This is a genomic window from Pseudomonas sp. EB271-G4-1 (assembly GCF_058791355.1).
The window spans coordinates 115344-216996 of record NZ_JBYTEO010000002.1 but is presented as its reverse complement, the minus strand read 5'-3'; the positions used below and the strand labels follow the sequence as shown (position 1 = coordinate 216996).

Genomic DNA, 101653 nt, shown 5'->3' with positions numbered 1-101653 from the left:
GGCTGCGATCTTTTGAACTTGATTTTTTAAGGTCAAAAGATCGCAGCCTGCGGCAGCTCCTACAGGGGATCGCAGCGTTACGCTTCGTCGTTGTAGACGAACTTGGGCATTTCCCAATGGAAGCGGATCGCCAGCAGGCGTAGTAGGAAGCCGCCGAACAATGTAATCAGGATCGCCTGCTCTCCAGGAAGATTCAGATACAGGCAGAGCATGTAGCACCACGCCGCCGCGAAGGAAACACTGGCGTACAACTCGCGCCGAAAGATCAGCGGAATGTCGTTGCAGAAGATATCCCGCAGGATGCCGCCGAAAACCCCGGTGATCACACCGCTGACCGACGCAACCAACATGCCATGCCCCATTTCCAGGGCGGTCATGCAGCCAATCAGTGTAAACGCCACCAGGCCCACGGCGTCGAGCACCAGGAACAACGAGCGCAGATGGCGCATCCAGCGTGCGGTGAACACCGTGATCATCGCTGCAATGGTGGTCAGCACCAGGTATTCCGGGTGCTTCACCCAGGTCAGCGGATAGTGGCCTAGCAGCACATCGCGCACCGAACCACCGCCCAGCGCCGTGACGCACGCGATCAGCACCACGCCGAACCAGTCCATGCCGCGGCGGCCGGCAGACAGGGCACCGGTCATGGCTTCGGCGGTGATGGCGATCAGGTAAAGCATCAGCAACATGGTGGCAGTCCTTGCGAAAAGGCGCGCAGTCTACGCACTTCGCCCGAGCACCAAAAGAGGGCGGCGCACACACCACAAACCTGTGGCGTTACCCCTCAACCTGATCAAACCTTGATGAAATGCTGGCGGTAATGCTGCAGCTCAGCGATTGACTCGCGGATATCGTCCAGCGCGAGGTGGGTGCTACCCTTTTTGAAGCTGTCACGCACGTCCGGCGCCCAGCGAGCGGCCAGCTCCTTGAGGGTCGAAACGTCGAGGTTGCGGTAGTGGAAATAGCTTTCCAGGGATTTCATGTGCGTATAGAGGAAGCGCCGATCCTGGCAGATGCTGTTGCCACAGATTGGCGACTTGCCCTTGGGTACCCACTTCTCCAGGAAGGCGATGGTTTGCGCCTCAGCTTCAGCCATGCTGATGCGGCTGTCGCGAACGCGCTGGGTCAGGCCCGAACCGCCATGTTGACGGGTGTTCCACTCGTCCATGCCGGCAAGAATTTCGTCACTGTGGTGGATCGCGATCACCGGACCTTCGGCCAAAGTGTTCAGGTCGCTGTCAGTGACGATGGTGGCCATTTCGATGATGACATCGGTATCCGGGTTCAGACCGGTCATTTCCAGGTCGATCCAGATCAGGTTCTGCGGGTTTTGCATGTGTCGGCTCCTAGGCAATGCTGCGCAGTTTAGCCTAGGCCGGTGGCCGGGCGTGCTAAACTCGCGGCCGTTTTACCTAATCGCTGCATTATTACTACGGAACACCCATGGCCAAACGCCAACTCAATCGTCGTCAAAACTGGCGCATCGAAAAGATTCAGGGCGAACGCGCTGCCCGCGCCGCCAAACGCGAGTCCTCGGCTGTCGAGGCACTTGAGGGCGGCGATCTGGGCCCGGAACAGCACGGCCTGGTGATCGCCCACTTCGGGGTGCAGGTCGAAGTCGAAGCCCGCGATGGCGCGCTGGCCGGCCAGGTGTTCCGTTGCCACCTGCGGGCGAACCTGCCTGCGCTGGTGACCGGCGACCAGGTGGTCTGGCGTGCTGGCAACCAGGGAATCGGCGTCATCGTGGCGCAATTGCCACGCAACACCGAGCTTTGTCGCCCGGACAGCCGCGGCCAGCTCAAACCTGTTGCAGCGAACGTCGACATGATCGTCATCGTGTTCGCGCCGCTGCCTGAGCCCCATGCCAACCTGATCGACCGCTACCTCGTAGCCGCCGAACACGCTGGCATCAAGCCGCTGCTGCTGCTGAACAAGTTCGACCTGATCGACGAGCACAACGCTCCGGCGCTGAATGCCCTGCTCGCGGTCTACCGCACCCTGGGTTACCCGGTGCTGGAAGTGTCGGCCCACCACGGCGACGGCATGGAACAGCTGCAGAAGCAATTGGACGGGCGCATCAGCGTGTTCGTCGGCCAGTCCGGCGTCGGCAAGTCGTCGCTGGTCAACAGCCTGTTGCCGGAAGTCGAAACCCGCGTCGGCCCGTTGTCCGAGTTGTCCGGCCAGGGCACCCACACTACCACTACCGCGCGCCTGTTCCACTTCCCCGGTGGCGGTGAGCTGATCGACTCCCCGGGTATCCGTGAATTCGGCCTGGGCCACGTCAGCCGTGCCGACGTCGAAGCCGGCTTCATCGAGTTCAACGACTTGCTCGGCACTTGCCGCTTCCGCGACTGCAAGCACGACCGCGAACCCGGTTGCGCCCTGCTCAAGGCACTGGAAGACGGTCGCGTGCAACAGCAACGGATGAACAGCTACCGCTCGATCATCGCCAGCCTGCCGGAAAACGGCTACTAAACAGACGTGCCGACCGCCCTGCTTCAGCGGGGTGGTTGGAGTCTGCGTCTCCCCCTCCATTTAAACTCAGACTTTTCTGTAAGGCCTACCCACGCTTGTTTGTAGGACATTTCTCTTTTCGCGCCAGTCCCTTGTGGCCGCCCGGCAATCGCCTAGGTTCAAACCCTCTTCGCACTCCTGCGACACTGAGGGATACCCATGCAGACCTACCATTTGTTCATCCGTCATTCGGGCAAGATGATCATTGCGTTCAAGCCATTGGCTACCGAGCGCATTGACACGCGGGTACGTGACGCGGCACAGGCCGAATGTGCGTGGAACACCGATAGCATCGTCACCGCTATTCGCCAGCACACGGCGGTGTAACCATGCGCAAGGGACTGTTTATCGGCATCAACGACTACACCCATGTGTCGAGCCTGAGGGGCTGCAGCAACGACGCCATGGCCATGGCCTCGGTGTTGAAGACCGACGCCAATGGCGATCCGAACTTCAAGAACATCGTGCTGACCTCCGCCGAGGACTACCTGGGCCGGGAAAAACTCGAAGACCAGATCCGCGAGCTGTTTTCCGGGGATTGCAATGTCGCCCTGCTGTATTTCGCCGGCCACGGCAGCTTCGATATCGACACAGACGAAGGCATGTTGATCCCGCAGGACTACAGGAGCGCCAAGGACGGGATTCGCCTCAGCGACATCCTGAACTGGGCCAGCAAGGCCACGAAGATCAAGAACAAAGTGATCATTCTCGACTGTTGCCAGAGCGGCTCGGCCGGCGAGGTGCGCGCCTTGCGCAGTGAGGGGAGCGTGGTCGGCGAAGGCATGACCATCCTGACCGCCTGCAAAAAGGAAGAGCCGGCGATGGAGGGTGCACAACACGGTGTGTTCACCGGCTTGTTGCTCCAGGCCCTGCACGGCGCAGCGGCGAACATCCTGGGCAAGATCACCCCCGGCAGCCTCTATTCGTTTGTCGACAACGCGCTCGATGCCTGGGAGCAGCGCCCGGTGTTCAAGACCAACGTCTCGCAGTTCATCTCCCTGCGCGAAGTATCACCGCTGATTCCCAAGGAAATCCTGCGCAAACTCCCCGAGTGGTTTGCCGAAGCGGAGTCGACGTACCCCCTCGCCCCCAGCTTTGAGCCCACCGAACCCGAGTTCAATGCCGAACAAGGCGAGGTCTTCGCCCAGTTGCAAAAGTGCAACCGCCACAGCCTGGTCGAACCGGTGGACGCCGAACACATGTACTACGCGGCCATCCACTCCACCGGCTGCCGCCTCACCGCTCTCGGCGCCTATTACCGCGAACTCGCGATCAAGGGACATTTCTGATGCCAGTGTTTATCAGCTACCGCCACATGGACCGCGCCTACGCGATCAGCATCAACACGCGCCTGATCCAGGCCAACATCAAGACCTACCTCGACGTACTGGATGCCGAATCCCAGACCACCGACGACATCACCGGGGTGATCACTCGCAACATCAGCGAATGCACGCACCTGCTGGCGGTGGTCTCGGAGAAAACCGCGCTGTCCTGGTGGGTGCCCTTCGAAATCGGCGAGGCGACCATCACCAATCGGCGTATCTGCTCGTTCAAGACCGGCCCGACAGAGCTGCCGCTGTACCTGGACAAATGGCCGAAGCTGAGCAGCGAAAGGGATATCGAGTTCTTTATCGATGCTTATCGCAACGAGATGACGGTCAAGCGTTCGATGTCATTGGAATCGGTGACGGGCAGTGAGTCGGTGCGCAGCGTCAACAGGACTAACGCCGATCGATTCCACACTGACTTGAAGTCCAGAATCATTCGCGGTTTCTGATTTTCTCACCCACCCCCTGTAGGAGCCGGCTTGCTGGCGATAGACTCAAATGCGCCGAGTGCATCCAGGCAGCACGCGTTATCGTCAACGACCATCGCCAGCAAGCCGGCCCCAACAGCCAGTGTCAGGTCACTGCTTGGCCGGCTCACCCGGCTTCGGCGCCGGGTCATCGAACAGGTTCAAGCGCTCACGCAATTCGTGGGCCGGCAGCGGCTCCTTGTCCGCCGGCAATGCGTTCGGATCGACCGGTGCAGCCGGAGCGACAGAACCTTGCGGTACATCGGGAGCAGGCTCGGCGCCTTGCGAACCTTCGATGGCACGCTGTGCCTTCTTGGTCAGCACAACAATGTCGATTCGACGGTTTACCGGGTTGAACGGATGCTCACGATCGAACAGCGCCGACGAGGCATAACCGACCACGCGCGCCACTTGCGACTCGGGATAGCTGCCCGCCACCAGTGCACGGCGCGCCGCGTTGGCACGGTTGGCCGAAAGCTCCCAGTTACCGAATTCACCGGTGCCACTGTACGGCTTGGCGTCGGTATGGCCGCTAATGCTGATCTTGTTCGGAACGGCCTTGATGGTATCGGCCATGGCCAGCAGGATGTCTTCGAAATAGGGTTTCAGGCGGGCTGAGCCTGAGTCGAACATCGGCCGGTTCTCGGCGTCCACGATCTGGATACGCAAACCGTCCGGGGTAATCTCGAACAGAATCTGGTCTTTGAATTTCTGCAGCTGCGGGTTCTCTTCGACCTTGTTCTGCAGCTCTTGCAGCAGCAGTTCCAGGCGTTCCTTCTCCACCATCTCGGCCATGCCTTCGACCTGATCGACGTCGACTGTCACCTTGTCCGGCTGCGGCTGGGTCTTCATCTCTGGGTTGAGGGTGTTGTCCGGCGCCATGGTCGGCGTGCCCCCCAGATCGATGATGTACGGCGTGCCACTTTCAGAAAAGCCGATCGGGTCCTTGAAATAACCGGCGATGGCGATCTTCTGTTCCGGAGTGGCGGTGGACAACAGCCACAACACCAGGAAGAACGCCATCATCGCTGTGGCAAAGTCGGCGAAGGCGATTTTCCAGGCGCCCCCGTGATGCCCGCCAGCGATGCGCTTGACGCGCTTGATGATTATCGGCTGATTGTTCTCCATGGCTTAACGACCGCGAACCGCTTGTTCCAGCTCGGCGAAGCTTGGACGGTGTGCCGGGTACAGAACCTTACGCCCGAACTCCACGGCCAGCGACGGCGGCATGCCGGAAGCGGAAGCCACCAGCGAAGCCTTTATAGCTTCGTAGACGTTCAGTTCTTCCTTGGCATCGTGGGCCAGGGAATGCGCCAGCGGGCCGAAGAAACCGTAGGCCGCGAGAATACCGAAGAAGGTACCGACCAGTGCCGCACCAACGTGCAGGCCGATGGACTTCTGGTCGCCCTCACCCAGCGAGGCCATGGTCACCACGATACCCAGGACCGCCGCGACGATACCGAAACCGGGCATGGCGTCGGCAATACCGTTCACCGCGTGGGACGGGTGCTCCAGGTCCTCCTTGAGGCTGTAGAGCTCCATGTCGAACAGGCCCTCCAGCTCGTGGGGCGCCATGTTGCCGGAAGACATGATGCGCAGGTAATCACAGATGAACGCGGTCATGCGCTCATCCTTGAGGACCGTCGGGTACTTGGCGAAGATCGGGCTCGCCGCGGCATCTTCGATGTCCGCTTCGATGGCCATCATGCCTTCGCGGCGGCTCTTGTTGAGAATCTCGTAGATCAGGCCCAGCACTTCAAGATAGAAGGCATGGCTGAAACGCGAACCGAACATGCTCAGGGATTTCTTGAGCACGTGCATGGTCATGTAACCAGGGTTGGCCTGCAGGAATGCACCGAGGGCCGCACCACCGATGATCATTACCTCGAAAGGCTGGATCAGGGCGGCAATCTTGCCATGGGAGAGCACGTATCCGCCGAGCACGCTCGCGAATACGACGATGATGCCGATAATTTTAGCCATAGGTAGGAGAGCACTTACTGAGTCGGGTTCAAGGTCATATTCGGAAGTTAAAAAATCTCTTCTTCTACTTATCGGCAAAACTGCGCCAGACTATAGCCAGTTCAGGCGAAAAGCTAATTTGACCCCCTCCGGGCATAGGTATTGTTGACGATGATCGCCTCCAGACATGGCTAAAAACACGAACGCCCCAACGCCAACTCCGACCACGCTCGAAGACTGGGTCAAACTTCTCGACGGTGTACGCCTGCCGGTTCCGCAGGCCAGTCACGACCGTGTCTGCCGGGCCTTGCGCGACAGTCGCAGCTCTGTGCGCAAGATTGCCGACTTGATGCAGGACAGTCCGGCCCTGGCCTTGAGCGTGATTCGCGCGGCCAACCGACACAGCCATGGCAGCATGACTGAGCCTGCGGAAAATCTTGAGGTCGCCATCAATCGCCTCGGTTTGAAACGCACCGAGGAGCTGCTCGCGCGACTGCCCGCCATGCCCCAGGGCGAGATTCCCAAAGCCCTGCGCCAGTTGCAATTGATCAGCCAGCACGCCAGCCAACAGGCCAACGGTTTTTTTGCCAGCCGCCTGGCGCGCCTGTGGCAGGACATCCATTGGGGCAGCCTGCTGTTTCTGTCACCACTGTGGCCGTTGGCGCTGACGCATCCGCACCTGCTCGAAGACTGGGAGCTGCGGGTCATTCATAAAGGCGAATCGGCGCGCACCGTCGAAAAGCAACTGTTTGGCGCTCGCCTGCTGGAGATCGGCCTGGCCCTGGTGAACCTGTGGCACCTGCCGATCTGGGTTCAACAGGGCTATCGACTGTTGCTGACCGAGCAACGGGAGCTGGTCAAAGTTCTGCGCATTGCCCGTGACAGCGAGCATCCGCTACGCCAGCAGAACCGCCTGGATGACGACCCGACCCTGCGCCGCTGGCTCAATCAACCGGCCAACACGGTACTTTTAGCCAACGGGCTGGCGCTCTCGGCGCACCATGCCTGGGACAGTCCGCACAGTGAGCGCTGGCAGTACCTGACCAGCCTCTACTTGCAAATACCGATGAGCGAGGTGCAACAACAACTGCACCAGCAAGCCGCCAACAGCGCGCGTTATCACGCCATGCCCGACCTCTGGCATCCCGCTGTCGCGCTGATCTGGCCATGGGGCACGAGCCCTGTGCATGCCAGTTTGCAGCCAGCCCCGGCACCCACCGCCGAAGACCTGGCGAAGTGGCGCAAACAATGCGCTGAGTTGCTGGTCGAGCCGAGTCGCTTCACCAACGCCATCCACCTGACCACCTCTGCCCGCGACGCACTGGTTGCCTGCGGCATGCGCAGGGTGATGATCCTGATGGCCGACCGTACTCATACCCAGCTGCGTGTGCACCAGACGGCTGGGCTGCCTGTCGAAGCATCTGGCCTGAACTTTGTCGTCAGTCAAAGCGCCGTGCTGCAACGCTTGCTCGCGCAACAGGCCCAGGTTCGCCTCACGCCGCTCAACAACGCGCAGTTTTCCGCGTTACTGCCCAACAGCCTGCGCAGCCAGTTCAGCGGCGAACACTTGTTGTTGCGTTCGCTGCTCAACAATGGACGGGTAATCATGATCGTCGTGGCAGACCAGGGTGGCGGGCCATTCTCGGACATCACCCTGCAAGCCTTCGGCAAAACCGCACAATGCATTGAAAAAGCGCTGCACAGCTTTAGCCAGCGCGGCCAATAAGGCTGCGCTACAATCCCCCCTTTTGTGCTCTGGAGACCTCACATGTCTGACTTCTCTGGCTTGCCGCTGGTGATCGAGCCGAGCGACTTGCTCTCTCGCCTCGACGCCCGCGAACTGATCCTGGTGGACTTGACCAGTCCTGCCCGCTACACCGAAGGGCACATTCCCGGCGCGCGCTTTGTCGATCCTAAACGCACGCAACTGGGGCAGGCGCCCGCCCCGGGACTGATGCCACCGCAGGCAGCACTCGAAACGTTGTTTGGAGAGCTGGGGCACAACCCCGATGCCGTCTATGTCGTTTATGACGACGAAGGTGGCGGCTGGGCCGGTCGCTTTATCTGGCTCCTGGACGTCATTGGCCACAGCAAGTATCACTATGTCGATGGCGGCCTGACGGCCTGGCTGGCAGAAGGCATGCCCATGTCAATCCAGATCCCGCCACCCGCTGGCGGCCCGGTTGCGCTGACCCTGCACGACGAACCCACGGCTACCCGCGAGTACCTGCAAAGCCGTCTCGGCGCTGCCGACCTGGCGATCTGGGATGCACGTGGGCCACTGGAGTATTCCGGCGAGAAAGTCCTGGCGGCCAAGGGCGGACACATCCCAGGCGCCGTGAATTTCGAATGGACCGCGGGCATGGACAAGGCGCGTAACCTGCGCATCCGTACCGACATGCCACAGATCCTCGAACAGCTCGGCATTACCCCTGACAAAGAAGTGATTACCCACTGCCAGACTCACCATCGATCTGGCTTCACCTATCTGGTGGCCAAGGCTCTCGGTTATCCGCGGGTCAAGGGCTACGCCGGCTCCTGGGGCGAATGGGGTAACCATCCCGACACGCCCGTAGAGATTTAAGGTTTTTAAGGACAGTTAATGAACAAGCGTCTGTTTATCGTCAGCCAATACCTGCTGCCCCACAACCTGCTCTCGCGACTGGCCGGCTGCATCGCCGAATGCCGCGTGCGCTGGTTCAAGAATGCGTTCACCGCGTGGTTCGCCAAGCGCTACCAGGTGAACATGTCCGAGGCACTGGTCGAAGACCTGACCGCCTACGAGCACTTCAACGCTTTCTTCACCCGTGCCTTGAAAGACGGCGCGCGCCCACTGGACGAGACACCGGGCGCGATCCTCAGCCCGGCGGACGGCGCCGTCAGCCAGCTCGGCCCGATTGAGCACGGCCGTGTCTTCCAGGCCAAGGGCCACAGCTTCAGCGTGCTGGAACTCTTGGGTGGCGATGCGGCGAATGCTGCGCCGTTCATGGGCGGTGATTTCGCGACTATTTATCTGTCGCCCAAGGATTACCACCGTGTGCACATGCCACTGGCCGGCACCCTGCGCGAGATGGTCTACATCCCGGGCCGCCTGTTCTCGGTCAACCAGACCACCGCTGAAAACGTTCCTGAATTGTTTGCCCGCAACGAGCGCGTGGCGTGCATTTTCGACACCGAGCGCGGGCCGATGGCCGTGGTGCTGGTGGGCGCGATGATCGTGGCATCGATCGAAACCGTGTGGGCTGGACTGGTTACGCCACCGAAACGCGAGCTGAAAACCTTCCGCTACGACGAAGCCGCACGCGCGCCGATCCACCTGGAAAAAGGTGCGGAGCTGGGTCGTTTCAAACTGGGTTCGACCGCTGTCGTGCTGTTCGGGCCGGATCAGGTGAAATGGGCTGAAGAGCTGGTAGCGGGTTCGCCGGTGCGGATGGGTCAGGGTATGGGCCTGCCGAAGGCCTGATACACACCTTTACTGTAGGAGCGAGCCTGCTCGCGATGAACCTGAGAACGACGCGGGCATTCTGAATGCCCGCGTCATCGTTGACGTCCATCGCGAGCATGCTCGCTCCTACAGGTGTTCTGCGGTGTTACAGCTGGCCGTCGCGGTCGCGGAAGCCCAGCAGGTACAGCACGCCATCCAGCCCCAGGGTGGAAATCGCCTGCTTGGCCGACTGCTTGACCAACGGTTTGGCGCGGAACGCAACGCCCAACCCGGCAATCGCCAGCATCGGCAAGTCATTGGCACCGTCGCCGACCGCAATGGTCTGCTCCAGACGCAAGCCTTCCTTATGTGCCAGTTCCTTCAGCAGATCGGCCTTGCGTTGTGCATCGACAATCGGCTCGATCGCCACGCCAGTCACCTTGCCGTCGACCACTTCCAGCTCGTTGGCAAACACGTAGTCGATGCCCAGCTTGGCCTGCAATTGCTTGGCGAAATAGGTGAAGCCGCCCGACAGAATGGCGGTCTTGTAACCCAGGCGCTTGAGCTCGGCGAACAGGGTTTCAGCGCCTTCGGTCAGGCGCAGCGAGGCGCCGATCGAGTCGAGCACGCCCACATCCAGTCCTTTGAGCAACGCCAGGCGCTCTTTGAAACTGGCGCGGAAGTCCAGCTCACCGGCCATCGCCCGCTCGGTAATTTCCGAAACCTTGTCGCCCACGCCGGCCGCTTTGGCCAGCTCATCGATGACTTCGGCTTCGATCAGGGTCGAGTCCATGTCGAACACCGCCAGACGGCGGTTACGACGAAACAACGAGTCTTCCTGAAAGGCGATGTCGACGTTCAATTCCTGGGCGACACTGAGGAATTCGGCCCGCAGTGCCTGCGGATCAGCTGCTTCGCCGCGCACGGAGAATTCGATGCAACCCTTGCCTTTATCGTCCGGGGTATCCAAAGGCATGCGCCCGGACAGGCGATCGATGTGATCGATGTTCAAGCCATACTTGGCGGTGATCGAGCTCACGGCCTGCAATTGCCCGGCGGTGACCTTGCGCGTCAGCAGGGTCACGATATGGCGTTTTTTGCCCTGGTTGCCGACCCACTGCTGGTAATCCTCTTCGGACACCGGCGTGAAACGCACCTGTTGATCCAGCTCATAGCCCTTGAACAGGATGTCCTTGAGCACCGACTTGCCTTGTTCGGTATCAGGAATTTCAACCAGGATGCCGAACGACAGGGTGTCGTGGATCACCGCCTGACCGATGTCGAGAATGTTCACACCACCCTGGGCCAGAACGCCGGTAATGGCCGCAGTCAAACCCGGACGGTCGACTCCCGTGATGTTTATCAGGACGATTTCGCGCAAGGCGCACCCCCGCAAGTGGAAAAAAACCGCATTCTACCCACATTCAGTGACCATCGGGCACCGTGAGCGCTTTGACGGCCTAGGGCCTGTCGCTATACTGCGCGTCAACTTCACGGACAAAAGAGCCGAGCTCAAGTGAACCGGCCCACGCCAGTAAAAACCGATAACTTCTTTCTGCTGATCTTCCGTGCACTGCGCCACCGCCGTGTACCGATTGCATTGCGCATTGCCAGCCATAACGTGATCCTGGTCGCTCTGGCCCTGGTGATCTACGCCTGCGTGATGGGTTTGCAGTTCAAGCAGGCCATGCACGAGCAGGCGGATGCGCTGGGTGAAAGCCTGACCATGCAGACGGCCACCTCCGCCACCGAGCTGTTGGTGTCCAACGACATCCTCAGCCTCAATGTCCTGCTCAACAACCTGACCAAGAACAAGCTGGTGGCCCACGCCGCCATCTACAGCATGGATAACCGCATCCTTGCCGAGGCCGGCCAGCGTCCCAAGCATGGCCTGCTGGGCGAGGCCGAAGGCATCTATCAGAGCAAGATCACTTTCCAGGACGTGACCGCCGGTCAGCTGCGCATCAGCCTGGACATGGATCAGTTCCAGCAGCCGATGACCATCAGCCTGCAGAGCATGGGGATTTTGAGCGCGATCCTGCTGGCCCTGTCCCTGGCATTGAGCCTGCGCATGGGGCGATATCTCTCTACGCCGCTACTGCAATTGCGGGTGTGGTTGCGCAACATCGACGAATACACCCCGGCCACCGAGCGTAATGACGAGATCGGCGACCTAGCGCGCCAGCTGCATGCCGAATTCGCGCCGGAACCGGCTGAACCGGAGCCCGTGCCAGAACCTGAACTCGACGATGCCGAGGACGACGATGCTGAACCGGGCTTCGAAGTGCGTAACCTGCGCGATCCGAGTTTCGATGAAAGCCGCCCGATGGCCGCGATGAAGGCCGCGCCACGACGTGTCGTCAGTACCGTTGAAGATGATGACGACGATGCGTTCGCCGATCTGCTCGATGATGCGCCAGCAAGCACCGCCAAACCGTTGGGCAAGCCCGTGGCCTCCAGCGTGCCGCAGCACAGCGCCGTTCTGGCCGTACAGTTGGGCTCACAGGAACAACTGCGACGCCTGCCCCGGACACGCCTGGAAGAGTTGCTCAAACGCTACCGCGACTGCCTCGACCAGGCTGCTTCGCTCTACCAGAGCGAACTGCATACCCTGAACGATGGCAGCACGCTGATGCTGTTCCACAACGAAGACAGCGGCGACGATTACCTGACCAACGCCATCTGCTGCGGCGAGCTGCTGCGGGCGCTGGGCCATCAACTGCAGATCGAAGTCGCCGACAGCGGCATCACCTTGCAATTGCAGCTTGGCTTGACCCTGGGCGACGAACTGTTTGGCCTGAGCCAGATCGACCTGTTGCTGACCGACGCCGCGCAGGATGCCCTGGCCCTGTCGCAGCACAGCCGCAACCTGCTGCTGGTGGAACGCAAGATCAATGACGACGCCCTGATCCGCCAGCGCGCACGGATCCGCCCGATCGCCAGCCCTGAAGGCGCCTGCTGCGTGGAGCGGCTGATGGAGCCTTATCCGTCGATGCTCGAGCGACAGCTGGCGCGGATGCACGAACGCCGCGCGTAGCCTTAGCCCCGCTGTAAAGAAGCTCGCAGATGAGTGATCGTCTGCGGGCTGATCGTTCCCACGCTCTGCGTGGGAATGCCTCAAGGGACGCTCCGCGTTCCAGCCTCACCTCATATCCCAACCCTGGCACCGTTGTGACGCAGAGCGTCACGGGCTGCATTCCCACGCAGAGCGTGGGAACGATCAGTACGCAGCAGAAACAACAAAGCCCGCACGAGGCGGGCTTTGTGTTGTACCGGTCCGAACCTAGAAGCGAAACACTTCCATATCCGTACGGATCGGAGCAGCCATCGGGATCTTCGGCTGTTTTTCCTGCTCCGCCGCCGGCGCTGCGGGCTTGGCTGCCGGTTTGCGTGGCGCTTCGGCAATCGGTGGCTGGTTGGCCAGCGGCTTGAGCGCGACCGACAGCTGTTCAGCGAGCTTCTGCAGCAACGCACCCTGCGCTTGAACCTGAGCCGCCGTGCTGCCGGTGTGCTGTTCCTGCAGATGGATGATGCGATTATCGCGCACCTGGCCACGACGGTCGATCAAACGCCATTGCGCATCGAGGATAGCCGGCTGCTTTTCACCCGAATCCAGACGCGTGATGGTCAACAGGACCTGGACATCCGGTGTGAACCCCGTTGTCGCAGGCGACAGCACTACGCGCTGGCTGTCCAGGTGACCGGCCACCTGACGCAGCAGCAGTTGATCGATGTCGGAAGACAGGCTGCCAGCCCAGCGGCCATCGGTCGAGGCTTGCAGGCTGCCATCGGGCTGACGCTGCAGCAGGGTTTCGCGCTGCAGGTAGTCCGCCACGGTTACCGGGCCCAACAAAACCGCCATGCCCGCGCTTTGCGCAGGCTGGACCGGACTTCCACTGTCCAGTTGGTACAGCGACACCGGCTGGTGAACGCTGCAACCCGCCAGGCCAAATACGCCGGCGAGCATCAAAATAAAAGGAAGGCGCAGAGCAGTCATCGTCCCATCCAGGTGATTGCCACAAGGCTAATCACAGTGAAAATACTCAATAAATGTGAAGAACGCTCGGCCACGCCGGCGCTTGAAAGGCCATATCATCCGTGAATATGCGTTCCGACTCCAGCGCCAAAGCGCCGATCTACGCGTTAAATCGCAGATCAGGCGCTCTAGGACGCTTAATTGAGGTTTTCGACGAGCAGCGCATCTACCCTCTGGAAGCCACGTGGCAATTTGTTACCACGGCGGCCACGTTCACCTTTGTAGTGCTCCAGGTCGTCCGCTTTCAGTGACAATGTACGTTTACCTGCCTGAAGCACCAACGTAGCGCCATCCGGCACAACGGCGATGTCCGTGACATATTCTTCGCGGCTGGCTACGCGTTCACCGGAAATCCCGATGATCTTGTTGCCTTTGCCCTTACCTAATTGTGGCAGATCGCTGATCTTGAAGATCAGCAAGCGACCTTCGGTGGTCACCGACGCCAGCCAGTTGTGCTCACGATCGGCCACCGCACGCGGCAGAATCACCTTGGCGTTGTTTGGAAGGCTCAGCAATGCCTTGCCCGCCTTGTTCTTGGCCTGCAGGTCTTCACCTTTTACGACGAAACCGTAACCGGCGTCCGAGGCAATGACGTACAGCGCATCATCTTCGGGCATCAGCACGCATTCAAAGTTCGCCCCTGGCGGCGGCGTCAGACGGCCGGTCAGCGGTTCGCCCTGGCCACGGGCCGACGGCAAGGTGTGCGCGGCCACCGAATAGCTGCGACCGGTGGAATCGATAAACACCGCAAACTGGTTGGAACGCCCCGCCGCCAAGGCCTTGAAACCATCCCCGGCCTTGTAGGAAAGACCGGTGGCGTCGATGTCATGGCCCTTGGCGGAGCGAACCCAGCCTTTTTCCGAGAGCACGACGGTAACTTTTTCGTTCGGCAGCAGATCGTGCTCGGTCAGCGCCTTGGCTTCAGCACGCTCGACGATTGGCGAGCGACGGTCGTCACCATAGGTCTCGGCGTCCTTGATCAGCTCGGTGCGTACCAGCTTTTTCAACTTGGCTTCGCTACTCAGCAGCGCTTGCAGCTTGGCTTGTTCCTTGAGCAGTTCATCCTGCTCGGCACGCAACTTCATCTCTTCCAGTCGCGCCAACTGACGCAGGCGGGTGTCGAGGATGTAGTCAGCCTGGATTTCACTCAGGGCGTATCGTTCGATCAGCGCGGCTTTTGGCTGCTCCTCGGTGCGGATGATATGGATCACTTCATCCAGGTTGAGGTAGGCGATCAACAAACCGTCCAACAGGTGCAAGCGACGCTCGACCTTGTCCAGGCGGAACTGCAGGCGACGACGCACGGTCTGGACCCGGAACGCCAACCACTCGACCAGCAGCGCCCGCAGGTTTTTCAACTGCGGCTTGCCGTCCAGTCCGATGATGTTGATGTTGACCCGGTAGCTCGACTCCAGCTCGGTGCTGGCGAACAGGTGCTGCATCAAGGCATCGTGGTCGAAATTTTTCCGGGCGCCCGGAATGATCACGATGCGGCACGGATTCTCGTGGTCCGACTCGTCGCGCAAATCGGCGATCTGCGGGGCTTTCGATGGTTTTGCCTGCATCATCGCCGCGATCTGTTCCAGCACCTTTGCACCTGAGACCTGATGCGGCAGCGCGGTAACAATGATGTCGCCGTCTTCGATGTGATAAACGGCGCGCATGCGCACCGAACCACGACCTGTTTCATAGATTTTCAGCAGGTCGGCGCGCGGCGTGATGATTTCTGCTTCAGTCGGATAATCCGGCCCCTGGATGTGCTCGCAGAGCTGTTCGACCGTGGCCTTGGGCTCATCGAGCAAACGCACGCAGGCGCTGGCGACTTCGCGCAGGTTGTGCGGCGGCACATCGGTGGCCATGCCCACGGCGATACCGGTGGTGCCGTTCAGCAGGATGTTCGGCAAACGCGCCGGCAACACCAGAGGCTCGTCGAGTGTGCCGTCGAAGTTCGGCCCCCAGTCCGCCGTGCCCTGGCCCAGCTCGCTGAGCAGCACTTCGGAGTAGCGCGACAGCCGCGCTTCGGTGTATCGCATGGCGGCGAAGGACTTGGGATCGTCCGGCGCACCCCAGTTACCCTGGCCATCCACCAGCGTGTAGCGGTAGCTGAATGGCTGGGCCATCAGGACCATGGCTTCGTAGCAGGCCGAGTCGCCATGGGGGTGGAACTTACCGAGCACGTCACCGACGGTACGCGCCGATTTCTTGTGCTTGGAATCGGCGTCCAGCCCCAGCTCACTCATGGCGTAGACGATACGCCGCTGTACCGGTTTCAGGCCGTCGCCGATATGCGGCAAGGCACGGTCCATGATCACGTACATGGAGTAGTTGAGGTAGGCATTTTCGGTGAAGTCAGCCAGTGATCGGCGTTCTACACCGTCCAGGCTGAGATCAAGGGAGTCGCTCATGCGGGCCTCATCGGTTCGTTGTCTGGCGCAGCAGCATGGTGCCACCGCGCTGGGTAAATTCAAGTTTGTTCAGCGCGCTCATACCGAGCAGCACTTGATCGCCATCCAGGCCTGGCACGACGATGGCGCGCACATCACGCAACACAATGTCGCCCAGTTGCAGCCGGTCGACGCGGGTTCGATAACCCTCGGTGCGACCATTGGCGGTGCTCAGGGTCACCCCGAAGCCTTGTTCCAGTTTCAGCCGCTGCGCCAATTGTGCCGGGATCGCCACATCGGTCGCCCCGGTATCGAGCATGAAATTCACCGGCTGACCATTGATATGGCCGCTGGCAACGAAATGTCCCTGGCCGTTGCCGATCAGTTTCACTTCGACGAAACCATCGCCGAGCTCCGAGCTCACTACCACATTCGGGTTTTGCTGACGCTCTTCCCACTGGCCGAAAAAACGCGTCGCCAGGAACAACGCGGCGCACCAGGCCAAGACCATCAAGACGCGACCGGCACGTTTGCCCGGCGTTTGCTGGCTCATGGCTTGGCACTCCAGCCACCTTCAGGTGCAGCGAAGCGCCAGACGATCGGACGTACCTCGCCATCGGCGCGGGCACCGTTGTTGTTATCGACACCGATCCAGGCACCCTCGGCGTCCACGATCAACGCTTCGGTCAGTGCAAAGCCCTGGGGATAACGACGATTTTCCTGCAATGCCTCATCGGCAAAGGACCAGCAGCGTTCGACCTTGGCAGTCACCGCATCACGACGACAAATCTCGTACGCGTTGCGCTCGAGGGTAAACAACTTGCCGTCGAACCATGACAAATCGGCAAAATCCCGGGGCATCGCTCTGGCGCTGGGAAATTGTGCAGGTTGCATTTCCTTTCCCCCTTCACTCAACAGCACACAACCGCCGTCGCAGTCCCACACGGTTTGCTTGCGCTTGATCAGTAGCAACCCGCGACTCTCGCGCTCGGCAGCCAACCACAACTGGTCACCTTGCGGATTGATCGCCAGGCCTTCGAACAATGCATTGAAACGCAGCAACAGCCCACTGGCCCGGGCCTCGCGAACCATGATCGGCGAAATCTTCAGCCAGGAGGTCGGTCCGGTTGGCGGAATTTGCAGCACCGCCGCATGGGACTCACTGACCACGTAGCGATTTCCGGCGCTGTCGCAGGTGATCCCTTCGAAATCCAAGTCACCGCCACGCACGAACGACGACACCCAGGCCCGCGAACGCAAACCCCAGGGCAAGCCGCTGTCGGGTACGGGCGGGACACCGATGCCCACCGCTTCCGCGTGCCAGGCACCCTCGCCAGTCTCCAGGCGGTAGATCTGATCGTCGTCGCGGTCGGAGACTGTCCACAGCTCGTTGCCGCACTGGGCCAGCCCGGACAGGTTGCCACCGCGCATGCCGTCCACGGCATGTTCGGACAACAGGCGCAACTGCGGTGTCGGCTTGGCAGACACCGTCATCGAGGTCAGCAGCAACGCACACGCCAGGGCAAAGCCCAGCCGCATCAGCCCAGCACCTCCGCCAGGTTGCCCTTGGACTCCAGCCAGTTCTTGCGGTCACCGGCGCGCTTTTTCGCCAGCAGCATGTCCATCATTTCCGAAGTCGCGGCGAAATCCTCACCGAGGGTCAGCTGCACCAGACGCCGGGTATTGGGGTCCATGGTGGTTTCGCGCAACTGCGGTGGGTTCATCTCACCCAGGCCTTTGAATCGAGTGACCTGCGGCTTGCCGCGTTTCTTCTCGGCCACCAGGCGATCGAGAATCCCGTCGCGCTCGGCTTCATCCAAGGCGTAGTAGATCTCTTTGCCCAGGTCGATACGGTACAGCGGCGGCATGGCGACGTAGACGTGACCAGCGTCCACCAATGGGCGGAAATGCTGGACGAACAATGCACAGAGCAGCGTTGCAATGTGCAGCCCGTCGGAGTCGGCGTCAGCGAGGATGCAGATCTTGCCGTAGCGCAGCTGGCTCATGTCCGCGGCGCCCGGATCGACGCCAATGGCCACGGCAATGTTGTGCACTTCCTGGCTGGCCAGCACTTCGCTGCCGTCGACTTCCCAGGTGTTGAGGATCTTGCCGCGCAACGGCAGGATCGCCTGGAACTCTTTGTCCCGCGCCTGCTTGGCCGAACCGCCGGCGGAATCACCTTCCACCAGGAACAACTCGGAACGCATCGGGTCCTGCCCGGCGCAATCGGCGAGCTTGCCCGGCAATGCCGGCCCCTGGGTGATGCGCTTGCGCTCGACCTTTTTGCTGGCCTTCAGGCGACGACCGGCGTTGCTGATCGCCAGTTCTGCCAGCGCCAGACCGGTTTCCGGGTGGGCGTTGAGCCACAGGCTGAAGGCGTCCTTGACCACGCCAGAGACGAACGCCGCCGCTTCCCGGGACGACAGACGTTCCTTGGTCTGCCCGGAGAATTGCGGCTCCTGCATCTTCATCGACAGCACAAAAGCGATGCGCTCCCAGACGTCTTCCGGCGCCAGCTTCACACCGCGTGGCAACAGGCTGCGGAACTCGCAGAACTCGCGCATGGCGTCGAGCAAGCCTTGGCGCAGGCCGTTGACGTGAGTACCGCCCTGGGCGGTCGGGATCAGGTTGACGTAGCTTTCCTGCACTGCGTCGCCACCTTCCGGCAGCCACAGCAGCGCCCAGTCCACGGCTTCCTTGTTACCGGCCAGGCTGCCGCAGAACGGCTCGTCCGGCAGACGCTCGAATTCGCTGACGGCATCGACCAGGTAGGAACGCAGGCCATCTTCGTAATGCCATTCGACTTTCTCGCCGCTGGCCTTGTCTTCAAAACTGACCAGCAACCCCGGGCACAGGACGGCCTTGGCCTTGAGCACGTGCTTGAGGCGGCTGATGGAGAATTTCGGAGAATCGAAGTATTTCGGGTCCGGGGCGAAGAACACGCTGGTCCCGGTGTTGCGCTTGCCAACCGTACCGACGATTTCCAGCTCGGTTTTCTTGTAACCGTCGGCGAAGGTCATCTGGTATTCGTTGCCGTCACGTTTTACACGCACCCGGACTTCGGTCGACAAGGCGTTGACCACCGAAATACCCACCCCGTGCAGACCGCCGGAGAACTGGTAGTTCTTGTTGGAGAACTTGCCGCCCGCATGAAGCTTGGTGAGGATCAGTTCGACGCCCGAAACGCCTTCTTCGGGATGGATATCCACTGGCATGCCACGGCCGTCATCGCTGACTTCCAGCGAGTGATCGGCGTGGAGGATGACCTGCACCGATTTGGCATGCCCGGCCAAGGCTTCGTCGACACTGTTGTCGATGACTTCCTGGGCGAGGTGGTTCGGCCGACTGGTATCGGTGTACATGCCGGGGCGTTTACGCACCGGGTCGAGGCCCGAGAGGACTTCGATGGCGTCGGCGTTATAAGAGCTAGCGCTGGGAGTGGCCATGGGGTCTCGTCGTCAGTCTTTCATTGAAAATAGGGGCAAGGTTTCACAGCGCGGTGAAATCAATCGCCTGGTACAAATCTGCGCCAATGCCGGCAAAACTCAGCATTGCCGGAAGCCGCTCGGCGAAACCCTGGAAACCATGGTCGCCACCCGCCTGGATGCGTAAGGCACAAGCCCGGTAATACTGCTGGGCAAGGCGATAGTCCAGCGTTTCGTCACCGGTCTGCAACCATACCTGATAGCGCTGTGGGTCTTGGGGTGCCGGCACTTCCAGCTCGGCGAGGGCCGTCACGTGGTCGTGGGTCATTTCCCAAGTCTGTTCGGTATACAGGTTTTTCTGTGTACCCAGGAACCCGTCGAACATCCGATGCGGGCTGACGGCAGGGTTGATCAACAGGGCTTTCAAGCCATGGCGCTCGGCCAGGTGAGTCGCATAGTAGCCGCCGAGTGAGCTTCCGACCAGCAGCGGTCGTCCGAGCGCTTCAATCGCCTGCTCCAGCTGGCCAATGGCCTCGCGGGGATGGTGATGCAGGGCCGGCACACGCAGATGGTCGCTCAAGCCCAGGCGCTCCATCACGTCACTCAACTGAGTGGCCTTTTTCGACGCCGGCGCGCTGTTGAAGCCATGGATATAAAGGATCGAGCCGGACATGAAGACTCCCTGTGGGTCGGGTAAGGAAGGCGGAGTTTACAGGGTGTCGCAGATGTTGGATGCCCCCTGTAGGAGCGAGCATGCTCGAGATGGTCGCCAACGATAACGCTGGTGACCTGTTTTCCAGTGTCGTCATCGCGTTTTTCGCGAGCGTGCTCGCTCCTACAGTGACGGTGGGCGTGTCAGTAACCGTCGGAGCCGTAATCGACCTGGAAGTCGAAGCCGGTCACACGTTCCACACCCGTTTCAAGCCGCCCATCCGGCAACAGCCGTAACCAGCGATACCCCGGAGCCTGCTCTCCGACCTTGAAATCCTCACTGCCCGGTTCGAACTGAATGCAGGTCGATGGCGAGGCAATCAGACGCACGTTGTTACGCAATTGATCGATTTCCTGATGCACATGCCCCCACAGCACGGCGCGCACCTGTGGAAAGCGATCCAGAACCTCAAAAAAAGCTTCAGGATTACGCAGCCCGATGGGCTCCATCCACGCACAGCCGATCGATACGGGGTGGTGGTGCAAGCACACCAGATGGTGCCGCTCCGGTGCTTCGCTCAATGAACGAGCCAGCAGTTGTAACTGTTCGTCCTGCAAATACCCCGGCACCGAGCCGGGCACTGCCGAGTCGAGCAGTGTGACCCGCCAGTTGCCGATATCCACCACCGAGTCCAGCAAAGCACTTTGCACCGCGGCCTCGGCCATGATTTGCGGCTCGTCGTGGTTGCCGGGAATCCAACGGGCCGGCGCGTCGAGCTGCCGGGTCAATTCACGAAACTGCTGGTATGACGCAAGAGTACCGTCCTGGGACAGATCGCCCGTGGCCAGGAGCAGATCGATCTGCGACTGCTGCACTCGCACCAATTCAATGACTTTTTGCAGACTGTCGCGGGTATTCATGCCCAACAGCGTGCCGTGCACCTCGCCAAACAGATGACTGTCGGAGAGTTGCACCAGGAATGCCGGATCGGCGCTGGTCAATGAGGATACGCTCGGCAAGGTGTTCTCCCAGGACGTGAACACGGATTGGGTGAGAGACGTGATTATGCTGGGAGACGATCGAAAGGGGAAACCTGTGAACCTGACGCGGTTCACAACTAACGGACGACTTCGTACTCATGCCCCAGTGCCAGGCAATGGCTCAGCCACTCGCCCAGAAACATGTTTAGCTGGGCCTTTTCGTCGGGCTGGTGCATCGAGGCGTTCGGGTAAGGATAGATGCCGCGAAAGCGCCGTGCATGTTCGGCGCTGACCACTTCGGCCATGCACGCGTCGTGATAGACCTGCACTTCCAGTTGCGGCACCGGCAGCCACGGCAGGCTGTGTTCCTGCCGCACCTGCAGGGTCGTGGTGTAGGGACAAACCTGCAGCACTTCCAGCGCCAGCACGCCCAGCATCTGGTCGCCATGGGTCACGGCAATCCGCCGCGCCGCTGGCTCGCTGCGCATGTCCGGCAACAGTCGCATAAGGCGCGCGTAGTTCGCCTCACAGGACGCCTGCAGCCCCACGAGGTCCACCCGATAGCGATCGCGCAACTTGTTTACGACCATAGCCCCCTCACTTCAACGCGGTTCAGTGCCAGCCATTGCAAGGCAATGATGCTGGGCGCGTTGGCAATACGTCCGTCGCGTACGGCTTGCAGGGCATCTTCAAACGCCCACACCGTGACGCGGATATCTTCAGCCTCTTCCTCCAGCCCATGCAGGCCGCCTACCCCACTACTATCGCAACGTCCGAGGTACAAATGCACGAATTCGTTGCTGCCGCCCGGCGATGGAAAATATCGGGTCATCGGCCACAGTGCCCCAATCACAAGCCCAGCTTCCTCCTGCGCTTCGCGGTGAGCAACTTCTTCCGGTTGCTCATCCTTGTCGATCAGACCAGCGACCAGTTCGATCAGCCATGGATTGTCAGTCTTGCCCATGGCGCCGACGCGAAACTGCTCGATCAGTACCACTTCGTCGCGCTTCGGGTCATAGGGCAGCATGCACACCGCATCGTGGCGCACGAACAGTTCACGGCTGATCTCGCGACTCATGCCGCCGGCGAACAATTCGTGGCGCAAGTGCACGCGATCGAGCTTGTAGAAACCCTCGAAGCACTTTTCACGCCGAACGATATCCACGGCGGTCGGAATGGCTTTGGCAAAATCAGTCATGACTATCCTCTTACTTCAAACCGATACGAGGTTCATTCCCGGAACCTCGACTTCGCGCCATCCTAACGCGCCCGTGAGGTTTGATGCAGCCCCTTTACCTTCATCGAGATAGACGGTGAGTACGAAACCCACTCTAATTAGCTTAGTGGCGAACTGACTGCTCCGTTGATAGTCGAAGCGGGTAACTTTTTGCCTTTCCCTGTTTTATCAAGGACACCCATGTCACTTTTTAAAATTGCCTCCGTGGCCGCTCTCGCCCTGACCCTTGGCGCTTGCCAGAGCCTGTTCCAGCCCAATTATCGCGCGCCGCTGGAAACCACCCGCGACGCCACCGAGCAGCTCAAGCCAGGCTGTTCGGACCAGGACTGCCCGCTGGTGAACATCGACACCCTGCACTTTCCCGCCGAGCCTGCGCTTGACGGCATCATCGAAAAACGCCTGCTGCAAATGACCCGCACCTCGCCCGACGCCCCGGTGGCGCCGACACTGGCGGCCTATCGCGAACAATTTTTGCGCACCGCCGGCCCGCGCAACAGCAGCTATTTGCAGGCCAAGGTACGTGAACAGCATGACGGACTGGTGATCATCGAATTGTCCAGTTACCTGGACACCGGCGGCGCCCATGGCACACCGGGACGAGGTTTCATCAACTACTCGCGCCAACAGCAGAAAGTGCTGACGCTTTCGGACATGCTGGTGCCAGGGCAGGAAGAGGCGTTCTGGAAAGCGGCGCAGGTGGCGCACAACAGCTGGTTGATCAGCACCAAGCTCGATCAGGAACCGGAGTTCGTCAAGAGCTGGCCGTTCCAGAAAACCCAGAACGTGGCGCTGACCTATGGCGGGGTGATCCTCAAGTACGAAACCAGCAGCATCGCGCCTTACGCGCTGGGCCATGTCGAATTGAAGATCCCCTACCCTCGCCTGAACGGCATCATCAAGCCCGAGCTGTTTCCTGGCCGTAACTGAAGGCCCGACCCAGCACCAACTGCAGCAGCCCTGCGAGGATCAACGCCGGCAGGGTTGCGCCAATATCCGGATACAGATTAGCCAGCAGGTGATAGGTGCTGACCCCGCCCAACCAGGCGAGCAGCGCCGGCCAGCGCAATGCAGCTGAGGCAACCTGGCCACTGCGCTTGCGCAGGATGAAGTGATCCACCAGCACCACGCCGAACAGCGGCGCGAACACCGAGCCGATCAACAGCAGGAAGTTCTGGTACTGGGCCAGTGGTGCCAGCAAGGCGATCAGGGTGCAGATCACGCCAATGGCCAAGGCCAGGTGCTCGACTTTCAGGCGCAATAGAATCCCGCTGGAAACGGCTGCCGAGTGAATGTCGGCGAAGGCGTTTTCCGATTCGTCCAGCAGAATCAGCAACAGTGGAATACCCAGGCCCGCGCCCGCCAATGCCAACAGCAAGGCATTGACTTCACCGCTCGGCGCGAACGCCAGGGTGTAGGCCACGCCCAGGCTCATCAGCCAGAAGTTACCGATAAAGAAGCCGATTGCGGTACCACCGAAAACGTTTTTCGCCCGCTTGCCGAAACGCGAGTAGTCGGCGATCAGCGGCAGCCACGACAGCGGCATCGCGATGGCAATGTCAAAACCTACGGCAAACGGCATCGAACCGTCGCCGGCCTGGGCCCACAAGGCGGCCAGGTCGGCCTTGGCGAACAGGTTCCAGGTCAGCCAGATGCACGCTGCCAGCAGCAGCCAGATGCCCCATTTGCGCAGGATCTGGCGCACGAAGGTCAAGGGGCCGCTGACGGCCAACAGGGTCGCAAGCGCGCCGAAAAACAGCGTCCACAGCACTGGATTGGACAGCGCACTGCCATCGCTGAAGGCCTTTGCGCCCAACAGGCTGGCGGCATCGCGCATGACGATGATCTCGAACGAGCCCCAACCAATCAGCTGCAGCAGGTTCAGTACGGCTGGCAGGCTCGCGCCCCGATTGCCCAGGCTAAGCTTGAGCGCGGCCATCGACGACAGGCCGGTATCGCTGCCGATCACGCCGACGGCGGCCAGCAACAGGACGCCGACCAGCGTGCCGAGGAAAATAGCCAGCAAAGAGCCGGACAGACCCAGGCCTGGCGCGAGCAACGCACCGGTCTGCAAGACCATCAGGCCGATGCCGAGAGAGAACCACAGGGAAAAAAGATCGCGACCGCCGAACACACGCTTGTCGGCTGGCACCGCGATGCCAGGTGAATAAGTACTCGGTTGAATGCTCAAGGGTGTTATCTCAGAGGGACATTTGTTGTGATGTGTGATCGTTCCCACGCTCTGCGTGGGAATGCCTCAAGGGACGCTCTGCGTCCAGTGGCGCGGAGCGTCACGGGCTGCATTCCCACGCAGAGCGTGGGAACGATCAGCACGAGGTTGTCAGATCAAACTTTCTGGTAAAGCTGACTGCCTTCCTGCTTGAAGCGCTCGGCCTGTTCGGCCATGCCTTGGGCGACGTCCACGTCCACCGCTTCGATCCGTTGGTTGGCCGCATACTCGCGGACTTCCTGGGTGATCTTCATCGAGCAGAATTTCGGCCCGCACATGGAGCAGAAGTGCGCGACCTTGGCCGAATCCTTCGGCAACGTCTCATCGTGATACGAACGAGCGGTGTCCGGATCCAGGCCCAGGTTGAACTGGTCTTCCCAACGGAATTCGAAACGCGCCTTGCTCAAGGCATTGTCGCGGATCTGCGCGCCGGGATGTCCTTTGGCCAGATCGGCGGCGTGCGCGGCGATCTTGTAGGTGATGATCCCGGTCTTCACGTCATCCTTGTTCGGCAGCCCCAAATGCTCCTTCGGCGTCACGTAGCAGAGCATGGCGCAACCGAACCAGCCGATCATCGCCGCACCGATGCCGGAGGTGATGTGGTCGTAGCCCGGCGCAATGTCGGTGGTCAGCGGGCCGAGGGTGTAGAACGGCGCTTCGTCGCAGCACTCGAGCTGCTTGTCCATGTTCTCCTTGATCAACTGCATCGGCACGTGGCCCGGGCCTTCGATCATGCACTGCACGTCGTGCTTCCAGGCGATCTTGGTCAGCTCGCCGAGGGTTTCCAGTTCGCCGAACTGCGCTTCGTCGTTGGCATCGGCAATCGAGCCCGGACGCAGGCCATCGCCCAGCGAGAAGCTGACGTCGTAGGCCTTCATGATTTCGCAGATGTCTTCGAAATGGGTGTAGAGGAAGTTCTCCTTGTGGTGCGCCAGGCACCACTTGGCCATGATCGAACCGCCACGGGAAACGATGCCGGTCACGCGCTTGGCGGTCATCGGCACGTAGCGCAACAATACGCCGGCGTGGATGGTGAAGTAGTCGACACCCTGCTCGGCTTGCTCGATCAGCGTGTCGCGGAACAGCTCCCAGGTCAGGTCTTCGGCCACACCACCGACTTTTTCCAGGGCCTGGTAGATCGGCACGGTGCCGATTGGTACCGGCGAGTTGCGGATGATCCACTCGCGAGTTTCGTGAATGTGCTTGCCGGTGGACAGGTCCATGACCGTGTCCGAACCCCAGCGAATGCCCCAGGTCAGTTTCGCCACTTCTTCTTCGATGGACGAACCCAGGGCACTGTTGCCGATGTTGCCGTTGATCTTCACCAGGAAGTTACGGCCGATGATCATCGGTTCCAGCTCGGTGTGGTTGATGTTGGCCGGAATGATCGCGCGACCGCGGGCAATCTCGTCACGGACAAACTCTGGTGTGATGATTTTCGGCACGCTGGCGCCGAAGCTGTGTCCGGCGTGTTGCTGGTCCAGCAGGCCGGCGGCGCGGGCCACTTCCAGCTTCATGTTTTCGCGGATGGCGACGTATTCCATCTCGGCGGTGATGATGCCTTTGCGCGCGTAATGCATCTGGCTGACGTTGGCGCCCGGCTTGGCGCGACGCGGGTTGTTGACGTGGGCGAAGCGCAGCTTGGTCAGTTCCGGATCGGCAAGGCGCTCCTGGCCGAAATTGGAACTCAGGCCACTCAGGCGCTCGGTGTCACCGCGGGATTCGATCCATGGCGAGCGCACATCGGCCAAGCCTTTGCGCACATCGATGATGACATTGGGATCGGTGTAAGGGCCCGAGGTGTCGTACACCACCACCGGCGCGTTGACCTCGCCTCCGAAGTCGGTCGGCGTCACGTCCAGGCTGATTTCGCGCATCGGCACGAGGATGTCCGGGCGAGTACCCTGGACATAGATTTTTTGCGAACGGGTAAACGGCTGAACCGATTGTTGATCGACCTTGGCCGAGTCACTCAGGTTGGTGGCGATTTTTGCTTTTGTAGTCATCACGGGCTCTCCAGACAGCATCCAGGCAGTGGAATTTTGTCGGAGCGAACCTGTAAACGAATGGACGCACGTGCGCTGGGAAAACCAGCTGTGCTGTGCTCAGTGCTCGAGGGGTGTTCGATTGTCGAACAACATCCCGGACGAAGCACAAGAGGACTCGCCGGGTGACGAGAAATCTTGTTCCCTACGCAGGCGCTAACCTGATCAGGTTCAACGGGATCCGAAATTATTCGATCTCAGCCTCATAGCAAGGCACCCCGACAAGAACCCGGCCAGTCTAGACATAACTGCCCAAGAACGCCAACACCGCTGCAAACACCGTGATGAATGGCGCAATTACAGGATTGTTGCGGGACGAGCGCGCAACTACACTCGCTACGGCCACGCTGCGCATTGACGCTGCAGGTGCCGCGCCGTAGCCTTGGCGCTCAAATTATCAGCATAATCTTTTAGGGATCGCCTCATGCTGCGCAAACTCTCACTGGCCCTTGCCGTGTCTTGTGCGTCCAATGGAATGGCCTGGGCAGCAGAAGCGCCCTTATCGACCAAGACCGATCTGGTCAGCGTCTATCAGGAAGCGGTCAACAACAACGCCGACCTCGCCGCCGCCATCGCCCAATATGGCGCCCAGAAGGAAGTCGTGCCCCAGGCCCGCGCAGGCTTGCTGCCCAACCTGTCGGGCGGCGCCAATGTCTCCAACGTACGCACGGCCATCGACCAGCCTTCGGCCACGACCAACCGCAATGCGCATTCGTACCAGGCAACCCTGGCGCAACCGCTTTTCCGCGCCGATCGCTGGTTCCAGTTCCAGGCCGCCAAGGACGTCAATGAACAGGCTGCGCTGCAACTCTCCGCGACCCAGCAGAACCTGATCCTGCAGACCGCCGACAGTTACTTCAACGTGTTGCGCAGCCAGGACAACCTTGCCTCGACCAAGGCCGAGGAAGCCGCGTTCAAGCGTCAACTCGATCAGTCCAACGAACGCTTCGATGTCGGGCTCTCGGACAAGACCGATGTGCTCAACTCACAAGCCAGCTACGACACCGCACGCGCCAATCGCATCGTTGCCCAGCGCCAGGTGGATGATGCCTTTGAAGCCCTGGTGACACTGACCAACCGCCAGTACAACTCGATCCAGGGCATCAGCCACAACTTGCCGATCCTCCCGCCAGCACCGAACGACGCCAAAGCCTGGGTCGAAACGGCGGCCAAGCAAAACCTCAACCTACTGGCCAGCAACTACGCCGTCAGCGCTGCCGAGCAAACACTCAAACAGCGCAAGGCTGGACATGCGCCGACCCTCGACGCCGTGGCGCAGTACGAAAAAGGCGACAACGATGCGTTGGGTTTCAGCAACCCGAACGGCTTTCCCCAGGCCTATGGCGGTAACGTCGAGCAAACCACCGTGGGCCTGCAATTGAACATCCCGATCTACAGCGGCGGCCTGATCAACTCCCAGGTGCGCCAGTCCTATGCGCAACTGGACCAGACCGAACAGCAACGCGAATCCCTGCGCCGGCAAATCGTCGAAAACACCCGCGACCTTCACCGTGCGGTGAATACTGACGTCGAGCAGGTGCAGGCGCGCAAGCAGTCGATCATCTCCAACCAGAGTGCTGTGGAAGCGACGGAAATCGGCTATCAGGTAGGTACGCGCAACATCGTCGACGTGCTGGATGCGCAGCGTTCGCTCTACACCTCGGTACGCGACTACAACAACACCCGCTACGACTACATCCTCGACAACCTGCGCTTGAAGCAGCAGGCCGGTACATTGAACCCGGGGGATCTGCAGGATCTGGCACGTTGGCTCAACCCCAACTACAACCCGGACAAGGACTTCCTGCCGCCGGACCTGGCGAAGGCTGCGGCGGAACAACTCAAGGCCCGCCCCTGAGAAACTGTAGAAGCAGGCTTGCTGGCGAGGGCGATTTCAAGAACGCCATCGCCAGCAAGCCGGCTCCTACAGGTTAGCGGTCAATTAAACGGCCTAATCCATCCAGCAACCGCTGCAACGCCCCCTGATTGGTGCGCATCACCTTCAACCCCGCCTCGGCCATCCGCTGCGCATCCCGCGGAAATTCGAACAGCCGCTGCACCGCCACCGCCAGCCCTTGTGCATCCTCAACCTCCTGCAATGCGCCGGCACTGCGTAACTGCGCGGCAATTTCAAGGAAGTTGAACAGGTGCGGGCCACTGAGCACCGGTTTGGCCAAAGCCGCCGGCTCAAGCAGGTTATGCCCGCCATTAGGCACCAGGCTGCCGCCAACGAATGCGCTGTCGGCCAGGGCGTAGAGAAACAACAGTTCGCCCATGGTGTCACCCAATAGCACCGATGTGGCGGCGGTGACCGCTTCTGCGCTGGAACGCCGCACCGTGGCAAAACCCTGCTGGCGGCACAGTTCGAATACCGCATTGAAACGCTCGGGATGGCGCGGCACCAGAATCAGCAAGGCGTCGGGATGGCTCGCCAGCAACTGGCGATGGGCCGCCAGTACCACCTCGTCTTCGCCATCATGGGTACTGGCGGCGATCCACACCGGGCGTTCCAAGGCCTGCCATTGCCCGCGCAACTCGGCTGCACGTTGCAACAGTTGCGGATCGATGGTCAGGTCGAACTTGATCGAGCCGGTGACCTCAACGGTTTCCGCCCGCGCACCCAACTCACGAAAACGCTGGGCCTCGGCCTCGGTCTGCACCGCGAACAGGCTCATCTCGCCCAACATCGGCCCGGTCAGCTTACCGAAGCGGCCATAGCCCCTGGCCGAACGTTCAGACAGTCGAGCATTGGCCAGGGCCACGGGAATCCCCCGCCTGGCGCATTGATGGATATGGTTGGGCCAGAGCTCGGTTTCCATGATCACTGCCAGCTTCGGCCGGACCCGATCAAGAAAACGCTTGGCGGCGCACGGCAAGTCGTACGGCAAATAGCAGTGCTGGATGCGCGGTTCGTTGGCGAACAACGCCTGGATGCGCTCCGAGCCGGTCGGCGTCATGCAGGTCACGGTGATCGGCAGTTGTGGGTAACGCTGCAGCAAGGCCCGAATCATCGGCGCGGCGGCAATGCTTTCGCCCACAGACACCGCATGTACCCAGATCCCACCGGGCTTCATCGTCGGCATCCCGTAGGAGAAACGCTCGCCGATGCGCTTGGCATAGGCTGGTGCCTTGCGCGAGCGCAGCCACAGACGAATCGCCACCAATGGCAGCCCCAGGTAAAACAGCGCGGTGTAGAGAGTTCTATTCATGGCGGCGGAGTTTATCGGTTTTTTCACCGATAGCCTGCAAATGCACGGCAAAACGCTCCGCCAACCATCGAGCGGCCGGCCCGAGTGGCTCATCGCGGCGCCACACCAACTCAACCACCAAGGCCGGCGGGGTCCATTCGCTGGCCAATTCGACGATCAAGCCCTGGTATGCCGAGTACTGCACCACGTGCCGCGGCAGCCAGGCCCAGCCGAGGCCGCGTACCAGCCATTCGGCCATCACGTAAAAACTGTCGGCCCGCCAGACCTGCGGGCTGGCCGGTTCGCTGCCGGGGTAAATGCTGGACTGCGTGGACATCAGCAGCTGGCGATGCTGCGCCAGTTCCTGGCAATTCACTTCGGCCTTCGCCGCCAACGGATGCCCGACGCCACACACCGTGACCATCTCAACGCTGCCCAGCACCCGCCGTTCCAGGGCTTCAGGAATTTGATCGTGATAAAACAACAACCCCAGGTCGGCCCGCCGCTCCACCAGTTTGCGCGCCACATCGCCTTGGGCGGCGCTGGTCAGTTGCACTTCAAGGCTGGGAAATTTTTCCGCCAGGGCTTCAAAGCTTTCGATAACCGGCTGGTACGGCATGGCCTCGTCCTGTGCCAGGCGCAAGCGAGCTTCCTGGCCGCGCATCATCGCCAGCGCCCGGCCATTGAGGCGCTCGCATTGGCGCAGCACTTCACGCGCTTCTTCCAGCAAAGCGTTGCCGGCCTCGGTGAGTTTCGGCTGGCGACCGCTGCTGCGATCGAACAGGTTCACGCCCAGGTCTTCCTCCAGCAGTGCAATCGCGCTGCTAACCGCCGACTGGGCTTTGCGCTGGTCCCGTGCCACGGCAGAAAACGAACGCTGCTCCGCCACACCGACGAAAAGCCGCAGTTGTTCAAGATTCCATTGCATAGGGCAAACCCATCTTCTGAACAGATAGGTAATGACTTTACCGCATCTGGAGAATCTCTAGAATGCCGAACTCAGCAAGCAACACTTCATACGAGGATTGAACCATGACCGCTTACTACTACCTGGCCATTGCCATCTGCGCCGAAGTGATTGCCACTGTTTCGATGAAAGCGGTCAAGGGCTTCAGTACGCCGTTGCCGCTGCTGCTGGTCATCGTCGGCTACGGTATCGCCTTCTGGATGCTGACCCTGGTGGTGCGCAGCGTGCCGGTGGGCGTCGCTTACGCGGTATGGGCCGGCATGGGCATCGTGATGGTCAGCGTCGCGGCGTTGTTCATCTACGGGCAGAAGCTGGATGTGCCGGCAATGCTGGGGATGGCGATGATTGTGCTGGGGGTTGTGGTGATTCAGCTGTTCTCCAAGACTGCAGGGCATTAACACCTTGTAGGAGCCGGCTTGCTGCGGGCGGCGTTCCGACGATAGCGGTGAATCAGGACACCGTGTTGCAAGGATCGCCAGCAAGCCGGCTCCTACAGGGTCTGCTGTATCCCGTATACTGCGCCCTCGTCTTGAACACTGAGGTCGCTGCATGCCATCCGTTATTTCCACCGACGTTCTCATTGTCGGCGCTGGTGTTGCCGGCCTCTGGCTGAATGCGCGCCTGCGTCGCCAGGGCTTCTCGACCGTACTGGTGGAAAGCGCCAGCCTCGGCGGCGGGCAAAGTGTGAAGTCCCAGGGCATCATCCATGGTGGCGCCAAGTACGCTCTGCATGGCGCCCTGACCGGTGCCTCGGAAGCCATCGCCGACATGCCGCGTCGCTGGCGTGAAGCCCTGGCCGGGAATGGCGAACTGGATCTTTCGGGTGTGCGCCTGCTGTCCGAGGCGCACTACCTCTGGTCCCCGGGTACGATCGCCGGCAACCTCACCAGCTTCTTCGCCAGCAAAGCCGTGCGCGGTCGCGTCGATCAGGTCAAGGGCGATCAACTGCCGCCGGCCCTCCAGGACAAACGCTTCAAGGGCAAGGTCTATCGCCTGGCGGAACTGGTGATCGACGTACCAAGCCTGATCCAGCGCCTGGCCGACCTCGCGGGCGATGGCCTGCTCGCCGGCCAGAAGATCGAGCCGCTGCTGGAGGGTGGCGTGCTGGTTGGCCTGAAGGTGGACGAGCGCGAAATCCGCGCCCAACGCATCGTCTTGAGCGCCGGAGGCGGAACGGCGGCGTTGCTCGAAGCGTTGGGGCTGACCCAGCCCGCCATGCAACGTCGCCCGCTGCACATGATCATCGCCAAAGGCCCAAGCCTCAAACCGCTTTACGCCCATTGCCTGGGCGGTGGAACCAAACCACGCATTACCGTGACCACGCACCCGGCGGCCGATGGCCAGTGGGTCTGGTACCTGGGCGGCGATATCGCCGAAACCGAAGGCGTGAATCGTGAGCCGGTCGAACAAATCGCCACCGCGCAGAAAGAACTTGGCCAGTTATTGCCATGGATCGACCTCAGCACGGCGCGATGGGCAACGTTGCGTGTAGACCGTGCGGAACCACTGCAATCGGGGCTGACACGTCCCGACAACGCCTTCGTGGCCGAGGAAGGTCGCCTTCTGGTGGGCTGGCCAACCAAGCTGGCCCTGGCGCCGGACTTCGCCGACCGCGTCATCGCCAGCCTTGACCGCGATGGCATTCAACCGGGTCCTGTCACCGCTTTGCCGCCACTGCCAAGACCGCCGATGGCCATCCCGGCCTGGGAGCAATTGCTGCCATGAGCCAACCGACTCTGCACGACTTGCATCGTCCCCTGGGCAGCACCGGCCTGCTGGTATCGCCCCTGGGCCTGGGCACGGTAAAACTCGGCCGCGACCAAGGCGTGAAGTACCCCAATGGCTTCCAGATCCCCGACGACAATGAAGCGCGGATGTTGCTCAAGCTCACGCGCGACCTGGGAATCAACCTGATCGACACCGCGCCGGCCTATGGCCGCAGCGAAGAGCGCCTTGGCCCGTTGTTGCGTGGTCAGCGTCAGGATTGGGTGATCGTCAGCAAGGTCGGCGAAGAGTTTGCCGACGGCCTGTCCCGTCACGACTTCAGCGCCGCGCACACCCGTTTTTCTGTCGAACGCAGCCTGCAACGCCTTGAGACTGACTTCATCGACCTGGTGCTGGTGCACTCCGACGGCAACGACCTGGCGATCCTCGCTGAAAGCGAAGTTTATGCCACGCTCGCCGCGCTCAAGGCCGAAGGCAAGATCCGTGGCTTTGGCTTTTCCGGCAAGACAGTCGAAGGCGGCTTGAAGGCGCTGGAGCAAGGTGATTGCGCAATGGTCACCTACAATCTGAACGAGCAAAGCGAAAAAGCGGTCATTGACTATGCTGCTGCTCATGGCAAAGCCATTCTGGTCAAAAAAGCCCTCGCCAGCGGTCATGTGTGCCTGAGTCCAGGGGTGGACCCGGTGCGCGCCAGTTTCCAATTGTTGTTCGAACATCCCGGTGTGGCCAGCGCTATCGTTGGAACGATCAATCCGCTGCACCTCGCCCATAACGTGGCGACCGTTGCCCAGGTCCTACGTAGCAACTGATGCCGCCTCACGCGGCCTAAAGCAGGAGCCGACATGCCGCGTACGCTCATTAGAAAGAACCCGAGCAACTTCAAGACCCTGCCGTTATTCGTCGAAGCGACTCCCGAAGGCCTGAGTTATCAGAGCGTCGGGAGACCGTTGAATTTCGCCCAGATCCTGCAGCGTCGACGCCCGGTGAGCGTCGCCGATAAGGAACGGTTTTCCCTTGAATTGGCCAACCTTGGGGTCTCTGTACGCCTGACACTGCATTGGCAGAATCGCGATTACTGGGTGCTGGTGCGTCAACGGCGGCAGGATCGCGGCGACGTGGTGCTCAAGCTGATTTCCGGCTACGTGCCCGCCCATGAGCTGAATTTGCCGCTGCACACCGCCATTCAGGAAATCGCCGAAGAATGCCTGCTGGAAACCCCGGAAGGCTGGCTCGGCGGGCGCTTCAACGACACCTGGTTACCCGCCCCCTACTCGAGCGCACTGCACTACCGCGAAGCCCTGCCGTTTCGCCTGTCGCCGCTGTCCGGCTCGGCGCGTCCGGTGCGCTGCGCCAACCTGCCACTGATCGAACGGCCTCGGGCCTATGTGCACTTGCCGACCGCATCGCTGCAATTGATTTACGATTTACGCCTGGAGGTCCCCAAGGAAGCCAAATCCCTGAGCCTGTTTCACGTCGACGAACGACTGGAAGGCGATCAACTGGTGGCCCGCCTGGATCGCAAGCGCCCGGATCTGTACCTGATGCCGTTGAAGGATGGCCATCCCTTGGCCGAGCTCTACACCTTGAAAAAGGATCAACTGCACCCAGCAAGCACCCGTGGACTGTACCTGGCCGAAAGCTTTGCCAGGCAGGAAGGTTGGCTGGTGAAAGATGAGCGGATTCGCTGGAAAGACTGGGTACGGCAGCAGGGCTTGACGCCGCCAACGAAGGATTCGGGATTGGCGCGGTTGCGTGGCAAGGCCAAGCAACTGCTGAAGAAGATAGTACCGCGTAAGGCTGCGCGCCCCTGATCGTTCCCACGTGCAAGCCCGGGACGCAGAGCGCCCCAACAGCCGACGCAGAGCGTCCATAGTGGCATTCCCACGCAGAGCGTGGGAATGATCAGGAGAAGGGCTGTGTCATTCGGACTTGCGGATCTTCTCGACAATGGCAGTCGTGGAACTGTTTTCCACCAACCCCAGCACTTTCACCGTCCCGCCGTAAGCGGTCACGATGTCCGCACCGACCACCTGGTCAATCCCGTAGTCCCCACCCTTGACCAGCACATCCGGCTTCACCTCGCGCAGCAAGTTCTCCGGCGTGCCCTCAGCGAAGCTGATCACCCAATCGACGGCACCCAGGCCTGCCAGCACCGCCATGCGTCGGTCGACACTGTTGATCGGACGGCCAGGCCCTTTCAGGCGGCTGACCGACGCATCGTCGTTGACCGCAACGATCAGGCGATCGCCCTGCGCCCGTGCTTGCTCCAGGTACGTCACGTGCCCGGCATGCAGGATGTCGAAGCAACCGTTGGTGAAAACGATCTTCTCGTTATGCGCACGCGCATCATCGACTGCCAGCAATAGCTGCTCCAGGCCCAGCACACCGCGCTCGGAACCCTGATCGCGCTGGATGGCACGCCGCAATTCCGGCGCGCTGATGGCCGCCGTACCGAGCTTGCCGACCACGATGCCTGCCGCCAGGTTGGCCAGGCCCACTGCGTGTGGCAGTTCCTCGCCAGCAGCAATCGCCGCTGCCAAAGTGGAAATTACCGTATCGCCAGCACCGGTCACGTCGAACACTTCACGGGCACGTGCCGGCAGGTGCAATGCTGGATGATCCGGGCGCAGCAAGGTCATGCCGTGTTCGCCACGGGTCACCAGCAAGGCGCCCAGGTCCAGGTCGTGCATCAGCTTCGCGCCTTTGTTCACCAAATCATGCTCATCGACGCAACCTCCGACGATGGTTTCGAACTCGCTGAGGTTCGGCGTGATCAGGCTCGCACCGCGATAAATGGAAAAGTCCTTGCCCTTGGGATCCGCCAGCACCGGAATGCCTCGGGCACGGGCGGCCTGGATCAACGCCTGATGGTTTTTCAGCGCGCCCTTGCCGTAGTCGGACAGTACCAGCACCTTGATGCCTTCGAGCAGTTCATCGACCTGCACGGACAACGCCAAAGCGTCGGTGGCGAAGGGTTCTTCGAAGTCGATGCGCAGCAGTTGCTGGTGACGACTCATGACCCGCAGCTTGACGATGGTCGGCTGGTGGGCAATGCGCTGGAACAACGCGCGCACACCGGCACCCTTGAGACTATTGACCAGGCTGTCGGCGGCTTCATCGTCGCCGGTCACTCCGACCAGCGAAGCCGGCGCGCCGAGGGCGGCAATGTTCAACGCAACGTTGGCGGCACCGCCCGGGCGGTCCTCGATGTGATCGACCTTGACCACCGGTACTGGCGCCTCAGGGGAAATCCGTGAGGTACCACCATGCCAGTAACGGTCGAGCATGACATCGCCGACCACCAAGACAGGGGCTTGATCGAATCGCGGCATGGACAACTTCATGGAGCAACCCACATACAAAATGAACAGGGGCGCGATATTAACACAGGGTGAGTCAGGCTCACCCTGATGTCGGTATCAGGCGATGTCTTCGGCCGGCGTATCGAGCCCCATCGCATGCAGCCGCGAATAGTAGCCATTTTGCGCCAGCAATTGAGAGTGGGTCCCACGCTCGACGATTTCGCCGTGGTCCATCACCAGGATCAGGTCGGCCTTTTCGATAGTCGACAACCGGTGAGCGATGACCAGCGTGGTACGACCCTTCATGACTTGATCCAGCGCTGCCTGAATGTGGCGCTCGGACTCGGTATCAAGTGCCGAGGTTGCTTCATCGAGAATCAGCAACGGAGCATTTTTCAACAAGGCCCGGGCAATCGCCAGGCGCTGGCGCTGACCGCCGGACAGCAGTACGCCGTTTTCCCCGACCTGGGTATCCAGGCCTTGCGGCATCTGCGCGATGAAGTCCATTGCATAGGCGTCCGCGGCAGCCTTTTCAATGTCTTCGCGAGGTGCACCAGCCAAATCGCCGTAGGCGATATTGTTAGCGATGGTGTCATTGAACAGGGTCACATGCTGTGTGACCTGCGCTACGTGCCGACGCAGATTGCGCAAGCGATAGTCTTCGATTTCAACATCGTCGAGCAGGATCTCACCAACTTCATGATGGTAGAAGCGCGGTATCAGGCTGGCGAGAGTCGATTTGCCGCTGCCAGAGCGACCCACCAGGGCGATCATCTGTCCCGGCGCGGCGGTAAAGCTGATGTTCTTCAGCACCTCACGCTCTGTGCCTGGATAGGTGAAGCTCAGGTTGCGTACCTCCAGATAGCCGTTGACGCGATCACGTTCAACGGTTCCGTTGTCGACTTCCGGCTCAACGTCCAGTTGCTCGAAAATGCTTTCGGCACCAGCGACACCTTTCTGAATGGTCGAGCTGACTTCCGACAGCTGCCGGATCGGCTTGGGCAGCAGACCCGCCGCAGTGATGTAGGCCACCAGGTCACCGGCGGTTGCATCACCACGCAGGAGCAGCACCAGGAACATCAGAGCGGCCATGGCGGTGTAGATCACCAGCTGCAACATCGGCGTATAGACCGCACCGGTCTTGGTCATACGCAGTTGCTTGTCGGTGTTGCCCTGGCTGGCTTCGGCAAAACGCCGCTCTTCGTAGCTCTCGCCACCGAAACTGCGCACTACGCGATAACCCTGGATGGTCTCGGAAGCCACATGGGTCACGTCGCCCATCGCCACCTGGATCTTCTTGCTCTGCTTGCGGAATTTCTTGCTGGTATTACCCACCATGAATGCAATCAGCGGCAGGATCGCCAGCATCACGAGGGTCAGTTTCCAGTTCATCCACAGCAGGTAGGCAAACAGGAAGACCACGGTAAGGCCTTCGCGGATAACTACCTTGATGGCATCGGTGGCGGCACCGGTCACCATGGTCACGTTGAACGTGATTCGCGAGATCAGATGCCCGGAATTGTGGGTATCGAAGTAGCGATTCGGCAGGACCAGCAATTTATTGAACAACTCGACGCGCAGGTCATGCACCAGCCCCAATGACACCTTCGCCAGGTAATAGTTACCGAGGAAGGAGCCCAGGCCTTGCCACGCCGCGATCAGGATGATCAGCAATGGCACGGCCATCAGCAGCTGCAAGTCCTTCAGGTAGGGGACGTCGGGAAAGAGCACCGCTTCAGGATTGCTCAGGCCATCGACGAAATACTTGAGAATCCCCGCCAGCATCGGCTGTGTGGAGGCAAAGATCACGAAGCCCACGATACTCAGCAAGAAAAGACCGAGATAAGGTTTTACATAACCCAACAGCCGAAAATAGATTTTCAGGCTGGAGTCCTGTCCCGCTTTGGGCGGTGCGTCACTCATCGTAGAGCTCACTGGTTAGGAAGAACGCGAAATTTTATCACAAGCGTCAGGATTGACCCGCGCCCATACCAAAACACTGGCCAGGCCAATGGGCAACCAGCTGATAAACCATTCAGCCCTTGGCGTACCATTCAGGCTGGCGGCGTCAAACTGCATCGCCAGGGTAGAGAACAGCCATATGCCGATGATTCCCTTGGCATAGAGTGTTTCCCGAACCTTCCACGCTTCGCGCAGTACAGCGATCCAGGTCGCAGCCCACAACAATAATCCCGGCAGGCCCAATTCGATGGCCACATGGGTGAACAGGTTGTGCGCGTGGTCAAAATACTGCCCATCGGCAAACACCGTGTAGTGACTGCCAAGGCCCAGGCCCCGCCATGGGTGCTCGGCGATCATTTGCAGACTGGCCAACAGGATCTGCGGGCGATAGGAAGCGCCGCGCGCCAGTACCAGGGATTCGAAAAGCCAGAACGCAAGCATGGCGACGATCAGTGCGACCGCCGCAATGATGCGACTGCGCCGGTCACCGCACCAGATCGGCATGGCAAGTATCGTGAGAAACATTGCCAAGGCAGCACCGCGGCTCTGGCTGAGCAGAACGAATAACCCCAGGAAACCCAACGCAACGGCACAAACCACCTGCATCGTGCCAGTACGTGGCGCCCAGAGCACCAGCCACACCGCAGCCAACCCGATGACGTAGCCGCCCAGAATCGGATGGGCCAATTCGCCCAACCCTTCCACACGTGAACTCCAGGCGTTGCCTTGCATCCCATAAAATTTGACGATCGCCACCAATGCAGTGACAGCCAATCCTATGCCTCCCCACTGCATGATGCGGATCACGCGCTCGGGGCGGGCACTGGCGAATACCGGGAAAAACAACAGGAATACCACGACGTACAGCACACGTTTGGCTGCGCGTTCCAGGTCAGGGGTATTCGACCAGGAAAGGCTGAGCAGTGACCAGATCACCAGCCCGAGCAACGGCAGGTAGATCCAGCGCTGCTCATGGAATAATTCCCGAAGCCGGGCCCGCGCAGGCCAGCAGAAGATGATTGCAGGCAACCAGAGAAACGCCACCAAGCCTTGTTGATAGAGCTTGTTGGTAGGCGCAATGGCGATGGCCAACAAAAACCACAAAAGACCTACTGCCATCCATGCTTGCGCCCAACGAGTTTCTTGCATCAAATTGCTCCTGTAAGCGTTCGCCTACCCAACCCGACATGGTTAAAGCTGAATTTTTTCGGCATCATTGCCCGCCACTGTGCCCCGTTCTTCCAACAAGGCTTTCTACGATGCAATGTTCCCGGCTCCCTCAAGCAGCCCTAGATCAATTGATTGACGGTGCCAAAGTACTCGAGGCCGACAGTTACGGGCCAAAAGTCTACCTGTTGCAAGATGGGAATATCCTCAAACTGTTTCGCCGCAAGCGTATTTTTTCATCTGCCTTGTTTCGTCCATACTCGAAACGCTTTATCGACAACGCGCTCGAACTGCAAAAGCTCGGTGTGCCGACCTTGCAGGTCCTGCAGTATTACCGACTGCAGGCGCCGGGCATGACAGCCGTGCTGTACCAGCCATTGCCAGGCCAGACCCTGCGCCAGGTCGCCAGCAAGGACGGATTCAACTGGCCGCAAGCCTTGCCAGAATTGGCCGCACTGATACGCAGCCTCCATCAATCGGGGATTTACTTCCGCTCACTGCATCTGGGCAACATCGTGATCACGCCCGACAATCGTATGGGCCTGATTGACGTGGCTGACATGCGGTTCCTGCGAGCCCCATTGCCTCGCCACTTGATCAAGCGCAACCTGCAGCATTTCGCACGCTATATTGCGCGCGAGAACCTGAACGACACCTTTCCGATGCAGGCATTGGAGCAGGCAGTGTTGCCATCATGAGAGTAGCGCACGGGCGGTCTGGCTGAAGCTCAGCCAGGCTTGATCCGGCGCTAACGCTTGGAATTGTTCAGCAGCGACCGCTTCGGCAGAGACACTGAACGCTCGCAAGATCGCTTCGCGCCACGCACTCACGTCATCAACCGGGGCATACCAGCCGCTATCGGCCAACTGTTCGCGAAACACCGGTAACTCACTGCACAGTACCGGAACGCCCGCCATGACCGCCTCCTGCATGATCAACCCCAGGCCTTCTTCCCGCGAAGGGATCGCCACCCAGTCGAAGGCACGATAAAGACGCGCCGCGTCATCCAGATGGCCCGGCAGCAAGACTTGCTCACGCAGTCCCAGCTCATCGATTCGCGCTTGCAGCGTGGCCCGAGCGCTGCCCTCCCCGACAATGACCAATCTCAGGTCGGCGCGCTTGTGCAATGCCCCCGCAAAGGCATCGAGCAGGCAAATGAAGCCCTTCTCCGAAACCAGGCGCCCCACCGCTCCCAATATTGGCCCTCCGGTCGCAGACAGGCCCAAGCGGCTCAACGCCTCTTCCCGAGGAAGTAAAGCGCTATGGAAAGCGGCAGGCTCAAAGGCACTGCGCAATGTCACGACCGGTACCTGCAAGTCACGATTCAGGGAAGTTGCGAGGGTGTTCGACACGGCAGCCAATGCCAGCTGGGAGGATGGGAGCTGTTGGAAGAGCGCTCGATCACCTGCATGGAGCCGCGTCGCCCCATGAAAAATGACCACTACACGGATATGCGGCAACCCCTTGAGTATCGGCAACAGCGTGCGCGCCACTCCCAACCCGTCAAGCAATAGCAAACGCGCGTCGCTGTCCTTGAGGGCGCGGTGAAACCGGGCGCGCATCCAGGGTTTGGTCAATCGCCAGAAATGCCGCCCTTTCAATTGGGCAGAAGTCAGCCCCCATTCACGGATCTCACCAACGTTCACTCCACATTCGCGCGCACCTCCCTGAAGCAACCAGGTTTTCACCGGGGCCGAGGGCAAGGCATGAGACAGTATCTGCTGATGCACCTTGTGGATCGAGGCAAATGGAGCACCACCGGCCCACATCACATTGAGAATACTCATAGGGCAAGCAGCCAATACAAAAGGTAAAGGGGATAAGCTGCGGTGTCGCTACTTGATGGTCCAGCCAATGCAGACTCCCAACAACAAAAACAAAACGAATTTGACCTGTTCGCGCCGACTACGACGCGCCTTGCGCTGTCGCTCGATAGGCGTTTGCACGTGCAGGCCAAACCCGGTGTGCATGACTGCGTCCGCTTCAAGCGTCAGGGCAGTCAGATTCAGCTGCGCGTATCGTTGTGACAGCGCTTTCTCTCCACCGTGCCCGGAGAATGGCGCGCACAATCGATATTCCTTTACCCTCCGCAGGCCCGGGTTCAGCGAGAACCCCTGCCACTGCGGCTTGTCGGAAATCAATGGATGGCAAGCCACTCCACCTACGACCTCACGCGGCCCCAGATGAATGTAGGGACTGTGAACCCGCAGATCATGAGTATAGCTACGCAGCCACACTTGCAGGATTTCCGGGCGCAATTGGAGAATGGTCATGGAGTCTTCCACAAACCCTGGGCGATAGAATTCCCAGTCATCCTCGCAATGGAAGATGTAGTTCGTGCTGACGTGTTCGTACGCCAGGTCGATTGACGCCAGTTGACCCAGCTTGGGTCGATTGACGAACACCGTGCAGTGTTCCTTCCAGTTAGCTGGAATGACCGCGTGAACGCCTTCGTCACCCGCATCCTCAGTGATGAACACTTCACGGATAGGGGCCGTATTGAATCGATCGAAGCTCTCGAGTGTAGTCTTCAGCAGATCCAGGCGACCACAGCTTGTGACCACTAGCGTGATGTCACTCTCGTGGGAAAAATGCACGGTTTTCTCAATAGGATAAAAGTGGTCAGCAATATCAATGGCCGGCCTACACTTGTCAAACACCCAAATTGAGTCGAATTCTTTCCAACAGACTCAGCGGCGCACGGACACGCAGTGCAGGCTCAAGCTCCTCAACGATACGCTGGCCGATGCGTGCAAAGCTGAACTGACTGACCGCCAGCTCCTGACCGTTGCGCGCGATACGCTGCGCCAGTTGCGGGTCGCTGCGCAGAATGGCCAGCTTTTCCTGAAGCTGTGCAATGTCCCGATACAACACCACGTTGTGCATATCCTGCAAGCCCAGCGCTTGGCATTCCGCGGCACCCTGATCATAGGCTAGCAAGACACAGCCACAGGCCATGGCTTCGAAGTTCTTGATCATGAATTCGCCCATGCCGACGTCCGCACTGACGAAAAATCGAATGCGGTTAAGCGTATCGCGGTACTCCTCGCCGGACTTGGTACGAGTGACAACCAGGGGTTCGACACTCGCCAGCTCATCGAGCAGTGCCTTGCGGCCGCTATAGGCAACGCTGTTGGTACTGCCAACGAACGCCAGCTCGATATCCCGCTCGCGCCCTTGATCTTCAAGCTGCGTCTGGTCGTAGCCCTTGGGAACGAACACTGCATCGAAGCCCTCCGAACGCAGGCGCTCGGTGACAACGAAACCGGAACTGATGACTCGCGCCCACGGCAATCGACGGTAGTGCGCACTGAACTTACCGGTGTACTTGCAAGGAATGTAGTTCTGGTAGGCATCGTGCTCGAGGATGACCAGGTTGGGAATCGTGCGGATAAATCCGACCTGGCGGATCTCCTGCTTGAACCGCAGGAAAAACACGATCCGGTCGTACCGGGACACGTCGACTTCACGCCGGAAATAACTGCGCAGGTTGCGCTGTTCCTTGCTGCTCAACCACCGCAAGTCGCACTCGCAATGAGCCGCCACCCCGTCGTACAGACGGTCCAGGATGGCCCGCTGATCTTTCTGCACCAGAAATAGAACTTTCATCGTCTTCCTTGCCACAACAGGCAAATGGAGCAACACCTGAAACCGGACCTGCCCTCAGACGGCCGACCTTCAGGCCCATGACACCTTATAAACGCCAAAACAGTTCCTGGCGTCGCACAGCCTTGCGAAAAAATTCATTTTCGCCGTAACGCGAACCGGCCCGGCCCGCCAGAAACCGCTGCAACCCACGCCGCAAGCGACGCTTGAATGGCGGCGGCGGTTGCAGGTCGTGCATCATCGCCAATGCCATTGCCTTGTCACGCTGCTGAGCCAGGGAAAGCTGCAGGCAGTAGGGATGCATCTGCTGACCAAGATCGAACACGGGAGGAAGGGCAATAGCGGTGCCGGTGTCACCCATCGGCCAGCGATCGTTGTCATGAAGGTGATTGGCATAGCCCAACAGCGTCGGTTGCCAATCAAGCCCCTTTAGCGCTTCGAGCACTGCTGCCTGCGCACAAAAATGATCGGGATGGGGATCAAGGGTCGGGTGCGGCAATACGATTACCTCAGGCCGGGCACGCAGCAGCAGGGCTTGCAGATCTGCCAGCAGGTTGTTCCAGGTTGGCGCGCCATCGACATCGCCCGGCAGGCCAAACGGGTTCAATTGGCGAAATACCCGGGTGTCGTGCAAATCCGCTTCCCGCGAGCCTATCGGCTTGGCGGGCGATGCCTGCATGGCTTCCAGTTGCAAGCAGAAATAGCCCAACTGCACGCAATGGTCTGACGGCACTCCCGCCCAGCGCGGCACGGCAATACTGTCCCAGGCACGCAAACGGCCTTTCAGGCGCGCCGCCTCGACCTTGTTCATGCCCATGCGTTGATAATGTTCGGCTTCGATTTCACCGGCGGTGAGCGTCACGATCCAGGCTTCATCTGCCTGACTGTACAAACCGTAAGCCGCGAGCTCGGCATCATCGGCATGCGGGGCGATGACCATCACCCGTTGACGGCGAAAGTCCGGATGTTCAAAAGCCCACAACACAGGCTCACCCTGTAGCCGGCAGAATCTCCCACGCAGGCGCAACTCACCGCGCGACAGCACCTGGGCCTGGCCGCTGAGGTTGAGGTAACGCAGGCCGTCCACTCCCCGTTCGAAGGTCTGCCGGTCAGGGCTGTCGCCCCCCGTCAACTCGACCACTGGATCGAAGAAACGTCCCAGCCACGTGCTTTTTACCTTGAGGGCCAGCACCAGCGTCGCGTCGTCGACCAGCATGACGCCCTCATCCAGGCGCAGGTGCTCCCCGTTCAGGTGAACCTTGGGCTGCGGGGTGTAGGGCGTAAAGGTGTACTGATAGTCGTCTTTGGCGCTATAGAACAGGTGATCGGCAAACCAGGCTTCGTGGGCCACCCAGCCCACCAGCGCAAGCACCAGTGGCAACCACCACACCACCAGGATGCCGGACAGGATCAACAGCACCAGCGCCACCAGCAGACCGATGCGTTTATTGCGCCGATGGCGCTTGAGCAATTGCTGTTTGCGGGTCATGGCTTGACTCATACGGTGTAGACCGGCACAGGGTTGCACCAGCGATCCTTGTATTCCCGGTCGGCACGGCCAAAGGAAAAGCGCAGGGGCTTGTCCAGTGCCCTGGCGTGCTCCCAGGCGCTTTGGGTGTTGAGAAAACTCAGTACGCTACCGGGACTGAACTCGCGGGTTTCGGGATCGACACCGCCATTGATGTATTCAACGCTGATCCATTGCGGCGTCTCAACGCGATAAACCAGTTGAATGGCGATGGCGGCATCATTGAGGAAGATCACCGAACCGATCAGAAACTCGCGCAACAACTCGATGACCTCGGCCATGCGTTCGGCACCGGTTGCCGGGAAACCCCAGCGACGCAGGAACAAATCACAATAGATCGCGCCCAGCTCCTGGCTGGAAAACTCGGAAACCGCTCGCACGACGCCACCCGCTTCCTCCAGCAACCTGAGTTCGCGACGCTGGTTGTAGCGAAATTTCTTCGACAACTCTTCGGGCGTGCGCGCCATGGCCAGTTGTTCGGCCTGCAGCCTGATACCGGTGAAACGGTTTTCGTTGAGCGCCGACAAGTAGCGGCCACGATGGCGCAAAGGTGCCTGGGCATCGGTGGCAGCCGGCAGGATGATTTCGGCATTGCCGAGGTCGAACAAGCCCTTCTTGCCGTGACGCTTGAGCACGTCCTTGGACAAGGCAAGGTCGCGCCCCCAGGTCGGAATCGCCGCCTTGATTTCGCCGCCTTGCTCCCACGCCAGGTATCGCACTGGGATGTCGGCGAGCCGCGCCAGGCGCTCGACCACCAGCGGGTGAGTGGCGACGCTGCCGCCATAACGCTGCCAGGCCTCGGCATAAGTCGAGGCATCGGATAGCGACCAGCCGCGTTCGCGCCAGCCTTGAAATCGGTTGAGCATCAGCCCCTCTGTGCCAGTTCGGTAACGTGCGGCAAGTGCCAGAAAGCATCGCGCACCGCGCGGTCGGAGAAGCGTTCACGCAGGCGCTCAAGCATCAATTCGGCGCACTGGCGACGTTGCTGCTCGTCCATTGCGGCCAGATGTTGCAGGCCTTGAGCCAAGTGCTCGGCATCGCCCAAGGGAAACAGAATACCAACGCCTTCGACCACTTCCTTGGCTCCGCCACAGGCCGTTGCGAGCAATGGCACGCCCGCCGCCATGGCTTCGAGCAGCACCATGCCGAATGGTTCATGATCGGAACTGAGGGCAAACACATCGAAAGCGCTGAAATACCGCCGGGCCTCAGGGACCTGACCAAGGAACAGCACCCGGTTGCCAATCCCCAACTCGAGAGCCTGGGCCTTCAAATCCTGTTCCAGACGACCGCTACCCAAAATGACCAGTTGGCTGTTGGCCGGCAACCCGGGGAGCGCCTTGGCAAAACCTTCCAGCAACGTGGCTTGATCCTTGTCCGGGTGCAGACGACCGACGTTGCCGACGATCCAGGCATCCGCAGACAGGCCGAGGGTCTCGCGCGCCTCGCGAGCCGACACCTGGCTAGCCTGCAAAGCCGGTACATCGATCCGGTTATAGAGCGTCTGGATCCTTGCCGCCGGCCACTTCGGCAGGCATTGGCGCATGTCGTCACGCACGGCATCGGACACCCCGAGCAGGCTCAGGCGCTTGCGGAAAATATGCGCGAAAAGCTTGCGTGTGCCGCGCTTGTAATCGTCAAACGCATGGTGCACGCCAATCACCGGCAACGAGGTGCCGAGCAAGGCGATGTAGATCGGCTTGAAGCGATGGGCGATGCAGAAACTGAAATTGCGCGAAGCGGCGATCTTGCGCAGATCGCCAATGGCGCCCAGCTTCAGGCCACGAATGGCCTTGGAGCTGTACTCCATGAACAACACTTCATCCGAGGCGCAACCCGCGGCCACCTCGGCGTCAGCGACCCCGGTCAGAAACACCGTGGTCACGCGATAGCCGGTGCCCGCGAACAGGCTGGCGTACTGCCGGGCGCAGTCCAGGAACGGCCCGTCATAGCCGTGACAAAACTGCAGCACATGGCGTTCAGCCGAGCGTGTCATAGGTGTCCGCGCCCTCTTTGACCACCAGGATGTCTTCCATGATCAGATACTGTAGATCCGAACCGAAGAACATGTTCAAGGCGTCCGTCGGCGAGCAGATCATCGGTTCGCCACGACGGTTGAGCGAGGTGTTCAGCGACACGCCGTTACCCGTCAGGTTTTCCAGTGCCTTCATCATGTCGTAGTAGCGTGGGTTGTATTCACGCTTGAGCACCTGGGCCCGGGACGTGCCGTCTTCGTGAACGACTTCCGGCACGCGGGTTTTCCATTCTTCAGCCACTTCGAAAGTGAAGGTCATGAACGGCGCCGGGTGATCGATCTTGATCATCTGCGGTGCGACGGTGTCGAGCATCGACGGGCAGAAAGGCCTCCAGCGCTCGCGGAACTTGATCTGGTGGTTGATGCGGTCGGCCACGCCGGCCACGCTCGGGCAACCGATGATCGAACGACCGCCCAGTGCACGCGGACCGAACTCCATGCGGCCCTGGAACCAGGCCACCGGGTTGCCGTCGACCATGATCTTGGCGATCTGCTCGGGCATGTTGTCGAGCTTGCGCCACGTTGGCTTGTTCTCGTGACGAGCACAGGCCGCGATCACGTCTTCGTTGCTGTACGACGGACCGAGGTAAACGTGTTCCATCTTCTCGACCGGTACGCCACGGGCATGGGACACATACGCTGCCGCGCCCACCGCAGTACCGGCGTCGCCGGACGCCGGCTGCACGAACAACTCCTTGACGTCGTCGCGAGCGATGATTTTCTGGTTGAGCTTGACGTTCAGCGCACAACCACCGGCGTAGGCCAGCTTGCCGGTTTCCTTGAGCACGTCGCCCAGGTAATGGTCGATCATCTGCAAGGCAATTTTTTCAAACAGCGCTTGAATGCTGGCGGCATAGTGAATGTAAGGCTCGTCGGCGATGTCGCCTTCGCGCTTTGGACCCAGCCACTCGATCAGCTTCGGCGAGAAGTAGTAACCCTTGCCCTTCTCTTTGTAACGACGCAGCCCGATAACGTTGGCGTAGTCGGTGTTGATGACCAGCTCACCGTTTTCGAACGAAGCCAGGCGCGAGAAATCATATTTGCTGGCGTCGCCGTACGGCGCCATGCCCATGACCTTGAACTCACCGTCAAGCATGTCGAAACCGAGGAACTCGGTGATCGCGCCATACAGGCCGCCGAGAGAGTCCGGATCGAAAAATTCCTTGATCTTGTGGATCTTGCCGTTTTCGCCATATCCGAAGAAGGTCGTGGCGTACTCGCCCTTGCCGTCGATGCCCAGGATCGCGGTTTTCTCTTTGAAACCGGAACAGTGATAGGCGCTGGAGGCGTGGGCCAGGTGGTGTTCAACCGGCTCGATCTTGATCTTCTTCGGATCAAAACCCAGTTGCTCCAGGCACCAGACGATCTTGTTGCGATAGCGCTTGTAGCGACGGTTACCCATCAGGATCGCGTCGAGTGCGCGGTCCGGGGCGTACCAGTATCGCTTGGCGTACTGCCACCGCGCCTTGCCGAACAGGCTGATCGGTGCGAACGGAATCGCTACCACGTCAACGTCGGAAGGCTTGATGCCGGCCTGTTCCAGGCAGAACTTCGCCGACTCGTAGGGCATGCGGTTCTTTGCATGTTTATCGCGTACGAAGCGCTCTTCTTCCGCCGCCGCGACCAGCTTGCCGTCGATGTACAGGGCTGCGGAAGGATCATGGCTAAGGGCGCCGGACAGGCCAAGAATCGTCAATGCCACAGGGGTCTAGCCTCTTTAGTCTGCGTGCAGGCGCAATGCGCCTCAAAAATTAATGTGCCCTCGCAACGGGCGAGAGACAGCTAAAGGGCGGGATTATAGCTTAAAAGCAGCTTCAAGCCTCTAGCGGCAAGCTGCAAGCGATAGCGGGGTTGACCGTGCCGTTGGTTATTCGGGTGCTGGCCGCCAGTAAATGCTGATATTGCCATCCGTGCCCTGCCGGTAAATCGTATACGGCAAGACAACGGTATCCAGCACGCCAGTCAATACCAGGTCCACCAAAACGAGCGGGACGTAGATACCCGTTGGATCAGGCGGCGCATTCAGCACACAAAAATCGTAGGCCAGGCCGCTGTACACCCGAGGAATGGACTGACAATAGGTTTTTTGCCGTCGAAGCCCGTGGGCCGCGTCGGCATCGTCCTGAAACACCGTTGCGACCGTCCCGCACCCTGTCAAAGCCAGTGAAATGAAACCTGATACAACTAGCGTCTTGATCGTCAAAGCTTGCCCTCCGTAAGCGTCAGGCAAACTAGCATCGCGGTCATTCAGGCCACAGTTCATGGCTTCTCAAAATCATGTAGGACCGTTCGCAGGAACTTGTCCGCTAATCTCTCGAAGGGGTTCAGGCAGCGCCAGAGACGTCCTTGGGTAGACGCTGATCGATGACCTGATAGAGCGCGCTATTCTCGGGCCAATTACGCATGAACCGCGCCCGATCCCGAGCATACGCCGGCGCGAAGCTGGCGAGCGAGCCATGCTGGCACATCGAATCCAGATCGATCAGCGCCCAACGATCCTGCTGCCAGAACAGATTGTGGCCCTTGAAGTCGCCGTGGCTGATGCGCTCGCGAATCAGTTCGGCGAACAGGTGATCCAGCGCCAGCAACTCGGTCTCAGGAGCATCGCCGCTATCAATGTACGGCGCGAATCGCTCGATGATGTCTGGCCCCGGCAGATGCTCGGTGATCAGATAGGCACGACCGCGCAACCCGAGAAAACGCTTTTCCTGCACCGCCAGCGGCTTGGGCGTGGCGATGCCGAGGAATGCCAGGCGATTGCCCTCGCGCCAGGAGTGCCAGGCACGGCTCGGGCGCCAGAAGCGCTTGAGCCAGTGGGCGAAACCCTTGATGTTGTAGCGCTTGATCACCAGCGTACGTCCGTCCACCTCAACCTTGCCGACGCTCGCCGCGCCGCCGGTCTTGTACAGATGCCCCTGATCCAGCAAGGCATCAGCCTGGGCCAATACCGGTAGCATTGCCGCCTCTTCCTCGCGACGGATCGCCCGCAAGCCGAACGCACCGCGCTGGACGCTGAACAGCGTGCATTCGCGACCGGTCTTGATCAGGAAGTCCTTCAGGCGCCAGCTGCGAACCTTGTCGACCTGTTTTTGCAGCGCCTCCATGGGTAGGGCATGCTCGCCGTTGCTCAGCAGGTAGTACACCAGCAATTCTTCGGTGAACGGCTCCAGCGACTTGGGCAACTGGGCGAAAAACACCCCGAGGTTTTCCAGGACCTTCTGGCGCGAGAGTGGCTGGCCCGCCGTTTCGCTGCAGATCCCGGCGCCATCGATCAAATACAGTCGATTGCCCTGGCGCAACAGGTTGTCCAGATGCAGGTCTTCCTGCCACAAACCTTTGCGATGCATCTGGCCGATCGCACCCAAGGCTTGCGCCAGCACGGTTGACTGCTCGTCGGCCAGCACCGGCAGGCCTTCCACCTGCTGCCAGGCATCGCCCAGGCTCTGGGCACCCTCAAGGAACTCAAACAGCAGCCAGCCACCCTCGCCATCCTTCAGGCCATCAGCCAACAGGAGTGGCGTGGTCAGGCCTTGGGCGGAGAGCAATCGCACGCCGTCCAACTCGCGCTGGAAATTCCGTGCTGCCTTGTTGCCAACCAGCAACTTGGCCAGCACTGGCCGACCGCGCCAGACACCGGCACCGACATAACGCTGTCCAGGCAATACCCGCAACAGGGTCAGCAACTGCAACTGCGCCGGCCCGGCAGCATCGGCCAGTGAAAGACTGATGGGCAGGCTCGGCTGACGGCCAGCGTTTTTCAGCTCGGACAAATGCATCAGCGCTTCTCCTTATGGCTACGTCGCGCGGTCAGGCGCGCCAGCCAGCTATCGATCAGCGTGCTGTCCTGAGATTGATCCAGATAGGCGGCCAGCAGAATGCGCAGCTGCGCCTCGCTCCATTCCGGCGCCCGACGTAACAGCGGCTCCAGGTCCTTGACCCGATCCCGCTGGCCGAACAGCAGTGGCCGAGTCTTTTCCAGATCGATCAGTTGCGCCTGATAGCCGTCACCGGTGGCGCACAGGAAAATATGCTTGGGGTAAAAACAGCCATGCACCTGACGCTTGCCGTGCAGGTGCCGCGCCAGTTTTCCGCAGGCTTGAAGTATCGCCACATGTTGCGCCTCGCCGAGGTCCGACCAGCGCTGCAGCAGCGAATCCAGGTCATCCCAGCCGTCCAGGGCGCGAGTGAGGAGAATCGCCCGGACTTCGCCGTCGACCTTGCGCTCACCGAAAAACGCCGCTTTCAGCGCTGGAATGCCGAGCTTTTCGTAGCGGCTGATGTTACGAAACTCCCTGGCAAAACTCGGCTCGCCAAAGGGCGCGTGCAAGGTATGCATCTGGTAGTTGCTCTGACGCTTGAGGTAGAAACCCTGACCCTCCAGATCCAGTCGAAACACGCTGCTCCAGCCTCCACGCAAGGTGTTGGGTTCGTCCACGGCATCGAGCTGCCGGGCCCAGAGCGCATCGAAAGTACCGAGGCCGTGGCGCTCAAGCAGCGCACGGTCTTCAGCGGCCAGGAAATCAGTCATTCGCGTCCCTCGAAAAATCTCACCACATGCCGGATGCGCTTTTTATCGGCGGCATTGAGCCGGCTGCACTGGCGGTATTGCAGGTAAAAGCGCAGGCGCTGGGTAGCCGACAGTTGATACTTGGCGACCTTGTCCAGGCAGGCCAAGTCCTTGGTGATTCGGTATTTGAGCCAGAAACCGCTCCAGAAATCACCGTTGGGGCAGTCGATCAGGAACAGGCGGGCCTGATCGTCGACCAGCAGGTTGCGCCACTTCAAATCGTTATGGGTAAAGTGATGTTCGTGCATTGTGCGGGTGTAGCTGGCCAGTTGTCGGCTGATGCTGTCGACCCAGGCGCGGTCCGCCAGTTTCGCATCGTGCCGCTCGGCCAGCGCCGACAGGTCTTCTGTATGTGGCAGTTCGCGAGTGATCATCGCCCCACGATCGTAGGCCGCACCACGCCGCTCCAGGCCCCAGGCCACTACCTCGGCGGTGGGGATGCCCCACTTGGCGAAACGCTTGAGGTTCTGCCACTCCATTTTCACCCGTGGCTTACCCAGGTAGCGCCGCAAGCCCTTGCCCGCCCCCACGTAGCGTTTGACGTAATAGTTGACGCCATTGCGCTGGACGCGAATGACCTCCGACAACGGATCGCGGGTCAGGCGCTCACCTTGCAGCGCAAACACGGCATCAAGGCTGCCGAAGTCTTCTGCCAGATCGTTGTAAGCAGGCTCAAGCCTCCAGCCCGCCATCAGAGCGCGTCCCCGTATCGCTGTTTACGCTCGTAAAGCTTGTTGGCCTTGCCTTCGAGCCAGCTCAGCAGCCCGGCTTCTTCGCTCAAGACCTGGCGCAGCGGCTGCTGGAAATAGCCCTTGAGAAAACGCAGCTTGTCGCGTCGGGTCAGGCCGATATCCAGCGCGGAAAAATACAGCGCCGCCAGATCCTTGTTACGCCAGCGCGCGGTGATCGTCGGACGGGTCTGGGCGCGGTGCAGGTCGATCACCGAGAGTTTGAAATCGTCCGCGGTCACCGGCTTGTCGGTGTGCAACAGGAAGTGGCAGATGTAACAGTCACGGTGGTTTACCCCGGCACGGTGCATCATGCCGGTCATGCGCGCCACTTCGGCAATCAGCGCACGCTTGAGTTTTGGCTCGGGCGGCTGCTTGATCCAGTTGATGCTGTAATCTTCGAGACTGACAGTCGGCGCCAGCTCTTCGGTGACGATGAACGAATGCTGGTCCGCCGGGTTGCTGCCCTTCTCGCCATAAGCGACGGCGGTCATGGTCGGCACGCCGACTTCCTGCAGGCGTTGGATGGCCTTCCACTCCTGGCCAGCCCCCAGCACCGGCAACTTGGCAGTGAGCAGGTTCTTGAAGATCTCGCCCCAGCCGATGCCACGGTGGATTTTCACGAAAAACCCGTTGCCGTTCACTTCGGTACGCAGCGTGCGGCGAGCCTCAAGCTCCCGGTATACCTCGCCCTGCAAGCCCTCGACTTCGGCGAACGGATCGCGTCCGGCCCAGAGGCTCTTGAACGGTTCAGCCAGCATCAACTTCATTTAAGCGTGCTCCGCCAGAATCACATCGGCCGCGTGCTGCGGCATGCTGTAGAGGTCGGCCGTCTCGGCGAAGGCCAAACCGTTGCGGCTCCAGGCCGCCCTTGCTTGAGCGTCGTTCAGCATACCGGTCAGGTACTGGGTCAGCTGGGCTTGATCGAACGGCTCGTCCAGCACCAGGCCGGCGTCGGCCTCGGCGATGTAATGGGCGTACCCGCATACCGCACTGACCAGCACCGGCAACCCAGCCACCAGCGCTTCGAGCAGCACGGTGCCGGTGTTTTCGTTGTAGGCCGGGTGGATCAACAGATCGGCGCCCAACAGGAAACGCGGTATATCGCTGCGACCCTTGAGGAACGTCACGTTGTCGCCGAGCCCCAGCGTGGCGCTCTGCATCTGGAATATCTTGGGGTCGTCCTGGCCAATTACAAACAGCCGGGTGCGCTTCTTCAGATCAGCGGGCAACCCGGCCAGGGCCTTGAGACTGCGATCCACGCCCTTGGTCTTGAACCCGGAGCCGATCTGGACCAGCAGCAAGTCATCGTCCTTCAGATTGAATTCAGCGCGGAACCCGGCGCGAATTTCGTCCGCATCCGCCGGCCGGCGACGATCCTGGGCAATACCCGGCGGCAGCAGGTGGAAGCGCTCCAGTGGCGTGCCGTAATGCTTGATGAATAGCGGTTGCTGGACCTCGGAAATCATCAACACTTCAGTCTTGGCGTCCTTGGCGAACACCGCGCGCTCGTACTCGGCGAAATGGCGGTAGCGGCCCCAGCGCCGATACAGCGAATTGCGCAGGTTTTGCGCCTTGTCTTCGAAACAGCCGTCAGCGGCGTAGTAGACGTCCAAACCCGGCATCTTGTTGAAGCCGATCAAACGGTCCACCGGACGCTTGGCCAGGTCCGCTTCCATCCACTCGCTGAGCTTTTCGTTGCGCCGATGGTTGAAGAATGCCTTGACCGGCGCCACGAGTACCTCGAAACCCGGTGGCACCTCGCCTTCCCAGATCAGCGTATAGACGCGAATCTGGTGCCCGCGCTTCTGGCACTCCAGGGCGATGCGCATGAAATCTCGCTGCAGGCCACCAAAGGGAAAGTACTTGTACAGGACAAATGCCAATTGCATCAGCGCAGCTCCTCAGCCAGTAACAACGTGCTCAGTCGGCTCGCGACACGCTCGGGATTCAGACGCGTGAAGCACAATGGCCACTCGCGTTTCAGGTCAAACCGATTGGCATCTTCGGCCGTCGGTTGATAAGTGCATTTTTTTTGCAAACACGGTGCGCAGGGGAAATCGCTGGCCATGTGAATCTGCGACTTGCCGTAGGCCCCGGTCAGGCCCGGATTGGTCGGGCCGAACAGCGACAGCGTTGGCACATCAAGGGCTGCGGCCAGATGACCGAGGCCAGTGTCCACCGCCACGCAGGCTTGCGCGCCGGCCAGCACCTTGCCGACCCCGGCCAGATTCAGCTTGGGCAAAACCTCGGCGTGCTTGAAGCCGGCAGCGATACGCTCGGCACGGGCCTTTTCCGCGCCGTTGCCCCAGGGAAGTTTCACGCCCACACCAAGGTAACCGACCCGTTCGGTCAGCTCGCGCCAGTAGGCTTCGGGCCAGTGCTTGGTGTCCCAAGTGGTGCCATGCAGGAACACCACATAGGGGTTCTTGCGCGGCAATTCCACCAGGCGCTCGACACTCAGGCCGTAGTCACCCAGCCCCTTGGGCAAGTCATAACCCAGGGCGATGGCGAACAACTGACGCACCCGCTCTACCGCATGCTGACCGCGGGCAACCGCCAGCCGCCGGTTATAGAAACGCGCGGCGACGGGTTCGCGCGCCGAACCTTTATCGAGGCCGGCCACCGGGGCTTTCACATACCGGGTCAGCAGAGCGCTTTTGAGCAGGCCCTGGGCATCGATGACCAGATCGTATTTCGTGGCGCGAAGGCTCTGCTTGAAGCGCTTCCACTCGCCACTCTTGATGGTCTGCCAGAGGTTCTTGCGCCAGCGACGGATCGCCACCGGAATCACCTTGCCCACCGCCGGGTGCCAGGTCGGAATTTCGGCGAAACCTTCTTCCACCACCCAGTCGAAGGTGATGCCGGGGATGGCCCGCGAGGCGTCGGTCAGCGCCGGCAGCGCATGAATCACGTCGCCCAGCGATGAAGTCTTGATCAGCAATACCCGCAAACTATTTGACCTCGACCACAGTGCCCTGCAAACGCTGCAAGGCTTCGTTCACCGCCTGCGGCATCAGTTGGCGCAGGCAGTTGTAATGGCCGAAACGGCAGGTGCGGTCGAAGCATGGGCTGCATTCGATGCCCAGGCGCACGATCTCGACATGTTCGGCCAAGGGTGGCGTGAAGCCCGGTGACGTCGAGCCATAGACTGCCACCAGCGGGCGGTTCAGCGCGGCGGCAACGTGCATCAGGCCAGAGTCGTTGGACACCACCGAATCGGCGCAGGACAGCAAATCGATGGCCTCGGCCAACGAGGTGCCGCCACTGAGGTTCACCGACTCTTCACGCAAGCCGGGAATCAACCGCGAACGGATGTCTTCACCCACGGCGTGATCGTTTTTCGAACCGAACAGCCAGACTTGCCAGCCCTCGCGAATCTTCGCTTCGGCCACCTTGGCGTAATGCTCGGACGGCCAACGCTTGGACTCGCCGAACTCGGCACCGGGGCACAGCGCCAACACCGGGCGGTCGAGGGTCAGGCCAAACTTGGCCAATGCCGCCTCGCGAGTCACCGGGTCGATCCGCAGGCTCGGGCGCGGGTAAGGCTTGGGCAGCTCAAGGCCTGGCTCGTAGGCCAGGGCCATGAAGCGCTCGATCATCAACGGGTAACGCTCTTTATCCAGCGTGCGTACGTCGTTGAGCAGGCCGTAGCGGAACTCACCACGCCAGCCGGTACGCTTGGGGATGCCGGCGAAGAACGGCACCAGTGCCGACTTCAGGGAATTGGGCAACAGGATCGCCTGGTCGTACTGGCCGGCCAGGGATTTGCCGATGCGCCGACGCGTCGCCAACTCCAGTGCGCCGTGGCCGAGCGGGAAGCTCAAGGCCTGGCGAACTTCGGGCATGCGCTCAAGAATCGGCCGGCTCCACTCGGGGGCCAGCACGTCGATTTCGCATTGCGGGTGGCGTTGCTTGAGACACTGAAACAGTGTCTGCGCCATCACCATGTCACCGACCCAACTGGGCCCAACGATCAGAATTTTCATGTGGTTTCCATAAACGAACCGGGGAGGCCTACGCCTCCCCGCCTCGAGAATCACTGCTGGGGCATGCATGCTTGCGATGGGTCATTACCTTCAACATTACTGTCGACTGTCACTCCGCTATCGCGAGCAGGCTCGCTCCTACATTGGGTCTTGGTGTACTTCAATCTGCCAAACTACGCAGATCTACTGTGGGAGCGGGCTTGCTCGCGAAGGGGCCATCACATACAACATTGATGGTGCCTGACACTCCGCTTTCGCGAGCAAGCCCGCTCCCACATTTGGGTATTCGGTGTTGCAAATACCGCGTTTCAGCTTAGCCCCAGTTCACGCCAGATCCGCATGACCTGTCGCCGTTCGTCCGCGAACTGGTCACCCGGAATCACCCCGGCATTCTTCTGCAAGGCCTGCCGGTGGGCGGCGGAGCGGTAAGCTTTATAAGCTTCACGCAACAGACTGGCGTCCTCGACAGGCATCAGCCCGGCCTTCTCCAATTCTTCCAGAATACGGATATTGTCTGTCCAGCGCAGCAATGGCGGGTACGTTTCGGACCACGCCAGGGCCGCGTATTGCACCATAAATTCAATATCGACGATACCTCCGGCGTCCTGCTTGAGGTCGAAGGGCACTGTGGCTTCGAAGGCATTTGCCCCGGTGCCGGCCGCGGTACTCTTGCTGCCCAGGTTATCGCGCATCTTGGCGCGCATCTCGCTGACCTCCTGGCGCAGGGTCGGCAAGTCGCGTGCCTTGCCCAGGATCGCTGCGCGAACCTGCTCGAATGCCCGGCCGACGTCGTCGCTACCCACCAATACCCGCGCCCTGACCAACGCCTGATGCTCCCAGGTCCAGGCTTCATTTTCCTGGTAGCGCGCAAAGGCCCCCAGCGAACTCACCAGCAGCCCTGATGCACCGGACGGGCGCAGGCGCATGTCGACTTCATAGAGCTGACCGGAGTTGGTCTGCGCTGTCAGCAAGTGAATGATCCGCTGCCCGAGCCGGGTGAAAAACTGCGCGCCATCGATCGACTTCGGCCCGTCGGTTTCTGCCTGTGGATCGCCATCATGGATGAACACCAGGTCCAGGTCCGAACCATGCCCCAATTCCAGGCCACCGACTTTCCCATAACCGACAATGATGAAGCCGGGATCGCACAAGGTGCCATCGGTGCGTAGCGGCGTGCCGTACTTGGCGACCGTTTGCCGCCAGGCCAGGGCCAGTACTTGTTCCAGTATCGCTTCGGCGAGCCAGGTCAGGTAATCGCTGACTTTCATCAACGGCAGGCTGCCGGCGATTTCCGAAGCGGCGACCCGCAAGCGGTGCGCCAGCTTGAAATGGCGCAAGGCCTCCATCTGCTGCTCGAGGTCGTCCTCGGGAATCCGGGTCAGGCGTTCGCGCAACTCAGCGGCCAGCTCCGGTGCCAACGGCGGCTTGAACAACCGGCCTTCGTTGAGCAACTCATCGAGCAACAGCGGAAAGCGGGTGATCTGTTCGGCGATCCATGGGCTCGCTGCACACAAGGTCAGCAAGCGGCGCAGGGCACCGGGATTTTCGGTCAGCAAAACGAGATAAGCAGAACGGCGGGCTACAGCTTCCACCAGTGGCAACACCCGTTCCAGCACCAGATCCGGATTGGCATGCTCGACAGCCTGGGCCAGCAAGCGCGGAATAAAGGCGTCGAGGCGCTCACGCCCCAGTCGCTGCATGGCGCGCAATTGCGGGCTGCCGCGTAAACTGGCCAAGGCTTTCAGAGCCTGGGTGGCATCGGCGAAACCGCCTTCCTGCAACTGTCGGCAGGCAGCTTCTTCATCCTGAGCCTCTTCCCACAGCGGCAACCACTCTCCACCGACCACCACTTCGTTTTCGGCGCCCTGCTCCTCGTCAGGGTCGGCGATCACCTGAGCGAAGTGCCAGGCCACGCGGCCGCGCCAGTACATCAGGCGCTCATGAAACGCCGGCCAATCGGCAAAGCCCAACATGAAGGCAATGCGCGCCTGATCCTGAGCACTGTCCGGCAGCATCTGGGTCTGGCGATCGGCAATCGCCTGAATCGCATGTTCGGTGTAACGCAGGAACTCGTAACCTTCACGCAGCTCACTGATCACCGCTGGCGGGAGATAACCCTGACCTTCCAGCGTACTCAGTACTTTTAATAGTGGACGTTGTTGCAGACTCAGGTCGCGACCGCCGTGAATCAACTGAAAGGCCTGGGCAATGAACTCCACCTCACGGATGCCGCCGGAGCCGAGCTTGATGTTGTCGGCCATGCCCTTGCGCCGCACTTCCTGCTGGATCAACTGCTTCATGGTGCGCAATGCTTCGATCGCCGAGAAGTCCAGGTAGCGTCGATACACGAACGGTCGCAGCATCTCTTGCAGTTGCGCACCGGCCACTTGATCCCCGGCCACTACCCGCGACTTGATCATCGCGTAGCGTTCCCAGTCGCGGCCCTGGTCCTGGTAGTACTGCTCCAGCGCGTTGAAGCTCAACACCAGGGCACCCGACGAACCGTAGGGCCGCAAGCGCATGTCGACACGGAACACAAAACCGTCGACGGTCATCGGGTCCAGCGCCTTGATCAAGCGCTGGCCAAGACGGATGAAGAATTCCTGGTTGTCCAGCGGGCGCTTGACCCCGACCGTTTCGCCGCCTTCGGGATAGGCAAAGATCAGGTCGATGTCCGACGACAGATTGAGTTCGACCGCGCCCAGCTTGCCCATGCCGAGGACGACCATCTGCTGCGGCTCGCCGCTGCGCCGGCCGGTGGGCACGCCGAACTGCTGGCAATGCCGTGCGTACAACCATTGATAGGCCTGGTCGATGCTGGCATCGGCCATGTCCGAAAGGTCGCGGCACGTCTGGACCAGATCGGCCTGGCGGGTCAGGTCACGCCAGACGATCCGCACCTGGTGGCGCGCCCGTTGGCGGCGCAATGCCCGGCCGAGTTGTTCATCGGTCTCGGCGGCATTTACGGCTGCAGCGATCTGCGCGCATAACTCGCCGGGGGCATAGCCACGGTCCAGTTCACCGGAGCGCACCAGTTCCAGCAGCATCAGCGGATCGCGCACCGATTGCTCGGTGACAAAGTCGCTGGCGGCGGTTACCCGGGAAAATTGCGCCCAGCGCTCGGGCGTCCATGTGGACAGGCCATGGTCGTCATCCAATGCCTCGACAGCATCGCGCAACGACTGCTCGGCGCGGGTGACAAACGGCAAGAGAATAGCGGGCAGGTCGACAAGCGGGGGCAGGCTCATGGTCTATCCTTGATCGGCGTGTAACAGGCTGCATGTAGTGAATCTCGCATACCCACTACCTGAAGGAGTGTCGAACAAAAGTTAGAAATAGCTGAAAATTCTTTTTTATTGGCAGCCAACATCAAGGTTTCACCTTTTTCGGTTGGCAAAAGACCAACCTTAACGATTATTCTCACAACGCAGCCGGGGGCCACAAGCCGCTCATCTGTAGTTTTACTACTCGTATATACATTAGCAAGGCTGAAATGCCGGATGATTTGTAGTAAAACTACACACCGCCGGAACAACCTATCGGCAATCCAAGAATTCATAACGTCTGCCCACAAGGCCAGTCGCTAACTCAGGCAACCGATTCTGGTAGCCTTTCCGCCCTGGAGCAAGCCATGCAAGACCTCGATCCCGTCGAAACCCAGGAATGGCTGGACGCCCTGGAATCGGTTCTCGACAAAGAAGGCGAAGACCGTGCTCACTATCTGATGACCCGTATGGGTGAACTCGCGACCCGCAGCGGTTCGCAGTTGCCTTACGCCATCACCACGCCTTACCGCAACACCATCCCGGTAACCCACGAAGCACGCATGCCTGGCGACCTGTTCATGGAACGCCGCATTCGCTCGCTGGTACGCTGGAACGCGATGGCCATGGTAATGCGTACGAACCTGAAAGATTCTGACCTCGGCGGTCACATCTCCAGCTTCGCTTCCAGCGCGACCCTGTATGACATCGGCTTCAACTATTTCTTCCAGGCCCCGACCGACGAACACGGCGGCGACCTGATCTACTTCCAGGGCCACACTTCGCCAGGCGTCTACGCCCGCGCGTTCATGGAAGGCCGCATCACCGAAGACCAGATGAACAACTTCCGCCAGGAAGTCGACGGCCAGGGCTTGTCGTCCTATCCGCACCCTTGGCTGATGCCTGACTTCTGGCAGTTCCCGACCGTATCCATGGGCCTGGGCCCGATCCAGGCGATCTACCAGGCGCGTTTCATGAAGTACCTGGAAGCCCGTGGCTTCATTCCTGCCGGCAAGCAAAAAGTCTGGTGCTTCCTGGGCGACGGCGAGTGCGACGAGCCGGAATCCCTGGGCGCGATCTCCCTGGCTGGCCGCGAGAAGCTGGACAACCTGATCTTCGTCATCAACTGCAACCTGCAGCGCCTCGACGGCCCGGTTCGCGGCAACGGCAAGATCATCCAGGAACTCGAAGGCGTGTTCCGCGGTGCCCAGTGGAACGTGACCAAAGTCATCTGGGGCCGTTTCTGGGACCCACTGCTGGCCAAGGACGTCGACGGCATCCTGCAACGTCGCATGGACGAAGTCATCGACGGCGAGTACCAGAACTACAAGGCCAAAGACGGCGCGTTCGTACGTGAACACTTCTTCAACTCGCCAGAACTCAAGGCGATGGTTGCAGACTTGTCCGACGACGAGATCTGGAAACTCAACCGTGGCGGCCACGACCCGTACAAGGTCTACGCGGCGTACCACGAAGCGGTCAACCACAAAGAACAACCTACCGTCATCCTGGCCAAGACCATCAAGGGTTATGGCACCGGTGCCGGCGAAGCGAAGAACACCGCGCACAACACCAAGAAAGTCGATGTCGACAGCCTGAAGTTGTTCCGCGATCGCTTCGACATCCCGGTCAAGGACGAAGAACTGGAGAACCTGCCGTTCTTCAAGCCTGAGCCAAACAGCGCCGAAGCCCGCTACCTGAGCGAGCGTCGTACCGCACTGGGTGGCTTCGTGCCGCAGCGCCGCGCGCAAAGCTTCAGCGTGCCGACTCCACCACTCGATACCCTCAAGGCTATCCTGGACGGCTCGGGCGACCGTGAAATCTCCACCACCATGGCCTTCGTGCGCATCCTCGCGCAGCTGGTCAAGGACAAGGAAATCGGCCCACGCATCGTGCCGATCATTCCGGACGAAGCCCGTACCTTCGGTATGGAAGGCATGTTCCGTCAGTTGGGCATCTACTCGTCCGTCGGCCAGCTCTACGAGCCAGTCGATAAAGACCAGGTGATGTTCTACAAGGAAGACAAGAAGGGCCAGATCCTCGAGGAAGGCATCAACGAAGCGGGCGCCATGAGCTCCTTCATCGCTGCCGGTACTTCGTACTCCAGCCACAACCAGCCAATGCTGCCGTTCTACATCTTCTACTCGATGTTTGGCTTCCAGCGTATCGGCGACCTCGCGTGGGCCGCTGGCGACAGCCGTACCCGTGGCTTCCTGATCGGCGGTACCGCCGGCCGTACCACCTTGAACGGTGAAGGCCTGCAACACGAAGACGGTCACAGCCACCTGCTGGCTGCCACCATCCCGAACTGCCGCACCTACGATCCAACCTACGGCTATGAGCTGGCGGTGATCATCCAGGACGGCATGAAGAAGATGACCGAAGAGCAACAGGACGTCTTCTACTACATCACCGTGATGAACGAGTCGTACCAGCAGCCAGCCATGCCGGCCGGTGCCGAAGAAGGCATCAAGCGGGGCATGTACCTGCTCGAGGAAGACAACCGCGAAGCGGCACACCACGTTCAACTGATGGGCTCCGGCACCATCCTGCGTGAAGTGCGTGAAGCGGCGAAGATCCTGCGTGAAGAGTTCAACGTCGGCGCCGACGTGTGGAGCGTTACCAGCTTCAACGAACTGCGTCGCGACGGCCTGGCCGTTGAGCGCACCAACCGTCTGCACCCTGGCCAGAAGCCTAAGCTGAGCTATGTGGAAGAGTGCCTGAATGGCCGCAAAGGTCCGGTCATCGCCTCTACCGACTACATGAAACTGTTCGCCGAGCAGATCCGTCAGTGGGTACCGTCCAAGGAATTCAAAGTCCTGGGCACCGATGGTTTTGGCCGCAGCGACAGCCGCAAGAAACTGCGTCATTTCTTCGAAGTCGACCGTCATTTCGTGGTGTTGGCAGCCCTGGAAGCACTGGCTGACCGTGGTGACATCGAACCTAAGGTTGTGGCTGAAGCCATTGCCAAGTTCGGTATCAACCCGGAAAAACTCAACCCACTGGACTGCTGAGGAGAGATTCTGTGAGCGAACTCATTCGCGTACCTGACATCGGCAGCGGTGAAGGTGAAGTAATTGAACTGTTTGTGAAGGTCGGCGACCGCATCGAAGCTGACCAGAGCATCCTGACACTTGAGTCGGACAAGGCGAGCATGGAAGTGCCTGCGCCGAAGGCCGGCATCATCAAGAGCCTGAAAGTGAAGCTGGGCGATCGCCTGAAAGAGGGCGACGAACTGCTGGAGCTGGAAGTCGAAGGCGCCGCTGCTGCGGCTCCAGCGGCTGCCCCTGCGCCTGCTGCAAAAGCTGCAGCTGCACCTGCTCCTGCGGCAGCTCCAGCGCCGGCCGCTCCAGCTGCTGCACCGGCTGCCGCTTCGGTACAGCAAGTGCACGTGCCGGACATCGGCTCGTCGGGCAAGGCCCAGATCATCGAGATCCAGGTCAAGGTCGGCGACACCGTCGAGGCTGATCAGTCGCTGATCACCCTGGAATCCGACAAGGCGAGCATGGAAATCCCGTCGCCTGCCGCTGGCGTGGTCAAGGCCATCAGCGTCAAGCTCAATGACGAAGTTGGCACTGGCGACCTGATCCTGGACCTGGAAGTGGCCGGTGCTGCTGCACCTGCCGCCGCGCCTGCCCAGGCTGCCGCTCCTGCACCTGCCGCTGCGCCTGCTCCGGCAGCTGCTCCTGCTGCTCCCGTTGCAGACAGCGTTCAGGACATCCACGTTCCGGACATCGGTTCGGCGGGCAAGGCCAAGATCATCGAAGTGCTGGTCAAGGCCGGTGACTCGGTTGAAGCCGATCAGTCGCTGATCACCCTGGAATCCGACAAGGCGAGCATGGAAATCCCATCGCCTGCCGCTGGTGTGGTGGAAAGCGTTTCCATCAAGCTGGACGACGAAGTCGGTACCGGCGACCTGATCCTCAAGCTGAAAGTCAAAGGCGCAGCGCCTGCTGCTGCCCCGGCACCTGCTGCCGCTGCTGCGAGCGCGCCTGCGCCAGCCGCTGCTCCTGCTCCTGCTGCCGCCGCACCTGCTGCGGCCGCTCCGGTTGCTGCTCCAGCCAAGCCTGGCGCCAAGGTTCACGCAGGCCCGGCCGTACGCCAACTGGCCCGTGAATTCGGTGTCGAGCTGAGCGCTGTCGGCGCCAGCGGTCCGCACGGTCGCATCCTGAAAGAAGACGTGCAGGTATACGTCAAGGCCATGATGCAGAAGGCCAAGGAAGCACCGGCCGCCGCTGCTGCTGGCGCAACCGGCGGCGCGGGTATCCCGCCGATTCCGGTCGTGGACTTCAGCCGCTTCGGTGAAATCGAAGAAGTGCCGATGACCCGCCTGATGCAGATCGGTGCGTCGAGCCTGCACCGCAGCTGGCTGAACATCCCGCACGTGACTCAGTTCGATTCGGCTGATATCACCGAGCTGGAAGCGTTCCGTATCGCTCAGAAAGCCGTTGCAGAGAAGGCCGGCGTCAAGCTGACCATCCTGCCGCTGCTGCTCAAGTCCTGCGCGCATCTGCTCAAGGAGCTGCCGGACTTCAACAGTTCGCTGGCACCAAGCGGCAAAGCAATCATCCGCAAGAAATATGTGAACATCGGCTTCGCCGTCGACACCCCTGAAGGCCTGCTCGTACCGGTCATCAAGAACGTTGACCAGAAGAGCCTGTTGCAACTGGCAGCCGAAGCCGCTGCGCTGGCCGCCAAGGCCCGCGACAAGAAGCTCACCGCTGACGACATGCAAGGCGCCTGCTTCACCATTTCCAGCCTCGGCCACATTGGCGGCACCGGCTTCACGCCGATCGTCAACGCGCCGGAAGTGGCGATCCTCGGTGTTTCCAAGGCAACCATCCAGCCAGTCTGGGACGGCAAAGCCTTCCAGCCGAAACTGATGCTGCCGCTGTCGTTGTCCTACGATCACCGTGTGATCAACGGCGCCGCTGCTGCACGCTTCACCAAGCGTCTGAGCGACCTGCTGGCGGACATCCGCACCATCCTGCTGTAACACCGGCGGGCCCTCCTTCACGGGAGGGCCTGTCGCGTTTCACGTTTTCCGAGCGCCACGCTCGTACCTCAACCCCGCCAATTTGGCGGGGCTTTTTTTTGTCCGGCGTTCTAACCTCAACAGATACTTTCCTACATTTGTGGCTGATATCCCCCACAAGTCGAATCCATTTCCGCCCGGTATTTTTCAAGGCCAAATAACTAGCCTTGCCTGCAAGGCCATTTAAAGCCAATTGATTAAAAACCGAATGGATTCGAATATGTTCAAACCAACTGTCGGGCCAATCATTGGCCACACCACCACGAACCATGCACGTATATTCTTGCGTGGAGAATTAAGTAAAGGCGCCCATGCATTCGCCGGCATTCGCTATCGGCAACTCGATGACGAGCATTGGTCAAACGGAATTTTCGCTGAACTCGAGAAAGCCCGGGACATGTCCGCCGTCCTGGCTCTCAGCGACCTGGCTGCCGACACCGTGTATGAATATCAGGCTGGATGGTTCAGCGCGATGCAGCCTGTGTGCTCTGCCGAGGCAATGCAGGAACTGAGCTTGCAATGGCCAGGGCGGATTCATCGCCTGCGTACCCGCTCGAACCAGGCAGGAAAATCCAGGGCCTATGTCGTGGGTTCTTGTCGCTATCTACGCCTCACCGCAGGCATTGCCGCCGAACCGCATCTGGGTGACAGGATGTTCGCGACAATCTCAAGACTGGCCGAGCAGGCCGATCCGCCTATCAGCGCTATGCTGATGACCGGCGACCAGATCTATGTCGATGACTTGAACCTCATTGCTCCGGACCGCGAGCTCAAGGATATTCTTCTCAAGTATCGCGTGGCTTTTTCCCAGCCAAACATCGCAAAGTTAATGTCCAATCTGCCGACTTACATGATCCTGGACGATCATGAGATCGAAGACAATTGGCCGGCCAACAGAAACAAGTCCGATGGCTTCCTATATGCCAATGCGATAAACGCCTATGAGATCTACCAGGCCAGCCATGGTCCGTCACACCCACTCTGCGCCGATGGCCAAATCAACAGGAAGCTGGACAAATACTGGTACTTGTTCGCCGATGGCGATATCGAGTGGTTTGTCACCGACAGCCGAACACGGCGCAATCTTGCAGCCAGCGACCGACGCATCCTCGATATCGAGCAGGAGCAGGCCTTGTGCACCTGGCTGATCAACAGTTCGGCCCGGGTCAAATTCGTGGTCACCAGCGTCATGTTCTACCCCGACAGCAAACGCCCGGACAATGACGCCTGGAAAGGTTTCCCCGATCAACGACTACGGCTGCTGGAAACCATTCGGGCACACGCGATCAAGAATGTCTTTATCGTTTCAGGCGACGTCCATGGTTCACTGATCAGCCGCCTGACCCACAGCGAGGACCCGGCGTTTGAAGTTCATACCATCGTCTCCTCGCCCCTGTGCAACAGCAAACTGCTGCCCTATGCGCAAGCGTCTACCTTCCTGCTGGATCAGCCGCTCGCGCGAACCGCTCAAGGCAATTATCGGCACGAATTGACGGGCAAGGTCATCAGCCAGGATAACTTCGCGCATGTGATCGTCGATACGGAACAGCTTCACGTGCGATATCACGACCGGGATGGCGGCCTTTTGCAATCGATCGCTATTTCGCTGCATTAAAAAGCAAAGATCGCAGCCTGCGGCAGCGCCTACAGGATGCGATCTTTTCGGCTCAATCCAATCTTTTAGTCGCGTGCTGGAGAAATCTTCTCCTCTGCCGACATATTCTTATAGCACTTGGCCTTCATCTCTCTTGTCAGTCAGTGTCGCAATGATGCAACCTTGCCGCAGGCAACAGTAAAGAGGGCGAGAGCCCGGCGCGATCAGCAAATTCGAAGCGAGTCCCCTCCATGAAAAGCCAACCCGATGCCGCCAGCCGTATGGTGGCCGAGGTAGTGACGCAGTTGCCTGTGCCCTCGCGGCTCGGCATGCTGCGTTTCGAACGGCTGAACGAACCAAGCTGGGCACTGCTGTTTCTCGATCCCAATTGCGAACGCCAGTTCGGCCTGCCGGCCGTGGAATTGTGCGCCCTGGTCGGTTCGCCCTACGCCAGCCTGATGGAGCCGCAAGCACGCTATCAGCTGCATGACGCGATCCAGGCGCAGTTGAGCGAGAGCACCCACTATCTGATCCGCTACACCCTGCACACCGCCTCGGGCGCGTTGAACCTGCTGGAGCTGGGTGAAGCCTACAAACAACACAATCGACATCTGCTGCGCGGCTACCTGCTGGTCATCGACGGCCTGTTCGAGGATGACCCACTGCTGCCAGCGCTGGATCTCGAAACCCAGAACTCGCGCCTGCAAATCGCCCTCGAACTCAATCAGCGCGCCCAGCTGGAACAATTGCAGCATCTGGATCGGGTCCGTGCCCAGCAGGACCTGATCCTGCTGCTGACCCGCCAGCGCTACAGCAGCAACAATTCCCTGCAGGAAGCCGCCGAACTGATCACCCGTAGCGCCTGTGAGATTTACCAGATCGACTGTGCCAGCCTTTGGCACCTGGAAGGATCGATGCTGGCCCCCATCTCGGCCTACCACCGCTCAACCCAGGAATACCTGCTGCCGGCGCCGATCGACGCCAGCGGTTTCCCCGATTACCTCGACGCCCTGCATACCGGTCGCGCCATCGACGCCCACAACGCCATGCGCGACCCGCGCACCCGGGAAATCGCCGAAAGCCTGCGCTCGCGTGATGTCAACGCGATGCTCGATGCCAGCATTCGAGTCGACGGCCAGGTGGTCGGCGTGTTGTGCCTGGAGCAAACCGGCGCGACCCGCGCCTGGCAGCAGGACGAAATCGCCTTCGCTGGCGAGCTGGCGGATCAGTTCGCCCAGGTCATCAGTAATCACAATCGACGCACCGCCACCAGCGCCCTGCATCTGTTCCAGCGTGCGGTCGAGCAAAGCGCCAACGCCTTTTTGCTGGTCAATTGCGATGGCATCGTCGAGTACGTCAACCCAAGCTTCACGGCGATCACCCAGTACACCACCGAAGAAGTCCACGGCCAGCGCCTGGCGCAACTGCCGGCACTGGAGAACCTCAGTGAACTGCTGTTCGACGCGCCCTCGGCGCTGGCCATGAGCAACAGTTGGCAGGGGGAATTCAAGAGTCGGCGCAAAAACCTCGAACCCTATTGGGGTCAGTTGTCGATATCCAAGGTCTATGGCGACAACCGCGAGTTGACCCATTACATCGGTATCTACGAAGACATCACACAGACCAAGCTCGCCCAGCAACGCATCGAGCGCCTGGCCTACACCGATAACCTGACCAACCTCGGCAACCGCCCGGCTTTCATCCGCAACCTCGATGAACGCTTCGCCCGCGACAGCGACGCGCCTATCAGCCTGCTACTGGTGGACATCGACAACTTCAAGCGGATCAACGACAGCCTCGGCCACCAGACCGGCGACAAGCTGCTGATCAGCCTGGCCCGGCGCCTGCGCAACAGCCTCAACCCGGGCGGCAGCCTGGCGCGGTTTGCCAGCAACGAGTTCGCGGTCTTGCTTGACAACACTGGCCTTGAACTCGGGCAGCAGGTCGCCAACCAGTTGCTCACGACCCTCGACAAACCGATGTTCGTCGACAACCAGCTGATCAGCGTGACCGGCTCGGTTGGCCTGGCTTGCGCGCCCCTGCATGGGCGAGACCCGCAGACCCTGATGCGTAACGCCGGCCTGGCCCTGCACAAGGCCAAGGCCAACGGCAAACATCAGGTGCAGGTTTTCACCGAGGCCCTGAACGCCGAAGCCAGCTACAAGTTGTTCGTCGAGAACAACCTGCGCCGCGCCCTGACCCAGAACGAACTGGACGTGTTCTACCAACCCAAGCTCTGCCTGCGCAGCGGTCGCCTGCTGGGGATGGAGGCGCTGTTGCGCTGGAACCACCCGGAAAAGGGCATGATCCGCCCGGACCAGTTCATCAGTGTTGCCGAAGAAACCGGCCTGATCATTCCGATCGGCAAATGGATCGCCCGCCAGGCCTGCCGCATGAGCAAAGCGCTGAGCGCCGCCGGCCTGGGCAACCTGCAGGTAGCGATCAACCTGTCACCCAAGCAGTTCTCCGACCCGGACCTGGTAGCGTCCATCGCCAACATCCTCAAGGAGGAAGCGCTGCCGGCGAGCTTGCTGGAGCTGGAACTGACCGAAGGTTTGCTTCTGGAAGCCACCGAAGACACTCGCCTGCAACTCGACCAGCTCAAGCGCCTGGGCCTGACCCTGGCCATGGACGACTTCGGCACCGGTTACTCGTCGCTCAGTTACTTGAAAAAATTCCCCATCGATATCATCAAGATCGATCGAAGCTTCATTCACGAAATCCCGGATAACCAGGACGACATGGAAATCACCTCCGCGGTGATCGCCATGGCCCACAACCTTAAACTCAAGGTCGTGGCCGAAGGCATCGAGACCGCCGAGCAGTTGGCTTTCCTGCGTCGCCACCGTTGCGACGTCGGCCAGGGCTACCTGTTCGACCAACCGATCCCGGGCCTCGACCTGATCGACAAGCTCAAACGCTATCCGCGCGGCCCGATTGCCTGACATCGCGTCAACACTCGGGCAAACTGCATTTCTGATTATTCCAACGACTGAGAGGACTGACGATGGTTCTGCGCTCGGAAATTCTGGTGAACAAAAACGTGCTCCCAACAAAAGAACAAGCTCTGCCTGGCCGCGAAACCCCCATGACCGTGCCGGAAAAACACTTCGTCCACGACGCCCCGCTACTGGGTCCATTCGCGATGGATGTGGATTTCGCGATCTTCGGCCTTGGCTGCTTCTGGGGCGCGGAACGCAAGTTCTGGCAGCGTGAAGGCGTGGTCAGTACGGCCGTGGGTTACGCTGGCGGCTTCACCCCGAACCCGACTTACGAAGAAGTCTGCTCCGGCTTGACCGGCCATAGCGAAGTCGTGCTGGTGGTCTACGAGCCGGCGAAAGTCAGCTACGAAGCGCTGCTGAAGATGTTCTGGGAACTGCACAACCCGACCCAGGGCATGCGCCAGGGCAACGACCTCGGCACCCAGTATCGCTCGGTGATCTACGCCACCAACCCGACCCAACTGGAAGCCGCGAAAAAAAGCGCACAGGTGTTCCAGGTCGAACTGACCAAGGCCGGCAAGGGCATCATCACCACCGAAATCGACGAAGCGCCGACGTTCTATTTCGCCGAGGCGTACCACCAACAGTACCTGGCGAAAAACCCTGAAGGCTATTGCGGCATTGGCGGCACCGGCGTGACCTGCCCGATCTGACCACTGACCGATCGTTCCCACGCTCTGCGTGGGAACGATCATCGCCTCATTCGGCGATCAACCAATCCATCCGCCACCCGCCCTGGGTCTGCCCAAGCTTCTCGGACAACCACGGCAGCAACTCACGCAACTCTTCCTCCAGCCCCCACGGCGGATTGGCAATGGCCAGACCGGAGCCGTTGAGGCTGTTCGGCGTATCCAGCGGATGCACCAGCAACTCGACCCGCAACAACTTCGGCGCACCGGTACCGGCCAGGTCCTGATAGAAACGACGCAACGCACGCTGATCCTTAACCGGGTACCAGATCGCCGCCACAGTCTGGCGCATCCGCCCAACCGCCTCTTTCAAGGCCGCGGCGCAGCGCTGCATCTCATCCAGTTTTTCGAAGGGCGGATCGATCAACATAACCGCACGCTTCTCCGGCACCGGCAGCAACGCCCGCGGCACATGCCAGCCTTCGCCAAGATGCACCTTGACCCGACGATCACCGGCCATGTTGTCCTTGAGCAGCACGCCATCTTCCGGATGCTTCTCGTTGAGCAACACGCGGTCCTGCGGGCGCGTCAGGCGCCGCGCCAACTCCGGTGAGCCCGGATAAAAGCGCAACTGGCCGTCCGGGTTCATCTCATGCAACACCTGCATGTAATCGGCGGTCAGGATCGGCAGATCCGGCTGATCCCACAAACGCGCGATGCCTTCCAGATACTCACCGGTCCGGCTGGCCTGATCGCCCTGGAGGTCGTACAGGCCAATGCCGGCGTGCGTATCGAGATAGGCAAACGGCTGCTCCTTGCGCGACATCAGGGCGATGAGGCGGGTCAAGGTCAGGTGTTTGAACACATCGGCGTGATTGCCGGCATGGAAGGCGTGGCGATAATTCATGGTTGCTCCTGCGAAGGCCGGCAAGTTTACCTTTTACTGGGCGGCAAGTCAGGAGCTCGCGGCTGAGTGGCGAACCCAGCCCTGTAGGAGCCGCCGAAGGCTGCGATCTTTTGATCTTGACCTTGTGGCATTACCTACCCCTGCTGAAGGCCGACCCCGTAACCAGTGCCCAACCACATCCAGCACATCGCATCCATCGCGCAACGCAATGGCGCAGAGCAAGGCAAGGAAGAAATGGACCTGCCATTAGCCTTCTGCCCACCCCCAAAAAAAAACGGCCCGCCTCCTGTAGGAGACGGGCCGTTTTTGCGAAAGGTTAGAGCCTCAGCTCATCCCCATCACTTGTTCAGACGGAAATCCGCCTCAGCCGCAGCAAAGCGCTGCAGCATGCCAGCAGTCGGCGTGCCCAGCTTGCTGACGATGTAGATCGCCAGGCTGGCGAAGATGAAACCAGGGATGATTTCGTACAGACCCAGCAGTTCGAAGTGCTTCCAGACGATCACGGTGATCGCGCCGACCAGGATGCCAGCCAGTGCGCCGTTGCGGGTCATGTCTTTCCAGATCACGGAGATCAGCACGACCGGACCGAATGCGGCACCGAAACCTGCCCAGGCGTAGCTCACCAGGCCCAGTACACGGTTTTCCGGGTTGGCCGCCATGGCGATGGCGATCAGGGCAACCAGCAGCACCATGGCGCGGCCGACCCAGACCAGTTCAACCTGGGAAGCGGATTTGCGCAGGAAGGTCTTGTAGAAGTCTTCGGTCAGGGCGCTCGAGCACACCAGCAACTGGCAGCTCAGGGTGCTCATGACGGCAGCCAGGATGGCCGACAGCAGAACGCCGGCAACCCATGGGTTGAAGAGGATTTTGGCCAGTTCGATGAACACACGCTCATGGTTTTCACTGACCGGCATGGCCACGGCCGGGTTGGCCGAGAAGTAGGCGATACCGAAGAAACCGACAGCCACGGTGCCGCCCAGGCACAGGATCATCCAGGCCATGGAGATGCGACGGGCTTTGGCGATCGACTTCACCGAATCGGCCGCCATGAAACGCGCCAGGATGTGCGGCTGGCCGAAGTAGCCCAGGCCCCAGCCCATCAGCGAGATGATGCCGATGAAGGTGGTATTTTTCAGCATGTCGAAGTTGCTTGGATCTTGCGCTTCGATGGCCAGGAACGTGGTGTCGACGCCGCCGGTGGCCAGCAGCACGATGATCGGCGTCAGCAACAGGGCGAAGATCATCAGCGTGGCTTGCACGGTGTCAGTCCAGCTGACTGCCAGGAAACCACCGACGAAGGTGTAGGCAATCGTCGCCGCAGCACCGGCCCACAGCGCAGTCTCGTAGGACATGCCGAAGGTGCTTTCGAACAGACGAGCTCCAGCCACGATGCCGGAAGCGCAATAGATCGTGAAGAACACCAGGATTACGACGGCGGAAATGATCCGCAGCAGGCCGCTTTTATCTTCGAAACGGCTGGAGAAGTAGTCCGGCAGGGTCAGCGCATCGCCATTGTGCTCGGTCTGCACGCGCAGACGGCCGGCGACGAACAGCCAGTTCAGGTAAGCCCCGATGATCAGGCCGATGGCGATCCAGCTCTCGGACAGACCGGACATGTAGATGGCGCCCGGCAGGCCCATCAACAACCAGCCGCTCATGTCGGATGCACCGGCGGACAACGCGGTCACGACACTGCCCAGGCTACGGCCGCCCAGGATGTAGTCGGAAAGGTTGTTGGTGGAGCGATAGGCCATGAAGCCGATCAGCACCATTGCTGCGATGTAGATCACGAACGTGATCAGGGTTGGATTGCTTACGCTCATTGAGTGATGCCCTGGCTTTGTTTTTATGTAGCGGCGGCTGGTGAAGCGCTGGCAAACGGTGACATTTGACAGACGATCCGGGATCCCGCGCATTTATGACCGATGTTTCCCCAGGAAAGCCATCGGCCGGCACACCGGTCTTGCGACTGGTTGCACCTTGGGCGCGAATGCTATGCAACAAAGCAAATAAGGTGCAACCCATTTCTGGGGAATAAGTTGCACCTAGTCGGAAATTTATATCAAACCAGGGTTTTTGCTCCTTTTCGGAGCAAGAATGATCGTCTATCCATCCAAAAAGCACCAAGGCAATGCGGTAATGGCGCAGTGGAATTTTTTTCCTGACGAACTGCCGTTTATTCCCGTAAAAAAAGGGTTGCACCCGGTTGCACCTCATTCATCACACGGCTAATCTTTGCGCCAGCTGATGCCACGCAGTCGTGGCAAACATGAGGATAAAAACATGGCTACCACCACCCTTGGGGTCAAACTCGATGACCCGACCCGCGAACGCCTCAAGGCTGCCGCGACCTCGATTGATCGCACGCCGCACTGGCTGATCAAGCAGGCAATTTTCAATTACCTGGAAAAACTCGAGGGTGGTGCAACCCTGTCCGAGCTCAACGGTATCGCCCGAGACACTGACGAAGCGGGCGACGTCCATGTCGACCACGCGCACCAGTGCTTCCTCGAGTTCGCCGAGAGCATCCTGCCGCAATCGGTCTTGCGTGCGTCGATCACCGCCGCGTACCGTCGCCCGGAACCGGAAGTGGTGCCGATGCTGATCGAGCAGGCTCGCCTGCCGGCGCCGATGGCCGAAGCCACCAACAAGCTCGCTGCCTCTATTGCGGAAAAACTGCGCAACCAGAAGAGCGCCGGCGGCCGTGCCGGTATCGTCCAGGGCCTGCTGCAAGAGTTCTCCTTGTCGTCCCAGGAAGGCGTGGCGCTGATGTGCCTGGCCGAGGCGCTGTTGCGCATTCCGGACAAAGGCACCCGTGACGCCCTGATCCGCGACAAGATCAGTACCGGCAACTGGCAGCCACACCTGGGCAACAGCCCGTCGCTGTTCGTCAACGCCGCGACCTGGGGCCTGCTGCTGACCGGCAAGCTGGTGTCCACGCATAACGAAGCGGGCCTGACTTCGTCCCTCAGCCGCATCATCGGCAAGAGCGGCGAGCCGATGATCCGCAAGGGCGTCGACATGGCCATGCGCCTGATGGGCGAGCAGTTCGTCACCGGCGAGACCATTGCCGAAGCCCTGGCCAACGCCAGCAAGTTCGAAGCCAAGGGCTTCCGCTATTCCTACGACATGCTCGGTGAAGCCGCACTGACTGAGCACGACGCGCAGAAGTACCTGGCCTCGTACGAACAAGCCATCCACTCGATCGGCAAAGCGTCCCACGGTCGCGGGATTTATGAAGGTCCGGGCATTTCGATCAAGCTGTCGGCCTTGCACCCGCGCTACAGCCGTGCCCAGTACGAGCGCGTGATGGATGAGCTGTACCCGCGCCTGCTGTCGCTGACCCTGCTGGCCAAGCAATACGACATCGGCCTGAACATCGACGCCGAAGAAGCCGACCGCCTCGAGCTGTCGCTGGATCTGCTCGAGCGCCTGTGCTTCGAGCCGCAACTGACGGGCTGGAACGGCATCGGTTTCGTGATCCAGGCTTATCAGAAGCGTTGCCCGTACGTGATCGACTACGTGATCGACCTGGCTCGCCGCAGCCGTCATCGCCTGATGATCCGCCTGGTGAAAGGCGCGTACTGGGACAGCGAGATCAAGCGCGCCCAGGTTGAAGGCCTGGAAGGCTATCCGGTCTACACCCGCAAGGTGTACACCGACGTGTCCTACATCGCTTGCGCACGCAAACTGCTGTCGGTGCCGGAAGTCATCTACCCGCAGTTCGCCACGCACAACGCCCACACCCTGTCGGCCATTTATCACATTGCCGGTCAGAACTATTACCCGGGCCAGTACGAGTTCCAGTGCCTGCATGGCATGGGCGAACCGCTGTACGAACAAGTTGTAGGAAAGGTTTCCGAAGGCAAGCTGAACCGTCCGTGCCGTGTGTACGCACCGGTCGGCACCCACGAAACCCTCCTGGCTTACCTGGTACGTCGCCTGCTGGAAAACGGCGCCAACACCTCGTTCGTCAACCGTATTGCCGACCAGTCGATTTCCATCCAGGAATTGGTGGCCGACCCGGTAGCAAGCATCGAGCAGATGGCGACCGTGGAAGGTGGCTTCGGCCTGCCGCATCCTCGCATTCCGCTGCCGCGCGATTTGTACGGCTCCGAGCGCGCCAACTCCAGCGGCATCGACATGGCCAACGAACATCGCCTGGCGTCCTTGTCCTGCGCTCTGCTGGCTACTGCGCACAACAACTGGAAGGCCGCGCCGATGCTCGGTTGCGCTTCCAGCAGCGAAACCCCTGCACCCGTCTTGAACCCGTCCGATCTGCGTGACGTGGTTGGCCACGTACAGGAAGCGACTGTCGAAGACGTCGACAATGCGATCCAGTGCGCACTGAACGCCGCGCCGATCTGGCAGGCTACCCCGCCGGCCGAACGCGCCGCGATCCTCGAACGCGCCGCAGACCTGATGGAAGCCGAGATCCAGCCGCTGATGGGCCTGCTGGCTCGCGAAGCCGGCAAGACTTTCGCCAACGCCATCGCCGAAGTGCGCGAGGCCGTGGACTTCCTGCGTTATTACGCGGTGCAGGCTCGCAACGATTTCACCAATGATGCCCACCGCCCGCTGGGTCCGGTGGTGTGCATCAGCCCGTGGAACTTCCCGCTGGCAATCTTCAGTGGCCAAGTGGCTGCGGCGCTGGCTGCCGGTAACCCGGTATTGGCCAAGCCTGCGGAACAGACGCCGCTGGTCGCCGCTCAAGCCGTGCGCCTGCTGCTCGAGGCCGGGATTCCACAAGGTGTCCTGCAACTGTTGCCGGGCCGTGGCGAAACCGTCGGCGCCGGACTGGTGGGCGACGATCGCGTCAAAGGCGTGATGTTCACCGGCTCCACCGAAGTTGCGCGCCTGCTGCAACGCAACATTGCCGGTCGCCTGGACAGCCAGGGTCGTCCGATTCCGCTGATCGCCGAAACCGGTGGCCAGAACGCGATGATCGTCGACTCTTCGGCACTGACCGAACAGGTGGTGATCGACGTGGTTTCGTCGGCCTTCGATAGCGCCGGCCAGCGTTGCTCGGCCCTGCGCGTGCTGTGCCTGCAGGAAGATTCTGCCGACCGCGTGATCGAAATGCTCAAGGGTGCCATGGCTGAAAGCCGCCTCGGCAACCCTGAGCGCCTGTCCGTGGACATCGGCCCGGTGATCGACGCCGAAGCCAAGGCTGGCATCGAGAAGCACATCCAGGCCATGCGCGACAAAGGTCGCAGCGTGTACCAGGTGGCCATCGCCGACGCCGAAGAAGTTAAACGCGGCACCTTCGTGATGCCGACGCTGATCGAACTGGAAAGCTTCGACGAACTGCAACGGGAGATCTTCGGCCCGGTGCTGCACGTGGTGCGCTACAAGCGCAAGGACATCGATCAACTGATTGCCCAAATCAACGCTTCCGGCTACGGCCTGACGCTGGGCGTGCACACCCGTATCGACGAGACCATCGCCAAGGTGATCGACAACGTCAATGCCGGTAACGTCTACGTCAACCGCAACATCGTGGGTGCCGTGGTCGGCGTGCAGCCATTCGGCGGCGAAGGCCTGTCGGGTACTGGCCCGAAAGCCGGTGGTCCGCTGTACCTGTACCGCCTGCTGTCGACCCGCCCTGCCGATGCGATCGAACAATCCTTCGCTCGCGGCGACGCTGCCGTAGCACCGGACGTTCGCCTTCGCGATGCCATGAGCAAACCGCTGACCGCCTTGAAAGCCTGGGCCGACAGCAACAAGTTCGCCGACCTGAGCACCCTGTGCGCGCAGTTCGCCGCACAATCGCAAAGCGGTATCACCCGCGTCCTGGCCGGCCCGACCGGCGAACGTAACAGCTATGCGATCCTGCCGCGCGAGCACGTGCTGTGCCTGGCGGAAGTCGAAGGCGACCTGCTGACGCAACTGGCTGCGGTATTGGCTGTCGGCGGTTCGGCGGTATGGCCGGAAGCTGAACTGACCAAGGCCTTGCTCGCCCGTCTGCCGAAAGACATCCAGGCGCGCATCAAGCTGGTTTCCGACTGGAACAAGGACGACGTGGTGATTGATGCGGTTCTGCATCACGGCCATTCCGACCAGTTGCGCGCGGTTTGCCAGCAAGTGGCCAAGCGTGCCGGTGCCATTGTCGGCGTCCAGGGTCTGTCGCAGGGTGAAACCAACATTGCGTTGGAGCGCCTGGTGATCGAGCGTGCGTTGAGCGTCAATACCGCTGCTGCCGGCGGTAACGCCAGCCTGATGACCATCGGCTAAAACCGATAAACCGGGCTGCCGCAATAGCCGCCCGGCACGCAATACCCTGTGGGAGCGGGCTTGCCCGCGATAGCGATGTATCAGTCACTGATGATGTTGACTGGTCTGACGCCATCGCGGGCAAGCCCGCTCCCACAGTTACTTATGGCGTCTGCTAAGTCACCATCACGCAGATCAATCATCCTGTTCAGCCTCTATTCCCCCGCCTAGACTCGCCCTACTCCAACAAAAGGTAGGCCGCCATGTCCGAGACGTTGCTCAGTTCCCGCAATCTGGCTTTCGAGCTGTATGAAGTCCTCGATGCCGAGGGCCTGACCCAGCGTGAGCGTTTCGCCGAACATAATCGCGAAACCTTCGATGCCGCCTTGGGCACCGCCCGCAACATCGCCGAGAAGTTCTTCGCCCCGCACAATCGCAAGGGTGACGAGAACGAGCCGCGCTATGAGGACGGTCAGGCAATCCTGATTCCGGAAGTGAAACCGGCAGTCGAGGCGTTCCTCGAAGCCGGCTTCCTCAATGCAGCGCGCAGTTTCGACGCTGGTGGCATGCAACTTCCTACCCTGTTGTCGCAAGCCTGCTTCGCGCATTTCCAGTCCGCCAACGCGGCGTCGACCTCCTACCCGTTCCTGACCATGGGCGCGGCCAACCTGATCGAAAGTTTCGGCACCGAGGAGCAGAAACGCCGCTTCCTGCAACCGATGATCGACGGCCGCTTCTTCGGCACCATGGCCCTGACCGAACCCCACGCAGGTTCGTCGCTGTCGGATATTCGTACACGAGCCGAGCCTGCGATCGACGGCACCTATCGACTCAAGGGCAACAAGATCTTCATCTCCGGCGGCGATCATCCGCTGTCGGAAAACATCGTGCACATGGTCTTGGCCAAGCTGCCGGATGCACCTGCCGGGGTGAAGGGCATTTCGCTGTTCATCGTGCCCAAATTCCTGGTCAACGATGACGGAAGCCTCGGCCAGCGCAACGACGTGCTGCTGGCGGGGCTTTTCCACAAGATGGGCTGGCGCGGCACCACCTCAACCGCACTGAACTTCGGCGATAATGGCGAGTGCGTAGGCTATCTGGTGGGCAAGCCGCATCAGGGCTTGAGCTACATGTTCCAGATGATGAACGAGGCGCGAATCGGCGTCGGCATGGGTGCGGTGATGCTTGGCTACGCCGGCTACCTGTATTCGCTGGAATACGCTCGCGAGCGCCCTCAGGGCCGCGTGCCGGACAGCAAGGACCCGAACACCGCGCCGGTGGCGATCATCCAGCACGCCGACGTCAAGCGCATGCTGCTGACGCAAAAAGCCTACGTCGAAGGATCGTTCGACCTGGGGCTGTACGCGGCGCGGCTGTTTGATGACACCACGACACTGGAGACCGAGGCCGAACGCAAACAGGCCCATGAACTGCTGGACTTGCTGACCCCCATCGTCAAATCCTGGCCGTCGGAGTTTTGCCTGAAGGCCAACGAACTGGCGATCCAGATCCTCGGCGGCCACGGCTACACCCGCGAATACCCGGTGGAACAATACTACCGCGACAACCGTCTGAACCCGATTCACGAAGGCACCCACGGCATTCAGTCGCTGGACCTGCTGGGGCGCAAACTGGCACAGAACGGCGGTGCGGGCCTCAAACAACTGGTCCGCCTGATCGCCAACACCGCCGAGCGCGCGCACGCCCATGACTCGCTGACCGCGCTGCGTGAACCACTGGAGAAACTGGTGGCGCGCCTGCAGGCCGTGACCATTGGCTTGCTGACCGACCTGGCCCAGGGCAAGGTCAACAGCAGCTTGGCTAACTCGGCGTTGTACCTGAAAGTTTTTGGTCACACGGTAATTGGCTGGCGCTGGCTGGAACAGGCGATTCGCGCCGAGGAAGGGCTGGCCAAAGGCAATGCGGTCGATGTGAACTTCTATAAAGGCAAGCTCCAGGCGGCGCGGTACTTCCTGACCTGGGAAATCCCGGCTTGCCACCATGAGTTGACGATTCTTGAGGCGCGGGATGATGTTTGCCTGGGCATGCAGGATGAGTGGTTCTGATCCAAGTCTGAGGTGCTGCCGAAATCCATTCGCGAGCAGGCTCGCTCCCACAGTTGAACGCGTGACACTGTGGGAGCGAGCCTGCTCGCGAAGAGGACATCACCGACAACAGATCAGCTCAGACGAAACCCACCCATCTGCCGCGCCAGATCATCCGCCAATCGCTGCAACGTCAGGCAATCCTCCCGACAAGCCTTGACCTCCCCGGCAGTCGCCCGCGCCAGATCGGAAATCCCCTGCACGTTGCGGTTGATCTCTTCCGTTACCGCCGACTGCTCTTCCGTCGCCGTCGCCACCTGGTGGTTCATGTCGCTGATGCGCTCGACCTGCCCGGTAATCGCCGTCAACGAAGCCCCGGTGCGCTGGCTCGACTCGACACCCGTGCCCGTCGCGGCCTGGCCGGAATGCATCGACGACACCGCGTTCTCCGCGCCCTGCTTGAGGCTGCCGATCATCTGCTGAATCTCGTCGGTGGATGTTTGCGTGCGTCGCGCCAGGGTGCGCACTTCATCGGCCACCACCGCGAATCCGCGTCCCATGTCGCCGGCCCGCGCCGCTTCGATAGCGGCGTTCAGCGCCAGCAAATTGGTCTGCTCGGAAATTCCGCGAATCACTGCGAGCACCTGATCAATCGATGCAACCTGGTCTGCCAATGCGCCCACGGCGCTGGCGGCGACGCCGATTTCATCGGACATGCTTTCAATATGGCGGATCGAACCCCCGACCACTTCCCGCGCCTGCATTGCTTCATCACGGGCGTTTTGCGAAACGACTGCCGCGTTGCCGGCGTTTTGCGCAATTTCCTGCACAGTCAGGCCCATTTCGTGGACCGCGGTGGCGACCATGTCGGTCATCTCCTGCTGGCGCCCGGAACGCTCTGCGGTGTTATCCACCACCCGTGCCACCTGCCCGACCGCTGCGCGCAAGCGGTCGCTGGTGGTCAGCACTTCGCCGATCATTCCGCGCTGGCTTTCCAGGAAGCGATTGAACCCGCGCGCCAGGTCGCCCAGCTCATCGGCGCGGCTGGAATCTAACCGATGGGTCAAATCTCCACCACCGCTACCGATGGCCACCAGTGCCGCTGTTACCTGACGAATCGGTCGTACCAGGCCACGGGCCAGCAACACCACCAGCAACAAGCACACCAGGGCCACCGCCAGGCCGATACCACCGCTCATCCACATGGCGCGACGGGCCTCGGCGTAGATTTGCGATTGCGGCACTTCGGCCACCAGGGTCCAGCCCAAATCCCTTAACGGCAGACTCAGCGCCAGATAATCCTCACCCTCACGGGAAAAACCGCTGCTGGTGGCAACTATTTGACCCATGACTGCTTGTGCCGCCGAGCCGCCGATTTGTTCGACCAGAGTACGCTTGCCGCTGAATTGAGTCTCGGGATGCACCTGGATCAAACCGTCGGAGCGCACGAGATAGACCTTGCCACGCTCACCAAAGCTGAAGTTGTGAATCAGCTCGGACAGCTCTTTCATGCTCAGGCCCAGTCCGGCGACGCCCACGACCTTCCCGGCCTTCTCGACTTTAAGGTCGATGAAAAGCGCCAATTCTCCGGTGGCCGCGTCGTTGTCAATATTAAGGGTGCGCGGCTGGTCGCTGTCGAGGAACGCATAGAACCAGGCGTCTTTTGGATTGGAACGACTGAGGGTACGGTCCAGGCCTTTTTCGTTGAAGTAATGGCGGGTAGCCGTGCCGACCATCAACGCGGTAAAGGCTTTGTGTTCGGCACGCACGCCTTCGAGGTAAGTGGTAAACGTGCCGGCCTGGGCACTGTCTTCACCCGCGGCCAGCCAGTCGCGCACCATGCTGTTGCTGGCGATGTCCTTGGCGGCGGTTAGAGGCTGGACAAGGATGCGTTCGATGTCGTTGCGCATCGCCTCGATGCTCGACGGCAAGGCTTGCTCGACCAGATAGCTTTGAGCAAGGCGGTTGACCACGAGGGTATAAATGCCAACCACGATCAGAATGCTGACCAACAGGGCGGTGCCCATGCTCAGGATCAACTGCCACTGAATACTGCGTCGCCAGAACTGCATGGAGCACCCCCAAAGAATAAGAGGCTGAAACACTGCAACAGCCGTGCCGATTGTATACAACTAAATCGACAATTTTATTCTTTGGTTGTGCGCAAAGCCGATCAGACCTGATTGATCGTCTTGGAAATCACTTCAACCGTGGCGCTGACTTGCTCTTGGTAACGGTCGAGTTCCTGCTTGTGGCGCTTTTGCATTTCGATCTGTTGGGAACACAGATTCATAGCGGCCAGCACCAGTAGTCGGTCACCGATCAGGGTCGGGTACTTCTTCTTGGTCTCGGCCAGGGCAGCCTTCAACATCAATGCGGCGTCCAGCAGGGTCTGTTCTTCCCCGGCCGGTGCCTTGATCGAATAGTCTTCCCCCAGGATCGAGACGACTTTCACACCTGGGCCATAACTCATGCGTTGACAGGGCCAGCGCTGACGCGCTCAACCAGGGCCTGGATGCGTGCCACGGTGGCGCCTTGTTTCTCTTCCTGTTCCATCAGGCTCAGTTGCAGGCTTTCGTTTTCATCCTTGGCCTGGGCCAGTTCGGCGCTCAGGGTCTGGTTAGTGCTGACCAAGGCCTGGTTCTGTTGCACCAGATCGCTGACCAGTTGTTCCAATTGGCTTAGGGATGCTTCCAACATTTTGATTTTCCGGGCATTTTCAAAGGGCGCGTACGATAAAGAAAAGTCACGGTGGATGCCAGGGTTAAACAGGCGCAAGGCCTTGATTTTCCTGACCAGTGACCCTTCTCGCGAACTGTAGAGACTGTGATTGTCCCATCTGGTTCCTGCAGTTCGTCGCCATGAAGCGCAAAAGATCGCAGCCTTCGCCAGCCCTGCAAGAGATTCGCGTGTTCCTGTAGGAGCTGCCGCAGGCTGCGATCATTTGATTGGCAAAAGCTTTTTGACAGCATCACATTTCAACAGGTTAGAATCGCTGGCACGCAGACTGCATGGTCAGTTTGTGCCCGCTTTTCAGCCTTCCGGAGTACTGCCTTTGAATGCGACGACCATCAACAGCCTGTTCTTGATCGGCGCGTTGCTGGTAGGTGCGAGCATCCTGGTAAGTTCACTTTCGTCGCGCCTCGGCATCCCGATCCTGGTGATCATCCTGGCCGTGGGCATGGCCGCCGGCGTCGATGGCGGCGGCATTATCTTCGACAACTACCCCACCGCTTATCTGGTCGGCAACCTGGCATTGGCGGTAATCCTGCTGGACGGTGGCTTGCGTACTCGCGTATCGAGTTTTCGCGTGGCCTTGTGGCCGGCGCTGTCGCTGGCCACTGTAGGCGTGCTGATTACCACCGGGCTGACCGGCATGGCCGCGGCCTGGCTGTTCGACCTGAACCTGATGCAGGGCCTGCTGATCGGTGCCATTGTCGGCTCTACTGACGCCGCCGCAGTGTTTTCCCTGCTAGGCGGCAAAGGCCTGAACGAACGGGTGACCGCCAGCCTGGAAATCGAATCCGGCAGCAACGACCCGATGGCGGTGTTCCTCACCGTGACCCTGATCGACATGCTCGCCAGCGGCCAGACCGGCCTGCACTGGAGCCTGTTGACGCACCTGCTGCGCGAGTTCGGCATCGGCGGCATCATCGGCCTGGGGGGCGGTTGGCTAATGCTGCAACTGGTCAACCGTATCAACCTGGCCACCGGTCTCTATCCAATCCTGGTCATTGCCGGCGGCCTGGTGGTGTTCGCCCTGACCAACGCCCTGCACGGCAGTGGGTTCCTGGCCGTGTACCTGTGCGGCCTGGTTATCGGCAACCGTCCGGTGCGCAGCCGTCACGGCATTTTGCACATGCTCGATGGTATGGCCTGGCTGGCGCAGATCGGCATGTTCCTGGTACTGGGGCTGCTGGTCACGCCCCACGATCTGTTGCCGATTGCCCTGCCGGCACTTGCGCTGGCGCTATGGATGATCCTGTTTGCCAGGCCGTTGTCGGTGATGGTCGGCCTGCTACCGTTCAAGGCGTTTCACGGGCGCGAAAAGGCGTTCATTTCCTGGGTTGGACTGCGCGGTGCGGTTCCGATCATTCTGGCGGTGTTCCCGCTGATGGCGGGCCTGCCCAACGCCCAGCTGTACTTCAACCTCGCCTTCTTTATCGTGCTGGTATCGCTGCTGGTGCAAGGCACAAGCTTGCCGTGGATCGCCAAACTGCTGAAGGTGACGGTGCCACCCGAGCCTGCGCCAATCTCCCGCTCGGCCCTGGAAGTGAACGTCACCAGCGAGTGGGAACTGTTCGTTTATCGCCTCGGCGCCGAGAAATGGTGCATCGGTTCGCACCTTCGCGAGCTGAAAATGCCCGAAGGCACCCGTATCGCAGCCCTGTTTCGTGGCGAACAACTGCTCCATCCGTCGGGTAGTACGGTGCTGGAAGTCGATGATTTGCTGTGTGTTATAGGCCATGAACACAACCTGCCGGCCCTCGGAAAACTGTTCAGCCAGGCGCCGCAGCGGGGCCTCGATTTGCGTTTCTTCGGCGACTTCGTCCTTGAAGGAGACGCCCAGCTGGCCGCTGTTGCCGCCCTGTACGGGTTGAAGGTCGAAGGCATCGATCCGGACATGTCCCTGGGGCACTTCATTGCCCAGAAAGTTGGGGGTGCGCCCGTGGTCGGTGACCAGGTTGAATGGAACAACACCATCTGGACCGTTGCGGCCATGGAAGGGAACAAGATCGGCAAAGTGGGCGTCAGATTTCCCGAAGGAAGTCGCCCCGGCCCGGGACTCTTCCTCTAAACTCCATTCTTCGTCTCGTTTTCGATCGGTCACTATGTCAAGCCTGCGCACGTTTTTCGTCATGGTCCTGTTGGGCCTGAGCCTCTCTGTCGGTACCGTACAAGCCGCCGAACCGCCCACCCGTGAATCCGTACAGGCAAGCCTGGACAAGATCGCCGACCGCAAACTGCCGGAAGCCGATCAAAAGGCCCTGCAATCCGTCCTGCAGAGCACGCTGACACAGCTCAACAATCAGCGTGATTACGAGCAGAAGCTGGTCGAGCTCAAGCAACAGCTGGCCAGCGCGCCCAAACTGACCATTGAGAACCAACGCGAACTGGCCCGCCTGAAGGCCAGCAGCGTGGTACCGGTGGCGCAACGTTTTGCCAAAGAGTCGATTCAGCAACTTGAGCAACTGCTCACCGAACGTTCGACCCAGCAAAGCGATCTGCAAAAAGCCCTGGGCGACGCTAACAGCCTGATCATTACCGCCCAGACTCGCCCCGAACGCGCCCAAGGGGAAATTTCCGCCAGCCAGACGCGCATCCAGCAGATCAACAACATCCTCAAGGCCGGCAAAGACGCCGGCAAAACCCTGAGTGCCGAGCAGCGCGACCAGCTCAATGCCGAGCTCATGGCGCTGAACGCCCTGATCCCGCTGCGCCGCCAGGAACTGGCGAGCAACACTCAGCTGCAAGACTTGGGCAATAGCCAGCATGACCTGCTGACGGAAAAATCCGATCGCCTGGATCAGGAAATCCAAGAGCTGCAAAACCTGATCAACCAGAAGCGCCTCGCACAATCCCAGGAAACGGTCACCCAGCAATCGATCGAAGCGCAGAAGGCCGGCGGCAGCAGCCTGCTGGCCGTCGAAAGCACGGCGAACCTGAAACTCTCGGACTATCTGCTCAAAAGCACCGACCGCCTCAACGAAGTCACGCAGAAAAACCTGCAAACCAAGCAACAACTGGACAGCTTGACCCAGAGCGATTCGGCCCTGGACGAGCAGATCAACGTGCTCAAGGGCAGCCTGCTGCTGTCCAAGATTCTCTACAAGCAGAAACAGGCCTTGCCACGCCTGCGGGTCGACCGTGACCTGGCGGACCAGATCGCCGACATTCGCCTGTATCAATTCGAAGTCAGCCAGCAACGGGAGCTGCTGAGCAACCCGGCGAGCTACGTCGACAACCTGCTGTCGACCCAACCGCCCGAGCAGGTCACCCCGCAATTGCGCAAGAGCCTGCTGGAGCTGGCCACCACCCGTGCCGACCTGCTGGAGCGGCTGAACCGCGAACTGAGCGCGGTACTCAACGAATCCATCACCCTGCAACTGAATCAGAAACAACTGCTGAGTACCGCGCAAAGCTTGCGGGCGACACTCGACGAGCAGATGTTCTGGATTCCCAGTAACAAACCGCTGGATGTGGAGTGGTTCAGTACTGTGCCGGAGCGCCTGAGCCGTCAGGTCGATACCCTGCCCTGGGCTTCGAGCCTGAGTGAACTGGTCGACGGCCTGACCCAGCGTCCACTGCTGTTCCTGCCGCTGGCATTGCTGATTGGTGCCCTGCTATGGCGACGCAAGCAGCTGTATGCCCGCCTGAACAAGGTTCACCAGGACATAGGCCACTTCAAGCGCGACAGCCAGTGGCACACACCCCAGGCGATTCTGATCAACATCCTGCTGGCCATGCCGGTGTCACTGGCCCTCGCCTTGTGCGGCCTGGCCCTGCAAATCGACGCCCGCGGGCAGAACGCGAGCATGGGCGCGGCCTTGCTGCAAATGGCCGGGGCGTGGCTGGTGTTCTACACCGCCTACCGAATCCTCGCGCCGGGTGGGGTGGCGGAACTGCATTTCCGTTGGGAAAAACCCCAGGTCGAATTCCTCCGGGGCTGGGTCCGCCGCCTTGGCATGGTGGTGATGGCGCTGGTCACCGTGGTGGCGGTAGCGGAATTGCAACCGGCGGCACTGGCCGATGACGTGCTCGGCATGCCGGTGGTGCTGATCTGCTACGCCTTGATGACCTGGCTGCTCAGTCGCTTGCTGATCAGCAGCCCGACCCATGAAAACGCCTCGTTGTTCCGCAAGGTCCTGGGCATTCTGTTTACCGCGCTGCCCATCGCGCTGTTCGTGGCCGTGTGCTTCGGCTACTACTACACCGCACTCAAACTCAGCGACCGACTGATCAATACCCTTTACCTGCTGATGTTCTGGCTGGTGATCGAAGCGACCTTCGTGCGCGGCCTGAGCGTGGCGGCACGGCGCCTGGCTTACCAGCGCGCCCTGGCCAAACGCCAGGCGGCGAAAGAGGCCGGCGACGGCGAAGCGGTCATCGAAGAACCGACGATGGACATCGAGAAGGTCAACGAACAATCCCTGCGCCTGATCCGCCTGGCGCTGCTGGGTGGCTTCATCGCTGCGCTGTATTGGGTCTGGGCCGACTTGATCACGGTGTTCTCGTACCTGGACAACATCACCCTTTACGAATACACCAGCGGCACCGGTGCCAACATGAGCATGGTGCCGATCAGTATCGGCGACATGCTCGGTGCACTGATCATCATCGGTATCACCTTTGCCCTGGCGCGCAACTTACCCGGCCTGCTGGAGGTGTTCGTGCTCTCGAAGCTGAACCTGGCCCAAGGCAGCGCCTATGCCACCACCACGCTGCTGTCCTACCTGATCGCCGGTATTGGTTTCGTCTCTACCCTGTCGACCCTCGGCGTGAGCTGGGACAAATTGCAATGGCTGGTCGCGGCGCTCTCGGTCGGCCTCGGCTTCGGTATGCAGGAAATCTTCGCCAACTTCATCTCCGGCATCATGATCCTGTTCGAACGCCCGGTGCGCATCGGTGACACCATCACCATCGGCAACCTGTCGGGTACGGTGAGCAAGATTCGCATCCGTGCCACCACCATCACCGACTTCGACCGCAAGGACATCATTGTCCCGAACAAGACGTTCATTACCGGGCAACTGATCAACTGGTCGCTGACCGATACCATCACCCGGGTCACGCTCAAGCTCGGGGTCGATTACGGCTCGGACCTGGACCTGGTCAAGGAATTGCTCCTCAAGGCTGCACGGGAAAATCCGCGGGTGCTCAAGGAGCCCGAGCCGCACGTGTACTTCCTCAACTTCGGCGAAAGCACTCTTGACCACGAGCTGCGCATGCACGTGCGCGACCTCGGCGACCGCAACCCGGTGCTCGATGAGGTCAACCGCTTCATCAACCGCGAGTTCAAGAAGCAGCACATCAACATCTCCTTCCGCCAGATGGAGGTCTACCTCAAGAATCTCCACGGCCAGGAATACAAGATGGTGCCGATCGAGCCAGAAGCGAAAACCATCGTGCCACTGGTCGATGGCAAGCCGGTGCAAGAGCCACCTTCCGCCAAACTCGACTAACCGGCCATTCCCCAGCAGAATGCTCGGACATTCTGCTGGAGCCGGCCTTTGAAAGCCCTCGACGAACTGACCTTCGACAATCGCTTCGACCGCTTGGGCGATGCCTTTTCCGCCCATGTGCTGCCCGAGCCAATCGATAACCCACGTCTCGTGGTCGCAAGCCCCGCTGCCATGGCGCTGCTCGACCTCGACCCCGCCGTGGCCGAAACCCAAGAGTTCGCCGAGCTGTTCAGTGGTCACAAACTCTGGGCTGACGCGATTCCCAGGGCGATGGTCTATTCCGGTCACCAGTTCGGTTCCTACAACCCGCAACTGGGCGATGGTCGCGGCCTGTTGCTGGGCGAGGTGTACAACGAGGCCGGCGAGCACTGGGACCTTCACCTCAAGGGCGCCGGTCAGACGCCGTTTTCGCGCATGGGCGATGGGCGCGCAGTGCTGCGTTCCTCGATCCGCGAGTTTCTCGCCTCCGAAGCCCTGCAGGCCCTGAACATCCCGACCACTCGGGCGCTGTGCGTGATTGGCTCCGACACCCCGGTCTGGCGCGAAAAACAAGAGCGCGCGGCCATGGTCCTGCGCCTGGCACCGAGCCATGTACGCTTTGGGCATTTCGAATACTTCTACTACACCAAACGTCCCGAGCAGCAGAAAATCCTGGGCGACCATGTGCTGGCCATGCACTTCCCGCAGTGCCTGGAACAACCGGAACCGTACCTGGCGATGTTCCGCGAAGTGGTCGAGCGCAATGCCGAACTGATCGCCAAGTGGCAAGCCTACGGTTTCTGCCATGGCGTAATGAACACTGACAACATGTCGATCCTCGGCATTACCTTCGACTTCGGCCCATTCGCCTTCCTCGATGATTTCGACGCCAACTTCATCTGCAACCACTCCGATGACCAGGGCCGCTATTCATTCAGCAACCAGGTGCCCATTGGCCAGTGGAACCTCAGCGCCCTGGCCCAGGCGCTGACACCGTTCATCAGCGTCGAGGCCCTGCGCGAAACCCTCGGCCTGTACTTGCCGCTGTTCCAGGCTCATTACCTGGACCTGATGCGCCGCCGTCTCGGCCTGACCACCGCCGAAGAGGACGACCAGAAGCTGCTGGAGCAATTGCTTCAACTGATGCAGAACAGCGGCGTCGATTACAGCCTGTTCTTCCGGCGCCTGGGCGAAAAAGCCCCCGAAGCGGCCGTTGGCCATTTGCGCGATGACTTCGTCGACCTCAAGGGTTTTGATGCCTGGGGCGAGCGCTACGTCGCCCGAGTGGCCCGGGAAGGCGAGGTGGATCAGGAGCAGCGGCGCGCCCGGATGCATGCGGTCAACCCGCTGTACATCCTGCGCAACTACCTGGCGCAAAAGGCCATCGATGCGGCAGAGAGCGGCGACTACTCGGAAGTCCGCCGGCTGCACGCGGTGCTAAGCAAGCCGTTCGACGAACAACCCGGTATGGAGAGCTACGCCGAGAGGCCGCCGGAATGGGGCAAGCATCTGGAGATCAGTTGTTCGTCGTGAAGTGCCGCGCGATTGAAAATACAAGCGAGTGGCTCCAGATACAGACTACTCGCTCCTCACTGGACATCCGTCATGACCGACCCACTCCTCATCCCCTGCCCCCACTGCAACGGCCTCAACCGCATTCCCGCCGAGCGCCTGGGCGACCATCCAAAATGCGGACGTTGCAAGGCCGAGGTCCTGCTGAACAAGCCCTTCGAACTCAAGCAAGGTGATTACGCCAGTCAGATCAAAGGCGATCTGCCGCTGTTGGTGGATGTGTGGGCAGACTGGTGCGGACCGTGCAAATCGTTTGCGCCGGTGTTCGAGCAGGCGGCAGGGCAATTGGCCGGCAAGTGTCGGCTGGCCAAGCTGGACAGCGAGGCGAACCAGCAATTGTCGGCGCAGCTGGGGATTCGCTCGATACCGAGCCTGATTTTGTTCAAGAACGGTGGGGAAGTCGCCCGCCAGAGCGGGGCGTTCCCGTTACCGCAACTGATGAGCTGGTTGCGTAGCCAGGGGATCTAAAGGCCACCCGAAAACCAAATGTGGGAGCGAGCCTGCTCGCGAAGAGGGATTCACATCCAACGTCTCTGTTGACTGAACTCCTGCCTTCGCGAGCAGGCTCGCTCCCACAGTGTTTTCGTTTTGACCTTGGGAATCAGGTGTTTTCCAGCAAGTTATGCAACTCAACGAACTGCTGTGTCAGCTTGTGCCGCGGGTCCAGATGGATCAGCGGCATGTTGGCCTGATGGGATTCGCGCATGCGCACCGAACTGCCCAGGTACACCGGTAGCACCGGCAGACCTTCGGCGATCAACTCGTCGAGGATTTGCTGGGGCAGGCTCGCACGGGCCTGGAACTGGTTAACCACGATGCCTTCGACTTCCAGGCCTTCGTTGTGGTCGTCCTTCAGTTCTTCTATTTCTGCCAGCAAACCGTAAAGTGCTTGGCGGGAGAAGCTGTCGCAATCAAAGGGAATCAACACACGATCGGCGGCAATTAACGCAGAAACCGCATAAAAGTTCAGGGCCGGCGGTGTATCCAGGTAGATCCGGTCGTAATCACCATCAAGCTCTTCGAGCAACTTTCGCAGCTTGTTGATCTTGTGCTTGGCCTCAAGCTTGGGCTGCAAGTCGGCCAGCTCGGCGGTGGCGGTGATGACGTGGAGGTTGTCGAACGGCGTTTCGTAGATATCGACCTGGTTCTTCTTGGCAAAAGGCCCGGAGGACAAGGTTTGCTTGAAGAAATCGGCGATACCCATCGGGATATCGTCACCGGTGAGTCCCGTCAGGTACTGAGTGGAGTTGGCTTGGGCATCGAGATCGACCAACAGGGTGCGATAGCCCTCGCTGGCGCTGACCGCCGCCAGATTGCAGGCAATACTGGATTTGCCCACGCCACCTTTCTGATTGAACACCACGCGCCGCATTGCAAAACCTCCGTGTACCAAAGAATGACCGAGTGTAGTGGTGCAGGGCATGGCTTCGCTAGCTCGCATGCGCATGGACTACATGGTCATCAGTGTTTTCTTACGGAAAAAGCCGCTGGGGGCACTATACGCCGAGACCTGAGCCGACAGACGGCCCGATGAAAATGTGAATAATTGCCAAACGTTCAGTTTTTGTGAACTGACCGGTACATCTCATCGAGCAAAACGTAACCAGTGTTTGCTACACGTTCGTCGCACCGGGATAATGCGCACCACTCGGCGCCAAGCGCCACGTAGGGTGTGCCGTGCCGTTGCGCCACTCACCGCGTCAGGAAGCCTGCAAGGGCGGGATTGAATGTCTGTGATTAATTTCAACATCGCCCAGTGGCGCGCTTGGGCCCCGGGGCTCGAAAGCGTGGATGACTGGCAGGCCTGGTGCCGGCAACCGTTGATGTTACCGGTCAGCGATGCCGCACCCGATGTCTCGTTCCTGCCGGCCATGCAACGCCGGCGGCTCAGCCGTCTGGCGCGAATGGCATTCAGTGTCGGCTGGCCATTGGCCGAAGGTCGCCAGGACCTGCCACTGGTCTTTGTTTCCCGTCACGGCGAAACCCCGCGCACCTTCGACATTCTCAGCGACCTGGCCGTCGAGCAACCGTTGTCGCCAACCCAGTTCAGCCTATCGGTGCATAACGCGATCATCGGCCTGTGGTCGATCATGCGCGGTGAAACCAGCGAAATGACTGCCTTGGCCGCCGCCGGCGACGGCCTTGAAAATGGCATGCTGGAGGCGGCGGCCCTGCTGGCTGAAGGCTCGCCCGCGGTTTTACTGGTGGTTACCGAAGAGCAACCGCCGCAGGCCTATTCGGCCTGGATCGACGACGTGCCCTTCCCTTATGCCGTCGGCCTGCTGATTACCCCGGGCAATGACTGGCAGCTGTCCCTGAACAGTGCCACGGATGCGTTGTCAAACGCTCGATGGCCGCACGCGTTGAATCTGTTGTGCACGCTGCTGGGTCCGCAAACCACCTGCCAACATGCCTGGAAAAATCGTGTATGGACTTGGCAACGCAAGCTGTGACTGAAAAAAACCGCGATGCCTATTACTGGCGCCTGCTGGCCACCGCCGCGAGCTTTGCCCTGTTCGGGTTGGGCGGGTTGTGCCTGCGCCTGGTGATTTTCCCGCTGCTGGCCTGCCTGCCAGGTGATGCCCATACCCACCGGTTGCGGGCGCGTCAGACTGTCAGCCGCTGTTTTTGGTTGTTCGTGCGTTTCATGGCCCGAGCCGGCGTGCTGACCTACGAAATCGAGGGTGCGGAAAAACTCGGTCGGCCCGGCCAGATGATCGTTGCCAATCACCCATCGTTGATCGACGTGGTATTTCTGATCGGTCTGGTCCCCCACGCCAACTGCGTGGTCAAGCAAAGCCTCTGGGATAACCCGTTCACCCGCACGCCCCTGCGTCGTACCGAATACATCAGCAACGATGGCAGCATGGACATGCTCGATGCCGCCGCCGATGCGCTGAAACAAGGCCAGACCCTGATCATTTTTCCCGAAGGTACACGCACCCAGCCAGGCCAGGCGCCCGCCTTTCATCGGGGCGGCGCGGCAATTGCCGTGCGTGGTGCGAAAATCCTCAGCCCCGTGGTGATCCGGGTCAGCCCGACCACACTGACCAAGGCCGAACCCTGGTATCGGATCCCCAAGCGCCGCGTACACTTCAGTTTCCGTGTGGGGGACGATATAGACCCCCAGGCCTTCGCCGCGCTCGGCCCGCCCCCCCTGGCCTCGCGCAAGCTCAACGATTACTTGCATTCTTACTTTATCAAGGAGCTCGCCGAAGATGAGCAATCTTAACCGTGAAATAAAAGATCTGATCATTGAAGCCCTCGGCCTCGAAGACATCAGCGCCGACGACATCGACGATCAGCAGACCCTGTTCGGCGAAGGTTTGGGCCTGGACTCGGTGGACGCCCTGGAACTCGGCCTGGCCATCCAGAAAAAATACGGCATCAAGATCGATGCCGACGCCAAGGACACGCGCAATCACTTCAGTAACGTGGCGAGCCTCGCGGCCTTCGTCACTGCAAAACAGGCAGCTTGAGACCGGACCATGCAAACTCGTGACGACATTTTCAACACCCTGCGCGATGCCTTGGTCGAACTGTTCGAACTGGACCCGGACCGGGTGAGCCTCGAATCCAACCTGTACCAGGATCTGGAAATCGACAGCATCGATGCGGTCGACTTGATCGATCACATCAAGCGCCAGACCGGCAAGAAAATCGCGGCCGAAGAATTCAAGTCGGTGCGAACCGTCAGCGACGTGGTCGAGGCGGTCTACCGTCTGGTTCAACCGGCCGCATGAGTCGATTGATCGGCCTCGGCTTACTGCTGGCTGGCCTGCTATACCCTTTTGCGGTGTATTTCGGCATGGAGCATTTCGCCCCGTGGCAGTTCGGGTTGCTGCTGGGCAGCCTGTGGCTGGCCCGCGCGCTGACCGGCAAGCGACGGCCAGGCAGTTCGTGGATGGCGGGCGTGGCTATCCTGTTCTGCCTGTTGCTGGCGTTGTTCGACAGCCCGGCACTGCTGCGCTGGTATCCGGTATTGATCAGCGCCTTCATGCTGGGGCTGTTCGGACTGAGCCTGAAGTACGGCCCACCGATGGTCGAACGCCTGGCCCGCCTGCGCGAAGCACATTTGCCGGCCAAGGCCATTCGCTATACCCGCCAGGTGACTATCGCCTGGTGTGTATTTTTCCTGTGCAACGGGATCTGCGCCGCAGCCCTGACACTGTGGGCGCCGCTGAGCTGGTGGATGCTGTACACCGGCCTGATCTCCTATGGATTGATAGGCCTGATGTTTGCCATTGAATGGCTAATACGCCAACGGGTAAGAGGCCGCGCATGAACTGGATAAAACTTGAGCATCTGTTGCTCAAGGCCGAGCCGGGGCGAGCCGTGACGGCCGACCCGCAGCTTGATCACGCACAATTGCGCGAGCAGGCCCTGCGCCTGGCCGCCGGCTTGCAAACCCGCGGTGTGCGGCGCATTGCCGTGCACCTCGAAGACGCCGCGGACCTGGCGATTGCCTTGTTGGGCGCCTGGCGCGCGGGGGTCAGCGTGTTGCTGCCGGCCGACTTGCAACCGCAAACCCGCCAGCGCTGGTCGGGTGAAGTCGATTTATGGCTCACCGATCAGCCCGACGACACACACCCGGGCGATTATCAGGATGCGCCCCTTGGCGCCGCTGCCCTCGATCTTGACGGCTGCTCGCTGAGCCTGTGCACTTCCGGCTCCAGCGGCGAACCCAAGCGCATCGAAAAAAACCTGCGCCAGCTGGTCAATGAAGTCCAGGCCCTGGAACAGCTGTGGGGCGCCGACCTGGGCCCAGCCTGCATCATTGGCAGCGTCGCCACCCAGCACATCTATGGCTTGCTGTTCCGGGTACTGTGGCCACTGTGCGCGGGACGCACGTTCGTTCGCAGACAACTGGCCTTCCCAGAAGACCTGCAGCGTGCCAGTCTCGAACACCCGGCCTTCGCCTGGGTGGCCAGCCCGGCGCTGCTCAAGCGCATGGGCGACAACCTCGACTGGCCGGCGCTGAGCGCAGTACGTCGGGTATTTTCTTCCGGTGGCGCATTGCCCGCCGAGGCCGCGCAGCGTCTGCATGAACGCCTGCACCAATGGCCGACGGAAATATTCGGCAGTTCGGAAACCGGCGGCATCGCCTGGCGCCAGGGCCAGTCACTGTGGCAACCCTTTGCTGGCGTCCAGTTGACCCAGGACAACGAGGGGGCTTTGCTCATCGCCTCGCCCTACTTGCCTGACGGCCATATCGAGCACACCGCCGATGCAGCGCGAATGGCGGCTGATGGCCGCTTCGAGTTGCTTGGACGACTGGACCGGATCGTCAAGCTGGAAGAGAAACGGATCTCGCTGCCGATGCTGGAGCAGGCACTGATGGCCCACGACTGGGTGGCCGAAGCGCGCCTGGGTGTCATCCAGGAAAACCGCGCCTCTCTGGGCGCATTGTTGGTGTTGACTGATGCCGGCTTGCATGTGCTGCGCAATCAAGGCCGGCGCACACTCACCGAACAACTGCGGCAACACCTGAGCCTGCATTGTGAAACCCTGGCCTTGCCCAGACGCTGGCGCCTGTTGCAGCAACTGCCGCTGAACGCCCAGGGCAAACTGCCCCAGGCCGACGTCGAAGCCGTGCTGCTGGCACCGCGCCCCAAGGCTCCGCAGGTGCTGGAACAGGTGGAAGCCAATGGTGAGTGGAGCCTGCAGCTGGCAGTGCCGCCGGATCTTGCCTATTTCAGCGGGCACTTTCCCACAGCTCCCGTATTGCCCGGCGTGGTGCAGGTGGAGTGGGCGCTGCTCTTGGGCCAGCAACTGATGAACCTGCCGCAGAAATTCGCCGGCATGGAAGTGCTGAAATTCCAGCAATTGGTGCGTCCCGGCGACGAAGTCCAACTGCACCTGCGCTTCGACCCAGCCCGCGGCAAGCTGTATTTCGCCTATCGCAACGAAACCGCCACCTGTTCCAGTGGACGGATTTTGCTGGAGCCGGCACATGCATAACCCCTGCGCCGTCGTCCCGGTCTACAACCACGAGACCGCCATCACCACCGTGGTCGATGCGCTGCTGGCCAACCACCTGCCGTGCATTCTGGTGGACGACGCCAGCAGCCCGCCCTGTGCCAGGGTGCTCGATCAACTGGCGCTGCGCGACAACGTGTATCTGATCCGCCTCGCCACCAACCAGGGCAAGGGCGGTGCGGTGATGACCGGTCTGCGGGAAGCCTCGCGCCTGGGCTTCAGCCACGCCTTGCAGGTGGACGCCGACGGCCAGCACGACCTGCAGGATGTGCGACGTTTTGTCGAACGCTCCCGCGCCCATCCCGACGCCGTGATCTGCGGCTATCCGCTGTATGACGACAGCGTGCCAAAGGGTCGTTTGTACGCCCGCTACCTGACCCACGTGATGGTGTGGATCAACACGCTGTCGCTGCAGATTCGCGACTCCATGTGCGGCTATCGCCTCTATCCCTTGGCCCCGGTCCTGGCGTTGATCGAATCGGCGAAAATCGGCAAGCGCATGGACTTCGACTCGGACATCCTGGTCCGCCTCGCTTGGCGCGGGCAGCCGATGCAATGGCTGCAAACCAGAGTCCATTACCCGCTGGACGGTGTTTCGCATTTCCGCATGTTCCACGACAACGTACTGATTACCAGCATGCACACCCGGTTGTTCTTCGGCATGCTGCTGCGCTCGCCGCTGATCCTCTGGCGTCGGTGGCGCACATGAACGTCGACAAGCAACACTGGGCCGACCGCGAGGAGCGCGGCAGCTTCTGGCTGATGAAATTTACCGCGGTCGCCGCCAAGGTGCTTGGGCGTCGACTGCTGAGCCCGCTGCTGTACGGCATCGTGTTGTACTTTTTCCTGTTCGGCCGCAGTGCCCGTCAAAGCGCCTGGGAGTATCAGCAACGACTCGCCGACTGGAGCGGTCGCGACGAACTGCGCCCGAGTCATTGGCGTGTATTCGGCCAGTTCATGGCCTTCGCCGACTCCCTGCTCGACAAGCTCGACGTGTGGAACGGCAAGCTGGGCATCGAGCACATCGAAATCATCGACCCGGCATTGCTGCGCAACCAGTTACGCGGCACGCGCGGGCAAATGCTGGTGGGCGCCCACCTGGGCAACCTCGAAGTCTGCCGCGCACTGGCGGAAATCGGCGAGAAGGTCACCATGAACGTGCTGGTGCACACCAAGCACGCCGAGCGATTCAACCGCTTGCTGGGCGAAGCCGGGGCGACCAATCTGCGACTGATCCAGGTCAGTGAACTGGACCCGGTGATCATGCTGCAACTGCACGAACGCCTGGAACGCGGCGAATGGCTGGCGATTGCCGGCGATCGCGTGCCGCTGCACGGCGGGCGCAGCGTGACCGTGGACTTCCTCGGCCATCCGGCAAAGTTCCCGCAAGGACCGTGGCTGCTGGCGGGGCTGCTGAAATGCCCGGTCCACCTGCTGCTGTGCCTGAAAAAGGCCGATGGCCATTATCGACTCACCCTCGAACCCTTCGCTGACGCGATCACCTGGAAACGCAGCGACCGCGAACAGGTCATACATCAGTGGGCCACCCGCTATGCCGAGCGCCTGAGTCACTATTGCCTCCAGGCACCTCGACAATGGTTCAACTTTTACCCTTTCTGGAAGACCGATGACGACGCCAACGCTTGAGCCTGTAATCTTCGGCGAACGCCCTTTGCGCATCGACGATGTGCTGGCCCTGGCCAACCGCCAGGCGCCCACGCAGTTGCAGGGCGACCCGCAGTTCCGCCAGCGCATCGCCAAAGGCGCGCAGTTCCTCGACTCCCTGCTCGACAAGGAAGGCGTGATCTACGGCGTGACCACCGGCTACGGCGATTCCTGCGTGGTCGCCGTGCCGTTGCATCACGTCGAGGCGTTGCCGCGTCATCTGTACACCTTCCACGGCTGCGGCCTGGGCAAATTGCTGGACGCGCAAGCCACTCGCGCGGTACTGGCGGCACGCTTGCAGTCGCTCTGCCAGGGTGTCTCCGGGGTGCGCGTGGAGCTGCTGGAACGCCTGCAGGCATTCCTTGAACACGACATCCTGCCACTGATACCAGAAGAAGGATCGGTCGGCGCCAGCGGTGATCTGACGCCGCTGTCGTACGTTGCCGCCACGCTGTCCGGCGAGCGTGAAGTGATCTATCGCGGCGAGCGCCGGCAAGCCGCCGATGTTCACCGCGAACTCGGCTGGCAGCCACTGGTGCTGCGTCCCAAGGAAGCCCTGGCACTGATGAACGGTACCGCCGTGATGACCGGGCTCGCCTGCCTGGCCTACGCCCGCGCCGATTATCTGCTGCAACTGGCCACGCGCATCACCGCGCTGAACGTGGTAGCGCTGCAAGGCAACCCGGAACATTTCGACGAGCGCCTCTTCGCCGCCAAGCCACACCCTGGGCAGATGCAGGTCGCCGCCTGGTTGCGCAAGGACCTGGCCATCGACGCGCCGACCGCACCGCTGCATCGCCTGCAGGACCGCTATTCGCTGCGTTGCGCACCGCATGTCCTCGGTGTGCTGGCCGACAGCCTGAACTGGCTGCGCTCGTTCATTGAAATCGAACTCAACAGCGCCAACGACAACCCGATCATCGATGCCGAGGCCGAACGCGTGCTGCACGGTGGGCACTTCTACGGCGGGCACATCGCGTTCGCCATGGACAGCCTGAAAAACCTCGTGGCCAACGTCGCCGACCTGCTGGATCGACAACTCGCCCTGTTGGTGGATGAGCGCTACAACCACGGTTTGCCCAGCAACCTGTCCGGGGCCACGGCCGACCGCGCCATGCTCAACCACGGCTTCAAGGCCGTGCAGATCGGTGCCAGCGCCTGGACCGCCGAAGCGCTGAAAAACACCATGCCCGCCAGCGTGTTCTCGCGTTCTACGGAGTGCCACAACCAGGACAAGGTGAGCATGGGCACCATCGCCGCCCGTGATGCGATCCGCGTGTTGGAGCTGACCGAACAGGTCGCCGCCGCCACCTTGCTGGCTGCCAACCAAGGCGTCTGGTTGCGCGCCCAGGCCGAGGATGCGCGCCCACTGCCACCGGCTCTGGCGGCCATGCATGAAGCATTGGCCAAGGATTTCCCACCGGTCATCGAAGACCGTGCTCTGGAGGGCGAACTGCGCCTGTGCCTGCAACGTATCGCCGCACAACACTGGAGGCTGCATGCGTAGCAAGGGAGTGCTCTACACCGATACGCAAATCCTCGTGCCGTTCTTCGACGTCGACAGGATGAACGTCGTCTGGCACGGCCATTACGTCAAATACCTGGAAATCGCCCGCTGCGCCTTGCTGGACAAGATCGGCCACAACTACACGGCAATGTCCGAATCGGGCTATGCGTGGCCGGTGATCGACCTGCAATTGCGCTACATACGCGGTGCCCAGTTCGGCCAGACGCTCAACGTGCGCGCCAATCTGGTGGAATGGGAGAACCGGTTGAAGATCAATTACCTGATCAGCGACCTGGAAACCGGCGAACGCCTGACCCGTGGTGTTTCCGTACAGGTCGCCGTCGACATGAGCAATCGCGAAATGCAATTGGCCTCGCCGAAGGTATTTACCGACGCCGTGGCGAGGGCCTTACCATGATTTCCGGCCCTGTAGGAGCGAGCCTGCTCGCGATGGTCGCTAACGATGACGCTGGGCGCCTGTCACCCCGCGGTGCCCTCAGGTTTTTCGCGAGCATGCTCGCTCCTACAGTGTTCTGGCTGTTACTGGGCATTCCTGGGCTGGCCAACGCCTTCGATCTACAGCAGCTCAGCGAGCAACTGGCCAGGCCCGATGTCATCCATGGCAACTTCATTCAGGAAAAACGCCTGCGCGCCCTGCCCCAGCCACTGACCAGCAAGGGCACTTTCGTCCTGGCGAAGAATCACGGGTTGTTGTGGCTGCTGAAAACGCCGTTGCAACAGGACTACCGCATCACCCCCACAGGCATTGCCCGGCGTGATGCCAGCGGCTGGCAGATGTTGCCGGGCAAGAGCGCCGGCGCTGAGCAGAACCGCTTTTTCCTGGCCGTCCTGCAAGGCGACAGCAGCGGACTGCAACGGGATTTCGAGCTGGCGCTCAGTGGCGATGCACAAAACTGGACACTGAAGTTGACGCCACGCTCGATGCTGCTCAAGCAGGTGTTCAACCAGATCAACATCACCGGCGGCGAACTGGTCCACAGCATCGAGCTGCTGGAAACCCAAGGTGACAGCACGCTGTTGCGCATGCAAGACAGCACCAGCGCGCAACCGTTAAGCGACACGGAGCAGCATGACTTTGCCGAGTGAACGCAGGCTACCCTGGCTGTTCCTGATCCTGCTGCTGGCAGTGCTGGCGCTTGCCGGCTGGCAATGGCGCGACGGCGCCCCGCTGTCGGCCAACCTGATGGAGCTGGTGCCCGGCACCGCGCCGGATGCGCTGGAACTGCGTGCCGAACAACGCATGCAGGAACCGCTGAATCGCGAAATGCTGGTGCTGGTTGGCCACACCGATCGCCAGCAAGCCATTGCCATGGCGCAAACACTGGGCGATCAGTGGCAAGCCAGCGGCCTGTTCGACAAGGTCCAATGGAACCTGCAAGCCGACTTGCCGGCCTTGCGCACGCAACTGCTGCAAGGCCGATTGGCCATGCTCGCGGCAGAAGATCGCGAGCAGTTGATCGAACACCCCGATGCTTTTATCCAGCAACGGGTGCAGGCGCTGTTTGACCCCTTCACCGGTTTCAGCCTGGTGCCGAGCCAGGATGACTGGCTGGGCCTGACCGGGCGCATCCAGAACAGCCAGCCACAGCACGGTGCCGTGCAACTGGACATTGGCAGTGGCGCCTTGATTGCCGAGCAAGATGGCAAGCACTGGGTGCTGCTGCGGGCGCGCGCCACCGGCAATGCTTTCGACATGAACCTGCCGCTGCAAGTGGCCGACCTGCTCCAGCACAGCCGTGAAGAGGCCGCCCGGGCCGATGTGCAACTGCTCGCCGCAAGTGGTTTGCTGTACGCGGCCAACGGCCAGCGCCAGGCTTCCCGTGAGATGACCTGGGTGGGGGGCGGTGCCACCGTCGGGATCCTGTTGTTGCTGTTGCTGGCTTTCCGCCGTTGGCGTGTCGTGCTGGCGTTTGTCCCGGTGCTGGTGGGCATGCTGTTCGGCGCGGTGGCCTGCGTGGCATTGTTCGGCCACATGCATGTGATGACGCTGGTGTTGGGTTCGAGCCTGATCGGTGTCGCCGTCGATTACCCGCTGCATTACCTGTCCAAGAGCTGGAGCCTGAAGCCCTGGCACAGTTGGCCGGCGCTACGCCTGACCTTGCCGGGCCTGACCCTGAGCCTGGTCACCAGCGCCATCGGCTACCTGGCCCTGGCCTGGACGCCCTTCCCGGCGCTGACCCAGATTGCCGTGTTCTCGGCGGCGGGACTGCTCGGTGCCTATTTGTCCGCGGTGTGCCTGCTGCCGGCGCTGCTCAAGGGTGCCGAGCTGCGCCCGGCGCAATGGCCGCTGCGCCTTAGCGAATTTTTACTGGGACGCCGCGAAGCGTTGCTCAGGCATTTGAGCACGCCGGTATTGCTGGCACTGCTGATCGCTTTTTGTGCCGGCGGCCTGGTGCAGCTCGAGACCCGCAACGACATCCGCCAATGGGTGGGCGCCCCGCAGCAGTTGACTGACGAAGCGCAGACCATTGCGCGAATCACGGGCTATCAACCCACCAGCCAGTTTTTCCTGGTGCAGGCGGCCGATCAACAGCAACTGCTCGAACGCCAGGGCGCCCTGAGTGAACGCCTGGATCAGTTGGTTGGCCTGCAGAAACTCCAGGGTTACCTGTCGCTCAACCAACTGGTCAGCCCGCCCAGCGAACAGCGCAAGGTGCGTGAGGCGTTGAGCAAATTGCCGGCGTTTTGGCAGCCGTTACTCGATATCGGCGTACCGGCACAGGCGCTGCAAGCAGAGTTGAGCCAATTGCAGGCCCTGCCCATCGAAGACATCGACAGCGCACTGGCCGGCCCCTTAGCCGAGCCTTATCGCCTGTTGTGGCTGGGGCCGACCGCTGACGGCGTGGCGGCGATGGTCAGCCTGCAGGGCCTGAACAATCCTGCCCTGTTGCGGGTACAGGCCGAAGATTTGCCGGGCGTGAAGCTGGTGGATCGACTGGGCGAGTTGAACAACGTGTTCGCCGCCACCCAGGTCAGTGCCGCAGAACTGAAACTCGCCTCCTGCGCGCTGATCGTCCTGGTGCTTGCCCTGCCGTTCGGTCTTGGCGGCGCGTTGCGCATTGTGTCCCTGCCATTGCTGGCGGCGTTGTGCAGCCTGGCCAGTCTCGGCTGGCTGGGACAGCCATTGACCCTCTTCAGCCTGTTCGGCCTGCTGCTGGTGACGGCGATCAGCGTCGACTACGCCATCCTCATGCGCGAACAGGTCGGCGGCGCCGCCGTGAGCCTGTTGGGCACTTTGCTGGCGGCACTGACCACCTGGCTGTCCTTCGGCCTGCTGGCAGTGTCGAGCACGCCAGCGGTGAGTAACTTCGGCCTGTCGGTAAGCCTGGGCCTGATCTTCAGCTTCCTGCTCGCGCCCTGGGCCGGTCGCCAGGTGCATGCCGCCAGTATCACGGAACCGACAACATGATGATCGCGCTGTTTTGGGCGATGGCCCTGGTACTGTTCGCCGTAGCGACCCGGGTCGGTCGCCATTTCGGCCTGATTCCAATCGTCAGCCAGTTGCTGCTGGCGACCCTCGGCTTGCCATTGCTGATGTACTTCTGGATCGAACCGCAATGGCAACTGAGCGGCGCGGCGCTGGTGTCACCGTCTTGGCTGAAGAACCTCTACAGCCTGAGTTTCGCGCTGCTGCTGGGCTACATCCTCAGCGACGTGATCGATCTGCAACTGGACCGCCAGAGCCTGAAAATCGCCCTGCCGAGTTTCTGCATTCCGTTTGCCTGCGGCCTCGCCACGGCCATCTGGCTGCTGCCACCGCAACCCTGGATCAGTTCGCTGGCGGTCGGCCTGCTGTTCGCCATTACCGCGATCCCGGTGTTGTACCTGTACCTGCGGCACATCGCTTACCCGCACGCCGCCACCCGGCGACTGGTGCAGACTGCGATTATCATCGACCTGACTTGCTGGACCCTGTTCGCTTTCGCCCAGGGCAGCCTGCACCTGAGCAGCCTGTTGCTACCCTTGGCCGGGGCCTGCCTGCCCGTGCTCCTGCGGCTGCTGGGCCTGCGTCAAACCTGGCTGTACAGCCTGGGCTTTTTCGCGTTACTGGTGGTCGCCGAGCACTACAAGCTCAATGCCCTCATTTTCGGCATCGTTTATGTACTGATCATGGCAGCACTCAAGGCACCGCTTGTCCTGCCGTTGCCGGCAATCTGGATGAGTCGCTTGCAGACGTACATCGCCATTCCACTGATACTCACCTTCGGTATCGTCCAGATCAACGTGCACAGCGCAATGGACAGCCTCGGCTGGGTGCAGCTGGCGGCCCTGCTGCTGTTGCCGATTGCCAGCAAGCTGCTGGGCAACTGGCTTGGCCTTGGCTGGGCCGGTGCCTCGTTCCAGGGCGCCAGCCGCTGGCGTGAAAGCATATTGCTGAACATTCGCGGCTTGAGCGAGATCGTCTTTCTCAACCTGCTGCTGCAACAACAGCTCATCAGCCCGGCGCTGTACTTTGCGTTGATGCTGATGGGCCTGGTCGCGACCCTGCTGCCGGCACTGGCCGGCATGCACCGTATCCCATTGATAGCTGCCGCCCCGGCAAGGAGCCCCCATGCCAATCGTTGAAATGCAACGTCGCCAGATCGTGGTCATCGGTGCAGGTCCGTCCGG

The 101653-nt window shown here is 60.7% G+C and carries 84 protein-coding genes and 1 riboswitch (1 of these 85 running past the window's edge); of the genes, 41 read left to right on the top strand and 43 right to left on the bottom strand.

Going from position 1 to position 101653, the window contains the following annotated elements; all coding sequences use genetic code 11:
- Positions 1-77: 77 nt before the first annotated feature.
- Positions 78-689: a trimeric intracellular cation channel family protein gene (locus AC3WWR_RS01970; RefSeq protein ID WP_008064122.1), complete on the bottom strand. Its 612-nt coding sequence runs from the start codon at positions 687-689 to the stop codon at positions 78-80.
- A 104-nt stretch (positions 690-793) separates the two neighbouring features.
- Positions 794-1336 carry an oligoribonuclease gene (orn, locus tag AC3WWR_RS01965; RefSeq protein WP_020798550.1) on the bottom strand — a complete coding sequence of 181 codons (543 nt, stop codon included), beginning with the start codon at positions 1334-1336 and terminating at the stop codon, positions 794-796.
- A 107-nt stretch (positions 1337-1443) separates the two neighbouring features.
- Between orn and rsgA the strand changes: the two genes are divergently transcribed.
- The 4 genes from rsgA to AC3WWR_RS01945 all read left to right on the top strand — a co-directional run bounded on the left by rsgA (position 1444) and on the right by AC3WWR_RS01945 (position 4294).
- A complete protein-coding gene (gene rsgA / locus AC3WWR_RS01960) occupies positions 1444-2475 on the top strand; it encodes a small ribosomal subunit biogenesis GTPase RsgA (protein ID WP_033043516.1) in 1032 nt (343 codons plus the stop codon).
- Positions 2476-2673: 198 nt separating this feature from the next.
- Complete coding sequence (locus AC3WWR_RS01955) at positions 2674-2841, top strand: hypothetical protein (RefSeq protein WP_020798552.1); 168 nt, start codon at positions 2674-2676, stop codon at positions 2839-2841.
- Between the two features lie 2 nt (positions 2842-2843).
- A complete protein-coding gene (locus tag AC3WWR_RS01950) occupies positions 2844-3803 on the top strand; it encodes a caspase family protein (RefSeq protein WP_020798553.1) in 960 nt (319 codons plus the stop codon).
- On the top strand, positions 3803-4294 hold the full coding sequence (locus tag AC3WWR_RS01945) for a toll/interleukin-1 receptor domain-containing protein (RefSeq protein WP_020798554.1): 492 nt from the start codon (positions 3803-3805) through the stop codon (positions 4292-4294). The genes AC3WWR_RS01950 and AC3WWR_RS01945 overlap by 1 nt, the downstream gene beginning before the upstream one ends.
- 129 nt (positions 4295-4423) lie before the next feature.
- Here AC3WWR_RS01945 and motB read toward each other — a convergent pair whose 3' ends face one another.
- Together motB and motA are read right to left on the bottom strand one after the other, a co-directional pair.
- Entirely contained in the window at positions 4424-5440 is a 1017-nt protein-coding gene (motB, locus tag AC3WWR_RS01940) for a flagellar motor protein MotB (protein WP_432668920.1), read from the bottom strand.
- A 3-nt stretch (positions 5441-5443) separates the two neighbouring features.
- Positions 5444-6295 (bottom strand): flagellar motor stator protein MotA, encoded by an 852-nt coding sequence (motA, locus tag AC3WWR_RS01935; protein WP_008063575.1) that lies wholly within the window; start codon positions 6293-6295, stop codon positions 5444-5446.
- A 166-nt stretch (positions 6296-6461) separates the two neighbouring features.
- Here motA and AC3WWR_RS01930 point away from each other — a divergent pair, with 166 nt between their 5' ends.
- The 3 genes from AC3WWR_RS01930 to asd are packed head-to-tail and all read left to right on the top strand — an operon-like array spanning position 6462 to position 9737.
- Positions 6462-8000 carry an HDOD domain-containing protein gene (locus AC3WWR_RS01930; RefSeq protein WP_033043513.1) on the top strand — a complete coding sequence of 513 codons (1539 nt, stop codon included), beginning with the start codon at positions 6462-6464 and terminating at the stop codon, positions 7998-8000.
- A gap of 42 nt (positions 8001-8042) precedes the next feature.
- Positions 8043-8858, top strand: a complete 816-nt coding sequence (locus AC3WWR_RS01925; protein WP_083350049.1) for a rhodanese-like domain-containing protein — start codon at positions 8043-8045, stop codon at positions 8856-8858.
- An 18-nt stretch (positions 8859-8876) separates the two neighbouring features.
- Complete coding sequence (asd, locus tag AC3WWR_RS01920; protein WP_020798559.1) at positions 8877-9737, top strand: archaetidylserine decarboxylase; 861 nt, start codon at positions 8877-8879, stop codon at positions 9735-9737.
- A 127-nt stretch (positions 9738-9864) separates the two neighbouring features.
- On the opposite strand, the gene serB is transcribed toward asd, so the two are convergent.
- Positions 9865-11079, bottom strand: coding sequence for a phosphoserine phosphatase SerB (gene serB / locus AC3WWR_RS01915; protein ID WP_020798560.1), 1215 nt, complete (start codon positions 11077-11079; stop codon positions 9865-9867).
- Positions 11080-11214: 135 nt separating this feature from the next.
- Between serB and AC3WWR_RS01910 the strand changes: the two genes are divergently transcribed.
- Complete coding sequence (locus tag AC3WWR_RS01910) at positions 11215-12735, top strand: AhpA/YtjB family protein (protein WP_020798561.1); 1521 nt, start codon at positions 11215-11217, stop codon at positions 12733-12735.
- A gap of 246 nt (positions 12736-12981) precedes the next feature.
- On the opposite strand, the gene AC3WWR_RS01905 is transcribed toward AC3WWR_RS01910, so the two are convergent.
- The 9 genes from AC3WWR_RS01905 to AC3WWR_RS01865 all read right to left on the bottom strand — a co-directional run bounded on the left by AC3WWR_RS01905 (position 12982) and on the right by AC3WWR_RS01865 (position 22373).
- On the bottom strand, positions 12982-13695 hold the full coding sequence (locus tag AC3WWR_RS01905; protein ID WP_020798562.1) for a PqiC family protein: 714 nt from the start codon (positions 13693-13695) through the stop codon (positions 12982-12984).
- A gap of 176 nt (positions 13696-13871) precedes the next feature.
- The gene (gene parC / locus AC3WWR_RS01900; RefSeq protein ID WP_179056864.1) at positions 13872-16139 is read right to left on the bottom strand and encodes a DNA topoisomerase IV subunit A; all 2268 of its coding nucleotides are present in this window, start codon (positions 16137-16139) and stop codon (positions 13872-13874) included.
- Between the two features lie 7 nt (positions 16140-16146).
- Positions 16147-16671 carry a retropepsin-like aspartic protease family protein gene (locus AC3WWR_RS01895; RefSeq protein ID WP_020798564.1) on the bottom strand — a complete coding sequence of 175 codons (525 nt, stop codon included), beginning with the start codon at positions 16669-16671 and terminating at the stop codon, positions 16147-16149.
- A complete protein-coding gene (locus AC3WWR_RS01890) occupies positions 16668-17657 on the bottom strand; it encodes an esterase-like activity of phytase family protein (RefSeq protein WP_020798565.1) in 990 nt (329 codons plus the stop codon). Before AC3WWR_RS01890 ends, AC3WWR_RS01895 begins: the two co-directional genes overlap by 4 nt.
- Positions 17657-19564 carry a DNA topoisomerase IV subunit B gene (gene parE, locus AC3WWR_RS01885; protein ID WP_020798566.1) on the bottom strand — a complete coding sequence of 636 codons (1908 nt, stop codon included), beginning with the start codon at positions 19562-19564 and terminating at the stop codon, positions 17657-17659. Before parE ends, AC3WWR_RS01890 begins: the two co-directional genes overlap by 1 nt.
- 43 nt (positions 19565-19607) lie before the next feature.
- Positions 19608-20216: a YqiA/YcfP family alpha/beta fold hydrolase gene (locus AC3WWR_RS01880; RefSeq protein ID WP_020798567.1), complete on the bottom strand. Its 609-nt coding sequence runs from the start codon at positions 20214-20216 to the stop codon at positions 19608-19610.
- 182 nt (positions 20217-20398) lie between these two features.
- Positions 20399-21214 carry a 3',5'-cyclic-AMP phosphodiesterase gene (gene cpdA / locus AC3WWR_RS01875; protein WP_168757127.1) on the bottom strand — a complete coding sequence of 272 codons (816 nt, stop codon included), beginning with the start codon at positions 21212-21214 and terminating at the stop codon, positions 20399-20401.
- 98 nt (positions 21215-21312) lie between these two features.
- Positions 21313-21765 carry a DUF1249 domain-containing protein gene (locus tag AC3WWR_RS01870; RefSeq protein ID WP_008063540.1) on the bottom strand — a complete coding sequence of 151 codons (453 nt, stop codon included), beginning with the start codon at positions 21763-21765 and terminating at the stop codon, positions 21313-21315.
- Positions 21756-22373 (bottom strand): NUDIX domain-containing protein, encoded by a 618-nt coding sequence (locus AC3WWR_RS01865; protein ID WP_020798570.1) that lies wholly within the window; start codon positions 22371-22373, stop codon positions 21756-21758. Before AC3WWR_RS01865 ends, AC3WWR_RS01870 begins: the two co-directional genes overlap by 10 nt.
- A gap of 219 nt (positions 22374-22592) precedes the next feature.
- Here AC3WWR_RS01865 and AC3WWR_RS01860 point away from each other — a divergent pair, with 219 nt between their 5' ends.
- Positions 22593-23339 (top strand): RsiV family protein, encoded by a 747-nt coding sequence (locus tag AC3WWR_RS01860; protein WP_008063538.1) that lies wholly within the window; start codon positions 22593-22595, stop codon positions 23337-23339.
- On the opposite strand, the gene cytX is transcribed toward AC3WWR_RS01860, so the two are convergent.
- On the bottom strand, positions 23308-24600 hold the full coding sequence (gene cytX / locus AC3WWR_RS01855) for a putative hydroxymethylpyrimidine transporter CytX (RefSeq protein WP_042955490.1): 1293 nt from the start codon (positions 24598-24600) through the stop codon (positions 23308-23310). The genes AC3WWR_RS01860 and cytX overlap by 32 nt on opposite strands.
- Positions 24601-24755: 155 nt before the next feature.
- Positions 24756-26645, bottom strand: coding sequence for a phosphomethylpyrimidine synthase ThiC (gene thiC / locus AC3WWR_RS01850; RefSeq protein WP_008063536.1), 1890 nt, complete (start codon positions 26643-26645; stop codon positions 24756-24758).
- A 164-nt stretch (positions 26646-26809) separates the two neighbouring features.
- A riboswitch (TPP riboswitch) is annotated at positions 26810-26915 on the bottom strand.
- Positions 26916-27108: 193 nt separating this feature from the next.
- Here thiC and AC3WWR_RS01845 point away from each other — a divergent pair.
- On the top strand, positions 27109-28542 hold the full coding sequence (locus AC3WWR_RS01845; protein WP_020798574.1) for a TolC family outer membrane protein: 1434 nt from the start codon (positions 27109-27111) through the stop codon (positions 28540-28542).
- 73 nt (positions 28543-28615) lie between these two features.
- On the opposite strand, the gene waaA is transcribed toward AC3WWR_RS01845, so the two are convergent.
- Together waaA and AC3WWR_RS01835 are read right to left on the bottom strand one after the other, a co-directional pair.
- The gene (waaA, locus tag AC3WWR_RS01840; RefSeq protein WP_020801204.1) at positions 28616-29893 is read right to left on the bottom strand and encodes a lipid IV(A) 3-deoxy-D-manno-octulosonic acid transferase; all 1278 of its coding nucleotides are present in this window, start codon (positions 29891-29893) and stop codon (positions 28616-28618) included.
- Positions 29886-30800 (bottom strand): LysR family transcriptional regulator, encoded by a 915-nt coding sequence (locus AC3WWR_RS01835; RefSeq protein WP_083350046.1) that lies wholly within the window; start codon positions 30798-30800, stop codon positions 29886-29888. Before AC3WWR_RS01835 ends, waaA begins: the two co-directional genes overlap by 8 nt.
- Positions 30801-30904: 104 nt before the next feature.
- Between AC3WWR_RS01835 and AC3WWR_RS01830 the strand changes: the two genes are divergently transcribed.
- From AC3WWR_RS01830 to AC3WWR_RS01815, 4 genes are all read left to right on the top strand, one after another.
- Positions 30905-31237: a DMT family transporter gene (locus AC3WWR_RS01830; protein ID WP_008055699.1), complete on the top strand. Its 333-nt coding sequence runs from the start codon at positions 30905-30907 to the stop codon at positions 31235-31237.
- 151 nt (positions 31238-31388) lie between these two features.
- Positions 31389-32564: an NAD(P)/FAD-dependent oxidoreductase gene (locus AC3WWR_RS01825; protein WP_033045423.1), complete on the top strand. Its 1176-nt coding sequence runs from the start codon at positions 31389-31391 to the stop codon at positions 32562-32564.
- Positions 32561-33373 carry an aldo/keto reductase gene (locus AC3WWR_RS01820; RefSeq protein ID WP_432668917.1) on the top strand — a complete coding sequence of 271 codons (813 nt, stop codon included), beginning with the start codon at positions 32561-32563 and terminating at the stop codon, positions 33371-33373. The genes AC3WWR_RS01825 and AC3WWR_RS01820 overlap by 4 nt, the downstream gene beginning before the upstream one ends.
- Before the next feature lie 33 nt (positions 33374-33406).
- A complete protein-coding gene (locus tag AC3WWR_RS01815) occupies positions 33407-34375 on the top strand; it encodes a hypothetical protein (RefSeq protein ID WP_020801209.1) in 969 nt (322 codons plus the stop codon).
- 108 nt (positions 34376-34483) lie between these two features.
- On the opposite strand, the gene hldE is transcribed toward AC3WWR_RS01815, so the two are convergent.
- The 3 genes from hldE to AC3WWR_RS01800 all read right to left on the bottom strand — a co-directional run bounded on the left by hldE (position 34484) and on the right by AC3WWR_RS01800 (position 38977).
- Positions 34484-35908 (bottom strand): bifunctional D-glycero-beta-D-manno-heptose-7-phosphate kinase/D-glycero-beta-D-manno-heptose 1-phosphate adenylyltransferase HldE, encoded by a 1425-nt coding sequence (hldE, locus tag AC3WWR_RS01810; RefSeq protein ID WP_033039386.1) that lies wholly within the window; start codon positions 35906-35908, stop codon positions 34484-34486.
- Positions 35909-35983: 75 nt separating this feature from the next.
- Positions 35984-37789, bottom strand: a complete 1806-nt coding sequence (gene msbA / locus AC3WWR_RS01805; RefSeq protein WP_020796232.1) for a lipid A export permease/ATP-binding protein MsbA — start codon at positions 37787-37789, stop codon at positions 35984-35986.
- A gap of 15 nt (positions 37790-37804) precedes the next feature.
- Positions 37805-38977: an O-antigen ligase family protein gene (locus tag AC3WWR_RS01800; RefSeq protein WP_168757124.1), complete on the bottom strand. Its 1173-nt coding sequence runs from the start codon at positions 38975-38977 to the stop codon at positions 37805-37807.
- A 110-nt stretch (positions 38978-39087) separates the two neighbouring features.
- Between AC3WWR_RS01800 and AC3WWR_RS01795 the strand changes: the two genes are divergently transcribed.
- Positions 39088-39693 (top strand): BUD32 family EKC/KEOPS complex subunit, encoded by a 606-nt coding sequence (locus tag AC3WWR_RS01795; protein ID WP_033039387.1) that lies wholly within the window; start codon positions 39088-39090, stop codon positions 39691-39693.
- Here the strand turns inward: AC3WWR_RS01795 and AC3WWR_RS01790 are convergent.
- From AC3WWR_RS01790 to glnE, 16 genes are all read right to left on the bottom strand, one after another.
- Entirely contained in the window at positions 39688-40782 is a 1095-nt protein-coding gene (locus AC3WWR_RS01790; RefSeq protein WP_020796229.1) for a glycosyltransferase, read from the bottom strand. The genes AC3WWR_RS01795 and AC3WWR_RS01790 overlap by 6 nt on opposite strands.
- Before the next feature lie 48 nt (positions 40783-40830).
- Positions 40831-41592: a hypothetical protein gene (locus tag AC3WWR_RS01785; protein ID WP_020796228.1), complete on the bottom strand. Its 762-nt coding sequence runs from the start codon at positions 41590-41592 to the stop codon at positions 40831-40833.
- Between the two features lie 55 nt (positions 41593-41647).
- Positions 41648-42604, bottom strand: a complete 957-nt coding sequence (locus tag AC3WWR_RS01780; protein ID WP_432668916.1) for a glycosyltransferase family protein — start codon at positions 42602-42604, stop codon at positions 41648-41650.
- 85 nt (positions 42605-42689) lie between these two features.
- Entirely contained in the window at positions 42690-44090 is a 1401-nt protein-coding gene (locus tag AC3WWR_RS01775; RefSeq protein ID WP_033039393.1) for a PIG-L deacetylase family protein, read from the bottom strand.
- Between the two features lie 8 nt (positions 44091-44098).
- Complete coding sequence (locus AC3WWR_RS01770) at positions 44099-44995, bottom strand: antimicrobial resistance protein Mig-14 (protein WP_020796225.1); 897 nt, start codon at positions 44993-44995, stop codon at positions 44099-44101.
- Complete coding sequence (locus AC3WWR_RS01765) at positions 44995-46125, bottom strand: glycosyltransferase (RefSeq protein WP_020796224.1); 1131 nt, start codon at positions 46123-46125, stop codon at positions 44995-44997. The genes AC3WWR_RS01770 and AC3WWR_RS01765 overlap by 1 nt, the downstream gene beginning before the upstream one ends.
- The gene (locus AC3WWR_RS01760) at positions 46109-47866 is read right to left on the bottom strand and encodes a carbamoyltransferase family protein (protein WP_020796222.1); all 1758 of its coding nucleotides are present in this window, start codon (positions 47864-47866) and stop codon (positions 46109-46111) included. Before AC3WWR_RS01760 ends, AC3WWR_RS01765 begins: the two co-directional genes overlap by 17 nt.
- Before the next feature lie 165 nt (positions 47867-48031).
- Positions 48032-48367 (bottom strand): YceK/YidQ family lipoprotein, encoded by a 336-nt coding sequence (locus tag AC3WWR_RS01755; protein ID WP_080725275.1) that lies wholly within the window; start codon positions 48365-48367, stop codon positions 48032-48034.
- A 121-nt stretch (positions 48368-48488) separates the two neighbouring features.
- Positions 48489-49940 (bottom strand): lipopolysaccharide kinase InaA family protein, encoded by a 1452-nt coding sequence (locus tag AC3WWR_RS01750; protein ID WP_033039391.1) that lies wholly within the window; start codon positions 49938-49940, stop codon positions 48489-48491.
- Positions 49940-50692, bottom strand: coding sequence for a lipopolysaccharide kinase InaA family protein (locus AC3WWR_RS01745; protein WP_020796219.1), 753 nt, complete (start codon positions 50690-50692; stop codon positions 49940-49942). The genes AC3WWR_RS01750 and AC3WWR_RS01745 overlap by 1 nt, the downstream gene beginning before the upstream one ends.
- Entirely contained in the window at positions 50689-51423 is a 735-nt protein-coding gene (locus tag AC3WWR_RS01740; RefSeq protein ID WP_020796218.1) for a lipopolysaccharide kinase InaA family protein, read from the bottom strand. The genes AC3WWR_RS01745 and AC3WWR_RS01740 overlap by 4 nt, the downstream gene beginning before the upstream one ends.
- Positions 51423-52229, bottom strand: a complete 807-nt coding sequence (gene rfaP, locus AC3WWR_RS01735) for a lipopolysaccharide core heptose(I) kinase RfaP (protein ID WP_020796217.1) — start codon at positions 52227-52229, stop codon at positions 51423-51425. The genes AC3WWR_RS01740 and rfaP overlap by 1 nt, the downstream gene beginning before the upstream one ends.
- Positions 52230-53351 carry a glycosyltransferase family 4 protein gene (locus AC3WWR_RS01730; RefSeq protein ID WP_020796216.1) on the bottom strand — a complete coding sequence of 374 codons (1122 nt, stop codon included), beginning with the start codon at positions 53349-53351 and terminating at the stop codon, positions 52230-52232.
- Complete coding sequence (gene waaC, locus AC3WWR_RS01725; protein ID WP_020796215.1) at positions 53351-54412, bottom strand: lipopolysaccharide heptosyltransferase I; 1062 nt, start codon at positions 54410-54412, stop codon at positions 53351-53353. The genes AC3WWR_RS01730 and waaC overlap by 1 nt, the downstream gene beginning before the upstream one ends.
- Position 54413: 1 nt before the next feature.
- The gene (gene waaF / locus AC3WWR_RS01720) at positions 54414-55448 is read right to left on the bottom strand and encodes a lipopolysaccharide heptosyltransferase II (RefSeq protein WP_020796214.1); all 1035 of its coding nucleotides are present in this window, start codon (positions 55446-55448) and stop codon (positions 54414-54416) included.
- Positions 55449-55756: 308 nt separating this feature from the next.
- On the bottom strand, positions 55757-58696 hold the full coding sequence (gene glnE / locus AC3WWR_RS01715; RefSeq protein WP_020796213.1) for a bifunctional [glutamate--ammonia ligase]-adenylyl-L-tyrosine phosphorylase/[glutamate--ammonia-ligase] adenylyltransferase: 2940 nt from the start codon (positions 58694-58696) through the stop codon (positions 55757-55759).
- A 383-nt stretch (positions 58697-59079) separates the two neighbouring features.
- Between glnE and aceE the strand changes: the two genes are divergently transcribed.
- The 5 genes from aceE (at position 59080) to msrA (ending at position 68995) form a co-directional block, all read left to right on the top strand.
- Positions 59080-61725, top strand: a complete 2646-nt coding sequence (gene aceE / locus AC3WWR_RS01710; RefSeq protein WP_020796211.1) for a pyruvate dehydrogenase (acetyl-transferring), homodimeric type — start codon at positions 59080-59082, stop codon at positions 61723-61725.
- 11 nt (positions 61726-61736) lie between these two features.
- Positions 61737-63707, top strand: a complete 1971-nt coding sequence (gene aceF, locus AC3WWR_RS01705) for a dihydrolipoyllysine-residue acetyltransferase (RefSeq protein ID WP_492598418.1) — start codon at positions 61737-61739, stop codon at positions 63705-63707.
- Positions 63708-63966: 259 nt separating this feature from the next.
- Positions 63967-65361: an alkaline phosphatase D family protein gene (locus AC3WWR_RS01700; protein WP_033044222.1), complete on the top strand. Its 1395-nt coding sequence runs from the start codon at positions 63967-63969 to the stop codon at positions 65359-65361.
- Between the two features lie 230 nt (positions 65362-65591).
- Entirely contained in the window at positions 65592-68285 is a 2694-nt protein-coding gene (locus AC3WWR_RS01695) for a putative bifunctional diguanylate cyclase/phosphodiesterase (protein WP_033044221.1), read from the top strand.
- A gap of 62 nt (positions 68286-68347) precedes the next feature.
- A complete protein-coding gene (msrA, locus tag AC3WWR_RS01690; RefSeq protein ID WP_020796207.1) occupies positions 68348-68995 on the top strand; it encodes a peptide-methionine (S)-S-oxide reductase MsrA in 648 nt (215 codons plus the stop codon).
- 46 nt (positions 68996-69041) lie between these two features.
- Here msrA and AC3WWR_RS01685 read toward each other — a convergent pair whose 3' ends face one another.
- Together AC3WWR_RS01685 and putP are read right to left on the bottom strand one after the other, a co-directional pair.
- On the bottom strand, positions 69042-69878 hold the full coding sequence (locus AC3WWR_RS01685) for a 23S rRNA (adenine(2030)-N(6))-methyltransferase RlmJ (RefSeq protein ID WP_020796206.1): 837 nt from the start codon (positions 69876-69878) through the stop codon (positions 69042-69044).
- Between the two features lie 338 nt (positions 69879-70216).
- Entirely contained in the window at positions 70217-71701 is a 1485-nt protein-coding gene (putP, locus tag AC3WWR_RS01680) for a sodium/proline symporter PutP (RefSeq protein WP_033044748.1), read from the bottom strand.
- Positions 71702-71975: 274 nt separating this feature from the next.
- Between putP and AC3WWR_RS01675 the strand changes: the two genes are divergently transcribed.
- The 3 genes from AC3WWR_RS01675 to AC3WWR_RS01665 all read left to right on the top strand — a co-directional run bounded on the left by AC3WWR_RS01675 (position 71976) and on the right by AC3WWR_RS01665 (position 78157).
- On the top strand, positions 71976-72110 hold the full coding sequence (locus AC3WWR_RS01675) for a hypothetical protein (RefSeq protein WP_020796203.1): 135 nt from the start codon (positions 71976-71978) through the stop codon (positions 72108-72110).
- Positions 72111-72161: 51 nt separating this feature from the next.
- The gene (putA, locus tag AC3WWR_RS01670; protein ID WP_020796202.1) at positions 72162-76112 is read left to right on the top strand and encodes a trifunctional transcriptional regulator/proline dehydrogenase/L-glutamate gamma-semialdehyde dehydrogenase; all 3951 of its coding nucleotides are present in this window, start codon (positions 72162-72164) and stop codon (positions 76110-76112) included.
- A 242-nt stretch (positions 76113-76354) separates the two neighbouring features.
- Positions 76355-78157 (top strand): acyl-CoA dehydrogenase, encoded by a 1803-nt coding sequence (locus AC3WWR_RS01665; RefSeq protein ID WP_033045278.1) that lies wholly within the window; start codon positions 76355-76357, stop codon positions 78155-78157.
- A gap of 113 nt (positions 78158-78270) precedes the next feature.
- Here the strand turns inward: AC3WWR_RS01665 and AC3WWR_RS01660 are convergent, their stop codons facing one another.
- The 3 genes from AC3WWR_RS01660 to AC3WWR_RS01650 form a co-directional block, all read right to left on the bottom strand.
- Positions 78271-80208, bottom strand: coding sequence for a methyl-accepting chemotaxis protein (locus AC3WWR_RS01660; RefSeq protein WP_033045279.1), 1938 nt, complete (start codon positions 80206-80208; stop codon positions 78271-78273).
- 101 nt (positions 80209-80309) lie between these two features.
- Entirely contained in the window at positions 80310-80609 is a 300-nt protein-coding gene (locus tag AC3WWR_RS01655; RefSeq protein WP_033045280.1) for a cell division protein ZapA, read from the bottom strand.
- Positions 80606-80836, bottom strand: coding sequence for a hypothetical protein (locus tag AC3WWR_RS01650; protein ID WP_033045282.1), 231 nt, complete (start codon positions 80834-80836; stop codon positions 80606-80608). The genes AC3WWR_RS01655 and AC3WWR_RS01650 overlap by 4 nt, the downstream gene beginning before the upstream one ends.
- Before the next feature lie 355 nt (positions 80837-81191).
- Between AC3WWR_RS01650 and AC3WWR_RS01645 the strand changes: the two genes are divergently transcribed.
- The 4 genes from AC3WWR_RS01645 to trxC all read left to right on the top strand — a co-directional run bounded on the left by AC3WWR_RS01645 (position 81192) and on the right by trxC (position 88338).
- Positions 81192-82934, top strand: a complete 1743-nt coding sequence (locus AC3WWR_RS01645) for a potassium/proton antiporter (protein ID WP_033045283.1) — start codon at positions 81192-81194, stop codon at positions 82932-82934.
- Between the two features lie 34 nt (positions 82935-82968).
- A complete protein-coding gene (gene mscK / locus AC3WWR_RS01640) occupies positions 82969-86319 on the top strand; it encodes a mechanosensitive channel MscK (RefSeq protein WP_033045285.1) in 3351 nt (1116 codons plus the stop codon).
- A gap of 48 nt (positions 86320-86367) precedes the next feature.
- Positions 86368-87831, top strand: a complete 1464-nt coding sequence (gene selO, locus AC3WWR_RS01635; RefSeq protein WP_020796195.1) for a protein adenylyltransferase SelO — start codon at positions 86368-86370, stop codon at positions 87829-87831.
- 72 nt (positions 87832-87903) lie between these two features.
- A complete protein-coding gene (trxC, locus tag AC3WWR_RS01630) occupies positions 87904-88338 on the top strand; it encodes a thioredoxin TrxC (protein WP_033045286.1) in 435 nt (144 codons plus the stop codon).
- Positions 88339-88471: 133 nt separating this feature from the next.
- On the opposite strand, the gene AC3WWR_RS01625 is transcribed toward trxC, so the two are convergent.
- The gene (locus AC3WWR_RS01625; RefSeq protein WP_020796193.1) at positions 88472-89242 is read right to left on the bottom strand and encodes a ParA family protein; all 771 of its coding nucleotides are present in this window, start codon (positions 89240-89242) and stop codon (positions 88472-88474) included.
- Positions 89243-89597: 355 nt separating this feature from the next.
- Here AC3WWR_RS01625 and AC3WWR_RS01620 point away from each other — a divergent pair, with 355 nt between their 5' ends.
- The 14 genes in view from AC3WWR_RS01620 to AC3WWR_RS01555 are tightly spaced (at most 9 nt apart) and all read left to right on the top strand, a layout consistent with a single transcriptional unit that may run on beyond the window.
- A complete protein-coding gene (locus AC3WWR_RS01620; RefSeq protein ID WP_033045287.1) occupies positions 89598-90323 on the top strand; it encodes a beta-ketoacyl synthase chain length factor in 726 nt (241 codons plus the stop codon).
- Positions 90299-91102: a lysophospholipid acyltransferase family protein gene (locus AC3WWR_RS01615; protein ID WP_020796191.1), complete on the top strand. Its 804-nt coding sequence runs from the start codon at positions 90299-90301 to the stop codon at positions 91100-91102. The genes AC3WWR_RS01620 and AC3WWR_RS01615 overlap by 25 nt, the downstream gene beginning before the upstream one ends.
- Entirely contained in the window at positions 91089-91349 is a 261-nt protein-coding gene (locus tag AC3WWR_RS01610) for a phosphopantetheine-binding protein (protein WP_020796190.1), read from the top strand. Before AC3WWR_RS01615 ends, AC3WWR_RS01610 begins: the two co-directional genes overlap by 14 nt.
- A 9-nt stretch (positions 91350-91358) precedes the next feature.
- The gene (locus tag AC3WWR_RS01605) at positions 91359-91613 is read left to right on the top strand and encodes an acyl carrier protein (RefSeq protein ID WP_020796189.1); all 255 of its coding nucleotides are present in this window, start codon (positions 91359-91361) and stop codon (positions 91611-91613) included.
- Positions 91610-92155, top strand: a complete 546-nt coding sequence (locus tag AC3WWR_RS01600) for a COG4648 family protein (protein WP_020796188.1) — start codon at positions 91610-91612, stop codon at positions 92153-92155. The genes AC3WWR_RS01605 and AC3WWR_RS01600 overlap by 4 nt, the downstream gene beginning before the upstream one ends.
- The gene (locus AC3WWR_RS01595) at positions 92152-93831 is read left to right on the top strand and encodes an acyl-CoA synthetase family protein (protein WP_033045288.1); all 1680 of its coding nucleotides are present in this window, start codon (positions 92152-92154) and stop codon (positions 93829-93831) included. Before AC3WWR_RS01600 ends, AC3WWR_RS01595 begins: the two co-directional genes overlap by 4 nt.
- Positions 93824-94558 (top strand): glycosyltransferase family 2 protein, encoded by a 735-nt coding sequence (locus AC3WWR_RS01590; protein WP_020796186.1) that lies wholly within the window; start codon positions 93824-93826, stop codon positions 94556-94558. Before AC3WWR_RS01595 ends, AC3WWR_RS01590 begins: the two co-directional genes overlap by 8 nt.
- Complete coding sequence (locus tag AC3WWR_RS01585) at positions 94555-95496, top strand: lysophospholipid acyltransferase family protein (RefSeq protein ID WP_033045290.1); 942 nt, start codon at positions 94555-94557, stop codon at positions 95494-95496. The genes AC3WWR_RS01590 and AC3WWR_RS01585 overlap by 4 nt, the downstream gene beginning before the upstream one ends.
- Positions 95477-97021: an HAL/PAL/TAL family ammonia-lyase gene (locus tag AC3WWR_RS01580; protein ID WP_020796184.1), complete on the top strand. Its 1545-nt coding sequence runs from the start codon at positions 95477-95479 to the stop codon at positions 97019-97021. The genes AC3WWR_RS01585 and AC3WWR_RS01580 overlap by 20 nt, the downstream gene beginning before the upstream one ends.
- Entirely contained in the window at positions 97014-97439 is a 426-nt protein-coding gene (locus AC3WWR_RS01575; RefSeq protein WP_020796183.1) for an acyl-CoA thioesterase, read from the top strand. Before AC3WWR_RS01580 ends, AC3WWR_RS01575 begins: the two co-directional genes overlap by 8 nt.
- A complete protein-coding gene (locus tag AC3WWR_RS01570) occupies positions 97436-98128 on the top strand; it encodes an outer membrane lipoprotein carrier protein LolA (RefSeq protein ID WP_492598417.1) in 693 nt (230 codons plus the stop codon). Before AC3WWR_RS01575 ends, AC3WWR_RS01570 begins: the two co-directional genes overlap by 4 nt.
- Positions 98112-100451, top strand: coding sequence for an MMPL family transporter (locus AC3WWR_RS01565; protein ID WP_033044225.1), 2340 nt, complete (start codon positions 98112-98114; stop codon positions 100449-100451). The genes AC3WWR_RS01570 and AC3WWR_RS01565 overlap by 17 nt, the downstream gene beginning before the upstream one ends.
- Positions 100448-101608 (top strand): cation:proton antiporter, encoded by a 1161-nt coding sequence (locus AC3WWR_RS01560; protein ID WP_020796180.1) that lies wholly within the window; start codon positions 100448-100450, stop codon positions 101606-101608. The genes AC3WWR_RS01565 and AC3WWR_RS01560 overlap by 4 nt, the downstream gene beginning before the upstream one ends.
- Positions 101595-101653: the start of an NAD(P)/FAD-dependent oxidoreductase gene (locus tag AC3WWR_RS01555; protein WP_020796179.1), read on the top strand. It continues 1189 nt past the right edge of the window; the window shows 59 of its 1248 coding nt (coding positions 1-59); its start codon is at positions 101595-101597; its stop codon lies off the right edge, out of view. Before AC3WWR_RS01560 ends, AC3WWR_RS01555 begins: the two co-directional genes overlap by 14 nt.

Bases quoted from the DNA above. Each gene is read 5' to 3' on its own strand.
- AC3WWR_RS01615 (WP_020796191.1), top strand. From the start codon at position 90,299: ATGGACTTGGCAACGCAAGCTGTGACTGAAAAAAACCGCGATGCCTAT.
- AC3WWR_RS01865 (WP_020798570.1), bottom strand. From the start codon at position 22,373: ATGACTGATTTTGCCAAAGCCATTCCGACCGCCGTGGATATCGTTCGG.
- AC3WWR_RS01575 (WP_020796183.1), top strand. From the start codon at position 97,014: ATGCGTAGCAAGGGAGTGCTCTACACCGATACGCAAATCCTCGTGCCG.
- motB (WP_432668920.1), bottom strand. From the start codon at position 5,440: ATGGAGAACAATCAGCCGATAATCATCAAGCGCGTCAAGCGCATCGCT.
- glnE (WP_020796213.1), bottom strand. From the start codon at position 58,696: ATGAGCCTGCCCCCGCTTGTCGACCTGCCCGCTATTCTCTTGCCGTTT.
- AC3WWR_RS01765 (WP_020796224.1), bottom strand. From the start codon at position 46,125: ATGACACGCTCGGCTGAACGCCATGTGCTGCAGTTTTGTCACGGCTAT.
- AC3WWR_RS01660 (WP_033045279.1), bottom strand. From the start codon at position 80,208: ATGCAGTTCTGGCGACGCAGTATTCAGTGGCAGTTGATCCTGAGCATG.
- AC3WWR_RS01895 (WP_020798564.1), bottom strand. From the start codon at position 16,671: ATGAGCCAGCAAACGCCGGGCAAACGTGCCGGTCGCGTCTTGATGGTC.
- rfaP (WP_020796217.1), bottom strand. From the start codon at position 52,229: ATGAAGTTGATGCTGGCTGAACCGTTCAAGAGCCTCTGGGCCGGACGC.
- AC3WWR_RS01955 (WP_020798552.1), top strand. From the start codon at position 2,674: ATGCAGACCTACCATTTGTTCATCCGTCATTCGGGCAAGATGATCATT.
- AC3WWR_RS01565 (WP_033044225.1), top strand. From the start codon at position 98,112: ATGACTTTGCCGAGTGAACGCAGGCTACCCTGGCTGTTCCTGATCCTG.
- AC3WWR_RS01775 (WP_033039393.1), bottom strand. From the start codon at position 44,090: ATGACCCGCAAACAGCAATTGCTCAAGCGCCATCGGCGCAATAAACGC.
- AC3WWR_RS01650 (WP_033045282.1), bottom strand. From the start codon at position 80,836: ATGTTGGAAGCATCCCTAAGCCAATTGGAACAACTGGTCAGCGATCTG.
- AC3WWR_RS01570 (WP_492598417.1), top strand. From the start codon at position 97,436: ATGATTTCCGGCCCTGTAGGAGCGAGCCTGCTCGCGATGGTCGCTAAC.
- aceE (WP_020796211.1), top strand. From the start codon at position 59,080: ATGCAAGACCTCGATCCCGTCGAAACCCAGGAATGGCTGGACGCCCTG.
- AC3WWR_RS01600 (WP_020796188.1), top strand. From the start codon at position 91,610: ATGAGTCGATTGATCGGCCTCGGCTTACTGCTGGCTGGCCTGCTATAC.
- AC3WWR_RS01560 (WP_020796180.1), top strand. From the start codon at position 100,448: ATGATGATCGCGCTGTTTTGGGCGATGGCCCTGGTACTGTTCGCCGTA.
- AC3WWR_RS01795 (WP_033039387.1), top strand. From the start codon at position 39,088: ATGCAATGTTCCCGGCTCCCTCAAGCAGCCCTAGATCAATTGATTGAC.
- waaA (WP_020801204.1), bottom strand. From the start codon at position 29,893: ATGAATAGAACTCTCTACACCGCGCTGTTTTACCTGGGGCTGCCATTG.
- AC3WWR_RS01620 (WP_033045287.1), top strand. From the start codon at position 89,598: ATGTCTGTGATTAATTTCAACATCGCCCAGTGGCGCGCTTGGGCCCCG.
- AC3WWR_RS01825 (WP_033045423.1), top strand. From the start codon at position 31,389: ATGCCATCCGTTATTTCCACCGACGTTCTCATTGTCGGCGCTGGTGTT.
- AC3WWR_RS01780 (WP_432668916.1), bottom strand. From the start codon at position 42,604: ATGAAAGTTCTATTTCTGGTGCAGAAAGATCAGCGGGCCATCCTGGAC.
- AC3WWR_RS01745 (WP_020796219.1), bottom strand. From the start codon at position 50,692: ATGACTGATTTCCTGGCCGCTGAAGACCGTGCGCTGCTTGAGCGCCAC.
- AC3WWR_RS01675 (WP_020796203.1), top strand. From the start codon at position 71,976: ATGATCGTCTATCCATCCAAAAAGCACCAAGGCAATGCGGTAATGGCG.
- AC3WWR_RS01610 (WP_020796190.1), top strand. From the start codon at position 91,089: ATGAGCAATCTTAACCGTGAAATAAAAGATCTGATCATTGAAGCCCTC.
- AC3WWR_RS01585 (WP_033045290.1), top strand. From the start codon at position 94,555: ATGAACGTCGACAAGCAACACTGGGCCGACCGCGAGGAGCGCGGCAGC.
- motA (WP_008063575.1), bottom strand. From the start codon at position 6,295: ATGGCTAAAATTATCGGCATCATCGTCGTATTCGCGAGCGTGCTCGGC.
- hldE (WP_033039386.1), bottom strand. From the start codon at position 35,908: ATGAAGTTGTCCATGCCGCGATTCGATCAAGCCCCTGTCTTGGTGGTC.
- putP (WP_033044748.1), bottom strand. From the start codon at position 71,701: ATGAGCGTAAGCAATCCAACCCTGATCACGTTCGTGATCTACATCGCA.
- AC3WWR_RS01665 (WP_033045278.1), top strand. From the start codon at position 76,355: ATGTCCGAGACGTTGCTCAGTTCCCGCAATCTGGCTTTCGAGCTGTAT.
- mscK (WP_033045285.1), top strand. From the start codon at position 82,969: ATGTCAAGCCTGCGCACGTTTTTCGTCATGGTCCTGTTGGGCCTGAGC.
- AC3WWR_RS01700 (WP_033044222.1), top strand. From the start codon at position 63,967: ATGTTCAAACCAACTGTCGGGCCAATCATTGGCCACACCACCACGAAC.
- AC3WWR_RS01605 (WP_020796189.1), top strand. From the start codon at position 91,359: ATGCAAACTCGTGACGACATTTTCAACACCCTGCGCGATGCCTTGGTC.
- waaF (WP_020796214.1), bottom strand. From the start codon at position 55,448: ATGAAAATTCTGATCGTTGGGCCCAGTTGGGTCGGTGACATGGTGATG.
- AC3WWR_RS01770 (WP_020796225.1), bottom strand. From the start codon at position 44,995: ATGCTCAACCGATTTCAAGGCTGGCGCGAACGCGGCTGGTCGCTATCC.
- AC3WWR_RS01655 (WP_033045280.1), bottom strand. From the start codon at position 80,609: ATGAGTTATGGCCCAGGTGTGAAAGTCGTCTCGATCCTGGGGGAAGAC.
- AC3WWR_RS01950 (WP_020798553.1), top strand. From the start codon at position 2,844: ATGCGCAAGGGACTGTTTATCGGCATCAACGACTACACCCATGTGTCG.
- AC3WWR_RS01860 (WP_008063538.1), top strand. From the start codon at position 22,593: ATGTCACTTTTTAAAATTGCCTCCGTGGCCGCTCTCGCCCTGACCCTT.
- AC3WWR_RS01830 (WP_008055699.1), top strand. From the start codon at position 30,905: ATGACCGCTTACTACTACCTGGCCATTGCCATCTGCGCCGAAGTGATT.
- AC3WWR_RS01970 (WP_008064122.1), bottom strand. From the start codon at position 689: ATGTTGCTGATGCTTTACCTGATCGCCATCACCGCCGAAGCCATGACC.
- AC3WWR_RS01835 (WP_083350046.1), bottom strand. From the start codon at position 30,800: ATGCAATGGAATCTTGAACAACTGCGGCTTTTCGTCGGTGTGGCGGAG.
- AC3WWR_RS01945 (WP_020798554.1), top strand. From the start codon at position 3,803: ATGCCAGTGTTTATCAGCTACCGCCACATGGACCGCGCCTACGCGATC.
- asd (WP_020798559.1), top strand. From the start codon at position 8,877: ATGAACAAGCGTCTGTTTATCGTCAGCCAATACCTGCTGCCCCACAAC.
- AC3WWR_RS01790 (WP_020796229.1), bottom strand. From the start codon at position 40,782: ATGAGTATTCTCAATGTGATGTGGGCCGGTGGTGCTCCATTTGCCTCG.
- putA (WP_020796202.1), top strand. From the start codon at position 72,162: ATGGCTACCACCACCCTTGGGGTCAAACTCGATGACCCGACCCGCGAA.
- AC3WWR_RS01800 (WP_168757124.1), bottom strand. From the start codon at position 38,977: ATGCAAGAAACTCGTTGGGCGCAAGCATGGATGGCAGTAGGTCTTTTG.
- AC3WWR_RS01590 (WP_020796186.1), top strand. From the start codon at position 93,824: ATGCATAACCCCTGCGCCGTCGTCCCGGTCTACAACCACGAGACCGCC.
- AC3WWR_RS01750 (WP_033039391.1), bottom strand. From the start codon at position 49,940: ATGCATTTGTCCGAGCTGAAAAACGCTGGCCGTCAGCCGAGCCTGCCC.
- AC3WWR_RS01845 (WP_020798574.1), top strand. From the start codon at position 27,109: ATGCTGCGCAAACTCTCACTGGCCCTTGCCGTGTCTTGTGCGTCCAAT.
- orn (WP_020798550.1), bottom strand. From the start codon at position 1,336: ATGCAAAACCCGCAGAACCTGATCTGGATCGACCTGGAAATGACCGGT.
- msrA (WP_020796207.1), top strand. From the start codon at position 68,348: ATGGTTCTGCGCTCGGAAATTCTGGTGAACAAAAACGTGCTCCCAACA.
- AC3WWR_RS01820 (WP_432668917.1), top strand. From the start codon at position 32,561: ATGAGCCAACCGACTCTGCACGACTTGCATCGTCCCCTGGGCAGCACC.
- rsgA (WP_033043516.1), top strand. From the start codon at position 1,444: ATGGCCAAACGCCAACTCAATCGTCGTCAAAACTGGCGCATCGAAAAG.
- AC3WWR_RS01740 (WP_020796218.1), bottom strand. From the start codon at position 51,423: ATGGCGGGCTGGAGGCTTGAGCCTGCTTACAACGATCTGGCAGAAGAC.
- AC3WWR_RS01695 (WP_033044221.1), top strand. From the start codon at position 65,592: ATGAAAAGCCAACCCGATGCCGCCAGCCGTATGGTGGCCGAGGTAGTG.
- parE (WP_020798566.1), bottom strand. From the start codon at position 19,564: ATGGCCACTCCCAGCGCTAGCTCTTATAACGCCGACGCCATCGAAGTC.
- AC3WWR_RS01870 (WP_008063540.1), bottom strand. From the start codon at position 21,765: ATGGTCGTAAACAAGTTGCGCGATCGCTATCGGGTGGACCTCGTGGGG.
- AC3WWR_RS01880 (WP_020798567.1), bottom strand. From the start codon at position 20,216: ATGTCCGGCTCGATCCTTTATATCCATGGCTTCAACAGCGCGCCGGCG.
- thiC (WP_008063536.1), bottom strand. From the start codon at position 26,645: ATGACTACAAAAGCAAAAATCGCCACCAACCTGAGTGACTCGGCCAAG.
- AC3WWR_RS01905 (WP_020798562.1), bottom strand. From the start codon at position 13,695: ATGACTGCTCTGCGCCTTCCTTTTATTTTGATGCTCGCCGGCGTATTT.
- AC3WWR_RS01625 (WP_020796193.1), bottom strand. From the start codon at position 89,242: ATGCGGCGCGTGGTGTTCAATCAGAAAGGTGGCGTGGGCAAATCCAGT.
- AC3WWR_RS01815 (WP_020801209.1), top strand. From the start codon at position 33,407: ATGCCGCGTACGCTCATTAGAAAGAACCCGAGCAACTTCAAGACCCTG.
- msbA (WP_020796232.1), bottom strand. From the start codon at position 37,789: ATGAGTGACGCACCGCCCAAAGCGGGACAGGACTCCAGCCTGAAAATC.
- AC3WWR_RS01595 (WP_033045288.1), top strand. From the start codon at position 92,152: ATGAACTGGATAAAACTTGAGCATCTGTTGCTCAAGGCCGAGCCGGGG.
- trxC (WP_033045286.1), top strand. From the start codon at position 87,904: ATGACCGACCCACTCCTCATCCCCTGCCCCCACTGCAACGGCCTCAAC.
- AC3WWR_RS01930 (WP_033043513.1), top strand. From the start codon at position 6,462: ATGGCTAAAAACACGAACGCCCCAACGCCAACTCCGACCACGCTCGAA.
- AC3WWR_RS01580 (WP_020796184.1), top strand. From the start codon at position 95,477: ATGACGACGCCAACGCTTGAGCCTGTAATCTTCGGCGAACGCCCTTTG.
- AC3WWR_RS01925 (WP_083350049.1), top strand. From the start codon at position 8,043: ATGTCTGACTTCTCTGGCTTGCCGCTGGTGATCGAGCCGAGCGACTTG.
- AC3WWR_RS01730 (WP_020796216.1), bottom strand. From the start codon at position 53,351: ATGCAATTGGCATTTGTCCTGTACAAGTACTTTCCCTTTGGTGGCCTG.
- AC3WWR_RS01685 (WP_020796206.1), bottom strand. From the start codon at position 69,878: ATGAATTATCGCCACGCCTTCCATGCCGGCAATCACGCCGATGTGTTC.
- parC (WP_179056864.1), bottom strand. From the start codon at position 16,139: ATGAGCGACTCCCTTGATCTCAGCCTGGACGGTGTAGAACGCCGATCA.
- AC3WWR_RS01890 (WP_020798565.1), bottom strand. From the start codon at position 17,657: ATGCGGCTGGGCTTTGCCCTGGCGTGTGCGTTGCTGCTGACCTCGATG.